The sequence below is a fragment of the Variovorax sp. 770b2 genome (genome assembly GCF_900115685.1).
Taxonomy (GTDB): Bacteria; Pseudomonadota; Gammaproteobacteria; order Burkholderiales; family Burkholderiaceae_C; genus Variovorax.
Genome location: NZ_FOXJ01000005.1, coordinates 364,486 through 454,337, shown reverse-complemented (window position 1 = coordinate 454,337; position 89,852 = coordinate 364,486). Strand labels below are relative to the sequence as shown.

General features: G+C 66.9%; 86 protein-coding genes, 1 pseudogene and 1 riboswitch. Of the genes and pseudogenes, 32 read left to right on the top strand and 55 right to left on the bottom strand.

The annotated features are described in order from the left end of the window. Nucleotides 1-1,130, bottom strand: a pseudogene (locus tag BM133_RS26075) (Mur ligase); the annotation flags it as partial. Nucleotides 1,131-1,417: 287 nt separating this feature from the next. Between BM133_RS26075 and BM133_RS26070 the strand changes: the two are divergent. From BM133_RS26070 to BM133_RS26060, 3 genes are all read left to right on the top strand, one after another. Beyond that, nucleotides 1,418-2,338 carry a hypothetical protein gene (locus tag BM133_RS26070; RefSeq protein ID WP_093440353.1) on the top strand — a complete coding sequence of 307 codons (921 nt, stop codon included), beginning with the start codon at nucleotides 1,418-1,420 and terminating at the stop codon, nucleotides 2,336-2,338. A gap of 112 nt (nucleotides 2,339-2,450) precedes the next feature. Continuing rightward, nucleotides 2,451-3,131: a FadR/GntR family transcriptional regulator gene (locus tag BM133_RS26065; RefSeq protein WP_093440351.1), complete on the top strand. Its 681-nt coding sequence runs from the start codon at nucleotides 2,451-2,453 to the stop codon at nucleotides 3,129-3,131. A 61-nt stretch (nucleotides 3,132-3,192) separates the two neighbouring features. After that, nucleotides 3,193-4,503: a CynX/NimT family MFS transporter gene (locus BM133_RS26060; protein ID WP_177224943.1), complete on the top strand. Its 1,311-nt coding sequence runs from the start codon at nucleotides 3,193-3,195 to the stop codon at nucleotides 4,501-4,503. 19 nt (nucleotides 4,504-4,522) lie between these two features. On the opposite strand, the gene BM133_RS26055 is transcribed toward BM133_RS26060, so the two are convergent. From BM133_RS26055 to BM133_RS26030, 6 genes are all read right to left on the bottom strand, one after another. Continuing rightward, complete coding sequence (locus BM133_RS26055) at nucleotides 4,523-5,674, bottom strand: M20 aminoacylase family protein (protein WP_371286359.1); 1,152 nt, start codon at nucleotides 5,672-5,674, stop codon at nucleotides 4,523-4,525. A 74-nt stretch (nucleotides 5,675-5,748) separates the two neighbouring features. Then, nucleotides 5,749-7,251 carry a M81 family metallopeptidase gene (locus BM133_RS26050; protein ID WP_093440346.1) on the bottom strand — a complete coding sequence of 501 codons (1,503 nt, stop codon included), beginning with the start codon at nucleotides 7,249-7,251 and terminating at the stop codon, nucleotides 5,749-5,751. 38 nt (nucleotides 7,252-7,289) lie between these two features. Next, complete coding sequence (locus tag BM133_RS26045) at nucleotides 7,290-8,906, bottom strand: dipeptide ABC transporter ATP-binding protein (RefSeq protein WP_177224942.1); 1,617 nt, start codon at nucleotides 8,904-8,906, stop codon at nucleotides 7,290-7,292. Between the two features lie 2 nt (nucleotides 8,907-8,908). Continuing rightward, the gene (locus BM133_RS26040; protein ID WP_093440414.1) at nucleotides 8,909-9,865 is read right to left on the bottom strand and encodes an ABC transporter permease; all 957 of its coding nucleotides are present in this window, start codon (nucleotides 9,863-9,865) and stop codon (nucleotides 8,909-8,911) included. A gap of 20 nt (nucleotides 9,866-9,885) precedes the next feature. Then, entirely contained in the window at nucleotides 9,886-10,827 is a 942-nt protein-coding gene (locus BM133_RS26035) for an ABC transporter permease (RefSeq protein WP_093440343.1), read from the bottom strand. 25 nt (nucleotides 10,828-10,852) lie between these two features. Then, the gene (locus BM133_RS26030; RefSeq protein ID WP_256219357.1) at nucleotides 10,853-12,418 is read right to left on the bottom strand and encodes an ABC transporter substrate-binding protein; all 1,566 of its coding nucleotides are present in this window, start codon (nucleotides 12,416-12,418) and stop codon (nucleotides 10,853-10,855) included. A gap of 183 nt (nucleotides 12,419-12,601) precedes the next feature. Beyond that, nucleotides 12,602-12,726: riboswitch (glycine riboswitch) on the bottom strand. 150 nt (nucleotides 12,727-12,876) lie between these two features. Between BM133_RS26030 and BM133_RS26025 the strand changes: the two genes are divergently transcribed. The 6 genes from BM133_RS26025 (at nucleotide 12,877) to BM133_RS26000 (ending at nucleotide 18,061) form a co-directional block, all read left to right on the top strand. After that, entirely contained in the window at nucleotides 12,877-13,521 is a 645-nt protein-coding gene (locus BM133_RS26025; protein WP_093440341.1) for an ABC transporter ATP-binding protein, read from the top strand. A gap of 149 nt (nucleotides 13,522-13,670) precedes the next feature. Beyond that, nucleotides 13,671-15,908, top strand: coding sequence for an NADP-dependent isocitrate dehydrogenase (locus tag BM133_RS26020; protein WP_093440339.1), 2,238 nt, complete (start codon nucleotides 13,671-13,673; stop codon nucleotides 15,906-15,908). Between the two features lie 139 nt (nucleotides 15,909-16,047). Beyond that, nucleotides 16,048-16,446, top strand: a complete 399-nt coding sequence (locus BM133_RS26015; protein ID WP_093440337.1) for a GNAT family N-acetyltransferase — start codon at nucleotides 16,048-16,050, stop codon at nucleotides 16,444-16,446. 41 nt (nucleotides 16,447-16,487) lie between these two features. Further along, the gene (locus BM133_RS26010; protein WP_093440334.1) at nucleotides 16,488-16,829 is read left to right on the top strand and encodes a DUF1161 domain-containing protein; all 342 of its coding nucleotides are present in this window, start codon (nucleotides 16,488-16,490) and stop codon (nucleotides 16,827-16,829) included. Nucleotides 16,830-16,860: 31 nt separating this feature from the next. Next, nucleotides 16,861-17,478, top strand: coding sequence for a Pr6Pr family membrane protein (locus BM133_RS26005; protein WP_093440332.1), 618 nt, complete (start codon nucleotides 16,861-16,863; stop codon nucleotides 17,476-17,478). Continuing rightward, complete coding sequence (locus BM133_RS26000) at nucleotides 17,471-18,061, top strand: NADPH-dependent FMN reductase (RefSeq protein ID WP_093440329.1); 591 nt, start codon at nucleotides 17,471-17,473, stop codon at nucleotides 18,059-18,061. The genes BM133_RS26005 and BM133_RS26000 overlap by 8 nt, the downstream gene beginning before the upstream one ends. Here the strand turns inward: BM133_RS26000 and BM133_RS25995 are convergent. Beyond that, on the bottom strand, nucleotides 18,055-18,597 hold the full coding sequence (locus tag BM133_RS25995) for a nucleoside 2-deoxyribosyltransferase (RefSeq protein ID WP_093440327.1): 543 nt from the start codon (nucleotides 18,595-18,597) through the stop codon (nucleotides 18,055-18,057). The two genes, BM133_RS26000 and BM133_RS25995, sit on opposite strands and share 7 nt — an antisense overlap. A 64-nt stretch (nucleotides 18,598-18,661) precedes the next feature. After that, entirely contained in the window at nucleotides 18,662-19,063 is a 402-nt protein-coding gene (locus tag BM133_RS25990) for a YbaN family protein (RefSeq protein ID WP_093440324.1), read from the bottom strand. A gap of 180 nt (nucleotides 19,064-19,243) precedes the next feature. Here BM133_RS25990 and BM133_RS25985 point away from each other — a divergent pair, with 180 nt between their 5' ends. Continuing rightward, nucleotides 19,244-19,609, top strand: coding sequence for a glutaredoxin domain-containing protein (locus BM133_RS25985; RefSeq protein WP_093440322.1), 366 nt, complete (start codon nucleotides 19,244-19,246; stop codon nucleotides 19,607-19,609). A gap of 97 nt (nucleotides 19,610-19,706) precedes the next feature. Next, nucleotides 19,707-20,126, top strand: a complete 420-nt coding sequence (locus BM133_RS25980; protein WP_093440319.1) for a hypothetical protein — start codon at nucleotides 19,707-19,709, stop codon at nucleotides 20,124-20,126. Between the two features lie 47 nt (nucleotides 20,127-20,173). Here the strand turns inward: BM133_RS25980 and BM133_RS25975 are convergent, their stop codons facing one another. The 4 genes from BM133_RS25975 to BM133_RS25960 all read right to left on the bottom strand — a co-directional run bounded on the left by BM133_RS25975 (nucleotide 20,174) and on the right by BM133_RS25960 (nucleotide 22,193). Then, on the bottom strand, nucleotides 20,174-20,449 hold the full coding sequence (locus tag BM133_RS25975; protein WP_093440316.1) for a hypothetical protein: 276 nt from the start codon (nucleotides 20,447-20,449) through the stop codon (nucleotides 20,174-20,176). Nucleotides 20,450-20,510: 61 nt separating this feature from the next. Next, nucleotides 20,511-20,834, bottom strand: a complete 324-nt coding sequence (locus BM133_RS25970; protein WP_093440314.1) for a hypothetical protein — start codon at nucleotides 20,832-20,834, stop codon at nucleotides 20,511-20,513. 338 nt (nucleotides 20,835-21,172) lie between these two features. Continuing rightward, nucleotides 21,173-21,706 carry an SMI1/KNR4 family protein gene (locus BM133_RS25965; RefSeq protein ID WP_093440311.1) on the bottom strand — a complete coding sequence of 178 codons (534 nt, stop codon included), beginning with the start codon at nucleotides 21,704-21,706 and terminating at the stop codon, nucleotides 21,173-21,175. A gap of 4 nt (nucleotides 21,707-21,710) precedes the next feature. Further along, nucleotides 21,711-22,193 (bottom strand): hypothetical protein, encoded by a 483-nt coding sequence (locus tag BM133_RS25960; RefSeq protein ID WP_143100222.1) that lies wholly within the window; start codon nucleotides 22,191-22,193, stop codon nucleotides 21,711-21,713. Between the two features lie 131 nt (nucleotides 22,194-22,324). On the opposite strand from BM133_RS25960, the gene BM133_RS25955 reads away from it, so the two are divergent. Next, complete coding sequence (locus tag BM133_RS25955; RefSeq protein WP_093440306.1) at nucleotides 22,325-23,074, top strand: SDR family oxidoreductase; 750 nt, start codon at nucleotides 22,325-22,327, stop codon at nucleotides 23,072-23,074. A gap of 33 nt (nucleotides 23,075-23,107) precedes the next feature. Here BM133_RS25955 and cynS read toward each other — a convergent pair whose 3' ends face one another. The 7 genes from cynS to BM133_RS25920 form a co-directional block, all read right to left on the bottom strand. Beyond that, nucleotides 23,108-23,551 carry a cyanase gene (cynS, locus tag BM133_RS25950; protein WP_093440303.1) on the bottom strand — a complete coding sequence of 148 codons (444 nt, stop codon included), beginning with the start codon at nucleotides 23,549-23,551 and terminating at the stop codon, nucleotides 23,108-23,110. Between the two features lie 57 nt (nucleotides 23,552-23,608). Next, entirely contained in the window at nucleotides 23,609-24,436 is an 828-nt protein-coding gene (locus tag BM133_RS25945) for an ABC transporter ATP-binding protein (RefSeq protein ID WP_093440301.1), read from the bottom strand. 22 nt (nucleotides 24,437-24,458) lie between these two features. Next, nucleotides 24,459-25,328: a nitrate ABC transporter permease gene (ntrB, locus tag BM133_RS25940; RefSeq protein ID WP_093440298.1), complete on the bottom strand. Its 870-nt coding sequence runs from the start codon at nucleotides 25,326-25,328 to the stop codon at nucleotides 24,459-24,461. Between the two features lie 3 nt (nucleotides 25,329-25,331). Continuing rightward, nucleotides 25,332-26,687 carry a CmpA/NrtA family ABC transporter substrate-binding protein gene (locus tag BM133_RS25935; protein WP_093440295.1) on the bottom strand — a complete coding sequence of 452 codons (1,356 nt, stop codon included), beginning with the start codon at nucleotides 26,685-26,687 and terminating at the stop codon, nucleotides 25,332-25,334. 158 nt (nucleotides 26,688-26,845) lie between these two features. Then, entirely contained in the window at nucleotides 26,846-27,514 is a 669-nt protein-coding gene (locus BM133_RS25930) for a response regulator transcription factor (RefSeq protein ID WP_093440293.1), read from the bottom strand. A gap of 1 nt (nucleotide 27,515) precedes the next feature. Beyond that, complete coding sequence (locus BM133_RS25925; RefSeq protein WP_093440290.1) at nucleotides 27,516-28,730, bottom strand: sensor histidine kinase; 1,215 nt, start codon at nucleotides 28,728-28,730, stop codon at nucleotides 27,516-27,518. Between the two features lie 46 nt (nucleotides 28,731-28,776). Beyond that, nucleotides 28,777-29,202, bottom strand: a complete 426-nt coding sequence (locus BM133_RS25920; protein WP_093440288.1) for a nuclear transport factor 2 family protein — start codon at nucleotides 29,200-29,202, stop codon at nucleotides 28,777-28,779. A gap of 86 nt (nucleotides 29,203-29,288) precedes the next feature. Between BM133_RS25920 and BM133_RS25915 the strand changes: the two genes are divergently transcribed. Continuing rightward, nucleotides 29,289-29,876, top strand: a complete 588-nt coding sequence (locus BM133_RS25915) for a TetR/AcrR family transcriptional regulator (protein ID WP_093440285.1) — start codon at nucleotides 29,289-29,291, stop codon at nucleotides 29,874-29,876. Here BM133_RS25915 and BM133_RS25910 read toward each other — a convergent pair whose 3' ends face one another. Beyond that, nucleotides 29,877-31,538 (bottom strand): L-lactate permease, encoded by a 1,662-nt coding sequence (locus tag BM133_RS25910; RefSeq protein WP_093440283.1) that lies wholly within the window; start codon nucleotides 31,536-31,538, stop codon nucleotides 29,877-29,879. It lies immediately after the preceding gene. Nucleotides 31,539-31,684: 146 nt separating this feature from the next. On the opposite strand from BM133_RS25910, the gene BM133_RS25905 reads away from it, so the two are divergent. The 3 genes from BM133_RS25905 (at nucleotide 31,685) to BM133_RS25895 (ending at nucleotide 35,346) form a co-directional block, all read left to right on the top strand. Continuing rightward, the gene (locus BM133_RS25905) at nucleotides 31,685-32,569 is read left to right on the top strand and encodes a LysR substrate-binding domain-containing protein (RefSeq protein WP_093440280.1); all 885 of its coding nucleotides are present in this window, start codon (nucleotides 31,685-31,687) and stop codon (nucleotides 32,567-32,569) included. Nucleotides 32,570-32,740: 171 nt separating this feature from the next. Then, on the top strand, nucleotides 32,741-33,898 hold the full coding sequence (locus tag BM133_RS25900; RefSeq protein WP_093440278.1) for an alpha-hydroxy acid oxidase: 1,158 nt from the start codon (nucleotides 32,741-32,743) through the stop codon (nucleotides 33,896-33,898). A gap of 113 nt (nucleotides 33,899-34,011) precedes the next feature. Next, entirely contained in the window at nucleotides 34,012-35,346 is a 1,335-nt protein-coding gene (locus tag BM133_RS25895) for an MFS family transporter (protein WP_093440276.1), read from the top strand. On the opposite strand, the gene BM133_RS25890 is transcribed toward BM133_RS25895, so the two are convergent. Continuing rightward, nucleotides 35,347-35,991: a TetR/AcrR family transcriptional regulator gene (locus BM133_RS25890; protein ID WP_093440274.1), complete on the bottom strand. Its 645-nt coding sequence runs from the start codon at nucleotides 35,989-35,991 to the stop codon at nucleotides 35,347-35,349. 81 nt (nucleotides 35,992-36,072) lie between these two features. Here BM133_RS25890 and BM133_RS25885 point away from each other — a divergent pair, with 81 nt between their 5' ends. The 4 genes from BM133_RS25885 (at nucleotide 36,073) to BM133_RS25870 (ending at nucleotide 39,237) form a co-directional block, all read left to right on the top strand. Further along, a complete protein-coding gene (locus BM133_RS25885; RefSeq protein ID WP_093440271.1) occupies nucleotides 36,073-36,732 on the top strand; it encodes an O-methyltransferase in 660 nt (219 codons plus the stop codon). A gap of 160 nt (nucleotides 36,733-36,892) precedes the next feature. After that, complete coding sequence (locus BM133_RS25880; RefSeq protein ID WP_143100221.1) at nucleotides 36,893-37,501, top strand: hypothetical protein; 609 nt, start codon at nucleotides 36,893-36,895, stop codon at nucleotides 37,499-37,501. Then, entirely contained in the window at nucleotides 37,498-37,803 is a 306-nt protein-coding gene (locus BM133_RS25875; protein WP_093440266.1) for a hypothetical protein, read from the top strand. Before BM133_RS25880 ends, BM133_RS25875 begins: the two co-directional genes overlap by 4 nt. A 540-nt stretch (nucleotides 37,804-38,343) precedes the next feature. After that, a complete protein-coding gene (locus BM133_RS25870; protein ID WP_143100220.1) occupies nucleotides 38,344-39,237 on the top strand; it encodes a DUF3108 domain-containing protein in 894 nt (297 codons plus the stop codon). A gap of 48 nt (nucleotides 39,238-39,285) precedes the next feature. On the opposite strand, the gene BM133_RS25865 is transcribed toward BM133_RS25870, so the two are convergent. The 10 genes from BM133_RS25865 to BM133_RS25820 are packed head-to-tail and all read right to left on the bottom strand — an operon-like array spanning nucleotide 39,286 to nucleotide 51,102. Then, the gene (locus BM133_RS25865; RefSeq protein ID WP_093440261.1) at nucleotides 39,286-39,615 is read right to left on the bottom strand and encodes an L-rhamnose mutarotase; all 330 of its coding nucleotides are present in this window, start codon (nucleotides 39,613-39,615) and stop codon (nucleotides 39,286-39,288) included. Nucleotides 39,616-39,649: 34 nt separating this feature from the next. Then, the gene (locus BM133_RS25860) at nucleotides 39,650-40,429 is read right to left on the bottom strand and encodes an SDR family oxidoreductase (protein WP_093440259.1); all 780 of its coding nucleotides are present in this window, start codon (nucleotides 40,427-40,429) and stop codon (nucleotides 39,650-39,652) included. A gap of 29 nt (nucleotides 40,430-40,458) precedes the next feature. After that, entirely contained in the window at nucleotides 40,459-41,739 is a 1,281-nt protein-coding gene (locus BM133_RS25855) for an L-fuconate dehydratase (protein WP_093440256.1), read from the bottom strand. A gap of 36 nt (nucleotides 41,740-41,775) precedes the next feature. Next, nucleotides 41,776-42,729 carry an ABC transporter substrate-binding protein gene (locus BM133_RS25850; RefSeq protein WP_093440254.1) on the bottom strand — a complete coding sequence of 318 codons (954 nt, stop codon included), beginning with the start codon at nucleotides 42,727-42,729 and terminating at the stop codon, nucleotides 41,776-41,778. A 40-nt stretch (nucleotides 42,730-42,769) separates the two neighbouring features. Beyond that, nucleotides 42,770-43,828 (bottom strand): ABC transporter permease, encoded by a 1,059-nt coding sequence (locus BM133_RS25845; protein ID WP_371286357.1) that lies wholly within the window; start codon nucleotides 43,826-43,828, stop codon nucleotides 42,770-42,772. A gap of 17 nt (nucleotides 43,829-43,845) precedes the next feature. After that, nucleotides 43,846-45,357, bottom strand: coding sequence for a sugar ABC transporter ATP-binding protein (locus BM133_RS25840; protein ID WP_093440251.1), 1,512 nt, complete (start codon nucleotides 45,355-45,357; stop codon nucleotides 43,846-43,848). 15 nt (nucleotides 45,358-45,372) lie between these two features. After that, a complete protein-coding gene (locus tag BM133_RS25835; protein WP_093440249.1) occupies nucleotides 45,373-46,254 on the bottom strand; it encodes an amidohydrolase family protein in 882 nt (293 codons plus the stop codon). Nucleotides 46,255-46,279: 25 nt separating this feature from the next. Then, nucleotides 46,280-47,041, bottom strand: a complete 762-nt coding sequence (locus BM133_RS25830; RefSeq protein WP_093440247.1) for an SDR family oxidoreductase — start codon at nucleotides 47,039-47,041, stop codon at nucleotides 46,280-46,282. 4 nt (nucleotides 47,042-47,045) lie between these two features. Next, a complete protein-coding gene (locus tag BM133_RS25825; protein ID WP_143100219.1) occupies nucleotides 47,046-50,006 on the bottom strand; it encodes a right-handed parallel beta-helix repeat-containing protein in 2,961 nt (986 codons plus the stop codon). 31 nt (nucleotides 50,007-50,037) lie between these two features. Next, nucleotides 50,038-51,102, bottom strand: coding sequence for a porin (locus BM133_RS25820; RefSeq protein WP_093440241.1), 1,065 nt, complete (start codon nucleotides 51,100-51,102; stop codon nucleotides 50,038-50,040). 243 nt (nucleotides 51,103-51,345) lie between these two features. On the opposite strand from BM133_RS25820, the gene BM133_RS25815 reads away from it, so the two are divergent. Beyond that, nucleotides 51,346-52,059, top strand: a complete 714-nt coding sequence (locus BM133_RS25815) for a FadR/GntR family transcriptional regulator (RefSeq protein ID WP_093440239.1) — start codon at nucleotides 51,346-51,348, stop codon at nucleotides 52,057-52,059. A gap of 45 nt (nucleotides 52,060-52,104) precedes the next feature. Here BM133_RS25815 and BM133_RS25810 read toward each other — a convergent pair whose 3' ends face one another. Genes BM133_RS25810 through BM133_RS25800 form a run of 3 tightly spaced genes read right to left on the bottom strand, consistent with a single transcriptional unit; the run spans nucleotide 52,105 to nucleotide 57,228 of the window. Further along, nucleotides 52,105-53,088 (bottom strand): tripartite tricarboxylate transporter substrate-binding protein, encoded by a 984-nt coding sequence (locus BM133_RS25810; RefSeq protein WP_093440236.1) that lies wholly within the window; start codon nucleotides 53,086-53,088, stop codon nucleotides 52,105-52,107. 31 nt (nucleotides 53,089-53,119) lie between these two features. Next, nucleotides 53,120-54,481 carry an alpha/beta hydrolase family protein gene (locus tag BM133_RS25805; RefSeq protein WP_093440234.1) on the bottom strand — a complete coding sequence of 454 codons (1,362 nt, stop codon included), beginning with the start codon at nucleotides 54,479-54,481 and terminating at the stop codon, nucleotides 53,120-53,122. Further along, entirely contained in the window at nucleotides 54,478-57,228 is a 2,751-nt protein-coding gene (locus BM133_RS25800; protein ID WP_256219356.1) for a tannase/feruloyl esterase family alpha/beta hydrolase, read from the bottom strand. Before BM133_RS25800 ends, BM133_RS25805 begins: the two co-directional genes overlap by 4 nt. A 164-nt stretch (nucleotides 57,229-57,392) precedes the next feature. On the opposite strand from BM133_RS25800, the gene BM133_RS25795 reads away from it, so the two are divergent. Together BM133_RS25795 and BM133_RS25790 are read left to right on the top strand one after the other, a co-directional pair. Next, nucleotides 57,393-58,322 carry a LysR substrate-binding domain-containing protein gene (locus tag BM133_RS25795; protein WP_093440228.1) on the top strand — a complete coding sequence of 310 codons (930 nt, stop codon included), beginning with the start codon at nucleotides 57,393-57,395 and terminating at the stop codon, nucleotides 58,320-58,322. After that, complete coding sequence (locus BM133_RS25790; RefSeq protein WP_093440226.1) at nucleotides 58,319-59,332, top strand: Bug family tripartite tricarboxylate transporter substrate binding protein; 1,014 nt, start codon at nucleotides 58,319-58,321, stop codon at nucleotides 59,330-59,332. Before BM133_RS25795 ends, BM133_RS25790 begins: the two co-directional genes overlap by 4 nt. Here BM133_RS25790 and BM133_RS25785 read toward each other — a convergent pair. Continuing rightward, nucleotides 59,329-59,892 carry a putative glycolipid-binding domain-containing protein gene (locus tag BM133_RS25785; protein WP_093440406.1) on the bottom strand — a complete coding sequence of 188 codons (564 nt, stop codon included), beginning with the start codon at nucleotides 59,890-59,892 and terminating at the stop codon, nucleotides 59,329-59,331. The two genes, BM133_RS25790 and BM133_RS25785, sit on opposite strands and share 4 nt — an antisense overlap. Before the next feature lie 61 nt (nucleotides 59,893-59,953). Between BM133_RS25785 and BM133_RS25780 the strand changes: the two genes are divergently transcribed. The 3 genes from BM133_RS25780 to BM133_RS25770 all read left to right on the top strand — a co-directional run bounded on the left by BM133_RS25780 (nucleotide 59,954) and on the right by BM133_RS25770 (nucleotide 62,576). Continuing rightward, a complete protein-coding gene (locus tag BM133_RS25780) occupies nucleotides 59,954-60,571 on the top strand; it encodes a YiiX family permuted papain-like enzyme (RefSeq protein WP_256219355.1) in 618 nt (205 codons plus the stop codon). Nucleotides 60,572-60,697: 126 nt separating this feature from the next. Then, the gene (locus BM133_RS25775; RefSeq protein WP_093440221.1) at nucleotides 60,698-61,891 is read left to right on the top strand and encodes a Y-family DNA polymerase; all 1,194 of its coding nucleotides are present in this window, start codon (nucleotides 60,698-60,700) and stop codon (nucleotides 61,889-61,891) included. 4 nt (nucleotides 61,892-61,895) lie between these two features. Continuing rightward, nucleotides 61,896-62,576 (top strand): TIGR02117 family protein, encoded by a 681-nt coding sequence (locus BM133_RS25770; RefSeq protein ID WP_093440218.1) that lies wholly within the window; start codon nucleotides 61,896-61,898, stop codon nucleotides 62,574-62,576. Between the two features lie 6 nt (nucleotides 62,577-62,582). Here BM133_RS25770 and BM133_RS25765 read toward each other — a convergent pair whose 3' ends face one another. Continuing rightward, nucleotides 62,583-63,629, bottom strand: coding sequence for a purine-nucleoside phosphorylase (locus BM133_RS25765; RefSeq protein ID WP_093440216.1), 1,047 nt, complete (start codon nucleotides 63,627-63,629; stop codon nucleotides 62,583-62,585). A 111-nt stretch (nucleotides 63,630-63,740) separates the two neighbouring features. Between BM133_RS25765 and BM133_RS25760 the strand changes: the two genes are divergently transcribed. Further along, complete coding sequence (locus tag BM133_RS25760) at nucleotides 63,741-64,997, top strand: DNA topoisomerase IB (protein WP_093440214.1); 1,257 nt, start codon at nucleotides 63,741-63,743, stop codon at nucleotides 64,995-64,997. Here the strand turns inward: BM133_RS25760 and BM133_RS25755 are convergent. The 5 genes from BM133_RS25755 to BM133_RS25735 all read right to left on the bottom strand — a co-directional run bounded on the left by BM133_RS25755 (nucleotide 64,943) and on the right by BM133_RS25735 (nucleotide 70,977). Next, nucleotides 64,943-65,632 carry a hypothetical protein gene (locus BM133_RS25755; RefSeq protein ID WP_093440211.1) on the bottom strand — a complete coding sequence of 230 codons (690 nt, stop codon included), beginning with the start codon at nucleotides 65,630-65,632 and terminating at the stop codon, nucleotides 64,943-64,945. The two genes, BM133_RS25760 and BM133_RS25755, sit on opposite strands and share 55 nt — an antisense overlap. 165 nt (nucleotides 65,633-65,797) lie before the next feature. Then, a complete protein-coding gene (locus tag BM133_RS25750) occupies nucleotides 65,798-65,977 on the bottom strand; it encodes a DUF3606 domain-containing protein (protein WP_042578428.1) in 180 nt (59 codons plus the stop codon). 133 nt (nucleotides 65,978-66,110) lie between these two features. After that, nucleotides 66,111-67,607: a class I adenylate-forming enzyme family protein gene (locus BM133_RS25745; protein ID WP_093440209.1), complete on the bottom strand. Its 1,497-nt coding sequence runs from the start codon at nucleotides 67,605-67,607 to the stop codon at nucleotides 66,111-66,113. Nucleotides 67,608-67,610: 3 nt separating this feature from the next. Further along, nucleotides 67,611-68,606, bottom strand: coding sequence for a Bug family tripartite tricarboxylate transporter substrate binding protein (locus BM133_RS25740; RefSeq protein ID WP_093440206.1), 996 nt, complete (start codon nucleotides 68,604-68,606; stop codon nucleotides 67,611-67,613). A gap of 43 nt (nucleotides 68,607-68,649) precedes the next feature. Then, nucleotides 68,650-70,977, bottom strand: a complete 2,328-nt coding sequence (locus BM133_RS25735; RefSeq protein WP_093440203.1) for an acyl-CoA dehydrogenase family protein — start codon at nucleotides 70,975-70,977, stop codon at nucleotides 68,650-68,652. A gap of 106 nt (nucleotides 70,978-71,083) precedes the next feature. On the opposite strand from BM133_RS25735, the gene BM133_RS25730 reads away from it, so the two are divergent. The 3 genes from BM133_RS25730 to BM133_RS25720 are packed head-to-tail and all read left to right on the top strand — an operon-like array spanning nucleotide 71,084 to nucleotide 74,432. Next, nucleotides 71,084-71,869, top strand: coding sequence for a citryl-CoA lyase (locus tag BM133_RS25730; RefSeq protein WP_093440201.1), 786 nt, complete (start codon nucleotides 71,084-71,086; stop codon nucleotides 71,867-71,869). 24 nt (nucleotides 71,870-71,893) lie between these two features. Further along, complete coding sequence (locus BM133_RS25725; protein ID WP_093440198.1) at nucleotides 71,894-73,057, top strand: acyl-CoA dehydrogenase family protein; 1,164 nt, start codon at nucleotides 71,894-71,896, stop codon at nucleotides 73,055-73,057. Nucleotides 73,058-73,070: 13 nt separating this feature from the next. Beyond that, nucleotides 73,071-74,432, top strand: a complete 1,362-nt coding sequence (locus BM133_RS25720; protein ID WP_093440196.1) for an MmgE/PrpD family protein — start codon at nucleotides 73,071-73,073, stop codon at nucleotides 74,430-74,432. A 5-nt stretch (nucleotides 74,433-74,437) separates the two neighbouring features. On the opposite strand, the gene BM133_RS25715 is transcribed toward BM133_RS25720, so the two are convergent. The 10 genes from BM133_RS25715 to yaaA all read right to left on the bottom strand — a co-directional run bounded on the left by BM133_RS25715 (nucleotide 74,438) and on the right by yaaA (nucleotide 83,910). Continuing rightward, nucleotides 74,438-75,139 carry an arylmalonate decarboxylase gene (locus tag BM133_RS25715; protein WP_093440193.1) on the bottom strand — a complete coding sequence of 234 codons (702 nt, stop codon included), beginning with the start codon at nucleotides 75,137-75,139 and terminating at the stop codon, nucleotides 74,438-74,440. Nucleotide 75,140: 1 nt separating this feature from the next. Then, nucleotides 75,141-76,145 (bottom strand): Bug family tripartite tricarboxylate transporter substrate binding protein, encoded by a 1,005-nt coding sequence (locus BM133_RS25710; protein WP_093440191.1) that lies wholly within the window; start codon nucleotides 76,143-76,145, stop codon nucleotides 75,141-75,143. 87 nt (nucleotides 76,146-76,232) lie between these two features. Then, nucleotides 76,233-77,387 carry a mandelate racemase/muconate lactonizing enzyme family protein gene (locus BM133_RS25705; protein WP_093440188.1) on the bottom strand — a complete coding sequence of 385 codons (1,155 nt, stop codon included), beginning with the start codon at nucleotides 77,385-77,387 and terminating at the stop codon, nucleotides 76,233-76,235. A 107-nt stretch (nucleotides 77,388-77,494) separates the two neighbouring features. Continuing rightward, nucleotides 77,495-78,382, bottom strand: a complete 888-nt coding sequence (locus BM133_RS25700; RefSeq protein WP_093440185.1) for a LysR family transcriptional regulator — start codon at nucleotides 78,380-78,382, stop codon at nucleotides 77,495-77,497. Between the two features lie 14 nt (nucleotides 78,383-78,396). Further along, nucleotides 78,397-79,287, bottom strand: coding sequence for a LysR family transcriptional regulator (locus BM133_RS25695; RefSeq protein WP_093440183.1), 891 nt, complete (start codon nucleotides 79,285-79,287; stop codon nucleotides 78,397-78,399). A gap of 195 nt (nucleotides 79,288-79,482) precedes the next feature. Beyond that, nucleotides 79,483-80,388, bottom strand: coding sequence for an SDR family NAD(P)-dependent oxidoreductase (locus BM133_RS25685; protein WP_093440178.1), 906 nt, complete (start codon nucleotides 80,386-80,388; stop codon nucleotides 79,483-79,485). Nucleotides 80,389-80,500: 112 nt separating this feature from the next. Further along, the gene (gene queF, locus BM133_RS25680; protein ID WP_093440176.1) at nucleotides 80,501-81,376 is read right to left on the bottom strand and encodes an NADPH-dependent 7-cyano-7-deazaguanine reductase QueF; all 876 of its coding nucleotides are present in this window, start codon (nucleotides 81,374-81,376) and stop codon (nucleotides 80,501-80,503) included. Then, the gene (locus BM133_RS25675) at nucleotides 81,373-82,275 is read right to left on the bottom strand and encodes an alpha/beta fold hydrolase (RefSeq protein ID WP_093440174.1); all 903 of its coding nucleotides are present in this window, start codon (nucleotides 82,273-82,275) and stop codon (nucleotides 81,373-81,375) included. Before BM133_RS25675 ends, queF begins: the two co-directional genes overlap by 4 nt. A 10-nt stretch (nucleotides 82,276-82,285) precedes the next feature. Next, complete coding sequence (locus BM133_RS25670) at nucleotides 82,286-83,128, bottom strand: 2OG-Fe(II) oxygenase (RefSeq protein WP_093440172.1); 843 nt, start codon at nucleotides 83,126-83,128, stop codon at nucleotides 82,286-82,288. Next, nucleotides 83,128-83,910, bottom strand: coding sequence for a peroxide stress protein YaaA (gene yaaA, locus BM133_RS25665; RefSeq protein WP_093440170.1), 783 nt, complete (start codon nucleotides 83,908-83,910; stop codon nucleotides 83,128-83,130). The genes BM133_RS25670 and yaaA overlap by 1 nt, the downstream gene beginning before the upstream one ends. A 199-nt stretch (nucleotides 83,911-84,109) precedes the next feature. Here yaaA and BM133_RS25660 point away from each other — a divergent pair, with 199 nt between their 5' ends. Further along, entirely contained in the window at nucleotides 84,110-86,989 is a 2,880-nt protein-coding gene (locus BM133_RS25660) for a valine--tRNA ligase (protein ID WP_093440167.1), read from the top strand. A 100-nt stretch (nucleotides 86,990-87,089) separates the two neighbouring features. Next, complete coding sequence (galU, locus tag BM133_RS25655; protein ID WP_093440164.1) at nucleotides 87,090-87,980, top strand: UTP--glucose-1-phosphate uridylyltransferase GalU; 891 nt, start codon at nucleotides 87,090-87,092, stop codon at nucleotides 87,978-87,980. A 62-nt stretch (nucleotides 87,981-88,042) separates the two neighbouring features. On the opposite strand, the gene BM133_RS25650 is transcribed toward galU, so the two are convergent. The 3 genes from BM133_RS25650 to cysM all read right to left on the bottom strand — a co-directional run bounded on the left by BM133_RS25650 (nucleotide 88,043) and on the right by cysM (nucleotide 89,810). Then, a complete protein-coding gene (locus tag BM133_RS25650) occupies nucleotides 88,043-88,270 on the bottom strand; it encodes a sulfurtransferase TusA family protein (protein WP_013539858.1) in 228 nt (75 codons plus the stop codon). Next, nucleotides 88,260-88,838, bottom strand: coding sequence for an NUDIX domain-containing protein (locus BM133_RS25645; RefSeq protein ID WP_042578411.1), 579 nt, complete (start codon nucleotides 88,836-88,838; stop codon nucleotides 88,260-88,262). The genes BM133_RS25650 and BM133_RS25645 overlap by 11 nt, the downstream gene beginning before the upstream one ends. A 69-nt stretch (nucleotides 88,839-88,907) precedes the next feature. After that, nucleotides 88,908-89,810 (bottom strand): cysteine synthase CysM, encoded by a 903-nt coding sequence (cysM, locus tag BM133_RS25640; RefSeq protein ID WP_093440162.1) that lies wholly within the window; start codon nucleotides 89,808-89,810, stop codon nucleotides 88,908-88,910. Nucleotides 89,811-89,852 lie beyond the last annotated feature (42 nt).

Genomic DNA, 89,852 nt, shown 5'->3' with positions numbered 1-89,852 from the left:
TAGTAGATGACGCGAAACGCATCCTTGATGTCCAGCTTGGGGAAATTGAGCACGTGCACGAAGCGCCCGCTCTTCTGGTCCTGCATGGCGCGGATGCCGAGCGCGAGCTGCTCCATGAGCGTCATGTACTGCCGGTCGCCGGTGAGCTCGGTGTACTTCACCAGCGCGAGCAGGCACACCGCATTGCCGCCGAGCTTGACCTCGTTGCCGACGTCCACCAGCAGCGCCGCCTGCGTGCCGTCGGGCAGCGGCACCTGGCGGATCAGGCGCTGCGTGAGGATGCCCAGCGAGCGGTCGATGGCCGCCTTCTGCGTGGCGCTGCGCGTGAGCTCCCAGGCTTCCAGCATCGCGTAGGTGGTGCTGGCGTGGCGCAGGGTGTTGTAGGTGGGGATGGCGCGGTCGAAGCAGGGAAACCAGCCGTAGTGGAATTCGCCGGTGGGCTTGACCTGTTCGGCCAGGTAGTCGCTCGCCGAATCGATCAGCTGGCGGACCTGCCGCGCGTTCCAGTGGTCCAGCCGGCGGTAGCCCGCGGCCTGCCCTTCGGCGGTGATCGGCCAGGCGCCCTCTGCATCGACGTACACGGCGCGGGTGGTGAAGCACCAGACGGGCGCGGCATCGTCCGCGGGAAAGTCGATCTCGGCACCGAAGCGGCGCTTGGCGTGCAGGCGCAGGTTGGTGGGGTTGGGCAGCGCGTGCTCGACCTCGCCGCTGTAGAGGACCGCGGCGCCCTGCATCTCCTGCGCGAGCAGCGCGTGCTTGAAGCCTGCATCGAATGCGATGCCGAGGTTGAAATAATTGCGCTTGGTTTGCGCCAGTCGCGCCTTGAGCGCACCCCACGTCAGCGGCTCCACTTGGTCGACGATTTCCACGCGCAGGCACGTGGGCGGCCGCGCCGCGCGCTCGGCGCGTGCGCGAATCGCAGCGGCGCCTTGTTGCCACGCGATGTCGATGCTGCGTCCACTCGCCGCAATCACCGTGGCGCGGCTCGCGCCGTCGCCCAGTGCAAGGAAGATGACGTGGCCGGCCTCGTGGGAGATTTCCGGCCGCTGCGAATCGCTGCCCGGCAGCGCCTTCGACAAGGCATTGCGGGCGCTCTCCAGGAGCGTGTCGAGGTTCAAACCTGGGGGCATGGCATCCAATGCGGCGGCCGCACTTGCCACTGGCAACTGCATGCGGACACCCGCGTTCCTTCTGAAAGATCCTCTCGCCGGCTCTGTGTCCAGCGAGCTCCAAATCGACTGTTTTCTTGAGGCCGTCTGTGCGGCTGCAACGACTGGAATCGATTTTTTGCACACTGTCAACGGAAATCTCGGTGCGCGGGGCTTGCGGCGCAAGCGGCAATACGCCAGCTATTCACCGCCTCGCGAGTGGCTTAGGATGGCGCCGCCTTCCCCTTCCACTCGTAGTACGGCTCCCTATGGATTCATTGACCGCGCTCTGGGGTGACTTCCTCGTCTTCGCGGGCGTCATCTTCGGCATCCTGCGGAAAGTGCCCGATGTGTTCTGGGCCGCCCTCATCGCGGCGGCCCTGGCCCTGTGGGGCGTGAAGGTGGCCAACCGGGACAACGCGCGGCACTTCATGCGGCAACTGCGGCACGACAAGGACGAGAAGGCCGCCCAGCGGCTGGCCGACCTGCGTCGCGACGTGTACCTGCATGCGATCGACCAGTTCGTGCATGCCAGCTCCTACCTGAGCTCGCTGCCCACGGCGGACCTGAGCAAGGCCGATGCGGCCCAGCCGCTGCAGGGCTTTTTTGCGGCAGCGGCCAAGCTGCAGATGGTCTCGGAGAGCAAGACATCCGCGCTGGTGTCCGACCTCATCGGCACCTTCAGCGCGCTGCACTTCAAGCTCATCGGCGCGGCCCAGCCGATCCAGCAGGTGCTCAGCGAGATCGACTTCTACACGACGCTCTGCGAAGGCGCGCTGGCCGAACAGAAGCGCGCGCTCTCGGCCATCGACCAGTTCGCACCGTCCGGCGAGGCGGAACGCGACGAGGCCCGCCGCCGCGCGCTGGACCTCGCGCTGGACACCCAGGCGAAGTTCCTGCGGGACCACAGCGAGACGCGCCAGGCCCTGCATGTCGAGCGGCATGCGCTGCATGGCGAATTCGTCAAAAGCCTGATGCTCGGGCTGCAGGCCGTCAACACGAAGATGCAGCCGATCATGGTGGCCATCCGGCGCGAGCTGAACATCGACAACCAGATCGATGTCTACGCGGACGCCGTTTCCGAGCAGCAGGACCGCGTGGCCGGCGCGGTCGCCGAACTGATGGCGCAACTGGACGACCCGAGGCAGACGCTCCAGCGGCCCAAGGCCTCCAGCATCGAGAACCGCTGATGCGGCCGCGAGGCCGGAGCGAAGTCGGGGCGAAAGAGCCCATGAGGCCGACTGCGACTTTGCGCGAGTGTCAGAATTCATCCAATGATTCAATGAATAGGCACTCCGAGACATGCTGGCCCAAGCCCCCCGAACCTCCCTGGCGGACACCGCCGCCGACAGCATCCGCAACGAAATATCCGCAGGCCGCTGGGCCATCGGCACGCGCATTCCCATCGAGCCGCAGCTCGCCCAACTGCTGGGCGTGAGCCGCGGCACGGTGCGCGAAGCGGTCAAGACGCTGGTTTCGCGCGGACTGCTCGAAGTGCGGCAGGGCTCGGGCACCTACGTGCGCTCGGGCTACGACCCCTCCGCCAGCCTGCAGAAGATGCGCCTGGCCAGCCTGCGCGACCAGTTCGAGGTGCGCCGCGCGCTCGAGGTCGAGGCCGCGCGGCTCGCCGCGGTGCGCCACACCGCGCGCGACCTGCGCCGCCTGCACACCCTCTTGGACAAGCGCGGCGTGCCCGATGGGACGGACGGCGGCGCCGGCTTCATCGAACGCGACCTCGCGTTCCACCTGGCCATCGTCGACATCTCGGGCAACCTCGCGCTGGCCGAGACCTGCCGCTTCATCACCGGCTACATCAAGGAGACGATCGCGAGCACCATGGGCACCAGCCTGCCCGAACCCGACGAGGCCGCGCACCGCGCCATCGTCGAAGCCATCGCGAGCCGCGATCCCGAGCGGGCCGCCACCGCCGTGCGCAACTTCATGGCGCCGATGCTCAACATGCTGGCGCTGGGGACCGCATGAGCGCCGCGCCGGACCGCCCCAGGCAAGCTCGCACCGCAGTGCGAAGCACGAAGGTACTTCGATGAGCGCGATTCCCTTGAACGCCGGCACCGTGCACCGCAACCAGCCTTCGCACACCAGCACCACCGAAGAGCTGCTGATCGACGCCGAGGTCGACAGCCAGCCCCCGCCGCGCCCTACCCCCGCGCCCAGCCTCGCCCGCCGCATCCTGCTCGGTGCGAGCGTGGTGCTGATCGCGTTCAACCTGCGGCCGGTGTTCGCGAGCCTGTCGGTCGTGCTGCCGGAAATCATACAGGCCACCGGCCTCTCGGCCACGGCCGCGAGCCTGTTGACCACGCTGCCGATCCTGTGCCTGGGCGTCTTCGCGCCGCTCGCGCCCTGGCTCGGCCGGCGCTTCGGCACCGAGCGCACGCTGCTCGGCTGCATGGTGCTGATCCTGGTGGGCACGGTGCTGCGCGGCACGGGCAACATCCCGCTGCTGTTCCTGGCCTCGGCCATCGCGGGCAGCGGCATCGCGGTATCGAACGTGCTGCTGTCGGGTCTGGTGAAGCGCGACTTCGCCAGGCAGGCGGCGCTGATGATGGGGCTCTACACGATGGCGGTGTGCGGCGGCGCCGCCAGTGCCGCGGGCCTCACCGTGCCGCTCGAGCATGCACTGGGCGGCGGGTGGACCTACGCGCTCGCCATGTGGGCCGTGCCGGCCCTCCTGGTCACGCTGATCTGGGCACCGCAGGCACTGCCGCTCAAGCCGGTGGCGAGCGAGTCGGGCTTTACCGTGCAAGGCCTCTGGCGCGACCGGCTCGCGTGGCAGGTCACGCTCTTCATGGGGCTGCAGTCCGCCCTCGCCTACATCGTGATGGGCTGGCTCGCGCCGATCCTGCGCGAGCGCGGGCTCGGCGGCGAGACGGCCGGCTACGTGGTGTCGCTGTCGGTCATGACGCAGGTGCTGACCTGCCTGGTGGTGCCGGCGCTGGCCGTGAAGCTGCGCAACCAGCGCGGCCTGGGCGTGGTGCTGTCGCTGCTCACGGTGTGCGCAATGCTGGCCATGCTGTTCGCGCCGTTGGGCGGGGTATGGCTCTGGGCCGCGATGCTGGGCATCGCGCAGGGCGGCACCTTCGCGCTCGCGCTCACGATGATCGTGCTGCGCTCGCGCGATTCGCACGTCGCCGCGCACCTCTCGGGCATGGCGCAGGGCGTGGGCTACATGGTGGCCGCCTGCGGACCGCTGCTGGCCGGCTTGCTGCATGGGTGGACGGGCAGCTTCCGCGCCTCGGCATGGCTCTTCGTCGGGCTGGGCATCGCGCTGGTGATCGCCGGGCTGGGCGCGGGGCGCACGCTGTACGTGGGAGCGGTGACGGTGCCCAGGCACTGAGCGCGTCACCGCAGCGCGCTTACTGCAGGTAGCTTTCCGCGAGCAACGCCCAGTAGGCCGCGCCGATCGGCAGGTTGCTGTCGTTGAAGTCGTAGCCGGGGTTGTGCACCATGCAGCCGCCGTGCTGGCCCGGCGCGCCGTTGCCGATGAACAGGTAGCAACCGGGCTTCTTCTCCAGCATGAACGCGAAGTCTTCGCTGCCGGTCACCGCGGGGCCTTGCGGCTCCACATGGTCCCCGCCCACCAGTTCGCGGCCGATGCGGCGCGCGAACTCGGTTTCTTCGGGCGTGTTGACCAGCACCGCATAGCCCTTGCGGTAGTCGATCTGCGCTTTCACGCCAAAGCTCTCGGCCTGCGCCGTGACGATGGCCTTCAGCCGCTTTTCGAGCAGCTCGCGCACCTCGCGGTCGAGCGAGCGCACGCTGATCTCCAGCACGCAGCTTTCCGGAATCACGTTGTTGGCCTTGCCCGCGTGGATGGCGCCCACGGTCACGATCGCCATCTCCTGCGGATCGGCGTTGCGCGACACGATGGTCTGCAGCGCCATCACGATGCTCGACGCCGCCACGATGGGGTCGGCCGTGCGATGCGGCATGGCGCCGTGTCCGCCCACGCCTGTCAGCGTGACGGTGGCGTAGTCCGACGAGGCCATGGCCGCGCCTTCGCGAAACACGAGATCGCCCTGCCGCCGGCCCGGCGAGTTGTGCATGGCATAGACCGCGTCGCAGGGGTACTTCTCGAACAGGCCGTCTTCGATCATCTTCACGGCGCCGCCCATGCCCTCTTCGGCCGGCTGGAAGATCAGGTTGAGCGTGCCCGAGAACTCGCCGTGCTGCGCGAGGTACTTGGCCGCGCCGAGCAGCATCGCGGTGTGGCCGTCATGGCCGCAGGCGTGCATGATGCCGGGCCTTCCGCTGCGGTAGGCCAGGCCGGTTTTCTCCTCGATGGGCAGCGCGTCCATGTCGGCACGGATGCCGATGGCGCGCGTTCCGCCGCCGCGCTTCAGGCGCCCGACCAGACCCGTCACGCCGAGCCCGCGCTCGACTTCGTAGCCCCAGGCCGCGAGACGCTCGGCCACCAGGTCGCTGGTGCCGAACTCCTCGAAGCCGAGCTCGGGGTTCTGGTGGATCTGCTGGCGCACCGTGACGAACTCGGCGGCGTTCTTTCTCATGTACTCAAGGTAGTGCTGTGCGTTCTGCGGCATCGTGTTCTCCGAGGTTGGAGGGGAAGAATTCCTGGGGTCGATCAGGGTTGCAGCGCCATCGTGGCGGGCAGCCGCGTCCACGGCAGGTCGGCCGGGTCGGCCGCCATCGGGCCCGGCGCCTTGGCCACGAGGATGGTGCTGGCAATGGGTGCGAAGTCGGCGCGAAAATGCACCGAGCTCTTGTTGACCAGCAGCTTCATCGCCTCGGGCTCGATGCCCAGGTAGCGGAAGAACTCGCGGTCCAGCATCTGGCTCTTGCCGCTGGCCACGGCGATCCGCACGCCGTCGATCTCCAGGCAGGCACTGAGGCCGAGCGACACCGTGCCGCCGCGCGACATCGGCCCCTTGCCCTGCACTTGCCCGTCGCTGAGCGCGGTCACGGTGTAGAGGCCCTCGACGGGCGCATCGCTGAACTGGCCGCCCCACGTGGGCACCGAGGTGCCGAGCGCGATGCGGATCTGCGCGCCCACGCCGGCTTCATGCGCGGCGGCCGCGGCGGCCGGGTCGAACATCAGCCCGAGCGCGACCTTCCCCGGAAAGCGCTCGCCCGCGCCTTCGGCCAGCAGCGCACGCAGCATGCCGGTGGTGTTGCTGTCGGCGCCCGCGCCGGGGTTGTCCTGCGTGTCGGCGATGACGACCGGCCGGCTCGCGCCCTCCGCCAGCTCCAACGCCCGTGCCACGGCCACGCGCGGCGCCAGCACGTCCAGCCGCCATTGCGAGCGCGGCTGGTCGATGCGCTCGTACAGCGTGGCCACGGCCGCGCCCGCGTCGTCGCCGTAGCCCCACACCACCGGGCCGCACTCGGCAATGTCGGCGGCAGGGAAGCCCGTGGCAAAGCTCAGCACCGCGCCGTGCTTGCCGTCGAGTTCCTTCAGCAGCGCGTACACCGAGGCGGCCGGCTCGATCATGGTCGACTGCACGTTCAATGGCAGCAGGAAGCCGAGCCGCCGCACATGCAGCGGCTCGCGCGAACCGCGCGCCATGCGGCGCTCCAGCAGCGTCGCTGCGAGCCGGCCCGTGTCGGCCATGTCGATGTGCGGGTAGGTGCGATAGGTGGCCAGCGCATCGGCCTCGGCCAGCATTTGCGCCGTGATGTTGCCGTGCAGGTCCAGGCTCGCGACGATGGGCACGTCGGGCCCGACCAGGAGGCGGATGCGCGCGATCAGTTCGCCCTCGGGGTCTTCCAGGTGCTCGGTCACGGCCGCGCCGTGCAGGTCGAGGTAGACCGCGTCGATGCCGCCGTCGGCCAGCGCGGCGGCCAGGTCTTCGGTGATGGCGGCCGAGATGCGCTCGAAAGCGTCTTCGGTCACGTGCGCCGAGGGCGTGGCGCCGGCCCAGGCCGATGGCACCAGCGACCATCCCTTCTCGCGCGCTGCGTCGATGAAGCCGCCGACGGGAATGTTCCTGCCCGCATACGCCTCGATGATCGCGGCGCCGCGCCGGTACGGCGGGAAGCTCGCGCCCGCGTTGAACGCGGCCCAGTCCGCCTTGCTGGGTGCGAAGGTGTTGGTCTCGTGCTGGAAACCGGCGATGAAGACTTTCATGGATTCCTTTTTGGATGTGACGTGGGAACGAAGAAATTTCAGCTGCGCGCAAATGCGAAATCGCGCCCCGGCGCTGCCGCCAGGAGTTTGCGCGTGTAGTCGTGCCGGGGAGCGAAGAACACGTCGCGCACTGAGCCACGCTCCACGATTTCGCCCTGGCTCATGACGATCACGCTGTCGCAGATCTGGCTGGCCACGCGCAGGTCGTGGGTGATGAAAAGAATGCCGATCTTCAGGCGCTGCTGGATCTCGTCCAGCAGCCTCAATATCTGCGCCTGCACCGACACGTCCAGCGCCGACACCGCCTCGTCGGCGATCAGCACCTGCGGGTCGCAGGCCAGCGCGCGCGCAATCGAGATGCGCTGGCGCTGCCCACCCGAGAACTCGCTCGGGTAGCGCCGCAACGCATCGGGCGACAGCCGCACCAGCCGCATCAGCTCTTCGGCGCGCGCCCAGGCCTTGTCGTGCGGCATGCCGAAATTGACCGGCCCTTCGATGATCGACGCACCCACGGTCTGGCGCGGGTTGAGCGAGCGGTACGGGTCCTGGAAGATCACCTGCACCGTGCGCCGGAACGGCGACAGCGCGCGCCCCTTCGCATGCGCGACCGAACGGCCATCGGCAAAGATGTCGCCCGAGGTCGGGTCGATCAGCCGCGCGATGCAGCGCGCCACCGTCGACTTGCCCGAGCCCGATTCGCCGACGATGCCCACGGTCTCGCCGGGCCGCACCGCGAGCGACACATCGCGCGCCGCCTTCACCGTGCGGCGCTTGCCGGGCCAACTGCCCGTGACATAGGTCTTGCAGATGTCCACGGCGCTCAGCAGCGGGTAGGCGTCCGCGACCGGCGGGCGCTTGTGCGCGGAAAGCTCGGGCACCGCATCGAGCAGCATCTTCGTGTAGGGCTCGCGCGGCGCGGTGAGCACCGCCATCTTGTCGCCCTTCTCGATCATGGCACCGAGCTGCAGCACCACCACCTCGTCGGCAATCTCGGCCACCACGCCGAAGTCGTGCGTGATGAAGAGCACGGCCGTGCCGTTCTCGGTCTGCAGCTCCAGGATGAGCTTGAGGATCTCCGCCTGCGTCGTCACGTCCAGCGCGGTGGTCGGCTCGTCGCAGATCAGCAGCGCGGGCTTGAGGATCAGCGCCATCGCGATCACGATGCGCTGGCGTTGCCCGCCCGAGAGCTGGTGCGGGTACGAGGCAAAGATGCGCTCGGGCTCCGGCAGCCGCACGCGCCCCATGATGGCCAGGATCTTCCGCCGCCGTTCGGCCGCGCCCATGCGCACGTGCTGCGCCAGCATTTCGTCGATCTGCGCGCCGCAGGTCATGACGGGGTTGAGCGCGGTCATCGGCTCCTGGAACACCATCGCCATCGACGGGCCGCGCAACTGCCGCAGGCGCGACGCCGGCGCGGCAAGCAGGTTCTCGCCCTGCAATTCGATGGCGCCGCGCACCGGCACGAGGCCCGAAGGCAGCAGCCCCATCACCGCGTTGGCAATGACCGACTTGCCCGAGCCCGATTCGCCGAGCAGGCAGACGATCCTGCCGGGCGGCACGTCGAAGGAAACCTTGTCGACCGCGTGCGGCCGGTCGCCGCCGCGCGGCAGTGCGATGGCGAGGTCGCGAACTGAAAGTACGGGGGCCTGGGTCATGGTCAGCCTCCGCGCTTGTTGAACTTGGGGTCGAGCGTGTCGCGCAGCCCGTCGCCCAGGATGTTCACGGCCAGCACGGTGAGCGCCAGGAAGATGCCCGGGAACAGCACGTTGTGCGGGTACTGGTTGAACTGCGCGCGGCCCTCCGCCATGATGTTTCCCCAGGTCGCCATGTCCGCCGGCAGGCCCACGCCGAGGAAGGACAGGATGGCCTCCACCAGGATCGCCGAGGCGCACACGTAGGTCGCCTGGATGATCAGCGGCGCAATGGCATTGGGCAGGATGTGCCGCGTGAGGATCTTCCAGGTGGGTGTGTCCAGCGCAATGGCCGCCTCCACATACGGCTCTTCGCGCACGGTGAGCACCACCGAGCGCACCAGCCGCGCCACGCGCGGAATCTCGGGCACCGCGATGGCCACCACCACGGTGAGCAGCGTGCCGCCGAACAGCGCCACCAGACTGATCGCGAACAGGATGCCGGGGATGGCCATCACGCCGTCCATCAGCCGCATGATCACGCCGTCGATGCGGCGAAAGTACCCGCCCAGCAGCCCGACGAACATGCCCAACGCCACGGCGAGCGCAGCCACCGCGATGCCGACCGTGAGCGACACGCGCGCGCCGTAGAGCGTGCGGCTCCAGATGTCGCGCCCCAGGCTGTCCGTGCCCATGATGAACAGATGCTCGAAGGTGTCGCCGGCCAGGCTGTTGAACTCGCCGCGCGTGCCGGGCAGGAGGTTGCCGCTGCCGGGATCGATGGCCGTGGGGTCGATGGTGCCCAGCCACGGCGCCAGCAGCGACATCAGGACCAGGAAAAGCAGCACGCTGCCGCCCACGCGCACCGACCAGTCGGCCAGGATGCGCCTGAGCAGCGAGCGGCGCCTGGGCGGCGCCAGCGGCTCGACGGCGATGTCCGTCGCAGCCGTTGCAACCGCAAGCGGAAGGGTCGAATCGGTCATGGTGTTTTCGTTCACTTCGTTCAATAGCGGATGCGTGGATCGAACACCAGGTAGCTCACATCGATCAGCAGATTGATGAGCACGTAGATGACGGAGAAGAACAGCGTGATGCCCTGGATCAACGGAAAGTCGCGCGACAGCACCGCATCGACCGTGAGCTGCCCGAGCCCCGGAATGGCGAACACCGTTTCGGTGACCACCACGCCGCCGATCAGGAGCGCGATGCCGATACCGATGACCGTGACGATGGGAATGGCCGCATTGGCGAGCGCGTGGCGCATCAGCAGCCGTGTTTCCGAGACGCCCTTGGCGCGCGCGGTGCGGATGTAGTCCTCGGTCATCGCCTCGGCCACGGCCGCGCGCGTGACACGCGCGATCAGCGCCACGTAGATGATCGACAGCGTGATCGACGGCAGGATCAGGTGCTTGATCCACAGCAAGGGCCCCTGGCTCAGCCGCTGGTAGCCCTGCACCGGGAGCCACTGCAGGTGCAGCGCGAAGACCCAGATGAGCACGTAGCCGATCACGAAGGCCGGTATGGAAAAGCCCATGACCGAGAAGCCCATGAGCATGCGGTCGAGCCAGCCGCCGTGGCGCCACGCGGCGACGACGCCGAGCGGCACCGCGATGAGGATGGTTGCCACCAGCGTCACCGCCGCGAGCGACACGGTGGCCTCGATGCGCTGGCCGATCAGCTCCACCACCGTCTTCTTCATGAAGTACGACTCGCCCAGGTTGCCCTGCAGCAGTTGCGCGCTCCAGTGGAAGAACTGCACCGGCAGCGACTCGTTGAGCCCCAGCTGCTCGCGCACCCGGGCGATGTTCTCGCTGGTGCCGCTGTCGCCCACGATGGCGGCGGCCGGATCGCCGGGCGCGAGCCGCAGCATCAGGAACACGATCAGCGCGACGATGACGAGCACCGGCACGGTCGAGAGAATGCGGCGTGCAAGAAAGAGCAGCATGGGTGACTCCCTGATTCCAGCCGTCTCAGTTCTTCTTCAGGTTCCAGAACACGCCGACCGGCGAGCGCACCAGGCCGCTCACCACGCCTTTGCGGTAGGCCGTGAGCGGCTTGTATTCGCCGATGGGCGCATAGATGCCGGTGTCGTACACGCGCTGCTGGATGGCGGTGGCCAGTTCCTTGCGCCTGGGTTCGTCGGCGCTCGCGAGGAAGTCGGACTTCAGTTGTTCCAGCTTGTCGTCGGTGGCCCAGCCGAACCAGCCCTTCTCGCCATTGCCGGTGAGCGGCGCGAAGAACATCGGGTTCATGTTGTCGGCAATGCCCCAGCCGGTGATGAAGAGGTTCCAGCCGCCCTTGTCGACCGGGTCTTTCTTGGCGCGGCGCGTGACCAGCGTGGGCCAGTCCATCGACTGCATGTCGACGTTGAAGCCGGCCTGCTTGAGCAGTTGCGCCATCACCGGCGGAAACTTGTTGAGCACCGCGAAGTCGGCCGGGTACATCAGCACCACGGGCTTGCCGTCATAGCCTGCCTCCTTGAGCAGCGCCTTGGCTTTCTCGAACTGCGGCTTGCCGGTGAAGTAGCCGGTCTTGTCGGACGCGAAGGCCGAGCCGCAGGGGTAGATGGAGGCGCAGCCGTTGTACAGCTCCTTGTGCACCAGTTGGGCGCGCATCAGCGCCTCCTGGTTGATGGCCATGAAGGCAGCCTGCGCGATCTTCGGGTTGTCGAAAGGCGGAATCAGGTGGTTCAGGTGCAGCGCGAACGAGCCCTTGGAGACGGGGCTGTCCAGCGTGACGGCGGGGTTGTTCTTGAGCGCGGTGTACTGCTCCGAGGGCACCCACTCGATCATGTCGACCTCGCCGTTGGCCAGCGCATTGGCTTGCGTCTGCGCGTCCTTCAGCACGATCCATTCCATGCGGTCGACGTACACGTTCTTGCCCCCGGCCGTGCCGGAAGGCGCCTCGGTGCGCGGCACGTACTTGGTGTTCTTCAGGTAGACGATCTTTTCGCCGGGCCGGTATTCGTCCTTCTTGAAGATGTAGGGACCGGAGCCGGTGGCGTCGTCGATCTGCTTGTCGGCCGGCGTGGCGGCCACGCGCGCCGGCATGATGAAGGGCGGGTTCGACGAAGGCTTGCTCAGCGCATCCAGCACCATGCCGAAGGGCTCCTTGAAGACCAGCCTGAAGCTGTTGGCATCGACGGGCTCGGCCTTGTCCAGCGCGGTGAACATCTTCTGGCCCAGGCCGTCGCGCTGGCCCCATCGCTTGAGCGAGGCGAGCACGTCTTCGGAGGTGACCGGCTTGCCGTCATGAAAGGCCAGGCCCTTGCGCAGCGTGAAGCTCCAGGTCTTGCCGTCGGGACTGGTCGTGTATTTGTCGACCATCTGCGGATGCACCTTGCCTTCTGCGTCCACGCCGAAGAGCGTGTCGTAGACCATGTAGCCGTGGTTGCGCGTGATGAAGGCGGTGGTCCAGATCGGGTCGAGGATCTTCAGGTCGGACTGCGGCACCAGGCGCAGCACCTTGCCGGCATCCTGCGCAAGGCTGGATGCCGCAGCGGCCGCGAACACCGCGCCTGCGAGGATGGTTTTCATCAGGTTTCTCTTGGACAGCATGTCGGTTCTCCGGTTGAAAAAAGAAAGAAGGAATGCAAGGCTTCGGCCACGCGCAGGCACTGCCATGGCAAAGCCGATGACCGTGGTGCGCGAGGCGTTCGAAATGGAAGTCATGACAACAAGGCTCCAGAAGCGAACAAGGGCAGCCCGCGCCGTGGCGCGAGTGCCCTTGCTGTCCTTTGGCCTGAGAGATTCACCATGCACGCTCATCGCGCATGGCTTGCCCCTTCGGCGGCTGCCCTCGGAACCTCTGCCGGTTCCGGGCAACGCTCTCCAGCGTTAGTAAATATCCAGTCTTGGGACCTGAGCGTTCTGGGCTATCGCCTTCGGTAATGCACTAACTCGAAGCATCGAGCCGGCATTTCTCCTGGATGGCTTTCCTTCAAGCAGATTGCGTGCCACTCGGCCCCGCATTCGATGAGGTAAAACCTCGCCTCGTGAACACCACCCCCTCGCACTCCCCCGTCCTCCGCCTTCAGGACATCGTCTTCGCCTACCCCGACCAGCCCGCCATCGCCTCCGGCTGGAACGCCTCCATCGGCCCCGGCGTCACGCTGCTCTACGGCGATACGGGCGCCGGCAAGTCGGCGCTGCTCCAGGTGATCGCGGGCGTGCTGCCCGCGGCAAAGGGCCAATTGACGGTCGCCGGCACGCGCCTGGACGCCTCGCCCGAGGCCTACCGCCGCAACGTGTTCTTCGTCGACCCGGCCACGGACCGCTTCGACCAGGTCACCGCGCGAGCTTGCACGGCAACCCTGCGCGAGGGCGACGCCCGCTTCGACGAAGACCTCTGGCAGGCCCTGGTGGAGGGCTTTTCCCTCCCGCCGCACATCGACAAGCCGATGTACATGCTCTCCACGGGCTCCAGGCGCAAGGTGTGGCTGGCCGCTGCCCTCGCCTCGGGGCGCCCGCTGGTGCTGCTGGACGAGCCGACGGCCGCCCTTGACGCCGGCTCGGTCCGCGCCCTGTGGGGTGCCCTGGCCGACTTGGCAGAGCAGCCCGGCCGGGCCTTCGTCGTCGCCAGCGCCGCGCGGATCGACGAGGTGCCGCTGGCCGCCACCATCGAGCTTCCGCTGCATTGACAGAGCCTCGCGCGGGGAGATAACCCCGGCGGCTGTCCGGGCGGGTCGCCGCCCGGCGACAATCGCGGATTCCGGCGGTCAGATCCCGCCGGAGTCTCCGCCGGAAGTTCCCGCCACCCCGACCCCCTCAGCTTTACGGAAGCAAGCGCATGAGCACGAAGCAACCCACCATCGTCTACACCCTCACCGACGAGGCGCCCCTCCTGGCGACCTACGCCTTCCTGCCCATCGTGCGCGCCTTCACGGCCCCGGCCGGCATCGACGTCACCACCAGCGACATCTCGGTGGCCGCCCGCGTCCTGGGCGAGTTCCCCGAATTCCTGAGCGACGCGCAGAAGGTGCCCGACAACCTGGCCGAACTGGGCAAGCTCACGCTCAAGCCCGAGGCCAACATCATCAAGCTGCCCAACATCAGCGCCTCGGTGTCCCAGCTCAAGTCGGCCATCAAGGAGCTGCAGGACAAGGGCTACAAGATCCCCGACTACCCCGAGAACCCGACCACGGACGAGGACAAGGACATCCGCACGCGCTACAACAAGTGCACCGGCAGCGCGGTGAACCCGGTGCTGCGCGAGGGCAACTCCGACCGCCGCGCGCCCAACGCGGTGAAGGAATACGCCCGCAAGAACCCGCACAGCATGGCCGACTGGAGCCAGGCCTCGCGCTCGCACGTCTCGCACATGCACGGCGGCGACTTCTATCACGGCGAAAAGTCCATGACCCTGGACCGCGCGCGCAACGTCAAGATGGAACTCTTGACCAAGAGCGGCAAGACCGTCGTGCTCAAGTCCAAGGTGGCGCTGCTGGACCGCGAGGTCATCGACTCCATGTTCATGAGCAAGAAGGCGCTGCTGGCCTTCTATGAAAAGGAGATCGAGGACGCGCACAAGACCGGTGTCATGTTCTCGCTGCACGTCAAAGCCACGATGATGAAGGTCTCGCACCCCATCGTGTTCGGCCACTGCGTGAAGATCTTCTACAAGGAAGCCTTCGAGAAACACGGCAAGCTGTTCGACGAGCTGGGCATCAACGTGAACAACGGCATGGTCGATCTCTACAACAAGATCGCCACGCTGCCCCAGAGCACGCAGGACGAGATCAAGCGCGACCTGCACGCCTGCCACGAGCACCGCCCCGAACTGGCCATGGTCGACTCGGCCAAGGGCATCACCAATTTCCATTCGCCCAACGACGTGATCGTGGACGCATCGATGCCCGCGATGATCCGCAACGGCGGCAAGATGTGGGGCGCCGACGGCCGCCTGAAGGACGTGAAGGCCGTGATGCCCGAATCGACCTTCGCCCGCATCTACCAGGAGATCATCAACTTCTGCAAGTGGCATGGCGCCTTCGACCCCAAGACCATGGGCACCGTGCCCAACGTCGGCCTCATGGCCCAGAAGGCCGAGGAATACGGCTCGCACGACAAGACCTTCGAGATCCCCGAAGACGGCGTTGCCAACATCACCGACCTGGACACCGGCGAAGTGCTGATGAGCGAGGACGTGGAGCAGGGCGACATCTGGCGCATGTGCCAGGTCAAGGACGCCGCGATCCGCGACTGGGTGAAGCTGGCCGTCACGCGCGCGCGCAACTCGGGCATGCCGGTGGTGTTCTGGCTGGACGCCTACCGCCCGCACGAGGCGCAGCTGATCACCAAGGTCAAGATGTACCTGCACGAGCACAACACCTCGGGCCTGGACATCCAGATCATGAGCCAGGTGCGCGCCATGCGCTATACGCTGGAGCGCGTCGTGCGCGGCCTGGACACCATCAGCGCCACCGGCAACATCCTGCGCGACTACCTCACCGACCTGTTCCCCATCATGGAACTGGGCACCTCGGCCAAGATGCTGTCCATCGTGCCGCTCATGGCCGGCGGCGGCCTCTACGAAACCGGCGCGGGCGGCTCGGCCCCCAAGCACGTGCAGCAGCTGGTCGAAGAGAACCACCTGCGCTGGGATTCGCTGGGCGAATTCCTCGCGCTGGCCGTGAGCCTGGAAGACCTGGGCCTGAAGACCGGCAACGCGCAGGCCAAGATCCTGGCCAAGACGCTCGACGCCGCCACCGGCAAGCTCCTGGACAACAACAAGAACCCGTCGCCCAAGACCGGCCAGCTGGACAACCGCGGCAGCCAGTTCTACCTGGCCATGTACTGGGCGCAGGAACTGGCCGCGCAGACCGACGACACGGCACTGCAATCCAAGTTCAAGAAGCTGGCCGAGACGCTGGGCGCCAACGAAAAGAAGATCGTCGACGAACTCGCCGCCGTGCAGGGCAAGCCGGTGGACATCGGCGGCTACTACCTGGCCGACCCGGTCAAGTTCGAGACCGTGATGCGCCCGAGCGCGACGCTGAACTCGGTGCTGGCGGCGGCGCAAGCCTGATGAGGAAACGGGCAGCCTTCGCGCTTCATTGCTGAAGCCGGATGCATGCCTCGACAACGGCCTGCCGCAAATGCGGCAGGCCGTTGTCATTTGCGGGTCCACCGTCGACGCCCTGAAGAACCCAGTCTGAGGAGACGAAATGCATATCCGCGAAATCGCCGCTGCGGACCTCGAAGCTGTCTACCGCCTGCTGGGGGCCAACGGATGGGCGCACCGGATTCCGGACGAGGCCTGTCTCGCCAGGCTGGTGGCTGCATCGCAGCATGGGTGCGTGGCCGTGCTCGACGGAGAAATTGCCGGCTTCGCCCGCGCGCTCAGCGACGGCCTCTCGAACGGATACCTGTCGATGGTGGTCGTCGCCGCACCGTTTCGCGGGCGCGGCATCGGCCGTGCGCTCGTCGAGCACATCGTGGGCGCCGAGGAAAACATCACCTGGGTCTTGCGCGCAGGCAGGGACGGCGCGCCGGCGTTCTTCGCCCGGCTGGGATTCGTGCACTCGACGCTCGCGATGGAGCGGCCTCGCGCCGCACGGGGCTAGACTGTTCGCCCGTCAACCACGCTGCGAAAGGCAGGCCACTCATGAAACTCTGGTTGATTTCCATCGCGTGCATCGCAGCGGCCGGTGCGGCCCACGCCACCGAGAGCTGCGAGGCCCTGCGCGTGCAGATCGAATCGAAGATCGGCGCGGCCGGCGTCACGCGGTTCGCGGTGCTGACCGTCGATGCCAATGCGCCTGTATCGGGCCAGGTGGTGGGCAGTTGCGAGCTGGGCACCAAGAAGATCGTCTACCAGCGCGATGTGGGCTCGGCAGCGGGTGCCGCAGTCCCGGCCACGACACCGCCCAGCCCGCCCGAAGACAGCGACATCCTGACCGAATGCAAGGACGGCACGGTGTCCGTCGGCGGCGACTGCAAGCGCTGACGACGGCCACACAGGGCGCAGCGCGAAGACGATGAACCCCTTCCTGCTCTCGATCCTGCGGTTGTTCTTCGGCCTCGTCACGCTGGTGGCCGTCGGCTGGCAGTTGTCGATCCATGTGCGCATGGGGTTCAACGTCGTCAACTTCTTCAGCTACTTCACCAACCTGTCGAACCTGTTCGCGGCGTTCGTGCTGTTGCTGACGGCGTTCCGGCATCTCTCGGGCCGTGCGACGTCCGCCTCAATGGACCGGCTGCGTGCCGTCTCGACCGTCAACATGGCGGTGGTCGGCATCGTCTTCACGCTGCTGCTGCGCGAGGTGGACCTCGGCGCGCTGCGGCCGTGGATCAACACCTGGCTGCACTACGTGATGCCCTGCGCCGTCGTGCTCGACTGGCTGCTGCAGCCGCCGCGCACGAGGCTGGGCGCCAGGCAGTTGCTCGTGATCCAGATCTTTCCGCTCGCGTACCTGGCCTATGCGCTGGTGCGCGGGACGGGAGGCTGGTACCCCTACCCCTTTCTCAACCCCGCGAACGTGGGCGGCTACGGCGGCGTGGCCGTGTATGCCGTGGGCATTGCGCTGACCTTCTTCGTCGGCGGCTGGGTGCTGCTCGCGCTGGGGAACAGACTCGACAGGAGCAACGATGGCTGACAAGGTGCTGGTGTTCTATGGCTCGTACCGCTCGGACCGCATGGGCGTGCGGCTCGCGGACTTCATCATGGCAGGCCTGCGCGCGCGCGGCGCCGACGCGGAGTTCATCGACGCCAAGGCGGTCGACCTGCCGATGCTCGACCGCATGTACAAGGAGTACCCCAAGGGCACGGCGCCTGAGGCCATGGAAGCACTGGCGGAAAAGATCCGCACGGCGGATGCCTTCATCTTCGTGACCGGCGAATACAACTGGGGCCCGCAGCCCGGCCTGAAGAACCTGACGGATCACTTCCTCGAGGAGTGGTTCTGGCGGCCCGCCGCTGTCGCGAGCTATTCGGCCGGGCGCTTCTCGGGCGTGCGCTCGGGCACGGTGTGGCACTCGATCCTGTCGGAGATGGGGATGGTGGTGGTGTCGAGCACGCTGGCGGTGGGGCCGATTTCGCAGACGCTGGACGAAGCCGGTCAACCGACGGGCAAGGCGGGCGAAGCGCTGGAGCGCGCTTTCCCTCGGTTCGCTGACGATCTGGCTTGGTGGACCGAGGCTGCGCGCGCGCAAAGGGCGCGGAAGGCGCCGCCTTACTGACGCAGGGCCGCGAGCACTTCGACCATCTTCTGCAGCGCCGCTTCAGGCGTTGCCTCGATGCAGATCGAGCACGCCAACATGAGATTCAACGGCTGCCCGAAGTCTTCGACCGCGATGCCGGTCGCGCTCTCGCGCAGCACGCCGTTCGCGTCGTGCGCGCATGGCAATGTCGCACGCGCACGGTCCGCATAACTGCCCTCGGGCACGCCATAGGCCACGACGGGAATGCCCAGCGCCACAGCGGCACCGACCTCGAACACCGTGCCCGAATCCGGCTCCGTTCCCCTGAAGGACGAGAGGTTCGCCACCACGCCGTCGGCGCTGCGAAGGCGCTGCATGTTGGCTTCGTAGATGCGCTTTTCCAGCGCGTCGGGCGATGGCTCTTCTTCGCCATCGGCGGGCAGCAGTGCCGCGAGACCCAGCGCATCGCAAGCCACCTTGAGCCGCACGAAATGGTCCCTCGCATCCGGACGGAAAACGTCGGGGCCTGCGAGATAGATCCGGGGGCGCGTCGGGGTGTCGGAGGTCTGGTCCATGGCAACAGCTTCGTCGATTTTCGGCCTCAGCTCAATATGCGACGAAGAACTGCATCCTGGCGCATCACTGTGGAGGCGGCGGTGGCAGCGGACGCGACCACAACCATGCGAGCACCACCGCCATGCAGCCGATGGCCAACACGGCCATCCACACGCGATGGGCCGTGAACGACACGATGACGGCGCAGGCGGCCATGGTGATGGTCGCGCTCCACTTCGCACGCCGGCTCACGGTGCGGCCGTTCTCCCAGTTGCGCAGCAGCGGCCCGAAGATGCGGTGATTGCGCAGCCACGCATGCAGGCGCGGCGAGCTGCGCGCGGCGGCCCAGGCGGCCATCAGGATGAACACGGTGGTCGGCATGCCGGGCAGCACGACGCCGATGAGCCCGAGGACGAGGCACAGCACCGCGAAGCAGTGCAACAGCACGCGTGCCAGCAGGGACAGGGGCTTGGGGCCAGGGTTCAACGCAACACTCTCGAAGGGGATCGGACGGCGGCGACAGCGGACCGGACCGGTGCCTTCGCCAGTGCCCATTCTTCACCAGCTTTCAATCGGCGCGCCAGCGAACCGGCATCGCGAGGAACAGGCAAGAACACTGACGTCGCAAAGGCCCCTTACAGTCACGCGAACCAACGAAAGATCCGCATGCCCCGTCCCGTCCTCGAAGAAGCCCGCATCCACCCCGCCATCCGCACGAAAGTTGCCGAGAGCCGCCAGACCATCGTGCGCGAGGTCATGGCCGCGGTCTCGGCCAACGACGTGGTCGTGGTGGGGATGGGCATCAACCCGCATCCGAAGGAAGCGCGCAAGGCGCTCGATGCCATCAAGCAGCCGTACAAGTACCTCGAATACGGCAACTACCTGAGCCAATGGCGCGACCGCAACGCGCTCAAAATGTGGACCGGATGGCCGACGTTTCCGATGGTGTTCGTGAAGGGCACGCTGGTTGGGGGTGCTTCGGATTTGCAGAAGCTCATCGATGGCGGTGAGCTGAAGAGTCTTCTCGGCTGATCACTTGCCGCCGAACACTGCGCTGTTCCTGCGCCCCCCGAAGGAGCGGTAAAGTCCCGATCCATCGCAAAGCAGTTTTCAACAAGGAAGCTTCACAATGATTTCTCGATCCATCTTCGCGCGCAAGACGTTCGCCCTGTGCCTGAGCTCCCTCCTGATGGGAGCCTCCTCGGCCTATGCCGTCGAAGCGGCGCTGCGGCCGTCGAGCGAGCAGGGTGCGCTTGTTGAAACATTGCCCGCACCGGCGCCTGCAGAAGTCATCATCGTCGAGGGAACCGGACCCTACGGTGCCAATCCCCAAAGCGTCAATCGCCACCTCGCCGCAAGCCTGAAAACCGATGCGGGTCTTTTCCCGCGCAGCGAGGCGCGGACTTTCTTCGACGGCGATGTGAAGATGAATTACCAGGTTGGGCGCGCCGCGATCGACCGGCCTTTCGGCAACGAGCGCGCTCTCATGGAGTTGCCGAAGGTATCGAGTGCCGTCCAGCGTGCGATCCAGGCGATTTCTACGAACTGATTGCTGGACACTGCTGCAAAGATTTGCGTCGCTCCCGGAAGCATCCGCTAAACGCGGAAGAACGCGAGCACCGCAGCCGCCAACGCTCCGACCGAGAGGATGCCGAAGAGCCATACGGTGCCGGCGAGGTCGCCCAAGCCGAAAGCTGAATTCCATCGCTTGAGTCGATGTTGCTCACTCAAAGGGACGTGCGTCACGTCTTGACCCAGCCCTTTGGCCGTCTGCGAGTACGGCACCGAATCGGCCGGCGTCGAAAGACGCGCGGCGTCGTAGGCAAGGTACGCAAGCAGCGCTGAGGCAATCATCAAGAACCACGGAAGCATTGCTTGTCCTCAAGTTGGCGATGAATCATGCCTCAGAGGCCGCCGGTGGCGGCCCCGTGTGTCAATGCGCCTTGCCCACCTCTTCGCACTGGCCTTCGATCTCGGTGTGCAACATGCCGAGGGAGGCGATGGCCAACCGTTGAAGCGATGCGCGATCGGCCGCGCTGAGCAGTGGCGCAGGCCCGTTCGACGAACGCGCTTCGTCGCGTCGATCTTCATCCCACGCGAGCAACTCCATCAACGTGTGCGCCCCTTGCACCACGTCGCGCGCGTCATTGAGGAACAAGGCGTATCGCCGTTCTTTGTGATCGAGTCCCTGAAGGGGATTCCACACAAAGGGTTTGAACTCCGCACTGTCGTGCGCTGTGATTGATGACTCGGCCATTTTGGCCCTCCCTATCGGTTCAGCTTTGCTACAACCGCCCCACTCGCTGTCAAACGAAGGCGGCGGCTCGAACGGGTTGACAGACCGGGAACCGCTAGGCGAAACCGGCAGGGCGCGAGCCCTCCCATCCGAGCCGCCTAAAAGGAAGCCGGAATGGCAAAAGCCGCAACCATTGCGGGTATGCGGCTTTCACCGCGGTTCTTTCAGGCTGTCAAACCCGGCCTCGCTGATCACGAGGCGAGTGCAATGTAACGGTGGGGTCAGCCCGCGTCAATCAAACGCCCGCATCCAGCCAGGCAGACGCCAACAACCACACGGTGCGGAGCCAGATGCCTCGCTCATTGGTCTCGAATGAACTCATGCGAGACGTAGTCCGCGAGGTCACGCCCATAGATGATCACGTCATTGCCGACCATCGAAAGCACCGGGGACAACTTGCGATCCCTGAATACGGCGAGCACACGGTGCGAATAGATCGGGATGAAGCCGATGACATCATTCGGACTGAAACCTTCGCCTTCGAGGACCTCGTCTATGGCCTGCCGATATTCGATGGTGTCTGCCAGCAGCCACGCAACATTCGGCAGATCGTCCGGGTACTTGTAGAACTGGCGGGAATACCGAGGCGGCAGTTGCGGATCTCCTCGAACATCGATGCATTCGCGATCGAAGCCATTGATGCAGCGGAGCAAGTCTCTGTAATCGAAGGGAAAGGGAAATCCGAGTTGCTGCTCGAATCGTTCGACCTCAGCTTCGGTCATGCCGGCATTCCATTGCGTCCCGGCCACGATCTGATAGCCCCAGACGTCCGAGAGGATTCGGCTGCTGCGCCACATGCGCTCGGTCCGAGCTTTGAATTCTTCCCAGTCCATGGATTTACTCGCGGCTTTTCCGAACCTTCTCGTCTAGCTCCGCCTTCACAGACCGCACCCAATTCATGCAGGTCTCGTAAGCCGCCACATAAGCAGGGTTGCGCGCCGATGGGGCCGCCGTTCCGAAACTTTCTCGGATCTTCCGCAGTTGCTCCTGATACCTGGCATCTTCCCGGAAAGGCGACCAGTCATCGTTGAATGGCGAGGCCATGCCCATTCCTATCAATCCAAATGACCAGGCAGCCCAGTCCTGCGGAATTTCGCTTCGATCCGAAGACTTGATGACAGCGTAGGACCATGCCTGGCAGGCGGCGTACTCCTTCACACGCGCATCGCTCACCTCCTGCGCCTGCGCTGAAAAGACCGCTGCAAAGGCAAGAGCAACGGTAATCTGAAGTCGCTTCTTTTTCATTGTTGAGATGGAATATCCGTTCGGGTTGGCAACTGTAGCGGGTGATAGCGCGATGCAATGCGCCCGCTTTTGCATCGCGTTTCGCAGAATCAGGCAAGAACCCCGTTCGATCCGGATACCGCTCCAACCCCCATCCGCACGAAACTTCTCTCCATGCCCGGCGCACCCTTCGCGCCATGGCCCACCCCCAGCACGAGGAGTTTTGTATGAGCGCAATCCAGGAGAAAGTCGTCCTCATCACCGGTGCGAGCAGCGGAATCGGCGAAGCCACCGCGCGGCTGCTGGCGCGGCGTGGGGCCAGCGTGGTGCTCGGTGCACGGCGCACCGACAGGCTCGAAGCCCTCGCGGCCGAGATCAACGCGACGGGCGGCTCGGCGAGCTTTCAGCATCTCGATGTGACGCACCGGCCCAGCATGGAGGCCTTCGCGGAGTTCGCCTTCGACACGCACGGGCAGATCGACGTGCTGGTCAACGCGGCGGGTGTGATGCCGATGTCGCCGCTGTGGAACCGCAAGATCGAGGAGTGGGAACTCATGATCGACGTGAACCTGCGCGGCGTGCTGCTGGGCATCGCGGCCGTGTTGCCGACGATGCAGCTGCAGGGCTGGGGCCACATCGTGAATGTGACGCCGATGGCCGCGCAGGGCGTGACGCCCGAGGCGGCCGTGTACCACGGCACGCAGTACGCGGTGAACGCGGTCTCCGAAGGGCTTCGGCAGGAGCACGAGGGGCGCCTGCACGTCACGGTGGTGAGCCCCGACGTGACGGGCCTCGCCGATCCGCTGGCCGAGCGCATCGCCGCGAGCTATCGCTTCGAGCGCATGCACACGCGGCGGCGTCTTGCCACGCCGGCCGAGAGCGTCGCGCGATCGGTGGCCGGTGCCATCGAGGGGTACGGCATCACGATGCCCGTGCGGCCCGGCACGGTGTCCAGGCCGGCCGCACACGCGTGGTGATCGGCTGGTGATCGGCGACGGACAGCGGCCGCGTCAGTAGGTCTTGTACGGCAGGAACTTGCCCGACAGCACCACGTTGACGCGGTCGCCCTTCGGGTCGGCCTGGCGCTGGATGTCCATGCTGAAGTCGATCGCGCTCATGATGCCGTCGCCGAACTCCTCGTGGATCAACTCCTTGATGGTGGTGCCGTACACGCTCACGATTTCGTACCAGCGGTAGATGAGCGGATCGGTCGGCACGGGCGTGGGCAGCGACCCCTTGTAGGGCACGACCTGGAGCCACTTCTGCTCCTCGGGCGTGAGGCCGAAGATCTTGCCCACGACCTTGGCCTGCTTGTCGTCGAGCGTCATCTGGCCGAGGCACGCGGCGGTGGTCCACTCCTTCGACTGGCCGACCTTCTTGGCCACGTCGGCCCACTGGATGCCCTTGGACACCTTCACGGTGATGATCTTCTCGGTGACGTCGTTGCGGTTCATGCGGGTTTGCTCCTGATTGAAATTGAGAGTGAGTGAGTGAGCGAATAGGCGACAGGGTCACGACGCCTTGGCGCGCGTGACGAGAAAATCGACGATGTGGTTGCGCAGCGCGTAGTAGCCGTCCAGGTGGTGCAGCGAGGCGCGTGTGCGCTCGCGCGGCAGCGGGTTGACCACGGTCTCCACGATGTTGCCGGCGCGGTAGCCGCCGCCGGGCTGGTCGGCGCCATTGGTCATCAAGAGGATGCGGTCGGCCAGAAGAATGGCCTCGTCCACGTCGTGCGTGATCATGAAGACCGTCTGCTGCGTCTGGCGCACGATGGTCATCAGCTCGTCCTGGATGGTGCCGCGCGTGAGCGCATCCAGCGCACCGAAGGGCTCGTCGAGCAGCAGCATCTTGGGCTGGATGGCGAAGGCGCGCGCGATGCCCACGCGCTGCTTCATGCCGCCCGAAAGCTGCGAGGGTTTCTTGTCGATGGCCGCCTGCAGGCCCACCATGTCCACGAAGCGCTCGACCTGCTTGTCCACCTGCGCGGCCGACCAGTCGGGCCAGCGCGAGGACACGGCGAAGGCGATGTTCTTGCGCACGGTGAGCCAGGGCATGAGCGCATGGCTCTGGAAGACCACGCCGCGCTCCAGGCTGGGGCCCGCTACCTCGCGGCCGTCCATGAACACATGGCCCGCGCTGGCCTGGTCCAGGCCCGCCAGCACGTTGAGGATGGTGGTCTTGCCGCAGCCCGAGTGGCCGATGATGCAGACGAACTCGCCGCGGTCGAGCGTGAAGGACACGTCGGCGAACACGGGCCGCGCGGGAGCGAAGGCCTTGGCCAGGCCCTCGATGCGCAGGAAGCCGCCGGTGGCGGGCAAGGGCGTGGGGGCAGGTGTCATGAGGGCGCCTTGTGCAAATCGATCACTCCACATAGGTCACCTTCCGCTGCAGGCCGGCAAAGGCCTGGTCGAGCAGCATGCCCACGACGCCGATCACCAGGATCGCGAAGATCACGTTGGTGAGCGAGAGGTTGTTCCACTCGTTCCACACGAAGTAACCGATGCCGGTGCCGCCCACGAGCATCTCGGCCGCCACGATGACGAGCCAGGCGATGCTCATGCTGATGCGCATGCCGGTGAGGATGGTGGGCGCCGCCGCCGGCAGGATCACGCGGAACGCGCGGCGCAGCGGCTTCACCTCGAGCGTGCTCGCCACGTTGAGCCACTCGCGCTTGACCGAGGCCACGCCGAAGGCGGTGTTCAGCAGCATCGGCCACACCGAGCAGATGAAGATCACGAAGATGCCGCTGACCGACGAGTCCTTGATGGTGTAGAGCGCCAACGGCATCCATGCGAGCGGCGAGATCGGCTTGAGCACCTGGATGAACGGATCGAAGGCCTTGTGCAAGAGCGGCGACATGCCGATGACGAAACCCAGCGGCACCGCCACCACGCAGGCCAGCAGAAAGCCCAGCCCCACGCGGGCGAGCGAATAGGCCAGCTGGATGGCAATGCCCTTGTCGTTCGGCCCGTTGTCGTAGAAGGGGTTGGACAGGTGCTTCCACGCGGTGGCGCCCATCTCGGCCGGCGTGGGAAAGCCCGAGCTCTTGACCTGGCCCTGCGTCGGGTCCTTGCCGAGCATCTTCTGGTACTCGATCTGCTCGGCGGTCATGCCGACCGTGGCATCGACGCCGGCCGCCGGCAAAGTGGCGAGCTGCCATGCGCCCACGAGCAGCAGGAACATCAGCAGCGACACCAGCGCGGCCTTCAGCGAGAGCGTTCTCGTGCGCATGGCTCAGGCCATCTTGCTGATGGCGAAGCTCTTGACGTAGTCGTCGGGCTTCGAGGGGTCGAACACCTTGCCCATGATGGTGAACTTGGGGTACGCCCCATCGGGCGTGCTCTGGCCGAGTTCCTTCATGCGCTTCTTGGCGTCGGTCAGCAGGAACACCTTTTCCGCGATCTGCCTGTAGTTGACGTCGCCCTTCACGTAGCCCCAGCGCTTCATCTGCGTGAGCATCCACACCGCCATCGACTGCCAGGGAATGGGGTCGAAGTCGGCGCGGTCCGGCACGGTGCGGATGTTGCCCAGGCCATCGGCGAACTTGCCGGTGAGCACCTGGGTGAGCACGGTCTCGGGCTGGTTCAGGTACTGCGCGGGCGCGATCACCTTGGCGATGAGCTCGCGGTTCTTCGGCTCGCGCGCCATGGCCGATGCGGTGAGCACCGCGCGCACGAGCGCGGCGAAGGTGTTGGGGTTCTTCTCGATGAACTCGGTCGATGTGCCGAAGGCGCAGCAGGGGTGGCCGTTCCACAGGTCGCGCGTCAGCAGGTGCAGGAAGCCGATTTCCTCGAACACCGCGCGCTGGTTGAAGGGGTCGGGGCCGAGGTAGCCGTCGATGTTGCCCGCGCGAAGGTTGGCCACCATCTCGGGCGGCGGCACCACGCGGATCTGGATGTCGGTGTCGGGGTTCAGGCCCGCTTCGGCCACGTAATAGCGCAGCAGGAAGTTGTGCATGCTGTACTCGAAGGGCACGGCGAACTTCATGCCCTTCCACATCTTCGGGTCGCGCTTGTCCTTGTGCTTGTTGGCCAGCGTGATGGCCTGGCCGTTGGTGTTCTGGATGGTCGCGACGTTCATCGCCACCTGGTTGGAGCCCGCGCCCATCGAAATGGCCAGCGGCATCGGCGACAGGAAGTGCGTGGCGTCGTATTCCTTGTTGAGCATCTTGTCGCGGATGAGCGCCCAGCCCGCGGTCTTCACCACATCGACGTTGAGGCCCTGCTTTTGATAGAAGCCCAGCGGGTGCGCCATGATCAGCGGCGTGGCGCAGGTGATGGGGATGAAGCCGATCTTGAGGTTGGTCTTCTCCAGCGGCGCCTTGTCCTGCGCCATGGCCTGCAGCGCGCCCAGCGGCAGCACCGAGGCGATGGCGGCGCGCGCGGTGTTGGCGCCCACGGCGCGCAGGAAGTTGCGGCGCACGCTGTCGTTCGGAAACAGCGCCTTCATGAGGCTGGCTTCGAGCTTGTCGTCCGGGCTGACGTCGATTTCGGCGCCGCGTCCGTGGTTGCGGCCGCAGGCGCAGCGCATGGTCAGGGGCCGGTCGGCGTCGTAGAGATCGCAGGCGGTCGAATCGGACGGGCTGGACATGGTGGTGCACCTCGGTGAAAAGATGCTGTCCCCGATGCAAGGCCCGGGCCGGAAGCGAGGCCAAGCGAGGCCCCAAGGCCTCCGGCGCCCAGATCGTGCCGCGCTTGTCGAGGGCTTGTAGGGCTGGCACTACAAGACGGCAGCCGCCGGCTCCGTTTTCAGGCTGAGGGCGCCGCCTTGCCGTGGCGTTCGGCATACAGCGCGAGCTCCACGTCGTTCTTGGTGCCGGTCTTCTCCAGGATGCGCGCGCGGTAGGTGCTGACGGTGTTGGGCGCAAGGCCCAGCTGTGCACCGATTTCGCTCACGCTGTGCCCGGCGCTGAGCAGGCGATAGACCTGGTGCTCGCGGTGCGAGAGTTGCTCGGCGCCCTGCCCGGCGCTGCGGCCCACCGCGGCGGCCAGCGCTTCGGCCGTGGCCGCCGAGACGTACAGCCCGCCGGCGGCCACCTTGCGCACCGCGCTCACCATGTCGTCGGCATCGGCGCTCTTGTTCAGGTAGCCGGAGGCGCCCAGCTTGATGCAGCGCACCGCGTACTGCTTCTCGGGGTAGGTGCTGAGCATCAGCACGGGCAGCGTGGGCCAGTCCTTGCGCAGCGCCTGCAGCACGTCCAGGCCGTCGCGGCCGGGCAGTGCGATGTCGAGCAGCACCACGTCCAGGCCCTCGGGGCCACCCAGCTCCTGCACGGCGGCGAGCACCTCGGGGCCGGTCTGCGCCTCGGCGCGCACGGTCATCGAAGGCAGGCCGTTGGAGAGGTCGCCCAGCATCTGCTTGAGGCCCTCGCGCACGATGCGGTGGTCGTCGCCGATGAGCACGCGGATGTCGTTCATCTCAGGCATCCAGCACCGGCAGCGGCACCGGCAGCGGCAGCGGTATTGGCAGGTGCAGGCGGAAGGTGCTGCCCTCGCCCACCCGGCTTTCGATGTCGATGCGTCCGCCGAAGTGGCGCGCCCGTTCGCGCATGCCGAGCACGCCATACGAAGTGGCCGCCTCGAAGGCCTGCGCCGGTGCGCCGACGCCGTCGTCGCGCACGCTGATGCTCAGTTGCTGTTGTTCCACGCCGATGCGGATATCGAGGCTGCGCGCCTTCGCATGGCGGCCGACGTTGCTCAGCATCTCCTGGAAGATCCGGAACACCGCGATGGCCGCGGGCTCGGGCAGCTCCACGCCTGCGGGCACGTCGAAGCGCCAGTCGAGTTCCATCTCGGCCGACTGCACGAATTCGTGGGCCTGCCATTCGAGCGCGGCCCACAGGCCCTGGTGGTCCAGGATGCTGGGGCGCAGGTCGGTGATGATGCGGCCCACGTTGTCGACCGCGCGCTCGATCAGCTGGCTCATGTTGCCGCACTTGCAGCGCATCTGGTCGCGCATGGATTGGGCCGCGTCGGGCGTGCGCTCCTGCTGCTCGCCCAGGCGCTTGCCGATCCAGTTGACGTCCATCTTGAGCGCGACGAGCAGGCTGCCGAGCTCGTCGTGCACCTCGCGCGCGATGCGGGTGCGCTCGTCTTCGCGCACCTTGTCGAGCCAGGCCGAGAGTTCGCGCAACTGCACGAGCGCATCGCTGAGTTCGCGCGTGCGCTCCTGCACGCGAAGGCCCAGTTCGTCCTTGGCCTGCTGCAGCGCCTCGGCATGGCGGCGGCGCTCGGTGATGTCCACGAAGGTGATGACGGCACCGCGCACCTGCGCGCCGTCCATGATCGGGTGGCTCGAATACTCCACCGCGAAGGCGGTGCGATCGCGGCGCCAGAACACCTCGGTGTCGATGCGGCACGGCAGGCCGCGGCGGAAGGCGTTGAAGATCGGGCAGTCGGTGTCCGCGTAGTGCGAGCCGTCGGGGTGCGAGTGGTGCGTGAGCTCGTGCATGTTCGAGCCGATCACGTCGCGCGCCTCGTGGCCCAGCATCTGCGCGCCGGCCCGGTTGATGAACATGCAGTGGCCGTCCAGGTCGATGCCGAAGATGCCCTCGCCGGTGGACTCCAGCAGCAGCCCCAATTGGTGCTGCCAGAGCGGATGGCTGGCGGTGGGGTTCAGTACGGGCGTCTCCATGCACCAAAAGCAAGCAACACCCGTGCCCGGGTGTGCTGCCCGCGCTTCAGGCGCGGTCCCAGCGGAACTTGCGCTCCGACTCCGCGATGGGCTGGTCGTTGATGCTCGCGTAGCGCCGCTGCATCAGGCCCTGCTCGTTGAACTCCCAGTTCTCGTTGCCATGGCTGCGGAACCACTGGCCCGCGGCGTCGTGCCATTCGTACTCGAAGCGCACCGCGATGCGGTTGTCGGTGAAGGCCCAGAGCGTCTTCTTCAGGCGGTAGTCGTGCTCGCGCTCCCACTTGCGGGTGAGGAACTCGACCACCTGCTCGCGGCCGTTGACGAAGTCGGCGCGGTTGCGCCACTCGGTGTCGGGCGTGTAGGCCAGGCTCACGCGAACCGGGTCGCGGGTGTTCCAGGCGTCTTCGGCGGCCTGGACTTTCTTGGTGGCGCTCTCCAGGGTGAAGGGCGGCAGCGGCGGGCGGGATTCCATGAGGGGGCTTTCGGTGGTTGAGGGGTTGTCGAGGGCCGCAATGTGCCACGAGTAGACAGACCTGTCTACATGCCTACAATCGCGCCATGGACATCTCCGCATTGCCCGCGCGCGAGCGCATCCTGGTCACCTCGCACGACCTCTTCTATCGCGACGGCATCCGCGCCACCGGCATCGACCGCGTGATCGCCACCTCGGGCGTCACCAAGGTCACCTTCTACCGGCACTTCCCCTCGAAGGACGACCTCGTGCGCGAGTTTCTCGACTACCGGCACACGCGCTGGATGGCGTGGTTCGTCGACGCGCTGGGCCGGCGCGGCGCGCACGAGCGCGCGGGCGATGCCGGCGCCCTCTTGCTGCTGGCCGACGTGATGGCCGAGTGGTTCGCCGACCCTGTGTTTCGCGGCTGCGCCTTCATCAACGCGACGGCCGAAGTGGGCGGCAGCGTGGAAGGCGCGCTGGAGCGCTCGCGCGAGCACAAGCGCGAAATGGTCGAGGTGATCGCGGGCCTGCTGCCTTCGCAACTGCCCGCACGCATGGCGCTCGCGCAGTCCGCCGGGATCGGCATCGACGGCGCCATCATCAAGGCCCAGATGGGCGATGCCGCGGTAGCGCGCGAAGCCGTCGACGACCTGCGGCGGTTGCTGGAGGCGCTGGTGGCCTCCGCCAAATAGCTACTTCACGACCATCAGCGTGAACGGCCACACATAGGCCTGCAGCGTCACGTAGAAGCCCACCAGGCACGCGAGCGCGATGGAGTGGAAGAACACGTAGCGCAGGATCTCGCCCTCGTGGTTGAACCAGCGCGTGGCGGTGGAGGCCACCACGATCGATTGCGCATCGATCATCTTGCCCATCACGCCGCCCGAGCTGTTGGCCGCGCCCATGAGGTTGGGGCTCAGGCCCAGCTGGTCGGCCGCCACCTTCTGCATGCCGCCGAAGAGCACGTTCGATGCCGTGTCGGACCCCGTGAGCGCCACGCCCAGCCAGCCCATCAGCGTGCCGAAGAACGGGTAGAACATGCCGGTGTTGGCAAAGGCCAGGCCCAGTGTGGTGTCCAGCCCCGAGTAGCGCGTGAGCGTGCCCAGCGCGAGCATCAGCATGATGGTGAGCAGCGAGAACTTCACCAGCCACAGCGTGCGGCCATAGGCGGCGATGAGCTGGATCGGGTTGTACTTCATCACCAGCCCGCCCACGATGGCCGACACCAGAATGCCGGTGCCCGTCGCCGAGAGCAACAGCAGCTGGTACACCGCGCCCTCCTTGGTCGGCTTGGGCACCACGGGGGCCACCTTCTCGATCATGTTGTTGAGCCCCTCGATCGGAAAGTTGGGCGCGAAGATGCCGTTGAGCCAGGTCTTGAAGGTCGGCAGGCCCCAGATGAACACGAACACGGTGAGGATGATCCAGGGCGTCCACGCGCGGATCACGTCGGCGTGCGGGTGCTTCGTCGGCAAGACCGCGGGCCCGGCCTCGCCGCCATCTTTCTCGTGGCCCTTGAGCGACACGGAGGTCCAGATGGTCTTGGGCTTCCACACGCGCAGGAACAGCACCAGGGAGGTCATCGACACCAGCGCCGCGATGATGTCCACCAGCTCGGGGCCGATGTAGTTGGACACCAGGAACTGCGGAATCGCGAAGGACAGGCCCGTCACCAGGATGGCCGGCCACACTTCCATCATTCCCTTGCGTCCCGAGAAGGCCCAGATGAGCCAGAACGGCACCAGCAGCGAGAAGAAGGGCAGTTGCCGCCCGATCATCGCGGTGACCGCCATCAGGTCGTAGCCGTGCACCTTGGCCAGCGTGATGACCGGCGTTCCGAGCGCGCCGAAGGCCACCGGCGCCGTGTTGGCGATCAGCGAGAGGCCCGATGCCGCCAGCGGCGAGAAGCCCAGGCCGATGAGGATCGCGGCCGTCACCGCCACCGGCGTGCCGAAGCCCGCCGCGCCCTCGAAGAAGGCGCCGAACGCGAACGCGATCAGCAGCAGTTGCAGGCGCCGGTCTTCGGTGATGCCGGCAATGGAGTCCTGCAGGATCTTGAAGCTGCCGTTCTGCTCGGTGAGCTGCTGCAGGAAGATGATGTTCAGCACGATCCAGCCGATGGGCAGGAGGCCGGTGATGCCGCCCAGGAAGGCCGCCTTGCCCGCCATCTCGGCCGGCATGCCGAAGGCGAAGACCGCGATGACCACGGCGCTCAGCAGGCCGAGCCCCGCCGCATAGTGCGCCTTCACGTGCAAGAGCCCGAGGCACACGAGCATGACCACCACAGGTATCGCGGCCAGTGCCGTAGATACCACCATATTGCCGAACGGGTTGTAGACCTGTTGCCAGACCATGGATTTGTCTCCTGTTGGATTTGGTTATGAGACGGTGTGCAGAACGCACCGAAAAATCGCCGAGGCAACACAAGACAAACGAGAACGACGCCACGAGCCACCGACAGCGATTCGCTAACATCCTACCTCCGGGCACCCAACAACAGATGGCATCGACGCGACTCCCCTCGACCCAGGGCCTGCAGGCCTTCGAGGCCGTCGCACGGCTGCGCAGCGTGAACCTCGCGGCCGAGGAACTGAGCGTGACGCCCAGCGCGGTGAGCCACCGCATCCGGCAGTTGGAAACTCAACTGGAGCTCAAGCTCTTTTCGGGCAACGACTTCGGCCTGAGCGCCGAGGGCGTGGCCTACCTCGCCCGCGTGCGCGAGGCCATTGCGGCACTGCAGCAAGTGCCCGGCCGAGAGCCCGAAACGCAGCTGCGGCGGCTGCGCGTGGCGGTGACGCCCACGTTCTCCCGCCAGATGCTGCTGCCGCGGCTCGCGCGGTTTCGCGATGCTTATCCGAATATCGAGCTGATGCTGCAGGTGACCATGCCCGTGCGCAACATGACGGCCGAAGAGGCCGACCTGGAGCTGCGCTTTGGCACCGGGCCTTTTCACGACAGGGAGTTCTGCCAGCTGCTGGCCGACGACGTGGCGCCCGCCTGCAGCCCGGCGTACCTGCAGCGCCATGGGCCGTTCGATGGCTTTGCGACCGATGCGGAGGTCTCGCGCGTGCAACTGCTGCGCACGCCGCTCGAATCGTGGCGCATCTGGTTCAAGGCCTGCGGCATCGGCCTGCCCGAGCCGGCCACGGGCCACCAGTTCAACGACCTGGGCCTGGCGCTGGACGCGGCGGCCGAAGACTTCGGCGTGGTGCTCATGCACCTGAAGCTGGGCAGCGCCTGGCTGGAGAACGGGCGCCTCGTGCGGCTCTCGGCCGAGAGCGTGCCCTCGCCCAACGCCTACTTCCTGTGCTGGCGGCCGGGGGCGATGGAGCGCTGGGAGTGCGCGACCTTCGTCGAATGGCTGCGGCAGGCGCTGCGGGACTGACCCCGGCAATTGAGAGCAGCCGGCTGAATTCTTTTCAGGCCCGGCTCGGATATTTTTCAGATCGATGCCCCTTTCGGGCGCCACACTCGGCCCGCGGCGGAGCCTGCCCATAATGCCCGCTCGCGAGAAACGATCGAACGAACCATCAGAGACAACCCAGGAGATTCCCCCGTGGCCGACCTTTCCAAGATCACCAACATCGAAGACCTGCGGGTGATCGCCAAGCGGCGCGTGCCGAAGATGTTCTACGACTACGCCGACTCCGGCGCGTGGACCGAGGGCACCTACCGCGCCAACGAGAGCGACTTCCAGAAGATCAAGCTGCGCCAGCGCGTGGCCGTGAACATGGAGGGCCGCTCCACCCGCACCACCATGGTCGGCCAGGACGTGGCCATGCCCGTGGCCATCGCGCCCACCGGACTCACGGGCATGCAGCACGCCGACGGCGAAATCCTGGGGGCCCGCGCGGCCAAGGCCTTCGGCATTCCGTTCACGCTCTCGACCATGAGCATCTGCTCGCTGGAGGACATTGCCGAGAACACCGACCGCCACCCCTTCTGGTTCCAGCTCTACGTGATGAAGGACCGCGACTTCATCGAACGCCTGATCGAGCGCGCCAAGGCCGCCAACGTGTCCGCGCTGCAGCTCACGCTGGACCTGCAGATCCTCGGCCAGCGCCACAAGGACATCAAGAACGGCCTCACCGCGCCGCCCAAGCCTACCTTCAAGAACCTCATCGACCTGGCGACCAAGCCGCGCTGGTGCATGGGCATGCTGGGCACCAAGCGCCGCACCTTCGGCAACATCGCGGGCCATGCCAAGAACGTGAACGATCTCTCGTCGCTCTCGTCATGGACCGCCGAGCAGTTCGACCCTGCGCTCAGCTGGGCCGACGTGGAGTGGATCAAGAAGCTCTGGGGCGGCAAGCTCATCCTGAAGGGCATCATGGACGTGGAAGATGCGCGCCTTGCAGCCTCGAGCGGCGCCGATGCGCTCATCGTGTCGAACCACGGCGGCCGCCAGCTCGACGGCGCGCCCTCCTCCATCGCCGCGCTGCCGGCCATCGTGGAGGCCGTGGGCAGCGAGATCGAGGTGTGGATGGATGGCGGCATCCGCAGCGGACAAGACGTGCTCAAGGCCCGCGCGCTCGGCGCCCGCGGCACGATGATCGGCCGCAGTTTTCTCTACGGCCTGGGCGCCCACGGCCAGGAGGGCGTGACGCGCGCGCTGCAGATCATCCACAAGGAGCTGGACATCACCATGGCCTTTTGCGGCCACACGCAGATCGACACGGTCGATTCGAGCATCCTGCTGCCCGGGACCTTCTAAGGCCCCTTCGGGGGTAGGCGGATGCGGTTCTTGCTGACACGCGCCACCCCCGTGCAGGGGCAAAATGTTGTAGCGACAACAACATAGCCGGCCTGCACGGCGGCACAGCCATCATGAGCGCAGTCACGCCCACCCAAGGAGGCCAGGCGGCCTCTTCGTCCAATCCCCCGCACTACACGGCCGAAGAAAAACGGCACCGCGTCTTCGCCATCATGGCGGCCTCGTCGGGCAACCTGGTCGAGTGGTTCGACTTCTACGTGTATGCGTTCTCGGCGCTCTACTTCGCGCCGGCCTTCTTCCCCAAGTCGGACCCGACCGCGCAGCTGCTCAACACGGCGGGCGTGTTCGCCGCCGGCTTCCTCATGCGGCCCATCGGCGGCTGGCTCTTCGGCCGAGTGGCCGACAGGCTCGGGCGCAAGACCTCGATGCTGATCTCGGTGACGATGATGTGCGCCGGCTCGCTGGTCATCGCATGTTTGCCGACCTATGCGCAGATCGGTGCATGGGCGCCGTTCCTGCTCTTGGTGTGCCGGCTGTTCCAGGGCCTCTCGGTGGGTGGCGAATACGGCACCACGGCGACCTACATGAGCGAGGTGGCGCTGCGCGGACAGCGCGGCTTCTTCTCGTCGTTCCAGTACGTCACGCTGATCGGCGGGCAGCTGCTCGCGGTGCTCGTGATCGTGGTGCTGGAGCAGTTGCTCACCGAGGCCGAGCTCAAGTCGTGGGGCTGGCGCATTCCATTCGTGATCGGCGCCATCGCCGCGGTCGTCGCGCTGCTGCTGCGCCGCACGCTGCATGAAACGCAGAGCGCCGAGGCCAAGGCCAACAAGGAGGCCGGCAGCATGGCCGGGCTCTTCAAGCACCACACGCCGGCGTTTCTCACGGTGCTGGGGTACACGGCCGGCGGCTCGCTGATCTTCTACACCTTCACCACCTACATGCAGAAGTACCTGGTGAACACGGTGCACCTGCCGATCAAGACGGCGAGCTACGTGATGACCGGCGCGCTGTTCGTCTACATGTGCATGCAGCCGTTGTTCGGCGCGCTGTCGGACCGCATCGGGCGGCGGACCAACATGCTGCTGTTCGGTGGTCTGGGTGCGCTTGCCACCGTGCCGATCCTGACGGCGCTGCAGTACACGACGAGCCCGGTGCTGGCCTTCGTGCTGATCATCGTGGCGCTGGCGATCGTGAGCTTCTATACGTCGATCAGCGGGATCGTGAAGGCGGAGATGTTTCCGCCCGAAGTGCGCGCGCTCGGTGTTGGCCTGGCCTATGCGGTGGCCAATGCGATCTTCGGTGGATCGGCCGAATACGTGGCGCTGGGGCTCAAGTCACTGGGGCACGAGTCGGTGTTCTTCTGGTACGTGAGCGGGATGATGGTGATTGCGTTCCTGGTGAGCTTGCGGTTGCCGAGGCAGGCGAGCTACCTGCATCACGATCACTGATCACTGATTGGCTAGGCGTCTCTGGAGGCTCTCCATGTAGACGCAGAACATGTCGGCCATCGAATCCGCCCAGGCCGCGGTCTGGGCGTAGGTTCGGGGGCTCTCGGAAAATTCCTTCCCCACCGCGCTGAGCGTTGCAATGATCAGGTCGCCCGCCATGGCGCGCGTGGCGTCTGAAGCCTTTGGCAGCGCCTCTGCCATGAACACGCGGACGATCTCGTCGCCGGCAGCGCGCACCTCCTGCGCCTCGGGCGCATCCCGATAGAACGGCGCGGCGTCGCCGAGCGCCGTTCGCACTTCTGCTTCCTCGCACTCGGAACGGACGAAGGCATGCGTGAGCAGGCGCAGGCGCTCCAGCGCGGGCCGCTGCGTGTCCCCGAGGATGCCGCGCATCATTTCCGTCGTCTGCCGCCATTCGTCGCTCTGCAGGCGAAACAGGATCGACGCCTTGTTCGGGAAGTATTGATAGACCGATCCGACGCTCACGCCAGCCCGCTCGGCGACGCGCGTCGTCGTGAAGCGGTGCACGCCTTCCTTCGCCAAAACCTGAACAGCTGCCTGAAGAATGGCCCCAAGGAGATCGGCCGAGCGCGCCTGCTTGGGCTGTCTGCGAGAGGAGATCGGGGTGCTTCGACGGTCGGTCATGGGAGCGCTGCGGAACGCGAATGGAAAACATGAAGGGTTCTTCATATTATTTCGCATCTGCTTTTCAAACGAAAGAACCCTGTGACGACGACCTTGACCACCGCACCCCTCGCCCCCTTGCTGGACCGCCTGTTCCAGGAGGCCGGCGCGGCCACCAGCCCTGCCGTTGCCGGCATCAGCCCGGCGGAACGCCAACGACTGATGCACAGCAAGACCGAATACCTCGACTTCTACAGCCGGCTCAAGGACCTGTGGCTGCCCGTGTCGCGCGAGACCGGCGTGCTGCTGTACCAGCTGGCGCGCAGCACGAGCGCGCGGCACATCGTGGAGTTCGGCACCTCCTTCGGCCTGTCCACCCTGTACATGGCCGCGGCGCTGCGCGACAACGGTGGTGGACGGCTGATCAGCAGCGAGTTCGAACCGTCGAAGATCGCCAAGGCCCGCGAGCATTTGGCTGAAGGGGGCGTGAGCGACTTGGTGGAAATCCGCGAAGGCGATGCGCTGAAGACGCTTGCAGTCGACCTCCCTGAATCCATCGACCTCTTGCTGCTCGATGGCGCCAAGTCGCTGTACAACGATGTGCTGGCATTGATCGAACCCCGCCTGCGGCCAGGGGCACTGATCGTGGCGGACAACGCCGACTACAGCCCAGAGTACCTGGCGCGCGTGCGCTCGCCTGATAGCGGATATCTGTCCGTGCCATTTGCCGACGACGTGGAACTGTCGATGCGGTTGGGCTGAGGTCTTTCTCGGCGGCGTTCACCATTGGTCGCGATTGCAGCGACTCGCAACCCACTTGCGTCACGGTTGCCGAAGATTCGCGCGCGCCCTTCTGCGAAAGTACGGCATAGCTCTCCCTATGATTTCCATGAGGCCGCAACGGTCCAACAGGGAGCGCAACATGACAGCACAAAACTCAGCCGGCGCACTGGGCGCACCACAACCGACTCGCGCGCATCCATCGAGCACAGACAAAGCATCGGTCGCAGAGGCGCAACATTCGGAGCCGACCGTCACGCTCTATGGGCGGATTGCCGCGGGCCCCATCGGGTATGTCAGTTGGCCCGATCCGCCCGACCTGCATTTCTCGATCATCATCGACGACGCCTACGACGGCATCACTGTTCTGGACGGGCAACCGACGATGATGGAAGCCGGCATCCGCAACATGGCCTTGATCAGGACCAACAGATACGACAACGCGCTTCCCAGCGGAGCAAGAGTGAAGATTGCGCTGCAGCCACCGCAGGGCATGAGCCGACGAGAGTTCGCCCACCGCATCACCGTGAACTCGCAGAAATTCGTGAGCTATGTCGCGCCGTACTCGGCCCCGAAAAACATCCGCGGATCGCAGATGCGGGCGGGCGAATACAACAGCAGTTCGTATGTTGCAGGCCTGCTCCAGAGCGTGATGGGCCATGCACCAGAGATCTCCGCGCCAGGGTTCCAGACACCCGGATGGGAGAACCCCATTCCCGGGCATTTCTTCAAGGGCGAGGCCATCCGATGAGCATTGGCTCGCGATTGGTGCTGAATGCGCTGGCGTGGGCCGTGTCGATGCCGGTATTGAATCTTCTGTTCACCGGCCTGGAGCGGCACGAAATCCTGACGCTGTCAGGAACCTCGATGGCCTTCATTGCCGCGGCGCTGCTTCTGTGGGCTGGGCTGATATACCGAAATCAGGTTCCCAGCAGTCATGGCATCGGAAGGCGCATCGTCTACTTGGTTGCGTACCTGGTCGCGATGATCCTGCTGGCACTGTGCGCACTATGGATTGCCTTCTGGGCCACCGTTGCGATCTACGGCCTTTGACAATGCCTCTGTTCAGGCGGCTCGATAGGCGGGCTCGCGCCCGGCCGGTTTCACGCAAGTGGTTTCCCGGTACGCCAACCTTTAGGGCCGCCGCCCTTGATTGGCGTTAAGCAGTGCGTCGGTTTCAGTCAATCGAAACCCTCGAAAGCCATAGCCGGCTCGTGCGCCCTCGCTCCCCAATCTTTGGAAACAGCAAACGCTCAGTCGCCTGCATTGCGGACTTGCGTGCACTGGTGAGGCTGGTGAGGCTGGTGAGGCTGGTGAGGCTGGTGAGGCTGGTGAGGCTAGTCAATGAAAAATTACGGCGGCGAATCAAAACAGCCGACCTAACGATTTAGATCTTGCGCGCCAAAGTAACTCTTATTGCTACGCAATGAATGCCTAGCCCGACCAACTACTGACAGCGCACCTCGGGGCCTTGGTGGGCTTTCGTGACTTATTCCACGCCAACCAGAAGCTGATTCTGATGGAGTCAATTTGTTCTCAGCGAACAAAAAATTACAACCAATAATCGGCCTCCAATATCAAAGAGGAGGAATTTTGAAGAACGCAGTTCTCAACAACATGCCGCGCGCGCGGCTTCTCGCCATTGCAGCCGCTGCTGCAGCGATCTCTGCATGTGGCGGTGGCGGTGGCGGTGGTGGAGGCGGAGGCGGAGGCGGATTTCCCATCTTGCCGATTGCGCCTGCACCAGCACCAGCGCCGCCCTCGGAGCCCGTGGCGGACAACTCGGCTCCCTGCTTCAATGAAGCCGATTTCCGCGAAGGAACAACGGTTGAATTCGAGGCAGCGAAGGTCGGCGCGGATGCGGCATCCGACCCTTTCCATAGAAAGAGCGTGACCGAAAAACGAGAAGCGTTTGCTGGCGCCAATCCGATTTCCGCCAATGTCGAATCGAGCACCGTGAGGATCATGCGGGCCCTGCAAAGTACCGTCAAAAAAGAGTACAAGGATTTGGTCGGTGGAAACATCCTGCTTTACGGCAAGTCCACGACATACACGCAGACGGTAGATCCGGAGTTTGCAGCTACGTTTCCCCCCGGCTTTCCTGCGATGGACAAGCTCATTTTTGTTTCGCAGGCGTATGAGCCGCCGTTTACGTTCCCGGTCGACATGAAGCCCGGCCAGGTTGCGAGCCAGAAATCAACGATCACCAAGACCAAGGTCGTCGATGGCCGCAGTGATCCGGCGACCTCCATCGCGGCAACCGGCGAATTGACTTATGTCGGCCGCGAGAAGCTGGAAACGCCGCTGGGCACGTTCGATACCTGCAAGCTCTCGCTGAAGATCACGGTCGGTGCTTCGGTGATCTCGACGGACGCCACCAGGGAGTTCTGGCTGGCTGCGGAAGGCCCTTACCAAGGTCAACTGCTCAAGGGCGGCGATACGAAATCGTCCTGGCTCGTGACGAAGATGACCTACTCGCCCAAATAGGCAGTGAACAGTCTTTAGAACAGCGGACCCTTCGGGGTCCGTTTTTCGTCACAGCTCGAAGATCCGATCCATGGCGATCCACTTCTCCCCTTCAGGCGTCCAAGGCGTCGGCGCCTGAAACTTCCACATCAGCGCTTCCCACTCGCGAATCTTCGGATCGTCGCGCGATGCAGCCGCCATCGCCCCCGCGTCATACCGCGCATCGTCCGTCTCCATCAACATCACCATCCGCGTGCCGAGCCGGTAGATCTCCATTCCCGTCACACCATGCGCGTGCAGATGCGCGCGCACCTCGGGCCAGATGTCGCGGTGGTGCGCTTCGTATTCCGCGATCAGCGCCGGGTCGTCTTTCAGGTCGAGGGCAAGGCAGTGGCGCATGGGTCGTTCAATCCAGAATCGTTGAGAGAAAAGATCAGGTCAGCGCCCGGTCCAGATGCGTATACCCGCCATCCACGAACACCCACTGCCCCGTCGTGTGCGAAGAAGCCGTGTCGGAAAGCAGGAACACCACGGTGTTCGCAATCTCCTCTGGCGTCGTCATCCTGCGTCCCAACGGGATCTTTTCGGTGATGGTGGCGAGCTTGCGGTCGGGTTCGTCGAAGGCCGAGATCCAGCGCTGGTACAGCGGCGTCATCACTTCGGCGGGAATCACCGCGTTGACGCGCACACCGTCCTCCAGCAATGAAGCCGCCCACTCGCGCGTCAGCGACAACTGCGCGCCCTTGGCCGCGGTGTAGCCGCTCGTATTGCCCTGCCCCGTCAGCGCGGTCTTCGAAGAGATGTTCACGATGGCCCCGCGGCTCGCCTTCAGGTGCGGCAGGCAGAAATGCGCCATCACGTAGTAGTGAATGAGGTTCCGGTCCAGCGACGCAATGAACGCCTCGCGCCCCGCTTCAAGGCCCACGCTGTCGTTCACACCCGCGTTGTTGACCAGCCCGTCGATGCGCCCGAACTCCGCGACAGCGCTTGCGATCGCCTTGCCGCAAGCCGCCTCCTCCATCAGTTCGAACTGGAGAAACCGCGCCCGCGGCTGCAGCCCGCGCAGTTCTTCTTCGAACGCCGCATCCAGCGGATTCTTCCCGCAGATCACCGGCACCGCGCCTTCGCGCGCGAGCGTGAGCGAAATGGCTGCGCCGATGCCGCTGCCGCCACCGGTGACGAGCACCACCTTGTCTTTCAGATTCAAGTCCATGACTGCGCGACGCCCTTCTTGTTGCTCATTTACCCGCGAAAGCGATAGCGCTCCAGCGACTCCGGCTTCATCGTGATCGAGAAGCCCGCCCCCGTCGGCGGCATGTACGCCGCATCGCGAACCACGCACGGCTCGACGAAGTGCTCGTGCAGGTGGTCCACGTACTCGATCACCCGCCCTTCGCGCGTGCCCGAGATGCACAGGTAATCGATCATCGACAGGTGCTGCACGTACTCGCACAGCCCCACGCCCCCGGCATGCGGACACACGGGCAGCCTGTACTTCGCGGCCATCAGCATCACCGCAAGAATCTCGTTCACCCCGCCGAGCCGGCACGAATCGATCTGCACCACATCGATGGCGCCGCGCATGATGAACTGCTTGAACATGATGCGGTTCTGGCACATCTCGCCCGTGGCCACTTTCACCATCGGCGCGATGCCTTCGCGGATCTTGCGGTGGCCTTCGACGTCGTCCGGGCTCGTCGGCTCCTCGATGAACCAGGGCTTTGCGAAGGCGAGCTGCTTCACCCAGTCGATGGCCTGGTCGACCTCCCACACCTGGTTGGCGTCGATCATCAGATGCCGGTCGGGCCCGAGCACCTCGCGCGCCACGGTCAGCCGGCGGATGTCGTCCTGCAGGTCGCGCCCCACCTTCAGCTTGACGTGGTTGAACCCCGCATCGACCGCCTCCTGCGCGAGCCGCCGCAGCTTCTCGTCGGAATAGCCGAGCCATCCCGCCGACGTGGTGTAGCAGGGGTAGCCCTCGGCCTTCAGCGTGGCGATGCGGTCCTCCTTTCCGACAGCCGCATCGCGCAACAACGCGAGCGCCTCTTCGGGCGTGATGCAGTCGGTGATATAGCGAAAGTCGATGCAGCGCACCAGTTCCTCGGGGCTCATGTCCGCCACCAGCTGCCACACCGGCTTGCCTTCGGACTTGGCCCACAGGTCCCACATCGCATTGACCACCGCGCCGGTCGCCAGGTGAATCGCGCCCTTGTCGGGGCCGATCCAGCGCAGCTGGCTGTCGGAGGTGATGTGCCGCCAGAAGCGGCCCATGTCCTGGGCCACCCACTGCAGGTCGAGCCCGACGACCAGGTGGCGCATCGCCTCGATGGCCGCGCAGCAGATCTCGTTGCCGCGGCCGATCGTGAAGGTCAGGCCGTGGCCCTCGAGCCCCGGCTGGTCGGTCTCCAGCACGACATACGCCGCGGAGTAGTCCGGGTCGGGGTTCATCGCGTCGGAGCCGTCGAGCTGCTGCGAAGTGGGAAAGCGCACGTCCAGTACGCGCATGGATCGAACGATGGTCATGAACGGGGTCTTCGAAGAGAGACAGAGAGAGAGGGATCAGTCGTACAGAACGGCCGCGATCTTGGGGTCCGCGATGTTCGACTTGTCGTACCAGAAGAAGCCCGTGTCCACGACCTTGGGCAGCTTCTCGCCCTTGATCGCCTTCACCGCCATCTCCACGGTCTTGTAGCCCATGCCCACCGGGTTCTGCGTGATCGCGCCGGCCATGCTGCCGTCGATGATCGCGTTCTTCTGCTGCTTGCCCGAGTCGTAGCCGATGACCACGACCTTGCCGTTGCGCTTCATCTCCTTCACGCCATTGACCACGCCGATGGCCGAGCCCTCGTTGGCGCCGAAGATGCCCTTCAGGTTCGGCGAGGCCTGCAATATCGACTTGGTGATCTCGGTCGATTTCAGCTGGTCGCCACCGCCGTACTGCACGCTCACGATCTTGATGTTCGGGTAGGTCGACTTGATGCGGTTGACGAACCCGTCGCGCCGGTCCACGCCGGTGCGGCTGGTCTGGTCGTGCACCACGAGCGCGACCTCGCCCGACTTGCCGATCAGCTCGGCCATCTTGTCGGCGGCGAGCGCAGCGGCCGCCTTGTTGTCGGTCGTGGTGGTGGTCACGGGAATGTCGCTGTCCACGCCCGAATCGAACGCCACCACGGGAATCTTCGCGGCCTGCGCCTTCTTCAGGAGCGGAATGGCGGCTTGGCTATCAAGTGCCGCGAAGCCGATGGCCTGCGGCTTCTTCGCGAGCGCGGCCGAGAGCATGTCGATCTGCTTGTCGACCATCGACTCCGACTCGGGCCCCTCGAAGCTCACCTTGACCTTCAGGTCCTTCGCGGCCTGCTCGGCGCCGGACTTCACGGCCTGCCAGAACTGGTGCTGGAAGCCCTTGGAGACGAGCGGGATGTAGATCTCCTGCGCCTGCTGTGCTTGTGCAAAACCCGACAGGCCGATGAGGGCTGCGCCGATCGCGGTGGTGACTGCTCTTCGTTGAATCATGCAAAGGTCTCCTGTGGTTGTAGAAATGAATGGGGGCGGGTCAGTGCTTGTTGCTGCTGCGGCGGCGCAGGATGTCCGCGTACACGGCCAGGATGATGATCACGCCCGTGATCACGGTCTGCCACTCCTGTGCGACCGAAAGAATGCGCAGGCCGTTGGTCAGCACGCTCATGATGAAGGCACCGATGATCGTGCCGACGATGGTGCCGGTGCCGCCGCTGAGCGACGTGCCGCCGATGACCACCGCGGCGATCGCATCGAGCTCGTAGCCCTGCCCGAGCGCCGGCTGCGCGGAGTTCAGGCGCGAGGCGATCAAGAGGCCCGCGATGCCGCAGATGCCCCCGCTCACCGTGTAGACCAGGACCTTCCAGAAGTCGGTGTTCACGCCCGAGAGCCGCACCGCCTCCTCGTTGCTGCCGAGCGCGAAGGTGTAGCGGCCGAAGATCGTCTTGTTGAGCAGGATGCTCGCGGCAATCGCCACCACGAACAGGATCAGCACCGCATTCGGAATCGGCAGCGACGGAATGAAATAGCCGATCAGCGAGTCCTGCGAGATCGCCGGAAAGTCCGGCGTGTCGTTGAAGTAGATCGGCTTGGTGCCCGAGATCACGAGCGACAGGCCCTTGAGCAGCATCATCATTCCGAGCGTCGCGATGAAGGGCGGTATCTTGAGCTTGGCGATCAAAACGCCCGAGACGAACCCGGCCAGCGCACCGAAGAAGATCGCCGCCGCGATGCCCAGCGCGAGCGGCATGCCCATGTAGGTGAGCACCACGCCGGCCATGACGGCGCAGAAGGTCATGAGCGTGCCCACCGACAGGTCGATGCCCGCGGTGATGATGACGAAGGTGCAGGCAATGGCCAGCACGCCGTTCACCGCGGTCGACTGCAGGATGCTCACGAGGTTGTCGGTCTGCAAAAACTGCGGCGACGCGAAGCTGAAGAACACCATCAGCGCGATGAGGCTGGCGAAGGCCAGGAGCTTCTGGCGCGTCGCGGGCCGAAAGAGCCGCGCCTTCAGCGAGAAGCCGGGCGCATCCATGGTGCTGGTGCTGGTGCTGGTGCTGGCGGCGGCGGTGGTAGCGGTGGGGGTCGTCAAGGGGTTGTCTCCAGTCGTCATGCGGTGGCTGCAGCTTCGCGCCGGGTGGCGAGCTGCATGATCTTTTCCTGCGAGGCTTCGCGCCCCGCGAGTTCGCCGGTGATGCGGCCTTCGCACATCACCAGCACGCGGTGGCTCACGCGCAATATCTCGGGCAGCTCCGAAGAGATGATCACGATGGCCTTGCCCTGGGCCGCCAGCTCGTTCAGGAGGCGATAGATCTCGGCCTTGGCGCCCACGTCGATGCCGCGCGTGGGCTCGTCGAAGAAGAGCACGCTGCAGTCGCGCAGCAGCCACTTGGCGATCACGATCTTCTGCTGGTTTCCGCCCGAGAGCAGTCGCACCTGCTGGCGCACCGAGGGCGTCTTGATGTTGAGCTGCTTCACATAGCGCTCGCCCGCCGCCTCGATGGCCGCCTGGTCGATGAAGACGCCCATCGACAGGAACTTCTTCATGCTCGGCAGCGCGATGTTGGTCTCCACGTCCATGCCGGTCGCCAGGCCGAAGTGCTTGCGGTCTTCGGAGAGGTAGCCGATGCCGTGCGACACCGCGTCCTCGGGCGACCGGATCGACACCTTCCTGCCGCGCACGAAGACCTCGCCCGCGTCGATGGGGTCCGCGCCGAACACCGCGCGCGCGAGCTCCGTGCGGCCCGCGCCCATGAGCCCCGCGAAGCCCAGGATCTCGCCTTTGCGCAAGACGAAGCTCGCATCGCGCACCATCGCGCCGCGCGTGATGCCGCGGGCCTCCAGCACGATCTCGTTGCCCGAGGTGTCGGGAAAATCGTTCTCCACCTCGGTGAGCTGGCGGCCCACCATCATGGCGATGAGCGTGTCCATCGGCGTCGCGGCCATCGACACGGTGGCGATGTACTGGCCGTCGCGCATGACCGTCACGCGGTCGGCGATGCGCTTCAACTCGTCCATCTTGTGGGAGATGTAGACGATGGCCACGCCCTGCGACTTCAGCTGGCCGATGATGCGGAACAGGTCGGCCACCTCCTCGTTGTTGAGCGCGGCGGTGGGCTCGTCCATGATGAGCACGCGCGAATCGAACGAGAGCGCCTTCGCGATCTCCACCATCTGCTGCTTGGCCACCGTGAGTTCGCCCACTGGCGTGTGCGGGTCCAGCCGCAGGTTCATGCGCGCGAAGATGCGCTCGGCCTCGGTGCGCATCGCCTCCTCGTCGATGAACAGGCCCAGGCGCCCGCGCGGCTCGCGGCCGATGAAGATGTTCTGCGCGGCGCTCAGGTGGTTCATCAGGTTCAGCTCCTGATGGATGATCCCGATGCCCAGTGCCTGCGCGGCGCGCGGGCTCGCGATGTCCACGGGCTGGCCGTCGATCGACACCTCGCCCGAGTCCTTGCTGTAGACGCCGGCGAGCACCTTCATGAGCGTGGACTTGCCCGCGCCGTTCTCGCCCATGAGCGCATGCACCTCGCCGGGCAGCAGGTCGAACTGCGCCTTGTCCAGGGCGCGCACGCCGGCAAAGGACTTGCAGAGGTCGCGGATGGTGACGATGGGTTGCATGAGATGGCGCGTTGTTCAGTTCGTCGATGGGATGCCGTAGAAATGCTGCGCGGTGCGGTGCCAGACCTGCTCCTGCCCGTGCGGCGGCAGGCTGCCGATGAGCGCTTCGCTCGCCGCGATCCAGCCCGCGTAGTCGCCGGCCAGCGTGAGCACCGGCCAGTCGCTGCCCCACATCAGGCGGCCGGGGCCGAAGCAGCGCAGCAGCACGCCCCAGACCGGGCGGATGGCGCGCACCAGCGCATCGGCGTCGCCACGCATCGCGGCCGGCGCCTCGGTCCAGAGGCCCGAGAACTTGCAGCAGACCTGGGGCAGCGCGGCCAGCTCCGTCATGTGCCGGCGCCAGGCGGCGAAGGCCTCGCCGTCTTCTGCGTCGCCCACCTCGGGCTTCGCTGCATGGTCGATCACCACGGGCAGTTGGGGCCACGCGTTCACGAATCGAAGCAGCGATGGCAGATGGCGCGGCTTCACCAATGCATCCAAGCGCAGGCCCAGCCGCACCATCGTGCGGATCGCCTCGGGATGCGGCTTGCGTGCGATCCAGTCGTCATCGGGCAGGTCCTGCAGCATCGGCCGCACGCCCTTGAACTTGGGGTGTCGTGCCATGCGTTCCAGCGAGGCCGCGGCATCGCGGCTGCTCAGGTCGACCCAGCCGACCACGCCGCCGATCGCATCGTGCGCCGTGGCCAGCTCGAGCATGAAGTCGGTCTCTGCTTCCGATTCGGCCGCCTGCACCAGCACCGTCCGCGCCACGCCGTGCGCCTGCAGCAGGGGTGCGAGATGCTCGGGAAGGAAGTTGCGCACGAGCGGCGCCAGCGCGGGCACATCGGCGCGCAGCCACGCGTAGTCGCCGCGCGTGGGTCGCCAGAAATGCTGATGCGAGTCGATGCGCTGTGTCATGCTGCTTGGCACCCTTCGTCTCTCGTCAGATGGTAACGCCGCCATCGACCAGCACCACCTGGCCCGTGACGAAGCGCGACTCGTCGCTCATCAGGTACACCACCTGCGGCGCGATGTCCTCCGCCACCGCGAGGCGGCCCATGGGCTGTCGCGCAATGAAGTCGCGCTCGGCCTGCACCGGGTCGGGCGCGGCGGCGATGCGCTCGCGCAGCGAGGGCGTGTCCACCGTGCCGGGGCACAGCGCATTGCAGCGCAGGCCTTGCCGCACGTGGTCTGCCGCCAGGGCCTTGGTCATGCCGATCACCGCGGCCTTGGAGGCGCCATAGGCAAAGCGGTTCTGGAATCCCTTGACCGACGAAGCCATCGACGCCATGTTGACGATCGATGCGCCGCCGCCTTCCTGCGCCGCCTTGTCGAGCATGCCCGGCAGGAAGGCGCGCACCATGCGGTACATGCTCTTGACGTTGAGGTCGAAGCTGAAGTCCCATGCGGCCTCGTCGCAATCGAGCACGCTGCCGTGGTGCACGTAGCCCGCGCAGTTGAAGAGCCCATCCAGCGCGGGCAATCCGGCCGCCAGTGCGGCAATGGCATCCGCGCTGCGCACATCCAGCACCGCCGTGCGGATGCCGGGCGACGCATGCGCCAGCTTGTCCAGAAGCGCGGCGTTGATGTCGGTCGCGATCACCTGCGCGCCTTCGCTCGCGCAGGCCAACGCGGTGGCAAGGCCGATGCCCTGCGCGGCCGCGGTGACCAGGATCGTCTTGTTCTGGAGTCTTGTGGAAGTCATCGGCTTACTGCGTCACATCGACGCGATCGATCTGCAGGTAGGCACCCGCCACCTTCTTGAGTACCAAGGTATGCGGGCCCGCGGTGAGGCCCGCCGCGCTGTAGACCGTTCTCTGGCCCTTGTACACCGCGACGGCCGGAATGGTGATGTTCTGTGCGGTGGCGCCATCGAGCGAGGCGGCGAACTGCACCGCCGCCGTATCGACCGGCGCCAGCACGCGCACGCCGGTCCCGGTGAAGGCGACGGTCATTTCATCGCCGTTCGCCTGGGTGTAGCGCACATCGAAATTGAAGTCGCCCGACGCCGGGTTGCGGTTGGTGGAACGCCCCCAGCTGCCGCTGACGGCGATGCCCGACCAGTCGTCGTTGTGCACGGCCAGCGATGGAAAGACCAGGTCGAACTCCGTCGTCACGTTGTTGCGCTGGACCTTCACGTGCAGCTTGCCGTTCGCAGCCTCCGCGCCGAGGGCGGCGTTCAGGTCGTTGCTGTCCACGATGTCCTTCACCTGGCCGGCCACCGTGGCCTGCAGGAAGACATCGTTGGCGAGCACGCCGCTGGTCGCCGCGTCCGAGCCCGCCGACACGGACTGCACCAGCACACCCGCCACGCTGGGCAGGCCCGCCGCGGAGCGCTCGCCCTCCGTTTCCACCGACTTGACCTGCGCTCCGAGAAAGTCCGACGGCGTCTCCAGCACCACCACCTGGACGTTCAGCGGATCGAAGACCGGTTTCTTCGCCCTGGGCTTCAAGCGCGGGTCCTGCACGCCGAACTTGTCCATCGCGATGTTCTGGAATCCGACGCCCAGGGCCGGCGAGTTGGCCGCGACCGTGAAGTCGCCTTTCTCGCCGTCGGCAAACATCGGATCGCCCGAGACCTTCGAGTTGGCATCCCAGCCGATGGCCTGCGCGGCCTTCAGCGCGGCGGTGGTCGGCAGCAGGTTGTTGTCGACGAGTTCGCCGTTGTTGCCGCTGCCTACGCCGATCGGCTGGTAGGCCCCCATCACGATGTTCTTCTCGAAGCGGTCCAGGCTGTTGGCGAACCACACGTGCGGATGGAAAGTGTTGTTCACCAGGACGTTGTTGCGGTTGATGCGCTTGAAGCCTTCGCGGTTCTTCAGCCCGCCCTTGAGCAGCACGTTGTTCTCGATCACGTAGTTGGTCGAGCCGTCGTCCAGGTCGATGTCCCATCCGTGGTCGCAGCGAAAGCGGTTGTTGCGGATCGCGGTGGGCTTCATCGCATCCAGGAACGGCATCTCCGGGTGCGCGGTGAGGTCGGCGTTCGCGTTGCCCGAATTGCCCGGCGGGAGCTGCCCCCAGTACCGGTCGCGGCCCCACGAGTTGAAGGCGCCGTGGTCGCCGGTTTCCAGCACCGTGTCGAACACGTCGTTGAACTCCAGCACATGGCCGCCCCAGGTGCCGTCGCCGATGTTGATGCCCGCGCGCGGCGTGCCGTAGATGCTGTTGCTGCGCACCGTGATCTCCGAGGCCATCGAGATTTCCACGCCGGTGGCCTGCTTCTCCCTGAAGCCGATGTCATGGATGAGGTTGTTCTCGGCGATGGACTGCGACGGGTAGGCATTGGTCTTCGGCCCGGGCGTCTTGTCCATCTCGGCGTAGCTGGTCCTGGCCGCGTAATGAAAGCCGGGCGAGCGCACCGCCTCGGGCAAGCCGACGAAAAGAATGCCGCTCGCACCGACGTCCTGGATCTCGTTGCCGCGCACCGCGACGCGGCGGTTGTAGCCGCTCACGAACACTGCGTTGCCGCCCAGCGCATGCATGTCGTTGCCGGCGATCTCCACGTCTTCGGCGCCTTCGATGTAGACGGCGCCGCCCCGGAAGACCTTCCAGTCGCTGCGCAGCAGCGGCTCGGTGGTCTTCATGAAGGTGGTGCCGGTCTGCGTGAGCACGAGGCCCTTGATGGCCACGTCGTGGACCGGCGTCGCCTCCGATCCCTTCAGCACGATCAACTGCTCGACAAGGCCCTTGTCGGCGCCGCCGCTCACCTCGATGCGTGCGGTCCGCGGATCGCTGCCCGTCTTCGGAATGAAGTAGAGCTTCTTGCCCGCCACGTCATGGAACCACTCCTGCGGCACATCGAGCTCCTCGAAGATGTTCTCGACGAAGCTGACGCTCCAGTTCGGGCCCTGCTCCATGCGGTTGTTGCCCGTGCCTTCGCTCAGCTCGAGCGTGTTGCCGGGCTTCTTGCCCTTGATCTGGTAGTGGATGTCGCCCCACTCGGCATTCAGCATCACGTGCGCATAGCCGCCCTGGGGGTTCTTCCAGGTCGCCACGCGCGCCGGGTCCGTCGCCTTGCCGCTGCCGTTGAAGAAGATCCTCTCGCCCGATTCGCTGCGTGGCTGGAAGTTGGGATAGCGCGCACGCACCTGGCGCTCGCCATCGATGTACAGGTCGTCGAAATCGGTGCCGTCCGTGGCGGCGGTCCAGACGCCGTTGCCGGTCATCGACCATTGCAGCGCATCGAGCCTTCGCGCGCCGCTGAGCACGGGCTGCGTGCCGGGCACCGCGGCGATCGTGAAGGGCTTGCCGGGCGCGCCCGACAGCGCCGGGCCGAGCACGATGGTCGATGCCAGGTAGTGCGTGCCCTGGTCGAGAAAGATCGTCCGGCCCGCGGGCGGCACGCTGCCGGCGCCGGCCTGCGCATCGGCGGTGGCCTTCGCCACGGCCTGCTTCAGCGTGGCGAAGGGCCTGGCCTGCGTGCCGGGGTTCTGGTCGCTGCCCGTGGGAGAGACATAGAGATTCGTCGCATCGACCGGAGCGACAGGATCGGTCGGCACGACAGGCGCAACGGGATCGCCGCCACCGCTGTCACCTCCACCACCTGGCAGCGGAAAGAACCCGCTCCCGCCTCCGCCCCCACCACCCCCGCACCCCGCCAGGCCGAGCGCCAGAACCATCGCCGCCATCGCGCCGCCGATCGCACGCGTGGACACAACACATTCAGTCATTTTTTTGCTCCCTGTGTGATTGCGTGCGACGTCAGAACGTATGGCTGATGCCGAAGTACGTGCCCGACTGCTTGCCGCCCGCGGGCGGGTTGTTGTTGGTGGCTTCCACCGAGAAGTTGGCGGTCTCGCTGTTGTAGACCTTGCCCACCGATGCGTAGAGCAGCGTGCGCTTGGAGAGCGCGTAGTTCGCGCCCAGCATGTACAGGTTGGCGCTGCCGGCGTTCCGGTTCTGCGTGACGCGGAACATCGAGCCGATCAGCGTCAGCCACGGCGTGATCCTGTAGTTGGCGCCCAGCCAGTAGTGGTTGGCCTTGCTCGGTGCGTTGAGCGGTGCATCGGGTGCCGACAGCCGCTGGTAGCCGACGAACATCTTCAGGTCGTCGAAGAAGGTGGCGGTGCCGCCCAGCGTGAGCTCCTTGGACTGGTTGAAGAGGTCCGAGTACTTGCCGTTCTTGTCGCGCGCCACGTCGTAGATGGCGCGCACTTCGAACGAGGGCGCGATGTACGACACCGAGACGCCGTCCTTGCGCAGCTTCGTGAAGCCGTCTGTCTGCTCGCCCAGGCCCGTCTGCACGGTGGCGCTGAAGCCGCCCCAGGTCGGCGTCGTGTACTCGATGCCGTTGTCGTTGCCCTGCCAGTTGCGACCGCGCACCAGCGTCGCGGTGCCGATGAACTGCTGGCCCGTCGGGTCGATGTACCAGACGTCGTTGGCAATCGACAGGTTCTTGCCCAGCACCAGCTTGCCCCAGTAGTCCTGCAGGCCGACGTAGGAGCGACGGTTCAGCAGCAGGTCAGCGCCGTTGGGGGTGGCCTTGGGCAGGTCGAAGCCGCCTTCGAGCACGAAGAAGGCGGCCATTCCGCCGCCCAGGTCCTCCGTGCCCTTGACGCCCAGCATGCTGGTGCCCCATTGGTTGCCCGCCGCGCGCCACAGGTGACCCCTGCCCTGGCCCGAGTCGTTGGCGATGTTGTTCTGGTAGTCGGCGCCCGCAACGGCGCGACCGTAGAGGGTGACGCTGCTCTGGGCTTGGGCGCTCGTCGCACCGAGGCCAAGGCTGGCGCCCAGGGCGCTCGCCATGGCGATGGTTCGGAAATTCATCTTCTTGTCTCCTGTTGTTTTCTGAATGGAAAGATGCGGACCGGGGGAACAGGTACTGGTGTGTGACAGCTTTTTTGGCCTTACCAATTTGGTATGACCACTTTGCCATGATGTCGAATTGGCCTTACCAGAACAAACCCTTTGCGGGTTTTCCCGGAAGGAACGAGGCGAGATAGGCGAAAAGTAGCCGTTTGAAAATGTCAAACTGGCATGACCAGATAGCCCCCGTCCCGCATCGATGCCATGCAGCCCCCCGCCAAATCCAACGACACCCGCCGGCTCTACCAACAGATCGCGGACCAGATCCGGGCCTTCATCCGGGACGGCAACCTGCCCGCGGGCGCGCGGTTGCCTCCGGAGCGGGAGCTGGCGTTGCAGTTGGGGGTGTCGCGGCCATCGCTGCGCGAAGCGCTGATCGCCCTGGAGATCGACGGGCGCATCGAGATACGGATGGGTTCAGGCGTCTACGTTTGCGCGGCGCACGACGCACCCGAGCGCGCCACGCCGGCGGTCGGCGAAAGCCCCTCGGAAATGATGCAGGCGCGCGCGATGCTCGAAGGCTCGGTGGTCACGCTGGCCTCGGCGCGCGTCACGCCGCAGTTCCTGGAGCGCGTGAGGGCTTCGCTGGAAAGCATGCGCCAGGACGGCCTGAACGGCCGCACGCAGATCGAGAACGACCGGCGCTTTCACCTCGCCATCGCGGAGATGACGGGCAACTCGGTGCTCGTGCGGCTGGTGGGAGAACTGTTCGACGGGCGGCACAGCCCGATCTCCTCACGCATGAGCGCGCGAACGGAAGATTCGCAGGCCTGGAAGGCGGCGTTCGTGGAACACGAGGCGATCTACCGCGCGCTGGAGGCGCGGGACCCGCAGGCCGCGGTGGCGGCGATGCTGCATCACCTGAGCGCATCGCATGCGCGGTGGACGGCGGAATCCACGCCGGCCTCCGCGGAATGAACAACGAGCGCCGCGCTGAAGAGCGGCGCTCCCGGCCAACGTGCGTCAGTCCGCGTAGACGCCGGCCGCCTTGATGACAGGCGTCCACTTCGCGATCTCGCCGATCACGAACTTCTTGTGGCCCGCCGGTTCGATGCGGCCATCGGTCGCGACCACGGCGCCCAGCAGTTCTTCGCGCTTGATGAAGTCCGGGTCTTTCAACGCAACCTTCAGCGCATCGTTGAGCTTCTTGAGCACCGGCGCCGGCGTGCCCTTGGGGGCATAGAGGCCGTGCCAGATCGTGACCTCGAAGTTCTTCAGGCCCGCTTCGTCCAGCGTGGGCAGGTCCTTCAGGAGCGGCGTGGTCAGGCGCTTGGGCGTGGTCACCGCATAGGCCTTGACCTTCTTCGCCTCGATCTGCGGCGAGGTGTTGGTGCTCTGGTCGCACAGGAGGTCGATCTGGCCGCCGATCAGGTCGGTGATGGCCGGCGCGGTGCCCTTGTAGGGGACGGGCGTCATCTCGGTCTTGGTCGCGCTCTGGAACAGGAGCCCGCACAGGTGCGAGGCCGAGCCCACGCCCGCGTTGCCGATGTTGATCTTGCCCTTGTTGGCGGCGATCCAGGCCGTGAGTTCCTTGTAGTTGTTGGCCGGCAGGCTGGGCTTGGAGATCAGCGTCATCGGCACGTCGTTGACGATGCCCAGGTACTCGAAGTCGCTCTCGACCTTGAACGGCACGTTGCGCACCAGCGTCGGCACGGTCGCCATCGCGATGTGGTTCAAGAGCAGCGTGTAGCCATCGGGGTTGGCGCGCGCCACCTTGGCCGCGCCGATGGAGCTGCCCGCGCCGGGCACGTTGTCGATGATCACGCTCGCGCCGCCCAGGGGCTTGCGCAGTGCCTCGGCCAGGTCGCGCGCCACGCGGTCGGTCGGGCCGCCTGCGGCGAAGGGCACGACGATGGTCACGGGCTTGCCCGCGGGAAAGTCCTGCGCATGCGCGCCGACAGCCAAGGTGGCCAGGGCAACCGCCGCGAGGGCGAACATTTTTTTCATGGAAGTCTCCGTCAAGGTCAAAAAAGAAAACTCAGGGCGCGCGCGAAGGCACGCGGCTCTCCAGCGTGGGCGGTTGCCACTCGGGCTTGATGTGGCAGCCGTTCTTGCCGTCGGTGTCGTAGCGCGGCGCGAGCGATGCGCAGCGTTGCGCCAGGCCCTGCGGCGTGGGCTTCTCGCCCTTGTCGATCCAGTCCATCAGCGCGCCGAAGAGCGCGGGGTATTCCGAATCGCTGAGATAACTGTGCTCGCGCTCGGCGCTGAAGCTCTGCACCAGGTTGCCGCCGGTGCCGGCCGCATCGCGGATGCGGCGGTAGGAGTTTTCGAGCTCGACGAACGCGGTCGGGTCGTCGATGGCATGCAGCCCCACCGTGGGCAGCGAGGTGCGGCCGGTCGGCTGGCTGTCGGCCGCGAGCGCGCCCTTGGCCTGCGGGTCGGCCGCATAGCGCGCGACGCCCGCGTTGAGCGCCGCGTCGTCCGCCGAGCCGCTGTAGACCACGCCGATGTTGCCGAAGGGGTTGCGGCCGTTCAGGCGCTTCTGCACCAGGTCCTGGAAGAGCCACGTCGCCCAGTTCAGGTGGCCCACGAGCGAGCGCTCCTGGATCTTCACGACCGAGAGAATCGTCTTCAGGCGCGCCGCCTGTTCCGGCGTGCGCTGCGCGGCGGGCATGCCGACGCCGGTGCATTCCTTGACGCGCGCGGCGAGCTCGGCGCGGGTGAGTTTCGACGCGAGCGGCAGGCCCATCCACAGCGGGTACTGCGGCTCGTCGGGGCGCGGATGGTTGCGGCAGACGTACTGGTAGACCACGCGCAGGTCGAGCCGGAAGTCGTAGGCGCTGTTGCCGCCGCCGAGCACGCCGCTGGTGAGCAGCAGGCCGTCGTAGGGACTCTTCGCATCGCCCAGCGGCGCATAGAGTTCGGCCGCCTTCGCCGCCACGCCCGCGCCGTAGCTCTGGCCGTGCAGCAGCGTGCGCTTGGGCTGGCCGAAGTGGCGCACGAAGATCTGGCGCAGGCGCTCGGTGTCTTCGGCCGCCATCGTCACGCCGTAGCCACCGCGCCGGTAGGTGGAGCCGGCCCACGCGTAGCCGGCCTTCACGGTGACAGCCCAGCGCTTCAGGTCTTCCTCGCTGCGCTCCAGCTTGGGCGGACCGGTCTCGGGGCCGCCGTGGGCGTGCATCACGAGCACGCGGTTCGCGTCCTTCGTCCAGTCCTTCGGGATGGCGATCCAGTAGAGCGCGCCGGTGCCGTCTTCACCGGTGTAGCAGCGCGCGGCCTCGGGCACGGGGGCCGGGCAGGTCGCGGGCTTGGGTGCTGCGACAGGGGCCGCATGCGCGGACAGCAGCGGAGCCGTGCCGAGGAGGGCGAAGGCGGCAAGGTGCGACAGTTGTTTTTTCAATGGCGTACTCCGAGTTCGAGGGCTGCGTTGGTTCCCGCGGTGGCGGTGGAAAGGAACACGAGGACACCGTTGTTGAAGATGAAGTTGCCCGGGCGGCCCGCGTCGGCCTGTGCAACGCCCTTCACTGGGGTGTCATAGGTCAGTATCGCGGCAGCGCCGCCGAGGTTGAAGCTGCTGCCCGCCACCGTGGCGTCGTGGTTCTCCCCCTTCACGCTGGAAAGCGCGTAGCTGCCATCGGCCGCGCCGGGCGCCAAGGGCAACTGCGGCGTGAATACGCGCAGGCCGGCGTTTGTCTTTGACGCGCGCACCAGATGCACCGGCACCGGATTGCCGTTGACGAGACCGATCACCATCGAGCCAGTGATCACGCCCCCCTCGGTCACGGCGCTGCCGCTCGCGTCGGTGGTGTGCACGTCGAAGGCATTGCGTGTCGCGTTGTAGGTGATGTAGCCCTTTTCGGGACTGGTGCAACTAGCGAGGTAAGGCACGAAGCCCACGACCGGATCGCGGCAGTACTGGAAGGTGCCCGCATTGCGCAGTTTCACGGCGAACGCTTGCGCCGCCGTGGTCACCTCGCCCACCATGCTCGCCGTGTCCTGCTGGACACCCACCACGTTGCCTTCGAACGCGACCGGATTGAAGACCGCGGGCTTGGCCGCGTTCTCGAAGGTGTTCTGGAACGCAAGCAGCGGCGCGAAGTCGTCGCCCACGGGTGCATTGACGCCACCCGCAAGCACGCCACCCGCCGCGAAGGTGAAAACCGCACCGGCCTCGCTGCTGGCATAGCTGCACAGTCGTCCCTGTGATACCAGGGTGCCTGAGCGCTGCACGCCCTTGCGGCCATCCTGGACGCTCTCGTCGATTGTCACGGTATAGGCCATGGCGGCCGGATCGATCTTGACGCTCAGCTCTTCGCCGAAGCTGTTTCCGCCCTTGTAGGTGGTAACGGCTGCAGGCAGGTTCGGGCACGCCAGTGGGTCGCCGACCTCGGTCACGCAGCTGTAGTTGACCGCCGCATCGAGGCTGCCGCTGCCCTTGTACTTGGGCCAGCTCGGGAACAGGCACAGCGGACGCGTGCGTCCATAGGTTGCAGGCACTGCATCGACCGCCACGCCGGTGGCGGGTGCCAGGCCGCCCTCGACCCAGCCTTCAAGTGCGGCGAGCGAATCCCAGTTGGGAATGAACACTCCCGTGCCGTGGCCCATGCCGGGCACGGTGTAGAAGCGCATGCCCTTGTCCACCGCCGCTTGGCCCAGCGTGGCGACGACCTGCTTGTAGTAGTCGATGGTCGAGTTGTTGCTGATCACTTCGTCGGCCAGGCCGTGCAGCATGATGAGCCGGCCACCGTGATCAAAGAATGGCGCCAAGTTAGGGTTGGTCGCATCGGTGAGGTTCGACACCTCGGTCACGCGCGCGGTGTAGGCGCCCGGGGCGAGCGGGTTGAAGGTGACCGGATCGAAGTCGGCGATGCGCGTGACGAAGTACTTCACCCACTGGTCGCCGGTGACGTACACGTTGGCGTCCCGCTTGGTGGGGCTCGTGCCGAGGTCGCGCGAGGTGTACGGGCCGGCCACCAGCGTGCCTTCGAGGATGTTGTAGCCACCCGCGCGCTTTATGCCATTGGCCAACGAGTAAGTCGTGAAGTCCAGCGGGTATTCGATGGCGCGCACGGTGTCGAGCTGTTCTTTCGACAGGCAGGTGGGGGCTGTGTCCAGGCCGCCGGGGCAGGCCAGCAAGTCCAGGATCTGCGTGTTCAGCTGACGGCAGCTTTCCACGTTGCTCACGATGTTGTCGACCGCGCCGTCGAGCTTGTCGCAGGCATCCATTGCCACTTTCTGCACCCGCAGCGTTTTGTCCAGGCTCAACCAGCCAGCAGCGTTGTTGCCATAGAGCGCACGCCCCACCGCCACGTTCGACAGCCGCGTGCCCGTGTAGTTGAGCGCAGGCTCGTTCGCGATCACACCGTCGTAGTCCAGCGGCCAGCGCTGGATGTAGCTGAGCGCGTCGCGCCCGCCGGTCGAGGTGCCGAGGAAGTACGCATGCTTGGGCTTCATGGCATAGCGCGCGAACACCAGCGCCTGCGCCACGTCGCGCGTCTTCTTGAGCGACAGGCCGCCGTAGTTGGCGAGCTGCTCGTCGTTGGCGGCGAACTTGCCGTCGGTGATGCTGCTGGACTGGTGACCCGAGTCGTCGCCGTAGGTGGCATACCCGAGCGCGAGCGGCGCGGGCTTGCCGGCGGGGCCGAAGCGGATGACCTCGGTGCCGTCGATCAGGACGCCGTCGAAGCCGCCGCCGCCGAAGTGGATGGTCTTCTGGTTCCACTTCTCGGGCAGGTTGACCGCGAAGTTGATGAGCTGCGAAGCCGGGTCCACCGGCTGGATGGTGCCGCGCACGCGGCAGTAGTCACCCAGCTGGTTGCCGGCGTCGGTCGCCGCCACGGGCGTGGCGCTGGTGACGGTGGCGCCCTGCGTGGGCAGGCTGATGAGCGAGGCAGGCAGGCTCTTGCCGGTGAGGTCCGCGCAGGCGACCACCGGCACCACGGGCGGCGGGTTCTCGGGCGGGTTGCCGGGCGGATCTGTGTCCGGCAACCCGCCGCTCGATGGCGGGTTGTTCGGCACGATCGGGAAGAAGCCGGCGCCGCCGCCTCCTCCCCCACCGCCGCCGCAAGCGGCCAGGACCAGTGAAACCAGCGAAATGCCGATCGCGGGGCCGAACGAACGGCCAACGCGAAGGGCGGCGTCGATCATCGAAATCTTCGAGCGGGGGCGCTGTGTGCGCATGGACTTGTCTCCGGCATGCGGCCTCGGAGGGCCGCTTTTTTGAATGGGCGGCCGGACGATAGGTGTACGAGTGACTTCGGGTCAAATAAAATAAAAGTACACATCCGATACGAAAAAAATATGGAGACCTCATGGAGATGAGACCGCTGCGGTACTTCGTGGCCGTTGCCGAGACCGGCCACATGACGCGCGCCGCCGAGCAGTTGGGCATCCAGCAGCCGCCGCTGAGCCAGGCGATCAAGGCGCTCGAACGCGAGCTGGGCGTGCTGCTGTTTCGCCGCCATCCGCGTGGCGTGGCGCTCACCGATGCGGGGCGCCTCTTCCAGGTCGAGGCGCTGCGCATGCTGCAGGACATGGAGGCCATGAAGCAGCGCATGGCGCGCGTGGCCAATGGCGAAGTCGGCACGCTGGCGGTCGGCTTCACCAGCTCGGCCGCGGCGCACCGCTTCGTGCCCGAGGCGCTGCGCGCCTTTCGCCGCGAGCACCCTGGCGTGGAGCTGCAACTGCGCGAGAACAACGCGGCCGAGCTGACCGAGGCGCTGGCCGCCGGTCGCCTGCACTGCGGCTTGCTGCGCGTGCCGGTGGCGCGGCCCGAGGGTCTTTTGTTCGAGACGCTGTTGCGCGAACCGGTGCTGGTGGCAATGCCGAGCGACCACCGCTTTGCCGTCACTCGAAAGAACAAGGAAAAGGCCTCGCGCCCGCTGCCGCTCGCGCGGCTGTGCGAGGAAGGCATCATCCTCGTGCGCCGTCCGGGCGCGCCGGGCCTCTATGCCGAACTGCTGGCGCTGTGCCACGCCAAGGGCCTGCGCCCGCGCGTGGTGGCCGAGGTGGACCGCATGATGACCAACCTGAATCTCGTGGCCGCGGGTGTCGGCCTGTCGGTGGTGCCGGCCTCGATGACCGGCGTGCACGCGCATGCCATCGCCTACGCGCGCCTGGCCGACGGCGGCCAGCTCGACGCGCCGCTCACGCTGGTGTCGCGCGTGGAAGAAGACAACCTGCCCGCGCAGCACTTCGCCGCGCTGCTGCGCAGGCACGCGAGCGAGAACCCGGGGTCATGAGCGTTGCCTTGCTGCCCCGCCGCCGGTTCGTGCGCCGCACGGGCGCCCTGCTGGCCGCTGCCTGCACCATGCCGCAGTTGCTTCACGCCGCAACAGCCTCATCGCCATCGCCCTGGCCGAACCGTCCGGTGCGCCTGATCGTGGTCTATCCGCCGGGCGGTGTGAGCGACGGCATGGCCCGCGTGCTGGCCGACCCACTCTCGCAGGCGCTGGGCGTGCCGGTGCTCATCGAGAACCGCGCGGGCGCGGGCGGCAGCATCGGCATGGACGCGCTCTCGCGCGCCACGCCCGACGGCTGCACCCTCGCCTTCTCCGCCATCAGCCCGCTCACGCTGCACCCGCTGATCGCCCGCGTGCCCTACGACCCGCTGCGCGCCTTCGCGCCGGTAGCCAGCGTGATGCGCACGCCGGTGCTGGTGGTCGGCACGCCGGCCTTCACGGGACACGGCTTCGCCGACCTGATCGCCCTTGCACGCAGCCAGCCCGGCGCGGTGCGCTGGGCCACCTCGGGCGTGGCCACCATCGGGCACCTGGTGCTGGCGCAGGTGCGCATGCAGAGCCGCACCGACATCACGCACATCCCCTACGCGGGCGGCGGCCCGCAGCTCAACGATGCGCTGAGCGGGCAGTTCGAGGTGCTCTCGACCAACGTCGCGGCGCAGCAGTTGCAGTACATCGAAGGCGGGCGGTTCCAGGCGCTTGCGGTGGGTGCGCCTGCGCGCATCGAGGCGCTGCCCGCGGTGCCCACGCTCGCGGAACTGGGCTACGAGCGCGCGAACCGCGATTCGCTCTTCGGCATCTTCGCCCCGGCGCGCACGCCTGCGGCGGTGGTGCAGCGGCTGAATGCGGAGATCAACCGCGTGCTGCGCAGCGACACGGTGCGTGCGCGGCTGCGGGGGGCTTACAACCTGCCGGCCGGCGGGAGCATCGAGGACTTCGCGCACGAGATCGCCGTGGACCGGCGGCGCAACCGCGCGCTGGTCGCGGGGGACCGGTCGCAGTTCGACTAGTTTTCGGCGACCCAGAGCCGCGGATAGTCGCGCACGAAACTGTCTTCGGTCACACCGAGCACGGCCTCGTAGTCGAAGCGCTTGGCCACATACGCGTACTCGCTCTCGCTGCGCCGTTCGTAGCTTTGCATCAGCTCGCTGAGCACGCCGCCGCCATCCAGATCGACCCAGGCGGCCGGCGCATCGGCGCGTTCGCCTTTGGAGAGATTGAGCCGCCGCAATTGCAGCAGGTTGGTGGCGGGCGTGAAGCCCAGGTCCAGGTCCACGCAATGCGACAGGTCGGGCACGGCTTCGTCGTTGAGCTTCCAGTGGCCATGCGCATCGCGCGCGATCGACAGCTCGACGGCCGAGTCGCCGAGCCAGCCGCGCACCATGCCCCATTGCGTGTGCCAATGCAGGTCGCAGCGCACGCGGTAGTGCAGCTGGGCGATGCGCCCGTCCTCCTGGCGGAACACGGCCGCTCCGTCGAGTTGCCATGCCGAGGCATTGCGCTCGAGCCGGCAGGCGTCGTGGCCCGGTGCGTCGAGCCTGCGCCAGAGAATGGAGGCGACGGTTTGCATGGCGCGGATGATGGCACCGGCATGCTGCACCGCGCAAGCGGCATCGCGCAAAATGCCCCGCATGATGAAGGCCCTTTTCACGACGCTGCTCGCCCCTCTCCTCGCGCTGCTGGCAGGCGGCGCCGCGCACGCAGCGGTGCTGAAGGACGGCGACATCGTCTTCCACACCTCCCGCTCGGCCCAGAGCGTGGCCGTGCAGCGCGCCACGGGCTCCCGCTACAGCCACATGGGCATCGTGCTGCTGCGGGACGGCAAGCCCTTCGTGTTCGAGGCGGTCTCGACCGTGCGCTACACGCCGCTCGCGCAATGGACGGCGCGCGGCAACGGCGGGCACTACGTGGTCAAGCGCCTGCGCGATGCCGACAAGCTGCTGACACCCGGCGCCGTGGCCCGCCTGCACGCCCGCACCGCCGACTTCGCGGGCCGGCCCTACGACCTGACCTTCGAATGGTCGGACGGCCGCATCTACTGCTCCGAGCTCGTGTGGAAGCTCTACCAGCGCGCGCTGGGCGTGCGCATCGGCGAGCTGCAGAAGATCCGCGAGTTCAACCTCGGCGATCCGGCCGTGCGCGCCAAGATGCGCGAGCGCTACGGCGACAAGGTGCCGATGGACGAACCGGTGATCTCGCCCGTGGCGATGTTCGATTCGCCGTTGCTCGCGACCGTCGAGACACGCTGATCGACGACCGATCCGGTGCCCCTCGGCGGGCGCAACCCCGCCGGCCGCGAGACAATCGTTTCCGTGAGTTCCCCGCCCCCCCCGCCCCGTCCGGCAGGCCCCATCCGCCGCATCGCCCACCTCGACATGGACGCCTTCTACGCGTCGGTCGAGCTCTTGCGCTATCCGCAGCTCAAGGGCCTGCCGATGGTGATCGGCGGCGGACGCCGCACGGTCGACGAGGCCATCCGCAACCTGCCCGAGGGCGGCACGCTGGCCGACATCCCGGTGGAGGCCTTTCCGCGGCTGAAGGACTACACCGGCCGCGGCGTGATCACCACCGCCACCTACCCCGCGCGCCAGTTCGGCATCGGCTCGGCCATGGGGCTCATGAAGGCGGCCAAGCTGTGTCCGCAGGCGCTCATCCTGCCGGTCGATTTCGACGAATACCGACGCTTCTCGCGCGCCTTCAAGCAGGTGATCCTGGACATCGCGCCGCTGATGGAAGACCGCGGCGTGGACGAGGTGTACATCGACTTCACCGACGTGCCCGGCGGCCAGCGCGACGGCGGGCGTTCGCTGGCGCGGCTGATCCAGAAGTCCATCCTCGACGCGACGGGCCTGACCTGCTCGATCGGCGTGGCGCCCAACAAGCTCATCGCCAAGATGGCGAGCGAGTTCAACAAGCCCAACGGCATTTCCATCGTCCACGAAGGCGACCTGGAGAGCCGCATCTGGCCGCTGCCCTGCCGCAAGGTGAATGGCATCGGCCCCAAGGCCGACGAGAAGTTGAAGCGCTTCGGCATCGAGACCGTGGGCGAGCTCGCGGCGCGCGAGCGCGACTGGCTGATCCAGAACTTCGGCAAGGCCACCGGCGCGTGGATGCACGAGGTGGCCTGGGGCCGCGACGACCGGCCGGTGGTGACCGAGAGCGAGCCCGTCTCGATGAGCCGCGAGACCACCTTCGAGCGCGACCTGCACGCGGTGCGCGACCGCGCCGAGCTGGGCGCGATCTTCACGCACCTGTGCGAGAAGCTGGCCGAAGACCTGCAGCGCAAGGGCTACGTGGGCAAGACCATCGGCATCAAGCTGCGCTACGACGATTTCAGGATCGCCACGCGCGACCAGACCATCGACCGCTTCACCGACGACGGCAAGACCATCCGGCAGGTCGGCGGGCAGTGCTTGAAGCGCGTGCCGCTGGAGCGGCCGCTGCGCCTCTTGGGCGTGCGCGTGGGCGCGCTGGCGAAGGCGGGAAGCCCGGAAGCGCTGGCGCCGACCGGCGCGGGCGCCTCGCGCACCCCGGCGGAGCCGGCCTCGGCCACGGCCTCGCTCTTCTGAAACCATGATCGAACGCTGGCTCCGGCGCATCGCATTCACGCTGCTGGGGTTCGTGCTCGCGGTGGGACTGTATGCAGCGGTGGCCTGTGCGCTGGTGCTCTGGCCTGCCAACGCGAAGCCGGCCGCGGAAGCACCGGCCGTGGAAGCCTGGGTGTTGAGCAACGGCGTGCACACCGACCTCGTGTTCCCGGTCCGGTCCGCGACCATCGACTGGCAGCAGCTCTTTCCGCTCGCCGACTTCAAGGCCGTGCCGCCCGATGCGGAGTTCATCGCCATCGGCTGGGGCGACCGCGAGTTCTACCTGCACACGCCCACCTGGGCCGACCTCACGGCCGCGCGCGCCTTCGGTGCGCTCGCGGGTGGCAACCGCGCGCTGATGCACATCACGTACCTGCAGCGCGCGCAGATGCGGCGCGGGGCGTTCAGGCTGCCGCTCTCGCAGGCGCAGTACGCGCAGCTCGTGGCCTATGTGCGCGCCTCGCTGCCCTCAGGCCGCGCGATCCCGATTGCAGGCGCGCACTACGACAACCAGGACGCCTTCTACGAAGCCGAAGGCGGCTACAACCTCTTCGAGACCTGCAACACCTGGACCGGCCGGGGCCTGCGGGGCGCGGGTGTCACGGTGAGCCGCTGGACGCCCTTCGACTTCAACGTGACCTGGCACCTGCAGCCCGCGCAGCCCTGAGCCCGCTCAGGGCTTCGGCACGCCGGCCTGCCACTGCGGCCAGTTCGCAACGATGTGGTCCACCACGCGCGTGCCGACCAGCGCGATGTTCTCCACCGTCTCGGCGAAGCCACCCGCCGTCTCGCCCGGCGCAGGGTCCAGGTGCTGCAGCGTGCCTTCCTTCGGGTTGCCCTGGTCGAAGTTGACCGCGCCGCGCAGGCTCATCACGCGGTCGGTGCCGTGGGTGCGCTTGATCACCAGGGTGATGGCGGCGGCCTCCATTTCGGTGATGACGTAGTCGTCCGCCCCGTAGAGCCTGGCGATGTACTGCGCCTGCTTCGACATGCCCGGGCCGTGGAAGAAGGTGTCGCCCGTCATGTGGGTGCCGGTGCCGACGAAGGGCGCGCGGCGCGCCGCGGCGTCGGGGTAGCGCAGGCGGTACTTGCGGGCGGACTCCGAATCCTTGAGCGGCGTGTCGGCCGAGAGCCTCATCGCCCAGCCGACGAGGTCGGGGTTGAGCTTGAACCGGCGGTAGTCCTCGTAGCCCTTGCGCGGCATGAAGGTCGGCTCGCCGGCCTTGTTTTCCTCGGGCGCCCAGCGGTGGCCGAGGTCGTAGTCCACGAGCCAGGTGGCCCAGCTCACCTCGCCGATGGTGCCGCGCGAAGGCGGCGTGCCGGCCACGCCGGAGATCACGTAGTAGGCCTGCGAGAAATCGAACTGCGGGTTCAGCAGGATCGCCTGCATCGACGACGACGAGTTGACCTTGCCCATGCCGAGCACCGCGCCGCACACGCCGTCGGCGTTGCAGTACACGGGTTGCAGCGCGCCCGGCACGGCCATCGGCCTGGCGCCCTTCCAGTAGCGTTCGTACCAGTACTGGAACTCGCCGGCGCGGTCGCCGGTGTTCTGGCCGATCTCGAACATGGCGGCCACGAAGACCTTGACCTTGACGGGCGCGGCCGATGCACCCGATGCCGTCGGCGCTGGCGAGGTGGAGGCACAGGCCGTGGCGAGCAGCGCCGCGGCGCACAGCGCCGACCAGCGGGCGCAGAGAGAGGACCAGCGAGGAAGCATGATTTTTTCGGGCGGGAATGGGTGGAAGAGAGGCGCCAACAGCTTGCGGCGTCCTACACCGGGGGATTGTCGGTGCTGGCACAAGCGGATGCATCTCCAGACGCAAACCTCATGCCGGCCTCCACTTCGCCCATCGCCAGACCGCCCGCCAGGGCGCCCTCCAAGCCCACGCCCATCGCCAACGGCCTGGTCTACGTGAACCCCGACATGCCCGGCATCCAGCGCCTCAGGCACGGCGAGCGCTTTCGCTACCGCGATGCCAAGGGCCGGTGGCTGCGCGACGTGGACGAGATCTCCCGCATCCGCATGCTGGCCATCCCGCCGGCCTACACGCAGGTGTGGATCTGCCCCCTGCCCAACGGCCACCTGCAGGCCACGGGCATCGACGCGCGCGGGCGCAAGCAATACCGCTACCACCCCGACTGGCGCGTGATGAAGGACGAGACCAAGTTCGACCGGCTCGAGGCTTTCGCGCTCGCGCTGCCACGCATCCGCGCCCGCGTCGCGCGCGACCTGCAGCCGGTGAAGGGGCAGAAGATGCCCGGCCGCAGCCAGGTGCTGGCCGCGCTCGTGCGCCTGCTCGACACCACGCTGCTGCGCGTGGGCAACGAGGAGTACGCGAGCAGCAACGGCTCCTTCGGCCTCACCACGCTGCGCAACCGGCATGCGGCCGTGCAGGGCTCCGCGCTGCGGCTGCACTTCAAGGGCAAGAGCGGCGTGATGCACGAGGCCAAGCTCGACGACCCGCGCGTGGCGAAGGTGGTGCGCCAGTGCCAGCAGCTGCCGGGGCAGGCGCTTTTCCAGTACGCGGACGAAGAGGGCGAGTTGCGCGGCGTCTCGTCCACCGACGTCAACGACTACATCGCCGAGGCCGCGGGCGCCACCGACGCCTCGCAGGGCGACCGCTTCACTGCCAAGGACTTCCGCACCTGGCACGGCACGGTGCAGGCATTGGAGCTCACGCGCCTGGCCTGCGAGCCGGGCCGCGTCGCCGCGGACGGCAGCCGCTACAGCGCCAAGGACATCCTCGCGGCGGTGGCCAAGCAGTTGGGCAACACGCCGGCGGTCTGCAAGAAGGCCTATGTGCACCCGGCCGTGCTGGCGCTGGGCAGTGCGCTCGCGAGCGACGACGAGGACGCCGCCGCCACGCTGTTCGAGAAGATCGCCGGCCGCGCCACGGCCAGGCCTTCGCGCGGGCTGTATGCGGCGGAGCGGCGGCTGCTGGCCTTCTTGCGGACGCACCGGCAGGCACACCGACAGACGCAAGCACGCGAACGACGCGCCGGCGAGCATCGCACCGGCAAGCGCAGGCTTCAGCCGGTCGCGAGCGAGAAACGCACGCTGTCGCCTTCCACCGCGATGGCGTAGCCCATATCCTCGGCAAGGTTCTGCAGCGCGATCGCGTCGATGGCCAGCGCACGTGGCGCGCGGTGCGCGTCCAGCACGGGGTTCGCGGCGCCGGGTTCGCGCGGCAAGGCAATGAAGCGCAGCGCATCGGGGCCGTCCGCCTCGACCCGGATCGCACCGGCTTCGGCCGCACCGTCGTGCAGATAACCCAGGGCGCCCAGGAAAAGGTAGCGCAGCGCGGCACCCGCAGGACGGCGCGGCTCTTCGTCCTGTGCATCGAGCGGCACATCGAGCGAAGGGTCGGCATCGAGCATCACGCCGTGCAGGTCGAAGGCCGAACGCATCAGGTTCACGCACTGCGCCACCAGCGCGCTGCGGGTGATGCCGTCGTCGGTGGTGGCCAGTTCCCAGTCGCGCAGCGAGCGGATGGCCTGCACCAGTTCCGACACCTGGTTGTCGATGAGGGCCACGCGCTCTTCGCAGGCGGCCGGATCGATGGGCGTGGCCGCCACCTGGCGCTTGAGCATCAGGAGCGCCATGCGGACCACCGAGACGGGCGCTGCCATGTCGTGGCGCAGGGCCGGCAGGGCGCGCGTGAGCAGTTCATGGCGCACGCCGGCAGCGATCCAGCTGCGCGCTCCGGGCGAGGACTTCATTGCGCTGCAGCCCAGGTCGGGGTGCAGCCCGTGCGGCGGGGGACTGGGACGGTCACGGGAAATTTCCTGAAACGGGGGAGAAGACAACGAGTATCGTGCCCGCCTCCCCGCCAAGGTGTAGGAGCGTGCCTACGCCCCGGCGCCCACGTCCCGGACTTCGGGAGCTCAGGGTTTCCCGAGGTAGGTGCGGATGTCCTTCACCTCGACACCGGCGGCGGCGACGGCCGAGCGCAGCTGCGCCTCGGTCACGCCCAGCGTCTGGGTCCAGTAGCGGACCTCGTGGGATTCATTGACATTGATGCGGGCTGCATCCTGCGGTCCGCGCTTGCTCAGGTCATCGGCCATGGTGTGGATTCCTTGTGTGAAGGCCACCACGATGCAGCTTGCGAGAGCGACCGGCTGGCGGACGGCAGCGCACCTCTTTGCAGGATAAGTCCGAGGGTGTCCATTGGAGGCGCGTTGGCGGCGTCCCGCAGACTCACGACGCCCGGGCACGTGCTTGCAGTTCCCGCTTGAGCAGCTTGCCGTTGGCGGTGGTGGGCATGGCATCGATCACCTCGATGCGGGCCGGCCGCTTGTAGGGCGAGAGGTGCTCGGCCAGGTAGGTGCGCAGCGCGGCCTCGTCGAGCGAGGCGCCGGGCTTCAGCTCGGCGAAGGCGACGATCTGCTCGTTGCCATCGGCCTCCGGCACGCCGACCACCGCGCACAGGTGCACGCCCTCGAAGCGGCCGATCACCGCCTCGATTTCCGCCGGGTACACGTTGAAGCCCGATCGGATGATCATCTCCTTCAGCCGCCCCACCACGAACAGCGCGCCGTCGTCGCCGAAGCGCCCGAGGTCGCCGGTGGCGTACCAGCCGCCGGGGCGCATCACCTGGGCGGTGGCGGCCGCGTCGCGGAAGTAGCCGAGCATCAGGCCGGGGCCGCGCAGCCAGATTTCGCCGGTGTCACCCGCCGGTACCTCCTGGCCATCGATGCCCACGATGCGCGCTTCGCCGCCCTCGACCGCATGGCCGGCCGCCGTGTCCGCACGCGGCGCTTCGGTGCGCGTGAGGAACACCGAGCCCGCGTACTCCGAGAGGCCGTAGCCATAGTGCAGCGGCTGGCCGAACAGGTGCTCGACGCGCTGCTTGAGCGCGAGGTCGAGCGGCGCGGAGCCGGTGTACACGTAGCGCAGACGCGGAAAGCGCGGCGCCGCGCGCTCGGCCTCGATGTGCGCCAGCAACCGCGCATACATCGTCGGCGGCCCGAGCAGGTTCGACACCTCCTCGTGCGCCAGCGCCTGCAGCATGTCGGCCGGCGAGAAGCTGCCGCGCAGCACCAGCGACGCACCGCCCGTGAGCGCGGCCATCAGCACCGTGCCGATGCCGAAGATGTGGGTCATCGGGAGGAACGCGTAGACGCGGTCGCGCCCGTCGAGCGCGCGCACGGCCGCCGACACGCGCCCGAAATGCAGCAGCCCGCGGTGCGACACCATCACGCCCTTGGGCGTGCCCGAGGTGCCGGAGGTGAAGATGATCGCGGCGGTGTCGGCCAATGCCGCATCGGGCTCGGGCCGTGCCTCGGTGCGCACGGTGGAATACATGACGCCCGGCAGCCTGGCCGTCGCGGACGTTGCGCGCTCCGCATGCAGGCGCGCGGCCACCGAGGCGCCGGTCGTGTAGCAGCACAGGCGCGCATCGGCACGCTCGACGATGGCCGCGATCTCGCCCGGCGACATGCGCGCATTCACGCCGCACGACCACGCACCGATGCGGCTGCACGCCATCAGCAGCGCGATGTGCGCGGCGCAGTTCTCGGCGACCAGCACCACGCGGTCGGTCGGGCGCACGCCGGCATCGATCAGGTCTTGCGTGGCCGTGTCGGCCATCGCCTGCAGCGCCGCGTAGGTGGTGGTGCCGCCGGGTTCGAAAAGAAAGACGGCCTCCGGCGTGCGGATCGCGCGTTCTTGCAGCAGGCTGTGGATGCGATGCATCGGCTATTCCGCCTCGATGCCCTTGGACGCGGTCGCCCAGAGCTTGCGGTCGGACTGGCCCTTGGTCGCGAGCAGATCGGCCCCACCCGACCACACGTCGTAGCCCTGTTCGCGCAGCCGGTTCGCGATGTCTTCGCGCGCCAGCATCCTGTGCGCCGCGGCGTTGATGCGCGCGACCAGCGCTGGGTCCATGCGCGCCGGTCCGTAGAGCCCGAACCAGCCGCCCACGTCGTAGTCGGCCACGCCCGATTCGATCATCGTCGGCACGTCGGGCAGCATGCGGTTGCGCTGCCGCGAAGTGACCGCCAGCGCGCGCAGGCGCCCCGACTGGATGAAAGGCCGCGAGGTCGCGATGATGTCGAACATCATCGGCACCGTGCCCGCCATCACGTCGGCGAGCGCGGGCGCGCTGCCCTTGTAGGGCACGTGCGTGAGCTGCACGCCGGTCATCTTCTCCAGCAGCGCGCCGCTCAGGTGGTTGGAAGCGCCCACGCCCGCCGAGCCGTAGAAGAGCTTGCCGGGCTTGGCCTTCGCATAGGCCAGCAGCTCGGCGACGTTGCGCACCGGCAGGTCCTTGTTGACCACGAGCACGTTGGTGTAGTCCACCAGCGGCGCGATGGGCGTCAGGTCCTTCATCGGGTCGAACGGCATGCTGCGCTGCACGTTCGGGTTGATCGTGATGGTCGGGCTCGCGCCGAAGAACAGCATGGCGCCATCGGGCGGCGCCTTGGCGACCGCGTTGCCGCCGAGCGAGCCGGCGGCGCCCGGGCGGTTGTCCACGATCACCTGCGTGCCGAGTTCCTGGCCCAGCGCGGGCGCGAGCAGGCGCGCGGCGCCATCGACCGGACCGCCGGCCGAATAGCCGACCACGAGCTTGATGAGCGACGGCAGCGGCTGCTGCGCGTGTTGCGCGAAGACGCGCGAGGGCAGCATGGACAGCAATGCGCTGCCCGCCAGCGCGGCCACGGCGTGGCGCCGGGAGAGGTCGAGGGATTCCATGAGCGTTGTCTCCTGTTGTTTATTTCTTCGGCGCTCGCACCGCTCAGGCCGGAAGGTCCAAGACCTGCCGCGCGAGGATGTTGCGCTGGATCTCGTTGGTGCCGCCGTAGATCATTGCGGCCGTCGCGCCGATGAGCGGCGAGAGCACGTTGAAGGTCTGCCCGTCGAGCACCTGGTCGCCCGCGACCGCGCCCTGCTCTTCGCCGGCTTCGACCAGCAGCGCGCCGATGCGGTGGTAGGTCTCGCTCGCCCAGATCTTCAAGAGCGACACCGACGCGGGCAGCGGCTTGCCGGCGCGCACGATGTTGGCGAAGCTGGTGTAGGCGGCGGTCAGGTCGGCCACGTCGAGCCGCAGCGCCGCGAAGCGCTGCGCGAACACGGGCTCTGCGAACAAACGGCGCGCCTCTGCGAGCCGCGCGAGCTGGCCCAGCGCGTACTGCGACTGCTTGGGGCTGCCGAGGAAGATGCGCTCGAAACCCAGCAGCGCCTTCGCGATCGTCCAGCCGCCATGCAGCTGGCCGACGAGGTTCTCCGCCGGCACGCGCACGTTGTCGAAGAACACCTCGCAGAACTCCGGTTCGCCCGCCAGCGTGTGAATCGGCCGCACCGTGATGCCCGGCGTGCGCAGGTCGCACAAAAGAAAGCTGATGCCCTCTTGCTTCCTCGCCGTCTTGTCGGTGCGCACGAGCATGAAGATGTGGTTGGCGTCCTGCGCGAGCGTGGTCCAGATCTTCTGGCCGTTGACGATGAAGTGATCGCCCTCTGCATCGCGCCCCGCGATGGCCTCGGTGCGCAGGCCCGCGAGGTCGGAACCGGCATTGGGCTCCGAATAGCCTTGGCACCAGACGTTCTCGCCGCTCAGGATGCGCGGCAGAAAGCGCTGCTGCTGTTCGGGCGTGCCGTGCTGGATGAGCAAGGGCCCGATCATCACGATGCCCTGGTCGGGCGCGCGCGCCACGCCGTATTGCTCCAGCTCCTCGATCCACGCGATGAGCTTGTCGGCCGGCAGGCCCATGCCGCCGTGCGCCTCGGGCCAGGCCGGGGCGATCCAGCCCTGCGCCGACAGCGTGAGGTACCACTCGCGCATCTCGCTCCATCGCGCGCGGTGCGAGAGATAGCGCAGCGCCTGCGGATAGCGCTGGTGCAGGAAGCCGCGCACCATGCGGCGGAACTCGGCCTCGGGCATGGCGGACCAGTCGGCGGTGCGGGGGAACTCGCCGGCCCATGCGGCAGCGGTTGTCGTTGCTTCGCTTTCGCCTGCGAGCAGGCCATGCCGATGCCGATGCGCGGTGACGTTGCCCAGCCACGCCGAGAGACACAGCACGCGCTTGTAGAACAGGCTCAGGTCGCATTCCTGCGTGTAGCCGATGGCGCCGTGCAACTGCACGGAGGTGCGCGAGGCCTGCAGCGCCGCGGCGGTGCAGCGCGCATTGACGCGGCTTGCCTCGGCTTCGAGCCGGTCCACCGGCAGCCCGGTGTTCGCCAGCACCAACACCTCGTTCAGCGCGGCCTGCGCCACCTCGAGGTGGATGAACATGTCGACGCAGCGGTGCTGCAGGGCCTGGAAGCTGCCGATGGGCTTGCCGAACTGCGAGCGGGTGCGCAGGTAGGCCAGCGTCTGCGCGAGCATCGCCTGCCCCGCGCCCAGCAGCTCGGCGGCCTGCAGGATCTGGCCGGCCGCGAGCGCATGGCGCAATGCGTCTTGCGCGGCGGGCCCTTCGGCCAGCACCGCATCGGACGGCAGCGCGACCTGCTCGAAGCGCAGGCTCGAGGCCTGTCCGCCATCGACCAGCGGCACCACGGTTTCGCTCACGCCTTCGGTGCCCCGCGGCACCCAGAGGATCACCGCATCGTCGTCGCCGCGTGCCGACACCAGCCAGCCGCTCGCGGCGCTGCCGGGCAGCACCATGAGCTTTTCTCCTTGCAGCAGCACGCCGCCCGCATGCCCTGCGCGCGCCTCGCAACCGCAGGCGAGCGGCACCGCGCTCAGGTCGCCTGCGCTCTCTTGCCACGCCAGTGCAGGCAGGCTGCGGCCTGCGATCAGGTCAGAGAGCAATGCACGGGCGGCGGGCGTGTCCAGCCGCGCCAGCAGCAACGCGCTGAGACCGGCCACGGCCAGCAGCGGCTCGGGCGCCGCGTGCTCGCCGGCCGCACGCAGGATTTCCGCCGCGCCATCCAGTTCCAGCCCCAGGCCGCCCGCGGATTCGGGCGCGAGCATGCCCGTCCAGCCCAACTCCGCGAGCGCGCTCCAGCCCTGCGCTTCGCCGGCATCGGGCTGCTCCATCAACGCACGCCGTCTTTGCGTGGCGCGGCTGCGCACGAAGTAGTCGAGCGCCGCTTCGCGCATTGCCGAGAGTGATTCGATATCCATGGCTGCAGCGTGGCAGAAGACCCCGGCGGGCGGCATTTGCATTTGCCGAAGGGAGGGTTTCGCAATCACGGAGCCGCCTCGCGCGGGACGGGGCTAGATTCGGCGCATGACCACCAAGATCAAGAAATCCCTGCACACCGAACTGGGCCACAGCACCCCCGACAGGATCACCGTGCGCGGGCGCGACCTGCCCTCGGAAATCCTCGGCCACCTGAACCTGGGCGACATGGCCTTCCTGGAGCTCACGGGCCGCATCCCGACGCCGCAGGAGTCCGTCACCTTCAATGCCATCGTCGTCACGCTGGTCGAGCATGGCGTGACGCCGAGCGCGCTGGCCGCGCGCCTCACCTATGCGGGCGCCCCCGAAGCGCTGCAGGCGGCCGTAGCCGCGGGCCTCTGCGGCCTGGGCAGCGTGTTCGTCGGCAGCACCGAAGGCGCCGCGAAGATGCTGTACGAGGCCATCCCCTTCGGCGAGAAGCCGACCCGCCCGCTGGCCGACATGGCCAGGGACATCGTCGCCGACCACCGCGCCCGCAAGCAGATCGTGCCGGGCCTGGGCCATCCGCTGCACAAGCCCATCGACCCGCGCACGCCACGCCTGTTCCAGATCGCGGCGGAGAACGGCCTGTCCACCCACTACGTCGCGCTGATGCAGGCGGTGCAGGGCGAAGCCGAACGCGTCTCGGGCAAGTCGCTGCCGATCAACGCCACCGGCGCCATCGGCGCGATCGCCGCCGAGTTCGGTTTTCCCTGGAAGATCATCCGCGGCATCGGCGTGATGGCGCGCGCCATCGGCCTGGTGGGCCACATCCTGGAGGAAATCGACGACCCGATGGCCATCGAGATCTGGCAGCGCGTGGAGAAGGAAGCCGGCGGCCCCCGCCAGGATTGAAAAAGAAAAAAGAAACAACGACCGATGAACAACGCCAACGACAAGCGCTTCCCCGACATCCGCGACGCCGTGCGCGACCTGTGCGCGCAGTTCCCCAACGAATACTTCCGCAAGATCGACGAGGCCCGCGGCTACCCCGCCGAGTTCGTCGATGCGCTCACCCAGGCCGGCTGGATGGCCGCGCTGATTCCGCAGGAATACGGCGGCTCGGGCCTCGGCCTCACCGAGGCCTCGGTGATCATGGAAGAAATCAACCGCTGCGGCGGCAACTCCGGCGCCTGCCACGGCCAGATGTACAACATGGGCACGCTGCTGCGCCATGGCAGCGAGGCGCAGAAGCGCGAGTACCTGCCGCGCATCGCCACCGGCGAGCTGCGCCTGCAATCGATGGGCGTGACCGAACCCAGCACTGGAACCGACACCACCAAGATCAAGACCACTGCGGTGAAGAAGGGCGACCGCTACGTCATCAACGGACAGAAGGTGTGGATCTCGCGCATCCAGCACTCGGACCTGATGATCCTGCTCGCGCGCACCACGCCGCTTGCGGACGTGAAGAAGAAATCCGAGGGAATGTCGATCTTCATCGTCGACCTGCGCGAAGCCATCGGCAAGGGCATGACGGTGCGGCCGATTCTCAACATGGTCAACCACGAGACCAACGAACTGTTCTTCGAGAACCTCGAGATTCCTGCCGAGAACCTGATCGGCGTGGAAGGCCAGGGCTTCAAGTACATCCTGGACGGCCTCAACGCCGAGCGCACGCTGATCGCGGCCGAGTGCATCGGCGATGGCTACTGGTTCATCGACAAGGTGACGGCATACACGAAGGAGCGCGTCGTGTTCGGCCGGCCCATCGGCCAGAACCAGGGCGTGCAGTTTCCGATTGCCGAGGCGTTCATCGAGATCGAGGCGGCGAACCTCATGCGTTACGAAGCCTGCCGCCTGTTCGATGCGCACGAGCCCTGCGGCGCGCAGGCCAACATGGCGAAGTACCTCGCGGCCAAGGCGAGCTGGGAAGCGGCCAATGCGTGTCTGCAATTCCACGGCGGCTTCGGCTTCGCGTGCGAATACGACATCGAACGCAAGTTCCGCGAGACGCGGCTCTACCAGGTGGCGCCGATCTCGACCAATCTCATCCTGAGCTACGTCGCCGAACACATGCTCGGCCTCCCGCGCTCGTTCTGAAGGGACCGCACCCATGACCGATTCGAACCACCCCAGCAAGGCGCTCGCCACCTTCGCCGCCGAACTGAAGTTCGCGGACATTCCCGCCCCCGTGTTGCGCCGCACCGAAGACCTGATGCTCGACTGGCTCGGTTCGGTGCTCGCGGCCCGCACCGCGCGGCCGATACGCAGCATCGAGCGCTTCGCGCAGATGATGGGACCCGCCGATGGGCCGAGCGAAATACTGACCTCGCGCCGCACCAGCTCGCCGGTGTTCGCCGCGCTCGTGAACGCAGCGGCTTCGCACTTCGTGGAGCAGGACGATGTGCACAACGGCTCGGTGTTCCACCCTGCGGCCGTGGTCATCGCGCCCGCACTCGCGGTGGCGCAGAGCATCGGCGCGAGCGGTGCGAAACTGCTGACCGCCGTGGTCGCGGGCTACGAAGTCGGCATCCGCGTCGGCGAGTTCCTCGGGCGCTCGCACTACAAGACTTTCCACACCACTGCGACTGCAGGCACGATCGCCGCCGCTGCGGCCGTGGGCCGTTTGCTCGACCTCACACCGCAGCAGATGCTGCACGCCTTCGGATCGGCGGGTACGCAATCGGCTGGTGTGTGGGAGTTCCTTCGCGATGCGGCCGACTCCAAGCAACTGCATTGCGCACATGCCGCGGCCAGCGGGCTCATGTCGGCCTACCTTGCACAGGATGGCTTCACTGGCGCAGCGAAGATCCTCGAAGGCGCGCAAGGCCTGGGCGTCGGCATGTCGAGCGACGCCGACCCGGCAAGGCTCACGGACGGCCTCGGCACGCGCTGGACGCTCGCCGAAACCTCGTTCAAGTACCACGCCTCCTGCCGCCACACGCACCCCGCCGCCGACGCGCTGCTGCAGGTCATGACGCAGAACCAGCTCAAGCACGGCGACGTGGCGCACGTCACCGCCCATGTGCATCAAGGCGCCATCGACGTGCTGGGCCGCGTGACCGTGCCCGCGACGGTGCACCAGGGCAAGTTCTCGATGGGCACGGTGCTCGGCCTGATCGCGGTGCACGGCCGCGCGGGCCTCGGCGAATTCGACCGCGACTTTCTCGCGCCTGAAGTCGCGGGCTTTCGCGACAAGGTGGCGATGCAGCTGGACACCGAAGTCGATGCCGCCTACCCCGCCCGCTGGATCGGCAAGGTCAGCGTCGAGACCGCCGACGGCCGCACGCTGCAAGGCCGCGTGGACGAGCCCAAGGGCGACCCGGGCAACAGCCTGAGCCGCGCGGAAATCGAAGACAAGATGCAGCGCCTCGCGCATTACGGCGAAGGCGCGACGGCCGACGAGGCCCAGGCGATGTGCCAGCGCATCTGGCAGCTGGCCGATGCGCCGAAGGTCGAGCGTCTGCTCGGCTGAGCGGATCAGGCGAACAGGCGCCCGTGGCCGGGCGAGCGTGCATCGAGCCCGGCCTTGCGCACCAGGTCCCAGAAGCCCGCGGGCGAGCTGGAGACCACGGGCACCTTCAGCAGCGCCTCGACCTCGCGCACCGCATCGAGCGTGACCAGCCCGCCGCAGGAAATGAGGATGCCGTCCGCGCCCGGCTGCGCCTCGAACACCTTCCGGCTCAGGTCCACCAGCACCTGCGTCGGCACCGTGCCGACTTCCTGCACATCGGAGATCGACAGGCCTTCGAGGGCCAGCGGCTCGAAGTCGTTCTGCTCGAGGTAGCGCCGCAAGTGCACATTGACCTCGTCGATGTATGCCGTCGCCACCGCCACGCGACGCACGTTCAGGCTGCGAAGCCCGGTGACGATGGCATTGCTCATGGTGGTGCAGGCAAGCCCCGTGGCGCGCGCCATCTCCACTTCCAGCTGCCGGTTGAATGCGGCGCCGCGAAAGAAGCTGAGCGACGTGCCCATGAGCGACACGGCGCTCACGCCATCGGCCTTCAGTTCGAGTGCCTTTCCGATCACTGAATCGATGACCTCGGTGTAGCCGCGCGTGGAGATTTCGCCGAGGCCCAGGCCCCGCGCGCTGAAGCGGATGCGGTCGCCGTACAGCAGCGGGCCGTCCACCGGCACTGCGCCGGCGGCGGGGGGGACGATCAGGCCGAGATGTTCCACCTCAGCCTCCTTCCGCCACGATCCGCTGCTCGGTGATGATGCGTTTCCATCGCACCGTTTCATCGGCCATGTCCTTGCCCAACTGGGCAGGCGTCGAATAGGCCCGCAGCGTACCCTGCGCAGCCGCCGCAGCGCCGGCTTCTGGTGTATCGAGCACCGTCTTCACCGCCGCGGAAAGCTTCTCGACGATCTCGTTCGGCGTTCCAGCCGGCGCGAGCACGAAGATGCGCGGCGCCACGTCGAAGCCCGGCAGCGCATCGGCCAGCGGCGCGACGTTCTCCGCACCTTCGAGCTTCGCGTTGTTCATCAACGCCACCGCGCGCAGCTTGCCCGCCCTGGCCTGCGCCATCGCAGCCGTCGCGCTGACCACGCCGATGGGCACCTGCCCGCCGATCACGTCGGGCACGATCTGCGCCGCGCCCCGGTACGGCACATGCACCACGAAGCTCCCCGTGGACTGCTTGAGCATCTCGAAGCCCAGGTGCTGCACCGTGCCCACGCCCGAGGTGGCGAAGGAAAAACGGCCCGGGTTCGCCTTGAGCTGCGCGACCAGTTCGGCCGGCGTCTTCGCGGGAAAGTCGTTGCCGGTGACGATCATCAGCGGCGAGATGAACGCGCCCGCTACCGGCTTGAAGCTGGTCAGCGGATCGATCGCGATCTTCGGCTGCAGCAGCTTGGCGATCAGCAAGGCGCTGTCGCCCATCATCAGCGTGTAGCCGTCGGGCGCGGCCTTGGCGACGAGGTCGGCTGCGATGAGGCCGGTGGCGCCCGTGCGGTTCTCCACCAGCACCTGCTGGCCCAGCACCGTGGACAGGCGCGTGCCCAGCAACCGCGCGACGGCATCGACGCCGCCGCCGGCCGAATAGCCCACGATGAGGCGGATGGGTTTGTCGGGGTACTTCTGGGCCCAGGCCGCGGGCGCCATGAGCACGCCCGCAAGGCCCAGGGCCATCGCTGCCCGCAGTGCATGCCGGCGTGCCGGGCGAGTCGCTTGGCTGGCTTTCATCTTGTCTCCGTTGTCTTTGGGGGTCGCCGGCCGTCTGTGCGGCCTGGTCGTGATCGGAAGTGTGTGCCTCCCTGCGTGCCGCGCGGCTCAGGCCTTGCCCTTGCCGTGCGAGGTCGGCAGCTTGGCGAGCTCGCGCACGCGCTGCGCATTGGGCGTGAAGCCGAGGCCCGGTGTCTCGGGCAGCGTGAGCCAGCCCTGGTCGGGCACCGGCAGGCCGTCGAAGATCTGCTTCAACATCTGCACCGCCACGTAGTGGTACTCGACCAGCCCGCCGTTCGACACGCCCGCATGCAGGTGCATGTTGTGGAAGGGCCAGGCGCCGCCGTTGTCGATGGGCACGTTGAAGGCCTGCGCCATGCCCGCGATCTTCAGGCACTGCGAGTAGCCGCCCGAGATGGTCACGTTGGGCTGCAGCACGTCGGCCGCCTGGTTCACCAGCAGGTCGCGAAAGCGGAAGGCCAGGCCTTCGTTCTGGCCGCACGCGAGCGGGATGGTGGTGCGCCTGCGCAGCTCTGCCATCTGGCGCACGTCGTTCTGCGTGAGCGGCTCCTCGAAGAAGCTGATGCCGTAGGGCTCGATGCGGCGTGCCAGTTCGGTGGCGTGGAACAGGTCAAGGCCGCAGTTGGCATCGACGTACAGCTTCACCTCGGGGCCGACGGCTTCGCGCACGGCGGCCACGCGGCGCACGTCTTCGGCGATGACTTCGTCGATGGGTCGCGGCTCGTCGCGGCGTGCGAGCGCGTGGCCGCCGACGGTCATCTTCAAACGCTGGAAGCCCTGCGAGACCCAGAGCTTCGCGGCGGCGGCGAGCTGGTCGCGCTCGAAGAAGCCGAAACCGAAGGTGGCGTACACCGGCACCTTCGGGCGAGCGCCGCCCAGCAGGCGCCACAGCGGCTGGCCGAGCGCCTTGGCCTTGAGGTCCCACAGCGCGATGTCGAGCGCGGCGATGGCGTGGCTCGCGTAGCCGGTCTGGCCGCGCGGCGAGAGCAGCCAGTAGAGCTTGTCCCACAGGCGCTCGGTGGCCATCGGGTCTTCGCCGATCAATGCGGGGCCGGCCACCTCGCGCACGGCGGCGGCGATGATTTCTTCCTCGGTGATGGCGGTCATGCCGTGGCCGACGAGGCCGGTGTCGGTTTCGATCTCGGTCAGGCACAGCGAGAGCGAGGTCTGCTTGTTCAGGCCCAGCACGTCGATGGCGACGGGAATGTTCAGCGGCGTGGCGCTGACGCGAACGATCTTCAAGCTTGTCTCCTTGGGTGTGCCCGCATCTTTGCGCGCAGGCCGCCGGAGAACAATTCGTTTTTGACGGGTTCGAGCCTTCGCGCGCCGCGAAGGCTCCCCGGGCGCCGTCAGTCGGGCCGGCCGAGGTGTTCCAGCACCGAGCGCGCCGCCACGGTGAGCTCCTGCTGCCTGCGCACGCACAAGAGGTGGCGGCGCATGGCCCACGGCGCATCGAGCTTCAGGCAGCGCAGCTTCAGTATCTGCAGCTGCGACAGCACCGCGGCATAGGGCAGCACGCCGATGCCCACGCCCTGCTCCACCATGCGGCAGACCATGTCGAAGCTGCCCACCTGCATGCGCACCTTGAGCGGCACCTGCGCCTCCAGCGCGGCGCTCAGCAGCACGCGGTGCAGCGCCGTGCCTTCGCGCACCACGATATGGTCGTGGCGCAGCACCTCGTCCACGCCGATGCGCTTGCGGCGGCCGAGCGGATGGTCGCGCGCGACGATCACCGCCAGCTCGTCGGACCGGTAGGGCAGGCATTCGAGGTTCTCTGCCGGCGTGTTGCCCTCGATCACGCCGATGTCGGCCAGGCCCGCCTGCACCGCCTTCACCACCTCGGTGCTGGCGCGCTCCTGCAGGTCGATCTTGAGCACCGGATGCAGCCGGAGGAACGAGCCGATCTGCGCGGGCAGGAACTGCGCGATGGCCGATGCATTGGCCGTGATGCTGACCACGCCCGCCACGCCGTTCTGGAAATCGTCGAGCTCGGCGCCCAGACGGTCCATGGCCGAGAGCACGGCGCGCGCATGCAGCAGGAGGCCGTGGCCCGCCGAGGTGAGCGTGACGCCGCGCGCATGGCGCACCAGGAGCGGCAGCCGCGCGCGGGCTTCGAGATCGGAGATGCGCTTGCTGGCCGCCGCGAGCGCGATGTGGCAGCGCTTGGCGCCCTCGCTGATGCTGCCGTGGTCGGCGATGGCCACGAAGAGGCGCAGCGATTTCGGGTCGGCCGACATGCGCAGGTGCGCGCTCAGGGCGCGACCAGGTGGTCGAAAAGTTCGCGCGCCGACGCAGGCAGTTGCTCGCGGTTGCGCGCGATGAGCTTGAGCTCGCGTTCCGCCCACGCATCGCTGAGCGACACGGTCGCAATCTGCATCGCCATCGACAGCCGCTGTGCCGAGGAGGCCGGCAGCACGCCGACGCCCACGCCCGCCTCGATCATCAAGCAGATCGCCTCGAAGCTGCTGACCTGGATGCGCGGATTGAAGCCCCGGCCCGCGAGCTCCGCGCGGCGCTGGAGAAAGCGATGGATGGCGCTCCCGTGGTGCAGGCCCACGTGCTGCTCGTCGAGCGTGTCGGCAAAGGCCACGGAAGGCGCGCCGGCCAGGTGATGCGTCTTGGGCACCACCAGCACGAGCTGGTTGCTGCCGAAGGCGCGTGCGTCGAAATCGCCCGTGTGCACGTCGCCCGCGAGGATGCCGATGTCGGCCTCGCCATCGGCCACCGCGCGCACGATTTCCTCGCTCAGGTATTCGCGCAGGTCCACCTGCACGGCCGGGTGCTGCGTGAGAAACCCGGCGAGCTTCTGCGGCAGGTACTCGGTGATCGAGGTGGTATTGGCGAACACGCGCACATGGCCCTTGATGCCCTTGCCGAAGTCCTGCATGTCGCAGCGCAGGTGCTCCATCTGCTGCATCACGCGCTTGGCGTGATAGAGCACCGCCTGCCCCGCGGCCGTGAGCGTCACGCCCTGCGCGCTGCGGTGCAGCAGCTTGCCGCCCACCGCCTCTTCCATCTGCTTGATGCGGGTGGAGGCGGCGGCCAGCGAGATGCAGGCCTTCTCGGCGCCGCGCGTGAGGCTGCGCGCATCCGCCACGTAGACGAACAGTTTCAGGTCGAACAGGTCGAAATGCAGATTCACCGGGCGGGCACGAAGGAAGCGCAAGGAACCTGCATTGTCCGGCGAATGGCGCCGTGCGCCTTCCACGGCGCATGAAACCGCCAAGGCCAATTCGCGGGACACCGCGGAACCGGCTTCGCCGGGCCGCCGGTGTCGCCCCCGGCGAGGGGGTTGGAGAAGCGACACGAAGTGCGCGAAGCCTGGGGGAGTTCCATTTCAAACCGGGTCCCAGCTGAACACGTCCGCCGAGCGGTCCAGCGGGTAGAAGCTCGCGCGCATCGCGGGCATGGCGTGCTCGGCGATGCTCTGCGGCGTCCAGCCTTCGGAGCGGTGCACCGAGCGCACCGGCCGCGGCTGGCTGATGAGCGAGATCTCGTTGTTGCGCACCGAGAAGATCTGCCCGTTCACGGCGCTGGCCGCATCGCTCGCCAGGTACACCGCGAGCGGCGCGACCTTGGCAGGCGTCATCTGCTTGATCTTGTCGACGCGGGCGCGCTGCTCGTCGGTGTCGGTGGGAATGGCGCCGATCATGCGGCTCCACGCGAAGGGCGCGATGCAGTTGGAGCGCACGTTGAACTTCAGCATGTCGAGCGCGATGGATTTGGAGAGCGCCACGATGCCCAGCTTGGCGGCCGCGTAGTTGGCCTGCCCGAAGTTGCCGATGAGGCCCGAAGTCGAGGTCATGTGCACCATCGCGCCCGCGTTCTGTTCCTTGAAGTGCGTGGCGGCCGCGCGGCTCACGTAGTAGGCGCCGTAGAGGTGCACCTTGAGCACCGCATCCCATTCGTCCACCGACATCTTGTGAAAGAACCGGTCACGCAGGATGCCGGCGTTGTTGACCACCGCGTCGATGCGGCCGAAGCTCTCGACGGCGCATTCGACGATGCGCGCGGCGCTCGCGGCATCGGCCACGCTGTCGGTATTGGGCACGGCCTCGCCGCCCGCGGCGCGGATCTCGTCCACCACCTGCTGCGCCGGGCCGGCGCTGCCGCCCGCGCCGTCGAGCGCAGCGCCGATGTCGTTGACCACCACTCTTGCGCCGTTCTTCGCCATGGCCAGCGCGATGTCGCGCCCGATGCCGCCGCCCGCGCCTGTGACGACGACCACTTTTCCTTCAACCATTTTTGTCTCCGCTCCGGATGTTCGTTCGACCGCGGGTTCGCGGGGTCGATCCAGAATGCCACAGGGGGCGGGGAGCGGGTTTCGGATTGATGAAGAGGGGCTTCGGTGGTGCCTACTGCCGCGCCGTGCGAATGTTCGCCGGCAGCGCCTGCGGCCAGCTCGTGCGAAACGGATTGATGTCGAGCCCGCCGCGCCGCGTGTAGCGCGCATACACCGCGAGCTTGGTGGGTTTGCAGCGGCTCCAGATGTCCGTGAACATCCGCTCGGCGCACGGCTCGTGGAACTCGTTGTGGTTGCGAAAGCTCACGATGTACGCGAGCAGCCCGGCCTGGTCGATCGGCGGGCCGCTGTAGCGGATCTGCACGCTGCCCCAGTCGGGCTGGCCGGTGACGAGGCAATTGCTTTTCAGCAATCGGCTGGTGAGGGTCTCGTTCACATGCACCTGCGTGGTGTCGCTCGTGAGCAACTCGGGCGCGGGCTGGTAGTGGGTGCACTCGATGTCGAGGCGGTCCAGGTCGAGGCCGTCGATCTCGTGCACCGGCTCGCGGTCGAAGAGATCGGGTGTGAGCAGTTTCACGCCGATGCCGGCCGACTGGTCGCTGCCGCGCCACGCGGCTTCGGCCAGGTCGGTGCGCAGGTGCTCGCGCACGGCCTCGATGCTCGCGAAGGTGCTGTTGTTGAAGCTGTTCAGGTACAGCTTGAACGACTTGCTCTCGATGATGTTGGGCGTTTCGCAGGGAATGGTGAAGTGCGCGATGGCCAGTTGCGGCTTGCCGCGCGGATTGAGCCAGCTCACTTCGAAGGCGGTCCAGAGGTCGGCGCCGAAGAAGGGCAGCGCATCGCTCTTGATGCCCATGGCCTCGCGCTGCGTGGCGCGGGCGATGGGAAAGAGCAGCGAAGGGTCGTATTTGTCCGCGTAGGCCGAGGCGCGGCCGAGCTGCGATTGCTCGGGGGTGTTGGGATTGTCCGGGTGGTTATCGAGGCTCATGGCGTCTTTTCCTTGGCGTCCGCGGCATGGGCGAACGGCGCGATGTGGTTGGCGAGGATCGTGCAGACCTCGGGCGGGAGGTCATGGCCCATGCCGGGAACTGAAATGAAGGTCGAGCCGGGGATGCGCGCAGCCGAGTCCTTGCCGCAGGCGATGGGCACGAGCGCATCGGCTTCGCCGTGCAGCACCAGCGTCGGGCGCTGGATGCGCGCGAGCACCTGGGGGCGCTCGTCGTCGGCGCCGATGGCGAGCATCTGCCGCATCAGCCCGGCCGGGTGGTAGGCGCGGCGCATGCTGAAGGTGAGGCGCTCGGCCAGTTCTGCGTCGGTCTGCGGATAGGCCGGGCTCTGGATGAGCCGGAGCAACCGGATGCTGTGCGCCACGAGTTCGGCCTCGCCCTTGCCCAGGGGACGGCGCATGAGCATCGCGCCCACCTCGCGGCGCGGGCCGGGCAGGCCGCGCGCACCGCTCGAACTCATGATGCTCACCAGGCTGGCGGTGCGCCCGGGCGCCGTGGCGGCCAGGCGCTGCGCGATCATGCCGCCCATCGAGGCGCCGACGATGTGCGCTTTCTCGATGCCCAGCGCATCGAGCACGCCGATCGAATCGTGCGTCATGTCCTGCAGCGTGTACGCCGAGCGCACCTTCAGGCCGAGCCGGTGGCGGATGGTCTCCCACACGATGTTGCGCACGCCCGCATGGTCGAAGCCCTGGCTCAGGCCGATGTCGCGGTTGTCGTGGCGCACCACGCGAAAGCCCTTGTCGACCAGCTGCTGCACGAAGGCGGTGGGCCATGCGACCAGCTGCATGCCCAGGCCCATGATGAGCAGGATGACGGGGCGCCCTTCGCCCCCAGTGTCGTCGACCTCGATCTGCAGCCCGTTGGCGGTGACTTTCATCGGTTCCCTGTCATTTGAATTCGCGCTCTCGCAGCCACTTGGTGGCAACCCACTTCTCGCCGGCCAGCACCGGCGCACCGCCATGCAGCGTGCGGGTGACGGGGTCGGGCCGGTCGTAGGTGAAGAAGACGCCGGTGCCGCGCACGGGCGCCACTTCGAGCCCCACGTCGGGGAAGGTGGTGGCGCCGCCCTGCTCGGGCTCCTGCAGGTACATCACGAGCGTGGCCACGCGCTGGCCGCCGCGCTTGAGGATGGTGGGCGTGCCCGGCTCGTTCGGATCGAAATAGTCGTAGTGCGGGCGGTACTGCGCGCCAGGTGCGTAGCGCAGGATCTGCAGGCCCTCGCCGAATTCGAGCGGCCAGCGCAGCAGCGTGGCCAGGCGCCGCTCGAGCTGCGCGACGATCTCGTTCTCGCCGCGCTCGAAGAACATGCCGTCGCTGGTGCGGTCGACGTTGAGCACTTCGCCGCCGGTGCGCGTCTCGACGGTGAGCGAGCGCGCGAGCCGCACGCGCGCCGCGGCGATCAGCCCTTCGCATTCCTCGGCCGACAGCAGGTTGCCGAAGACGATGACGCGCGGATGCCGCATCGTCTGCAGCACCTGCACCTGGCGGTCGCCGGCATCCAGGTACAGCGGCGCGCCATCCAGATCGGGGCCGGGCATCTCGGTGCGCGCCGGTGCCGGCACCACCTCGACATTGGGGAACCCGGCCTCCAGCTGGGCCAGCGCCACGTCGGTGGCCGTATCGTGCCAGCCGGCCGCGCGCATCGACGCACGCAGTGCGGGCACCGAATGACCGGCCGCCAGCTGGGCCACCAGCCATTCGCGCAGCTCCGGACTGATCGGTTGGGACATCAGACTTTTCTCCTGAACACCAGCCTTTCGGCTGTCGACGCATCGGCGTCGAAACCATAACCCTCGAGGTCGAATTTTTCCAGCGCCTTGGGCGTGGCCGCCTTGTGCTGCACGGCCCAGCGGGCCAGCAGGCCGCGGGCGCGCTTGGCGAAGAAGCTCACGATCTTGTACTTGTCGCCCTTCCACTCCTGGAACACGCATTCGACCACGCGGGCCTTGAGCACCTTCCGGTCGACCGACTTGAAGTATTCCTGCGAGGCCACGTTGACGACGACCGGCGTGCGGTCGGCCGCCAGGCGCTCGTTCAGGTGCCCGGCGATGCGGGAGCCCCAGAAGGCGTACAGGTCCTTGCCGTGGCGGTTGGCCAGCTGGGTGCCCATTTCGAGGCGGTAGGGCTGCAGGCGGTCGAGCGGGCGCAGGAGGCCGTAGAGGCCGCTGAGGATGCAGACGTGGTCCTGCGCCCAGGCCAGTTGCGCGGGCGTGAAGCTGCGGGCGTCGAGGCCGCCGTAGACGTCGCCGTCGAAGGCGAAGGCGGCCTGGCGGGCGTTCTTCGCGGTGCTCCTGGCCGACCAGGCCTCGTAGCGCGCCGCGTTGAGGGCGGAGAGCTTGTCCGACAGGTTCATCAGTTCGGAAATCTCGAGGGGCGACTTCTCGCGCAGGATCTTGATCAGCTCGGTCGAGGGACCGCGGGGGGCTTCGAAATGGGGTTGGGTGGCGGGGACTTCAGGAGGAACCGGAGTGTCGTAGTCGAGCGACTTGGCAGGGGAAAGCAGGAAGAGCATCCCGGAATTATGGGATAGGCCCACCCCCAGCCTTCGCGCACTTCGTGTCGCTTCGCCAACCCCCTTGCAGGGGGCAACGCCAGCGGCCCGGCAAAGCCGGTTCCGCGGCGTTCCTGGCACAGAGGTCGGCGCCGGTAAAATCGCTGGCTATCTCCCTCTCTCCCCACGGCTCCCTCGAAGGCGCCGTTCTGCATTCCCCATGAGCGAACCCACCCCCCCTGCCGCCCAACCTGGACTGGAGAGCCTCTCCAAATCGTTCGAACCCGCCGCCATCGAGGCGCACTGGGGCCCCGAATGGGAGAAGCGCGGTTACGCCAAGGCGGGCTTCCGCGGCACGCAGCAGCCCAAGGAGGGCGCCGAGTCGTTCGCGATCCAGCTGCCGCCCCCGAACGTGACGGGCACGCTGCACATGGGCCATGCGTTCAACCACACGATCATGGACAGCCTCACGCGCTACCACCGCATGAAGGGCGACAACACGCTGTGGCTGCCGGGCACCGACCATGCCGGCATCGCCACGCAGATCGTGGTGGAGCGCCAGCTGCAGGAGCAGAAGGTCAGCCGCCATGACCTGGGCCGCAAGAACTTCGTGGCGCGCGTGTGGGAGTGGAAAGAGAAGTCGGGCAACACCATCACCCAGCAGATGCGCCGCCTGGGCGACACGGTGGACTGGAGCCGCGAGTACTTCACGATGGACGACGACCTCTCGGCGGTCGTGACGCAGACCTTCGTGAAGCTGTACGAAGAAGGCCTCATCTACCGCGGCAAGCGCCTGGGCAACTGGGACCCGGTCCTGAAAACTTCGGTGAGCGACCTCGAAGTGGAGAGCGAAGAGGAAGACGGCTCGCTCTGGCACATCGCCTACCCGCTGGAAGACGGCAGCGGCACGCTGACCGTGGCCACCACCCGGCCCGAGACCATGCTCGGCGACACGGCCGTGATGGTCCATCCGGAGGACGAGCGCTACAAGCACCTGATCGGCCAACGCGTGAAGCTGCCGCTGGTGGACAAGCTGATCCCGATCATCGCGGACGACTATGTCGACAAGGCATTCGGCACCGGCGTGGTCAAGGTCACGCCAGCCCACGACTACAACGACTATGCCGTCGGCCAGCGCCACAAGCTCGAGATGATCGGCGTGCTCGCGCTGGACGCGACCATCAACGACAACGCACCCGAGAAGTACCGCGGCATGGACCGCTTCGTGGCGCGCAAGGCCATCGTGGCCGACCTGGACGCGCTGGGCCTTCTCATCGAGGTGAAGAAGCACAAGCTCATGGTGCCGCGCTGCGCGCGCTCGGGCGCCATCGTGGAGCCGATGCTCACCGACCAGTGGTACGTGGCGATGACGCGCCCCGGCGCCGATGGCCAATCGATCGCGCAGAAGGCCATCGACGTGGTGAAGTCGGGCGAGGTGCGCTTCGTGCCCGAGAGCTGGGTCAACACCTACAACCACTGGATGGAGAACATCCAGGACTGGACGATTTCGCGGCAGCTCTGGTGGGGCCACCAGATCCCTGCGTGGTACGACGAGGAAGGCCATGGGTACGTGGCCGAGAACGAGGCCGACGCACAGGCCAAGGCGCCCGGCAAGACGCTCACGCGCGACGAGGACGTGCTGGACACCTGGTACTCGGCGGCGCTGGTGCCCTTCTCTTCCCTGGGCTGGCCCGAGAAGACGCAGGACCTGGACCTGTACCTGCCCTCGCAGGTGCTCGTGACGGGCTACGACATCATCTTCTTCTGGGTCGCCCGGATGATCATGATGACCAAGCACTTCACCGGCAAGGTGCCGTTCAAGGACGTGTACATCCACGGCGTGGTGCGCGATGCGCAGGGCAAGAAGATGAGCAAGTCCGAAGGCAACGTGCTCGACCCGGTCGACCTGATCGACGGTATCGAGCTGCCCGAGCTGCTCGACAAGCGCACGCAGGGTCTGCGCAAGCCCGAGACGGCGCCCGCGGTGCGCAAGAACACGCAGAAGGAGTTTCCGGAAGGCATTCCTGCCTTCGGCGCCGATGCGCTGCGCTTCACCTTTGCATCGCTGGCCTCGCTCGGCCGCAGCATCAACTTCGATTCGAAGCGCTGCGAGGGCTATCGCAACTTCTGCAACAAGCTGTGGAACGCCACGCGCTTCGTGCTGATGAACTGCGAAGGCCAGGACTGCGGCCTCAAGGAACACACGAAGGAAGAATGCAAGGTCGGCGGCCCGGCCCACGGGTATCTCAAGTTCAGCCGCGCGGACTACTGGATCGTCTCGCAGCTGCAGCGCGTGGAGGCCGAGGTGGCCAAGGGTTTCGAGGAGTACCGGCTGGACAACGTGTCCAGCGCGATCTACCAGTTCGCGTGGGACGAGTTCTGCGACTGGTACCTGGAAATCGCGAAGGTGCAGATCCAGACCGGCGACGAATCGCAAAAGCGCGCCACGCGCCGCACGCTGATCCGCACGCTGGAGACGCTGCTGCGCCTGGCGCATCCGGTGATTCCGTTCATCACGGAAGAGCTGTGGCAGAAGGTGTCGAAGGTAGCGGGCCGCGAAGGCGAGTCGATCATGGTCGCGGCCTATCCGAAGAGCCAGCCGGAGAAGATCGACGAGGCGGCCGAGGCGCATGTCGCACGGCTGAAGGCGCTGGTCGATGCATGCCGCACGCTGCGCGGCGAGATGAACGTGTCGCCCGCCACGCGCCTGCCTCTCTACGCGGTGGCCGACGATGCCGAAGGCGCGGCGTTCCTGCGCGAATCGGCGCCGGTGCTGCAGGCGCTCGCCAAGCTCAAGGAAGTGAAGGTCTTCGACGACGAGGCTTCGTGGTCGGCAGCGGCAGAAGCAGCGCCCGTGGCAGTGGTGGGCGCAGCGCGCCTGTGCCTGCACATGGAGATCGACAAGGCGGCAGAGAAGCTTCGCATCGGCAAGGAGATCGCGCGCATCGAAGGCGAGATCGCCAAGGTCCACGGCAAGCTGAGCAACGAAGCCTTCGTCGCCAAGGCCCCGCCGGCGGTGATCGAGCAAGAACGTAAACGTCTGACTGACTTCAGCGCCATGTTGGAGCGTCTTCGCGACCAACTTGTACGCCTAGGCTGACAGACGCAGGGCATCGAAGGCGTTTAGGATTCCGAATGCGGCTTCTTGCCGCCCCGCATCCGGAATTTCCCTCCCCTTTCAGAAAGACGCTGAACTGCCCATGTCCACTTCCTCGACACGCATCCGCAAGGCCGTATTTCCTGTTGCAGGCTTCGGCACTCGCTTCTTGCCGGCCACCAAGGCACAGCCCAAGGAAATGCTGCCGGTGGTCGACAAGCCGCTGATCCAGTACGCCGTCGAAGAAGCCTATGCCGCAGGCATCCGCGACATGATTTTTGTGACCGGGCGCAACAAGCGTGCGATCGAAGATCACTACGACACCGCCTACGAACTCGAAAGCCAGCTCGAAGCCAGCGGCAAGGACGCGCTGCTGAACATCGCGCGTTCGGTGATGCCCGACGACATGACCTGCTCCTACGTGCGCCAGCCGCGCATGCTGGGCCTCGGCCATGCCGTGCTGTGCGCCGAGCACCTGGTCGGCAACGAGCCCTTCGCCGTGCTGCTGGCCGACGACCTGATGGTCGGCCCCGATGGCGGCCAACCGGTGCTCGCGCAGATGACTGCGGCCTTCGCCCGCCTGGGCGGTTCGCTGCTGGCCGTGCAGGAAGTGCCGCTCGCGCACGTCAAGCGCTACGGCATCGTGGCCGGCGATCAGATCGAAGAAGGCCTCGTGAAGGTCAACCGCATGGTCGAGAAGCCCAAGCCCGAAGATGCGCCCTCGCGCCTGGGCGTGGCGGGCCGCTACATCCTCACGCCGGGTGTGTTCGACGAGATCCGCAACCAGCCCAAGGGCGCGGGCGGCGAGATCCAGTTGACCGACGGCATCGCGGCGCTGATGAAGAAGGAATCGGTCTACGCCTACGCCTACAAGGGCATCCGCTACGACTGCGGCAGCAAGGAAGGCTTCCTGCAGGCCAGCGTGGAGCTGGCGCTCGCGCACCCTGAGGTGGGCGCTGAATTCCGTGAATACCTCAAGAGCCTGAAGCTCTGAGGGATGCCGGGAGGCACTGAATAAAAAAGGGGCCGCACAGGCCCCTTTCCTTTGGGTGCTCGCTAGCGCCGCTTCAGCACGTGAATGAAGTCGGTGCCGACCGTCTGCTGCTCCATGAGCTCGTTGCCGGTCTGGCGCGCGAAGGCCTGGAAGTCGCGCACCGAGCCCGGATCGGTCGACACCACCTTGAGCAGTTGCCCGCTCGCCATGTCGTTGAGCGACTTCTTCGCCTTGAGGATGGGCAACGGGCAGTTCAGTCCGCGCGTGTCGATTTCGCGATCAACTTCCATGCTTGGGCTCCTCGGGCGGCAACTGCAGCCCGCGGCGGCGCTCCTCGTTCTCGGCCGCGGTGAAGAACACCGGTTCGTGGCCCCGCGTGCGCAGCCAGTCGGCCAGCGCGTAGCCTGTGCCCGCGGGCCAGCAGCGAAGGTCCGGCAGGTCGTAGAGGCGATAGTCCACCAGCTCGGGAGAGAGCTTCACCTCGCCATCGGCCACCACGTGGTAGGCGATGATGATCTGGTTCATGCGCTGGAAGTCGTAGGCGCCCACGAGCTTTGTCGCGCTCACGTCCAGGTTGGTTTCTTCCTTCACCTCGCGTGCGATGCCTTCCTCGGGCGTCTCGCCGGCTTCCATGAAGCCGGTGATCAACGCGAACATCTTGCCGGGCCATGCCGCGTTGCGCGCCAGCAGCACCTGGCCGCGGTACTCGACGATGGCCGCGAGCACGGGTGTCGGGTTGTTCCAGTGCGTGTGGCCGCAGTTCGGGCAGCGCAGGCGCTCCTTGGGGCCGCCGTCTTCCATCAACGCGATCCATTCCAGCGGCGTGGCACAGACCTGGCAAAACTTGGGGTGGGGCATGGGGCTGCTCTTTGCTCTTGTTATGGCTTGCAGCGCCCATCGGGCGGACGCTGCAGCGTTTTCTGATGGTTATGCGGGGAAGACGCCGGTGGACAGATACCGATCGCCTCGATCGCACACCACGAACACGATGATGGCGTTCTCGACCTTCTTGGCGACCTCGAGCGCCGCCCACAGCGCACCGGCCGCGGAGATGCCGCCGAAGATGCCCTCTTCGCGCGCGAGGCGCCGGCACATTTCCTCGGCGTCGTCCTGGCTCACGTTGATTTCTTCATCGACCCGGCTCGGGTCGTAGATCTTGGGCAGGTACTCGACGGGCCACTTGCGGATGCCCGGGATGCGGGAGCCTTCGGCCGGCTGCGCGCCGATGATGCGCACCGCGGGATTCTTTTCCTTCAGGAAACGCGAGACGCCGGTGATGGTGCCGGTGGTGCCCATGGCACTCACGAAATGCGTGATCTTGCCCTTGGTGTCGGCCCAGATCTCGGGGCCCGTGGTCTCGTAGTGGATGCGCGGGTTGTCGGGGTTGGCGAACTGGTCGAGCACCCGGCCCTTGCCCTGCGTCACCATCTGCTCGGCCAGGTCGCGGGCGTATTCCATGCCGCCGCTCTTGGGCGTGAGCACCAGCTCGGCGCCGAAGGCCTTCATGGTCTGGGCGCGCTCGACGGAGAGGTCCTCCGGCATGATCAGAACCATGCGGTAGCCCTTGATGGCCGCAGCCATCGCGAGCGCGATGCCGGTGTTGCCCGAGGTGGCTTCGATCAGGGTGTCGCCGGGCTTGATTTCGCCGCGCTCCTCGGCGCGCTTGATCATCGAGAGTGCCGGCCGGTCCTTGACCGATCCCGCGGGATTGTTGCCTTCGAGCTTGCCGAGGATCACGTTGCCGCGCTTGGCATTTTCGGCTGCATCGATGCGTTGCAGGGCGACCAGGGGGGTCTTGCCAATGGCGTCTTCGATCGTCGGATAATTCATGGCAGCCACTGTGCCATAATTTTGGGCTTCGTTCAGAACCCT

Coding starts and splice junctions, on each gene's coding strand:
- BM133_RS26070 (WP_093440353.1), top strand. CDS start 1,418: ATGGATTCATTGACCGCGCTCTGGGGTGACTTCCTCGTCTTCGCGGGC.
- BM133_RS26065 (WP_093440351.1), top strand. CDS start 2,451: ATGCTGGCCCAAGCCCCCCGAACCTCCCTGGCGGACACCGCCGCCGAC.
- BM133_RS26060 (WP_177224943.1), top strand. CDS start 3,193: ATGAGCGCGATTCCCTTGAACGCCGGCACCGTGCACCGCAACCAGCCT.
- BM133_RS26055 (WP_371286359.1), bottom strand. CDS start 5,674: ATGAGAAAGAACGCCGCCGAGTTCGTCACGGTGCGCCAGCAGATCCAC.
- BM133_RS26050 (WP_093440346.1), bottom strand. CDS start 7,251: ATGAAAGTCTTCATCGCCGGTTTCCAGCACGAGACCAACACCTTCGCA.
- BM133_RS26045 (WP_177224942.1), bottom strand. CDS start 8,906: ATGACCCAGGCCCCCGTACTTTCAGTTCGCGACCTCGCCATCGCACTG.
- BM133_RS26040 (WP_093440414.1), bottom strand. CDS start 9,865: ATGACCGATTCGACCCTTCCGCTTGCGGTTGCAACGGCTGCGACGGAC.
- BM133_RS26035 (WP_093440343.1), bottom strand. CDS start 10,827: ATGCTGCTCTTTCTTGCACGCCGCATTCTCTCGACCGTGCCGGTGCTC.
- BM133_RS26030 (WP_256219357.1), bottom strand. CDS start 12,418: ATGAAAACCATCCTCGCAGGCGCGGTGTTCGCGGCCGCTGCGGCATCC.
- BM133_RS26020 (WP_093440339.1), top strand. CDS start 13,671: ATGAGCACGAAGCAACCCACCATCGTCTACACCCTCACCGACGAGGCG.
- BM133_RS26015 (WP_093440337.1), top strand. CDS start 16,048: ATGCATATCCGCGAAATCGCCGCTGCGGACCTCGAAGCTGTCTACCGC.
- BM133_RS26010 (WP_093440334.1), top strand. CDS start 16,488: ATGAAACTCTGGTTGATTTCCATCGCGTGCATCGCAGCGGCCGGTGCG.
- BM133_RS26005 (WP_093440332.1), top strand. CDS start 16,861: ATGAACCCCTTCCTGCTCTCGATCCTGCGGTTGTTCTTCGGCCTCGTC.
- BM133_RS26000 (WP_093440329.1), top strand. CDS start 17,471: ATGGCTGACAAGGTGCTGGTGTTCTATGGCTCGTACCGCTCGGACCGC.
- BM133_RS25995 (WP_093440327.1), bottom strand. CDS start 18,597: ATGGACCAGACCTCCGACACCCCGACGCGCCCCCGGATCTATCTCGCA.
- BM133_RS25985 (WP_093440322.1), top strand. CDS start 19,244: ATGCCCCGTCCCGTCCTCGAAGAAGCCCGCATCCACCCCGCCATCCGC.
- BM133_RS25980 (WP_093440319.1), top strand. CDS start 19,707: ATGATTTCTCGATCCATCTTCGCGCGCAAGACGTTCGCCCTGTGCCTG.
- BM133_RS25975 (WP_093440316.1), bottom strand. CDS start 20,449: ATGCTTCCGTGGTTCTTGATGATTGCCTCAGCGCTGCTTGCGTACCTT.
- BM133_RS25970 (WP_093440314.1), bottom strand. CDS start 20,834: ATGGCCGAGTCATCAATCACAGCGCACGACAGTGCGGAGTTCAAACCC.
- BM133_RS25965 (WP_093440311.1), bottom strand. CDS start 21,706: ATGGACTGGGAAGAATTCAAAGCTCGGACCGAGCGCATGTGGCGCAGC.
- BM133_RS25960 (WP_143100222.1), bottom strand. CDS start 22,193: ATGCAAAAGCGGGCGCATTGCATCGCGCTATCACCCGCTACAGTTGCC.
- BM133_RS25955 (WP_093440306.1), top strand. CDS start 22,325: ATGAGCGCAATCCAGGAGAAAGTCGTCCTCATCACCGGTGCGAGCAGC.
- cynS (WP_093440303.1), bottom strand. CDS start 23,551: ATGAACCGCAACGACGTCACCGAGAAGATCATCACCGTGAAGGTGTCC.
- BM133_RS25945 (WP_093440301.1), bottom strand. CDS start 24,436: ATGACACCTGCCCCCACGCCCTTGCCCGCCACCGGCGGCTTCCTGCGC.
- ntrB (WP_093440298.1), bottom strand. CDS start 25,328: ATGCGCACGAGAACGCTCTCGCTGAAGGCCGCGCTGGTGTCGCTGCTG.
- BM133_RS25935 (WP_093440295.1), bottom strand. CDS start 26,687: ATGTCCAGCCCGTCCGATTCGACCGCCTGCGATCTCTACGACGCCGAC.
- BM133_RS25930 (WP_093440293.1), bottom strand. CDS start 27,514: ATGAACGACATCCGCGTGCTCATCGGCGACGACCACCGCATCGTGCGC.
- BM133_RS25925 (WP_093440290.1), bottom strand. CDS start 28,730: ATGGAGACGCCCGTACTGAACCCCACCGCCAGCCATCCGCTCTGGCAG.
- BM133_RS25920 (WP_093440288.1), bottom strand. CDS start 29,202: ATGGAATCCCGCCCGCCGCTGCCGCCCTTCACCCTGGAGAGCGCCACC.
- BM133_RS25915 (WP_093440285.1), top strand. CDS start 29,289: ATGGACATCTCCGCATTGCCCGCGCGCGAGCGCATCCTGGTCACCTCG.
- BM133_RS25910 (WP_093440283.1), bottom strand. CDS start 31,538: ATGGTCTGGCAACAGGTCTACAACCCGTTCGGCAATATGGTGGTATCT.
- BM133_RS25905 (WP_093440280.1), top strand. CDS start 31,685: ATGGCATCGACGCGACTCCCCTCGACCCAGGGCCTGCAGGCCTTCGAG.
- BM133_RS25895 (WP_093440276.1), top strand. CDS start 34,012: ATGAGCGCAGTCACGCCCACCCAAGGAGGCCAGGCGGCCTCTTCGTCC.
- BM133_RS25890 (WP_093440274.1), bottom strand. CDS start 35,991: ATGACCGACCGTCGAAGCACCCCGATCTCCTCTCGCAGACAGCCCAAG.
- BM133_RS25880 (WP_143100221.1), top strand. CDS start 36,893: ATGACAGCACAAAACTCAGCCGGCGCACTGGGCGCACCACAACCGACT.
- BM133_RS25875 (WP_093440266.1), top strand. CDS start 37,498: ATGAGCATTGGCTCGCGATTGGTGCTGAATGCGCTGGCGTGGGCCGTG.
- BM133_RS25865 (WP_093440261.1), bottom strand. CDS start 39,615: ATGCGCCACTGCCTTGCCCTCGACCTGAAAGACGACCCGGCGCTGATC.
- BM133_RS25860 (WP_093440259.1), bottom strand. CDS start 40,429: ATGGACTTGAATCTGAAAGACAAGGTGGTGCTCGTCACCGGTGGCGGC.
- BM133_RS25855 (WP_093440256.1), bottom strand. CDS start 41,739: ATGACCATCGTTCGATCCATGCGCGTACTGGACGTGCGCTTTCCCACT.
- BM133_RS25850 (WP_093440254.1), bottom strand. CDS start 42,729: ATGATTCAACGAAGAGCAGTCACCACCGCGATCGGCGCAGCCCTCATC.
- BM133_RS25840 (WP_093440251.1), bottom strand. CDS start 45,357: ATGCAACCCATCGTCACCATCCGCGACCTCTGCAAGTCCTTTGCCGGC.
- BM133_RS25835 (WP_093440249.1), bottom strand. CDS start 46,254: ATGACACAGCGCATCGACTCGCATCAGCATTTCTGGCGACCCACGCGC.
- BM133_RS25830 (WP_093440247.1), bottom strand. CDS start 47,041: ATGACTTCCACAAGACTCCAGAACAAGACGATCCTGGTCACCGCGGCC.
- BM133_RS25825 (WP_143100219.1), bottom strand. CDS start 50,006: ATGACTGAATGTGTTGTGTCCACGCGTGCGATCGGCGGCGCGATGGCG.
- BM133_RS25820 (WP_093440241.1), bottom strand. CDS start 51,102: ATGAATTTCCGAACCATCGCCATGGCGAGCGCCCTGGGCGCCAGCCTT.
- BM133_RS25815 (WP_093440239.1), top strand. CDS start 51,346: ATGCAGCCCCCCGCCAAATCCAACGACACCCGCCGGCTCTACCAACAG.
- BM133_RS25810 (WP_093440236.1), bottom strand. CDS start 53,088: ATGAAAAAAATGTTCGCCCTCGCGGCGGTTGCCCTGGCCACCTTGGCT.
- BM133_RS25800 (WP_256219356.1), bottom strand. CDS start 57,228: ATGATCGACGCCGCCCTTCGCGTTGGCCGTTCGTTCGGCCCCGCGATC.
- BM133_RS25795 (WP_093440228.1), top strand. CDS start 57,393: ATGGAGATGAGACCGCTGCGGTACTTCGTGGCCGTTGCCGAGACCGGC.
- BM133_RS25790 (WP_093440226.1), top strand. CDS start 58,319: ATGAGCGTTGCCTTGCTGCCCCGCCGCCGGTTCGTGCGCCGCACGGGC.
- BM133_RS25785 (WP_093440406.1), bottom strand. CDS start 59,892: ATGCAAACCGTCGCCTCCATTCTCTGGCGCAGGCTCGACGCACCGGGC.
- BM133_RS25780 (WP_256219355.1), top strand. CDS start 59,954: ATGATGAAGGCCCTTTTCACGACGCTGCTCGCCCCTCTCCTCGCGCTG.
- BM133_RS25775 (WP_093440221.1), top strand. CDS start 60,698: ATGGACGCCTTCTACGCGTCGGTCGAGCTCTTGCGCTATCCGCAGCTC.
- BM133_RS25770 (WP_093440218.1), top strand. CDS start 61,896: ATGATCGAACGCTGGCTCCGGCGCATCGCATTCACGCTGCTGGGGTTC.
- BM133_RS25765 (WP_093440216.1), bottom strand. CDS start 63,629: ATGCTTCCTCGCTGGTCCTCTCTCTGCGCCCGCTGGTCGGCGCTGTGC.
- BM133_RS25760 (WP_093440214.1), top strand. CDS start 63,741: ATGCCGGCCTCCACTTCGCCCATCGCCAGACCGCCCGCCAGGGCGCCC.
- BM133_RS25755 (WP_093440211.1), bottom strand. CDS start 65,632: ATGAAGTCCTCGCCCGGAGCGCGCAGCTGGATCGCTGCCGGCGTGCGC.
- BM133_RS25750 (WP_042578428.1), bottom strand. CDS start 65,977: ATGGCCGATGACCTGAGCAAGCGCGGACCGCAGGATGCAGCCCGCATC.
- BM133_RS25745 (WP_093440209.1), bottom strand. CDS start 67,607: ATGCATCGCATCCACAGCCTGCTGCAAGAACGCGCGATCCGCACGCCG.
- BM133_RS25740 (WP_093440206.1), bottom strand. CDS start 68,606: ATGGAATCCCTCGACCTCTCCCGGCGCCACGCCGTGGCCGCGCTGGCG.
- BM133_RS25735 (WP_093440203.1), bottom strand. CDS start 70,977: ATGGATATCGAATCACTCTCGGCAATGCGCGAAGCGGCGCTCGACTAC.
- BM133_RS25730 (WP_093440201.1), top strand. CDS start 71,084: ATGACCACCAAGATCAAGAAATCCCTGCACACCGAACTGGGCCACAGC.
- BM133_RS25725 (WP_093440198.1), top strand. CDS start 71,894: ATGAACAACGCCAACGACAAGCGCTTCCCCGACATCCGCGACGCCGTG.
- BM133_RS25720 (WP_093440196.1), top strand. CDS start 73,071: ATGACCGATTCGAACCACCCCAGCAAGGCGCTCGCCACCTTCGCCGCC.
- BM133_RS25710 (WP_093440191.1), bottom strand. CDS start 76,145: ATGAAAGCCAGCCAAGCGACTCGCCCGGCACGCCGGCATGCACTGCGG.
- BM133_RS25700 (WP_093440185.1), bottom strand. CDS start 78,382: ATGTCGGCCGACCCGAAATCGCTGCGCCTCTTCGTGGCCATCGCCGAC.
- BM133_RS25685 (WP_093440178.1), bottom strand. CDS start 80,388: ATGGTTGAAGGAAAAGTGGTCGTCGTCACAGGCGCGGGCGGCGGCATC.
- queF (WP_093440176.1), bottom strand. CDS start 81,376: ATGAGCCTCGATAACCACCCGGACAATCCCAACACCCCCGAGCAATCG.
- BM133_RS25675 (WP_093440174.1), bottom strand. CDS start 82,275: ATGAAAGTCACCGCCAACGGGCTGCAGATCGAGGTCGACGACACTGGG.
- BM133_RS25670 (WP_093440172.1), bottom strand. CDS start 83,128: ATGTCCCAACCGATCAGTCCGGAGCTGCGCGAATGGCTGGTGGCCCAG.
- yaaA (WP_093440170.1), bottom strand. CDS start 83,910: ATGCTCTTCCTGCTTTCCCCTGCCAAGTCGCTCGACTACGACACTCCG.
- BM133_RS25660 (WP_093440167.1), top strand. CDS start 84,110: ATGAGCGAACCCACCCCCCCTGCCGCCCAACCTGGACTGGAGAGCCTC.
- galU (WP_093440164.1), top strand. CDS start 87,090: ATGTCCACTTCCTCGACACGCATCCGCAAGGCCGTATTTCCTGTTGCA.
- BM133_RS25650 (WP_013539858.1), bottom strand. CDS start 88,270: ATGGAAGTTGATCGCGAAATCGACACGCGCGGACTGAACTGCCCGTTG.
- BM133_RS25645 (WP_042578411.1), bottom strand. CDS start 88,838: ATGCCCCACCCCAAGTTTTGCCAGGTCTGTGCCACGCCGCTGGAATGG.
- cysM (WP_093440162.1), bottom strand. CDS start 89,810: ATGAATTATCCGACGATCGAAGACGCCATTGGCAAGACCCCCCTGGTC.